Source organism: Halorussus salilacus, assembly GCF_024138125.1.
Taxonomy (GTDB): Archaea; Halobacteriota; Halobacteria; order Halobacteriales; family Haladaptataceae; genus Halorussus; species Halorussus salilacus.
Window position 1 is genome coordinate 1,169,069 of sequence record NZ_CP099993.1, and the last position, 110,256, is coordinate 1,279,324.

General features: G+C 68.2%; 111 protein-coding genes, 3 tRNA genes and 2 pseudogenes (2 of these 116 only partly in view). 48 read left to right on the plus strand and 68 right to left on the minus strand.

What is annotated here, in order from left to right; all coding sequences use genetic code 11:
- The 3 genes from NGM10_RS05985 to NGM10_RS05995 all read left to right on the plus strand — a co-directional run.
- Positions 1 to 191, plus strand: partial view of a hypothetical protein gene (locus NGM10_RS05985; protein ID WP_253482920.1) — the end only. Its footprint begins 1,072 nt before the window's first position; 191 of the gene's 1,263 nt are visible here — the last part of the coding sequence; the start codon falls outside the window, past its left edge; it ends in the stop codon at positions 189 to 191.
- Positions 192 to 287: 96 nt separating this feature from the next.
- Positions 288 to 2,969 (plus strand): DNA mismatch repair protein MutS, encoded by a 2,682-nt coding sequence (gene mutS / locus NGM10_RS05990; RefSeq protein ID WP_253482923.1) that lies wholly within the window; start codon positions 288 to 290, stop codon positions 2,967 to 2,969.
- Between the two features lie 47 nt (positions 2,970 to 3,016).
- The gene (locus NGM10_RS05995) at positions 3,017 to 4,594 is read left to right on the plus strand and encodes a hypothetical protein (protein ID WP_253482925.1); all 1,578 of its coding nucleotides are present in this window, start codon (positions 3,017 to 3,019) and stop codon (positions 4,592 to 4,594) included.
- Here the strand turns inward: NGM10_RS05995 and nucS are convergent.
- Positions 4,588 to 5,331, minus strand: a complete 744-nt coding sequence (gene nucS / locus NGM10_RS06000; RefSeq protein ID WP_253483774.1) for an endonuclease NucS — start codon at positions 5,329 to 5,331, stop codon at positions 4,588 to 4,590. The genes NGM10_RS05995 and nucS overlap by 7 nt on opposite strands.
- 151 nt (positions 5,332 to 5,482) lie before the next feature.
- Here nucS and NGM10_RS06005 point away from each other — a divergent pair, with 151 nt between their 5' ends.
- Positions 5,483 to 6,892 carry a PQQ-dependent sugar dehydrogenase gene (locus tag NGM10_RS06005; RefSeq protein WP_253482927.1) on the plus strand — a complete coding sequence of 470 codons (1,410 nt, stop codon included), beginning with the start codon at positions 5,483 to 5,485 and terminating at the stop codon, positions 6,890 to 6,892.
- A gap of 25 nt (positions 6,893 to 6,917) precedes the next feature.
- On the opposite strand, the gene NGM10_RS06010 is transcribed toward NGM10_RS06005, so the two are convergent.
- Positions 6,918 to 7,430, minus strand: a complete 513-nt coding sequence (locus NGM10_RS06010) for a DUF6735 family protein (RefSeq protein WP_253482929.1) — start codon at positions 7,428 to 7,430, stop codon at positions 6,918 to 6,920.
- 56 nt (positions 7,431 to 7,486) lie between these two features.
- A complete protein-coding gene (locus tag NGM10_RS06015) occupies positions 7,487 to 8,533 on the minus strand; it encodes a Gfo/Idh/MocA family protein (protein WP_253482930.1) in 1,047 nt (348 codons plus the stop codon).
- A 144-nt stretch (positions 8,534 to 8,677) separates the two neighbouring features.
- Between NGM10_RS06015 and NGM10_RS06020 the strand changes: the two genes are divergently transcribed.
- Both NGM10_RS06020 and NGM10_RS06025 read left to right on the plus strand, forming a co-directional pair.
- Positions 8,678 to 9,910, plus strand: a complete 1,233-nt coding sequence (locus NGM10_RS06020; protein ID WP_256504377.1) for an MFS transporter — start codon at positions 8,678 to 8,680, stop codon at positions 9,908 to 9,910.
- A gap of 66 nt (positions 9,911 to 9,976) precedes the next feature.
- Complete coding sequence (locus tag NGM10_RS06025) at positions 9,977 to 11,896, plus strand: hypothetical protein (protein WP_253482932.1); 1,920 nt, start codon at positions 9,977 to 9,979, stop codon at positions 11,894 to 11,896.
- Here NGM10_RS06025 and NGM10_RS06030 read toward each other — a convergent pair whose 3' ends face one another.
- Together NGM10_RS06030 and NGM10_RS06035 are read right to left on the minus strand one after the other, a co-directional pair.
- On the minus strand, positions 11,897 to 12,598 hold the full coding sequence (locus tag NGM10_RS06030; RefSeq protein ID WP_253482933.1) for an SDR family NAD(P)-dependent oxidoreductase: 702 nt from the start codon (positions 12,596 to 12,598) through the stop codon (positions 11,897 to 11,899).
- A gap of 171 nt (positions 12,599 to 12,769) precedes the next feature.
- Positions 12,770 to 13,180 (minus strand): winged helix-turn-helix transcriptional regulator, encoded by a 411-nt coding sequence (locus tag NGM10_RS06035; RefSeq protein ID WP_253482934.1) that lies wholly within the window; start codon positions 13,178 to 13,180, stop codon positions 12,770 to 12,772.
- Between the two features lie 162 nt (positions 13,181 to 13,342).
- Between NGM10_RS06035 and NGM10_RS06040 the strand changes: the two genes are divergently transcribed.
- Together NGM10_RS06040 and NGM10_RS06045 are read left to right on the plus strand one after the other, a co-directional pair.
- Positions 13,343 to 14,353, plus strand: a complete 1,011-nt coding sequence (locus NGM10_RS06040) for a calcium/sodium antiporter (protein ID WP_253482935.1) — start codon at positions 13,343 to 13,345, stop codon at positions 14,351 to 14,353.
- Between the two features lie 74 nt (positions 14,354 to 14,427).
- Entirely contained in the window at positions 14,428 to 15,447 is a 1,020-nt protein-coding gene (locus NGM10_RS06045; RefSeq protein ID WP_253482937.1) for an AIR synthase family protein, read from the plus strand.
- A 586-nt stretch (positions 15,448 to 16,033) separates the two neighbouring features.
- On the opposite strand, the gene NGM10_RS06050 is transcribed toward NGM10_RS06045, so the two are convergent.
- Positions 16,034 to 16,300: a thioredoxin family protein gene (locus tag NGM10_RS06050; RefSeq protein ID WP_253482940.1), complete on the minus strand. Its 267-nt coding sequence runs from the start codon at positions 16,298 to 16,300 to the stop codon at positions 16,034 to 16,036.
- A 164-nt stretch (positions 16,301 to 16,464) separates the two neighbouring features.
- Here NGM10_RS06050 and NGM10_RS06055 point away from each other — a divergent pair, with 164 nt between their 5' ends.
- The 5 genes from NGM10_RS06055 to hisE are packed head-to-tail and all read left to right on the plus strand — an operon-like array spanning position 16,465 to position 18,740.
- Positions 16,465 to 16,629, plus strand: a complete 165-nt coding sequence (locus NGM10_RS06055) for a preprotein translocase subunit Sec61beta (RefSeq protein WP_253482943.1) — start codon at positions 16,465 to 16,467, stop codon at positions 16,627 to 16,629.
- A gap of 55 nt (positions 16,630 to 16,684) precedes the next feature.
- Entirely contained in the window at positions 16,685 to 17,251 is a 567-nt protein-coding gene (locus tag NGM10_RS06060; RefSeq protein ID WP_253482945.1) for a hypothetical protein, read from the plus strand.
- A 59-nt stretch (positions 17,252 to 17,310) separates the two neighbouring features.
- Positions 17,311 to 17,949 carry a pyridoxal 5'-phosphate synthase glutaminase subunit PdxT gene (gene pdxT, locus NGM10_RS06065; RefSeq protein ID WP_253482948.1) on the plus strand — a complete coding sequence of 213 codons (639 nt, stop codon included), beginning with the start codon at positions 17,311 to 17,313 and terminating at the stop codon, positions 17,947 to 17,949.
- 36 nt (positions 17,950 to 17,985) lie between these two features.
- Complete coding sequence (locus tag NGM10_RS06070) at positions 17,986 to 18,438, plus strand: bifunctional nuclease family protein (RefSeq protein WP_253482951.1); 453 nt, start codon at positions 17,986 to 17,988, stop codon at positions 18,436 to 18,438.
- Complete coding sequence (gene hisE / locus NGM10_RS06075) at positions 18,435 to 18,740, plus strand: phosphoribosyl-ATP diphosphatase (protein WP_253482954.1); 306 nt, start codon at positions 18,435 to 18,437, stop codon at positions 18,738 to 18,740. The genes NGM10_RS06070 and hisE overlap by 4 nt, the downstream gene beginning before the upstream one ends.
- A gap of 39 nt (positions 18,741 to 18,779) precedes the next feature.
- Here hisE and NGM10_RS06080 read toward each other — a convergent pair whose 3' ends face one another.
- From NGM10_RS06080 to NGM10_RS06125, 10 genes are all read right to left on the minus strand, one after another.
- Positions 18,780 to 19,112: a hypothetical protein gene (locus NGM10_RS06080; protein WP_253482957.1), complete on the minus strand. Its 333-nt coding sequence runs from the start codon at positions 19,110 to 19,112 to the stop codon at positions 18,780 to 18,782.
- An 89-nt stretch (positions 19,113 to 19,201) separates the two neighbouring features.
- Positions 19,202 to 19,510, minus strand: coding sequence for an ASCH domain-containing protein (locus NGM10_RS06085; protein ID WP_253482960.1), 309 nt, complete (start codon positions 19,508 to 19,510; stop codon positions 19,202 to 19,204).
- Positions 19,511 to 19,557: 47 nt separating this feature from the next.
- Positions 19,558 to 20,685 (minus strand): M48 family metalloprotease, encoded by a 1,128-nt coding sequence (locus NGM10_RS06090; protein ID WP_253482963.1) that lies wholly within the window; start codon positions 20,683 to 20,685, stop codon positions 19,558 to 19,560.
- A gap of 36 nt (positions 20,686 to 20,721) precedes the next feature.
- A complete protein-coding gene (locus NGM10_RS06095; protein WP_253482965.1) occupies positions 20,722 to 21,087 on the minus strand; it encodes a DUF5518 domain-containing protein in 366 nt (121 codons plus the stop codon).
- Positions 21,088 to 21,128: 41 nt separating this feature from the next.
- Positions 21,129 to 21,797: an NADPH-dependent F420 reductase gene (gene npdG / locus NGM10_RS06100; RefSeq protein ID WP_253482967.1), complete on the minus strand. Its 669-nt coding sequence runs from the start codon at positions 21,795 to 21,797 to the stop codon at positions 21,129 to 21,131.
- Positions 21,798 to 21,833: 36 nt separating this feature from the next.
- A complete protein-coding gene (locus NGM10_RS06105) occupies positions 21,834 to 22,223 on the minus strand; it encodes a hypothetical protein (protein WP_253482969.1) in 390 nt (129 codons plus the stop codon).
- Between the two features lie 48 nt (positions 22,224 to 22,271).
- The gene (locus tag NGM10_RS06110) at positions 22,272 to 23,135 is read right to left on the minus strand and encodes a TIGR01548 family HAD-type hydrolase (protein WP_253482972.1); all 864 of its coding nucleotides are present in this window, start codon (positions 23,133 to 23,135) and stop codon (positions 22,272 to 22,274) included.
- A gap of 78 nt (positions 23,136 to 23,213) precedes the next feature.
- A complete protein-coding gene (locus tag NGM10_RS06115; RefSeq protein WP_253482974.1) occupies positions 23,214 to 24,002 on the minus strand; it encodes a formate/nitrite transporter family protein in 789 nt (262 codons plus the stop codon).
- A gap of 61 nt (positions 24,003 to 24,063) precedes the next feature.
- On the minus strand, positions 24,064 to 24,615 hold the full coding sequence (locus tag NGM10_RS06120; protein WP_253482976.1) for a zinc metalloprotease: 552 nt from the start codon (positions 24,613 to 24,615) through the stop codon (positions 24,064 to 24,066).
- Positions 24,616 to 24,681: 66 nt separating this feature from the next.
- A complete protein-coding gene (locus tag NGM10_RS06125; RefSeq protein WP_253482978.1) occupies positions 24,682 to 25,071 on the minus strand; it encodes a UPF0146 family protein in 390 nt (129 codons plus the stop codon).
- A 39-nt stretch (positions 25,072 to 25,110) separates the two neighbouring features.
- Between NGM10_RS06125 and NGM10_RS06130 the strand changes: the two genes are divergently transcribed.
- Positions 25,111 to 25,632, plus strand: coding sequence for an archaemetzincin family Zn-dependent metalloprotease (locus NGM10_RS06130; RefSeq protein WP_253482980.1), 522 nt, complete (start codon positions 25,111 to 25,113; stop codon positions 25,630 to 25,632).
- A 26-nt stretch (positions 25,633 to 25,658) separates the two neighbouring features.
- Here the strand turns inward: NGM10_RS06130 and NGM10_RS06135 are convergent, their stop codons facing one another.
- The 3 genes from NGM10_RS06135 to NGM10_RS06145 form a co-directional block, all read right to left on the minus strand.
- Positions 25,659 to 26,942: a hypothetical protein gene (locus NGM10_RS06135; RefSeq protein WP_253482983.1), complete on the minus strand. Its 1,284-nt coding sequence runs from the start codon at positions 26,940 to 26,942 to the stop codon at positions 25,659 to 25,661.
- A gap of 68 nt (positions 26,943 to 27,010) precedes the next feature.
- Positions 27,011 to 28,825, minus strand: a complete 1,815-nt coding sequence (locus tag NGM10_RS06140) for a ribosome biogenesis/translation initiation ATPase RLI (RefSeq protein WP_253482985.1) — start codon at positions 28,823 to 28,825, stop codon at positions 27,011 to 27,013.
- A 3-nt stretch (positions 28,826 to 28,828) separates the two neighbouring features.
- On the minus strand, positions 28,829 to 29,137 hold the full coding sequence (locus NGM10_RS06145) for an EMC6-like membrane protein (protein WP_253482988.1): 309 nt from the start codon (positions 29,135 to 29,137) through the stop codon (positions 28,829 to 28,831).
- 486 nt (positions 29,138 to 29,623) lie between these two features.
- Between NGM10_RS06145 and NGM10_RS06150 the strand changes: the two genes are divergently transcribed.
- Positions 29,624 to 29,905 (plus strand): helix-turn-helix transcriptional regulator, encoded by a 282-nt coding sequence (locus tag NGM10_RS06150; protein WP_253482991.1) that lies wholly within the window; start codon positions 29,624 to 29,626, stop codon positions 29,903 to 29,905.
- Between the two features lie 62 nt (positions 29,906 to 29,967).
- Here NGM10_RS06150 and NGM10_RS06155 read toward each other — a convergent pair whose 3' ends face one another.
- Entirely contained in the window at positions 29,968 to 30,435 is a 468-nt protein-coding gene (locus tag NGM10_RS06155) for a pyridoxamine 5'-phosphate oxidase family protein (protein WP_253482994.1), read from the minus strand.
- A 207-nt stretch (positions 30,436 to 30,642) separates the two neighbouring features.
- On the opposite strand from NGM10_RS06155, the gene NGM10_RS06160 reads away from it, so the two are divergent.
- Positions 30,643 to 30,945 carry a hypothetical protein gene (locus NGM10_RS06160; RefSeq protein WP_253482997.1) on the plus strand — a complete coding sequence of 101 codons (303 nt, stop codon included), beginning with the start codon at positions 30,643 to 30,645 and terminating at the stop codon, positions 30,943 to 30,945.
- Positions 30,946 to 31,440: a PIN domain-containing protein gene (locus NGM10_RS06165; protein ID WP_253482999.1), complete on the plus strand. Its 495-nt coding sequence runs from the start codon at positions 30,946 to 30,948 to the stop codon at positions 31,438 to 31,440.
- A gap of 3 nt (positions 31,441 to 31,443) precedes the next feature.
- Here NGM10_RS06165 and NGM10_RS06170 read toward each other — a convergent pair whose 3' ends face one another.
- On the minus strand, positions 31,444 to 33,345 hold the full coding sequence (locus tag NGM10_RS06170) for a PINc/VapC family ATPase (protein WP_253483001.1): 1,902 nt from the start codon (positions 33,343 to 33,345) through the stop codon (positions 31,444 to 31,446).
- Positions 33,346 to 33,549: 204 nt separating this feature from the next.
- Between NGM10_RS06170 and NGM10_RS06175 the strand changes: the two genes are divergently transcribed.
- The 11 genes from NGM10_RS06175 (at position 33,550) to NGM10_RS06225 (ending at position 44,649) form a co-directional block, all read left to right on the plus strand.
- Positions 33,550 to 34,128: a hypothetical protein gene (locus tag NGM10_RS06175; RefSeq protein WP_253483003.1), complete on the plus strand. Its 579-nt coding sequence runs from the start codon at positions 33,550 to 33,552 to the stop codon at positions 34,126 to 34,128.
- Positions 34,125 to 34,826, plus strand: coding sequence for a DUF2238 domain-containing protein (locus tag NGM10_RS06180; RefSeq protein WP_253483005.1), 702 nt, complete (start codon positions 34,125 to 34,127; stop codon positions 34,824 to 34,826). Before NGM10_RS06175 ends, NGM10_RS06180 begins: the two co-directional genes overlap by 4 nt.
- Positions 34,827 to 34,910: 84 nt before the next feature.
- Complete coding sequence (locus NGM10_RS06185) at positions 34,911 to 35,999, plus strand: M20 family metallopeptidase (RefSeq protein ID WP_253483006.1); 1,089 nt, start codon at positions 34,911 to 34,913, stop codon at positions 35,997 to 35,999.
- Between the two features lie 51 nt (positions 36,000 to 36,050).
- Positions 36,051 to 37,574, plus strand: coding sequence for a carboxypeptidase M32 (locus tag NGM10_RS06190; protein WP_253483008.1), 1,524 nt, complete (start codon positions 36,051 to 36,053; stop codon positions 37,572 to 37,574).
- 57 nt (positions 37,575 to 37,631) lie between these two features.
- The gene (locus tag NGM10_RS06195) at positions 37,632 to 38,936 is read left to right on the plus strand and encodes an outer membrane protein assembly factor BamB family protein (protein WP_253483010.1); all 1,305 of its coding nucleotides are present in this window, start codon (positions 37,632 to 37,634) and stop codon (positions 38,934 to 38,936) included.
- A 54-nt stretch (positions 38,937 to 38,990) separates the two neighbouring features.
- Positions 38,991 to 39,545: a hypothetical protein gene (locus NGM10_RS06200; RefSeq protein ID WP_253483012.1), complete on the plus strand. Its 555-nt coding sequence runs from the start codon at positions 38,991 to 38,993 to the stop codon at positions 39,543 to 39,545.
- A gap of 50 nt (positions 39,546 to 39,595) precedes the next feature.
- Complete coding sequence (locus tag NGM10_RS06205; RefSeq protein WP_253483014.1) at positions 39,596 to 41,077, plus strand: carboxypeptidase M32; 1,482 nt, start codon at positions 39,596 to 39,598, stop codon at positions 41,075 to 41,077.
- Positions 41,078 to 41,196: 119 nt separating this feature from the next.
- Positions 41,197 to 41,940: a YqjF family protein gene (locus NGM10_RS06210; RefSeq protein ID WP_253483017.1), complete on the plus strand. Its 744-nt coding sequence runs from the start codon at positions 41,197 to 41,199 to the stop codon at positions 41,938 to 41,940.
- 130 nt (positions 41,941 to 42,070) lie between these two features.
- Entirely contained in the window at positions 42,071 to 42,253 is a 183-nt protein-coding gene (locus tag NGM10_RS06215; protein WP_253483018.1) for an HVO_0416 family zinc finger protein, read from the plus strand.
- 270 nt (positions 42,254 to 42,523) lie between these two features.
- Positions 42,524 to 42,685: a DUF7563 family protein gene (locus tag NGM10_RS06220; protein WP_253483020.1), complete on the plus strand. Its 162-nt coding sequence runs from the start codon at positions 42,524 to 42,526 to the stop codon at positions 42,683 to 42,685.
- A gap of 119 nt (positions 42,686 to 42,804) precedes the next feature.
- Positions 42,805 to 44,649, plus strand: a complete 1,845-nt coding sequence (locus NGM10_RS06225; RefSeq protein ID WP_253483022.1) for a UvrD-helicase domain-containing protein — start codon at positions 42,805 to 42,807, stop codon at positions 44,647 to 44,649.
- Positions 44,650 to 44,908: 259 nt separating this feature from the next.
- On the opposite strand, the gene NGM10_RS06230 is transcribed toward NGM10_RS06225, so the two are convergent.
- Positions 44,909 to 45,154 (minus strand): DUF7533 family protein, encoded by a 246-nt coding sequence (locus tag NGM10_RS06230; protein ID WP_253483024.1) that lies wholly within the window; start codon positions 45,152 to 45,154, stop codon positions 44,909 to 44,911.
- Between the two features lie 190 nt (positions 45,155 to 45,344).
- Between NGM10_RS06230 and NGM10_RS06235 the strand changes: the two genes are divergently transcribed.
- Complete coding sequence (locus tag NGM10_RS06235; protein ID WP_253483026.1) at positions 45,345 to 45,947, plus strand: riboflavin synthase; 603 nt, start codon at positions 45,345 to 45,347, stop codon at positions 45,945 to 45,947.
- Positions 45,948 to 46,276: 329 nt separating this feature from the next.
- Here the strand turns inward: NGM10_RS06235 and NGM10_RS06240 are convergent.
- A pseudogene (locus NGM10_RS06240) lies at positions 46,277 to 47,278 on the minus strand (PrsW family intramembrane metalloprotease); the annotation flags it as partial.
- A 132-nt stretch (positions 47,279 to 47,410) separates the two neighbouring features.
- On the opposite strand from NGM10_RS06240, the gene NGM10_RS06245 reads away from it, so the two are divergent.
- Both NGM10_RS06245 and NGM10_RS18405 read left to right on the plus strand, forming a co-directional pair.
- Complete coding sequence (locus tag NGM10_RS06245; RefSeq protein WP_253483028.1) at positions 47,411 to 47,617, plus strand: hypothetical protein; 207 nt, start codon at positions 47,411 to 47,413, stop codon at positions 47,615 to 47,617.
- Positions 47,618 to 47,713: 96 nt separating this feature from the next.
- Positions 47,714 to 49,119, plus strand: a pseudogene (locus NGM10_RS18405) (ribonuclease FAU-1 family protein).
- A gap of 50 nt (positions 49,120 to 49,169) precedes the next feature.
- Here the strand turns inward: NGM10_RS18405 and NGM10_RS06255 are convergent.
- The 4 genes from NGM10_RS06255 to NGM10_RS06270 form a co-directional block, all read right to left on the minus strand.
- Entirely contained in the window at positions 49,170 to 49,532 is a 363-nt protein-coding gene (locus NGM10_RS06255) for a NifU family protein (RefSeq protein ID WP_253483030.1), read from the minus strand.
- A gap of 356 nt (positions 49,533 to 49,888) precedes the next feature.
- Entirely contained in the window at positions 49,889 to 51,376 is a 1,488-nt protein-coding gene (locus NGM10_RS06260; RefSeq protein WP_253483032.1) for a hypothetical protein, read from the minus strand.
- Between the two features lie 65 nt (positions 51,377 to 51,441).
- Complete coding sequence (locus NGM10_RS06265) at positions 51,442 to 52,416, minus strand: ROK family protein (protein ID WP_253483035.1); 975 nt, start codon at positions 52,414 to 52,416, stop codon at positions 51,442 to 51,444.
- Positions 52,417 to 52,640: 224 nt separating this feature from the next.
- Positions 52,641 to 53,090 carry a universal stress protein gene (locus tag NGM10_RS06270; protein WP_253483038.1) on the minus strand — a complete coding sequence of 150 codons (450 nt, stop codon included), beginning with the start codon at positions 53,088 to 53,090 and terminating at the stop codon, positions 52,641 to 52,643.
- Between the two features lie 121 nt (positions 53,091 to 53,211).
- Here NGM10_RS06270 and NGM10_RS06275 point away from each other — a divergent pair, with 121 nt between their 5' ends.
- Positions 53,212 to 53,952: an SDR family NAD(P)-dependent oxidoreductase gene (locus NGM10_RS06275; RefSeq protein WP_253483041.1), complete on the plus strand. Its 741-nt coding sequence runs from the start codon at positions 53,212 to 53,214 to the stop codon at positions 53,950 to 53,952.
- Positions 53,953 to 53,960: 8 nt separating this feature from the next.
- Here NGM10_RS06275 and NGM10_RS06280 read toward each other — a convergent pair whose 3' ends face one another.
- Entirely contained in the window at positions 53,961 to 54,413 is a 453-nt protein-coding gene (locus NGM10_RS06280; RefSeq protein WP_253483043.1) for a CBS domain-containing protein, read from the minus strand.
- 190 nt (positions 54,414 to 54,603) lie between these two features.
- Between NGM10_RS06280 and tnpA the strand changes: the two genes are divergently transcribed.
- The 3 genes from tnpA to NGM10_RS06295 all read left to right on the plus strand — a co-directional run bounded on the left by tnpA (position 54,604) and on the right by NGM10_RS06295 (position 56,629).
- Positions 54,604 to 54,993, plus strand: coding sequence for an IS200/IS605 family transposase (gene tnpA / locus NGM10_RS06285; protein WP_253483045.1), 390 nt, complete (start codon positions 54,604 to 54,606; stop codon positions 54,991 to 54,993).
- A 2-nt stretch (positions 54,994 to 54,995) separates the two neighbouring features.
- On the plus strand, positions 54,996 to 56,150 hold the full coding sequence (locus NGM10_RS06290) for an RNA-guided endonuclease InsQ/TnpB family protein (protein WP_253483047.1): 1,155 nt from the start codon (positions 54,996 to 54,998) through the stop codon (positions 56,148 to 56,150).
- A gap of 269 nt (positions 56,151 to 56,419) precedes the next feature.
- The gene (locus tag NGM10_RS06295; protein WP_253483049.1) at positions 56,420 to 56,629 is read left to right on the plus strand and encodes a KTSC domain-containing protein; all 210 of its coding nucleotides are present in this window, start codon (positions 56,420 to 56,422) and stop codon (positions 56,627 to 56,629) included.
- Positions 56,630 to 56,884: 255 nt separating this feature from the next.
- Here NGM10_RS06295 and NGM10_RS06300 read toward each other — a convergent pair whose 3' ends face one another.
- The 3 genes from NGM10_RS06300 to uvrA all read right to left on the minus strand — a co-directional run bounded on the left by NGM10_RS06300 (position 56,885) and on the right by uvrA (position 61,727).
- Positions 56,885 to 57,976, minus strand: a complete 1,092-nt coding sequence (locus tag NGM10_RS06300) for a geranylgeranyl reductase family protein (RefSeq protein ID WP_253483051.1) — start codon at positions 57,974 to 57,976, stop codon at positions 56,885 to 56,887.
- A 33-nt stretch (positions 57,977 to 58,009) separates the two neighbouring features.
- Entirely contained in the window at positions 58,010 to 58,564 is a 555-nt protein-coding gene (locus NGM10_RS06305) for a DUF7344 domain-containing protein (RefSeq protein ID WP_253483052.1), read from the minus strand.
- Positions 58,565 to 58,772: 208 nt separating this feature from the next.
- Positions 58,773 to 61,727 (minus strand): excinuclease ABC subunit UvrA, encoded by a 2,955-nt coding sequence (gene uvrA / locus NGM10_RS06310; RefSeq protein WP_253483053.1) that lies wholly within the window; start codon positions 61,725 to 61,727, stop codon positions 58,773 to 58,775.
- A gap of 144 nt (positions 61,728 to 61,871) precedes the next feature.
- On the opposite strand from uvrA, the gene NGM10_RS06315 reads away from it, so the two are divergent.
- Positions 61,872 to 62,870 carry an AI-2E family transporter gene (locus tag NGM10_RS06315; RefSeq protein ID WP_253483054.1) on the plus strand — a complete coding sequence of 333 codons (999 nt, stop codon included), beginning with the start codon at positions 61,872 to 61,874 and terminating at the stop codon, positions 62,868 to 62,870.
- A 15-nt stretch (positions 62,871 to 62,885) separates the two neighbouring features.
- Here NGM10_RS06315 and ygfZ read toward each other — a convergent pair whose 3' ends face one another.
- Both ygfZ and NGM10_RS06325 read right to left on the minus strand, forming a co-directional pair.
- On the minus strand, positions 62,886 to 64,013 hold the full coding sequence (ygfZ, locus tag NGM10_RS06320; RefSeq protein ID WP_253483057.1) for a CAF17-like 4Fe-4S cluster assembly/insertion protein YgfZ: 1,128 nt from the start codon (positions 64,011 to 64,013) through the stop codon (positions 62,886 to 62,888).
- Between the two features lie 652 nt (positions 64,014 to 64,665).
- Positions 64,666 to 64,965, minus strand: a complete 300-nt coding sequence (locus tag NGM10_RS06325) for a DUF6432 family protein (protein WP_253483060.1) — start codon at positions 64,963 to 64,965, stop codon at positions 64,666 to 64,668.
- A gap of 86 nt (positions 64,966 to 65,051) precedes the next feature.
- Here NGM10_RS06325 and NGM10_RS06330 point away from each other — a divergent pair, with 86 nt between their 5' ends.
- Positions 65,052 to 65,531: an RNA-binding protein gene (locus NGM10_RS06330; RefSeq protein WP_253483061.1), complete on the plus strand. Its 480-nt coding sequence runs from the start codon at positions 65,052 to 65,054 to the stop codon at positions 65,529 to 65,531.
- Between the two features lie 84 nt (positions 65,532 to 65,615).
- Here the strand turns inward: NGM10_RS06330 and NGM10_RS06335 are convergent, their stop codons facing one another.
- Positions 65,616 to 66,368, minus strand: coding sequence for a DUF1028 domain-containing protein (locus NGM10_RS06335; protein WP_438267165.1), 753 nt, complete (start codon positions 66,366 to 66,368; stop codon positions 65,616 to 65,618).
- Positions 66,369 to 66,471: 103 nt separating this feature from the next.
- On the minus strand, positions 66,472 to 67,932 hold the full coding sequence (locus NGM10_RS06340; protein WP_253483062.1) for a S8 family peptidase: 1,461 nt from the start codon (positions 67,930 to 67,932) through the stop codon (positions 66,472 to 66,474).
- A 144-nt stretch (positions 67,933 to 68,076) separates the two neighbouring features.
- Here NGM10_RS06340 and NGM10_RS06345 point away from each other — a divergent pair, with 144 nt between their 5' ends.
- Positions 68,077 to 68,427 carry a cell division protein SepF gene (locus NGM10_RS06345; RefSeq protein WP_253483063.1) on the plus strand — a complete coding sequence of 117 codons (351 nt, stop codon included), beginning with the start codon at positions 68,077 to 68,079 and terminating at the stop codon, positions 68,425 to 68,427.
- A 126-nt stretch (positions 68,428 to 68,553) separates the two neighbouring features.
- On the opposite strand, the gene NGM10_RS06350 is transcribed toward NGM10_RS06345, so the two are convergent.
- From NGM10_RS06350 to NGM10_RS06390, 9 genes are all read right to left on the minus strand, one after another.
- Positions 68,554 to 68,946 (minus strand): DUF5611 family protein, encoded by a 393-nt coding sequence (locus NGM10_RS06350; RefSeq protein ID WP_253483064.1) that lies wholly within the window; start codon positions 68,944 to 68,946, stop codon positions 68,554 to 68,556.
- Positions 68,947 to 69,033: 87 nt separating this feature from the next.
- Entirely contained in the window at positions 69,034 to 69,912 is an 879-nt protein-coding gene (locus tag NGM10_RS06355) for a DUF7093 family protein (protein ID WP_253483065.1), read from the minus strand.
- A 719-nt stretch (positions 69,913 to 70,631) separates the two neighbouring features.
- Positions 70,632 to 70,703: transfer RNA gene (locus tag NGM10_RS06360), tRNA-Ala, on the minus strand.
- Between the two features lie 40 nt (positions 70,704 to 70,743).
- On the minus strand, positions 70,744 to 71,355 hold the full coding sequence (locus NGM10_RS06365) for a rhomboid family intramembrane serine protease (RefSeq protein WP_253483066.1): 612 nt from the start codon (positions 71,353 to 71,355) through the stop codon (positions 70,744 to 70,746).
- A gap of 409 nt (positions 71,356 to 71,764) precedes the next feature.
- Positions 71,765 to 72,073 (minus strand): 30S ribosomal protein S10, encoded by a 309-nt coding sequence (gene rpsJ, locus NGM10_RS06370; protein ID WP_115794767.1) that lies wholly within the window; start codon positions 72,071 to 72,073, stop codon positions 71,765 to 71,767.
- A gap of 3 nt (positions 72,074 to 72,076) precedes the next feature.
- On the minus strand, positions 72,077 to 73,342 hold the full coding sequence (tuf, locus tag NGM10_RS06375; RefSeq protein ID WP_253483067.1) for a translation elongation factor EF-1 subunit alpha: 1,266 nt from the start codon (positions 73,340 to 73,342) through the stop codon (positions 72,077 to 72,079).
- Between the two features lie 174 nt (positions 73,343 to 73,516).
- Positions 73,517 to 74,461, minus strand: a complete 945-nt coding sequence (locus tag NGM10_RS06380) for a homoserine dehydrogenase (protein ID WP_253483068.1) — start codon at positions 74,459 to 74,461, stop codon at positions 73,517 to 73,519.
- Positions 74,458 to 75,000: an amino acid-binding protein gene (locus NGM10_RS06385; protein ID WP_253483070.1), complete on the minus strand. Its 543-nt coding sequence runs from the start codon at positions 74,998 to 75,000 to the stop codon at positions 74,458 to 74,460. Before NGM10_RS06385 ends, NGM10_RS06380 begins: the two co-directional genes overlap by 4 nt.
- 329 nt (positions 75,001 to 75,329) lie before the next feature.
- Positions 75,330 to 77,516 (minus strand): elongation factor EF-2, encoded by a 2,187-nt coding sequence (locus NGM10_RS06390; RefSeq protein WP_253483073.1) that lies wholly within the window; start codon positions 77,514 to 77,516, stop codon positions 75,330 to 75,332.
- A gap of 130 nt (positions 77,517 to 77,646) precedes the next feature.
- Between NGM10_RS06390 and NGM10_RS06395 the strand changes: the two genes are divergently transcribed.
- A complete protein-coding gene (locus tag NGM10_RS06395) occupies positions 77,647 to 78,420 on the plus strand; it encodes a DUF5781 family protein (protein WP_253483074.1) in 774 nt (257 codons plus the stop codon).
- Here NGM10_RS06395 and NGM10_RS06400 read toward each other — a convergent pair.
- From NGM10_RS06400 to NGM10_RS06410, 3 genes are all read right to left on the minus strand, one after another.
- Positions 78,417 to 79,220, minus strand: a complete 804-nt coding sequence (locus NGM10_RS06400) for a phosphatase PAP2 family protein (RefSeq protein WP_253483075.1) — start codon at positions 79,218 to 79,220, stop codon at positions 78,417 to 78,419. The two genes, NGM10_RS06395 and NGM10_RS06400, sit on opposite strands and share 4 nt — an antisense overlap.
- Before the next feature lie 6 nt (positions 79,221 to 79,226).
- Positions 79,227 to 81,023, minus strand: coding sequence for an ABC transporter substrate-binding protein (locus tag NGM10_RS06405; RefSeq protein ID WP_253483076.1), 1,797 nt, complete (start codon positions 81,021 to 81,023; stop codon positions 79,227 to 79,229).
- A gap of 102 nt (positions 81,024 to 81,125) precedes the next feature.
- Entirely contained in the window at positions 81,126 to 82,463 is a 1,338-nt protein-coding gene (locus tag NGM10_RS06410) for a PQQ-dependent sugar dehydrogenase (RefSeq protein ID WP_253483077.1), read from the minus strand.
- A 113-nt stretch (positions 82,464 to 82,576) separates the two neighbouring features.
- On the opposite strand from NGM10_RS06410, the gene NGM10_RS06415 reads away from it, so the two are divergent.
- Positions 82,577 to 82,903 carry a cupin domain-containing protein gene (locus NGM10_RS06415; protein ID WP_253483078.1) on the plus strand — a complete coding sequence of 109 codons (327 nt, stop codon included), beginning with the start codon at positions 82,577 to 82,579 and terminating at the stop codon, positions 82,901 to 82,903.
- 116 nt (positions 82,904 to 83,019) lie between these two features.
- On the opposite strand, the gene NGM10_RS06420 is transcribed toward NGM10_RS06415, so the two are convergent.
- The 8 genes from NGM10_RS06420 to NGM10_RS06455 form a co-directional block, all read right to left on the minus strand.
- Positions 83,020 to 83,637 (minus strand): 30S ribosomal protein S7, encoded by a 618-nt coding sequence (locus NGM10_RS06420; protein ID WP_253483079.1) that lies wholly within the window; start codon positions 83,635 to 83,637, stop codon positions 83,020 to 83,022.
- Positions 83,638 to 83,639: 2 nt separating this feature from the next.
- The gene (locus NGM10_RS06425) at positions 83,640 to 84,068 is read right to left on the minus strand and encodes a 30S ribosomal protein S12 (protein ID WP_253483081.1); all 429 of its coding nucleotides are present in this window, start codon (positions 84,066 to 84,068) and stop codon (positions 83,640 to 83,642) included.
- Positions 84,069 to 84,804: 736 nt separating this feature from the next.
- Entirely contained in the window at positions 84,805 to 85,254 is a 450-nt protein-coding gene (locus tag NGM10_RS06430; protein WP_253483084.1) for a NusA-like transcription termination signal-binding factor, read from the minus strand.
- Between the two features lie 2 nt (positions 85,255 to 85,256).
- Positions 85,257 to 86,450 (minus strand): DNA-directed RNA polymerase subunit A'', encoded by a 1,194-nt coding sequence (rpoA2, locus tag NGM10_RS06435; RefSeq protein ID WP_253483088.1) that lies wholly within the window; start codon positions 86,448 to 86,450, stop codon positions 85,257 to 85,259.
- A gap of 6 nt (positions 86,451 to 86,456) precedes the next feature.
- Complete coding sequence (locus NGM10_RS06440; RefSeq protein WP_253483091.1) at positions 86,457 to 89,390, minus strand: DNA-directed RNA polymerase subunit A'; 2,934 nt, start codon at positions 89,388 to 89,390, stop codon at positions 86,457 to 86,459.
- 1 nt (position 89,391) lies between these two features.
- Positions 89,392 to 91,218 carry a DNA-directed RNA polymerase subunit B gene (gene rpoB / locus NGM10_RS06445; protein WP_253483093.1) on the minus strand — a complete coding sequence of 609 codons (1,827 nt, stop codon included), beginning with the start codon at positions 91,216 to 91,218 and terminating at the stop codon, positions 89,392 to 89,394.
- 1 nt (position 91,219) lies between these two features.
- Positions 91,220 to 92,785 (minus strand): DNA-directed RNA polymerase subunit B'', encoded by a 1,566-nt coding sequence (locus NGM10_RS06450; protein WP_253483095.1) that lies wholly within the window; start codon positions 92,783 to 92,785, stop codon positions 91,220 to 91,222.
- The gene (locus NGM10_RS06455; RefSeq protein ID WP_253483097.1) at positions 92,785 to 93,012 is read right to left on the minus strand and encodes a DNA-directed RNA polymerase subunit H; all 228 of its coding nucleotides are present in this window, start codon (positions 93,010 to 93,012) and stop codon (positions 92,785 to 92,787) included. Before NGM10_RS06455 ends, NGM10_RS06450 begins: the two co-directional genes overlap by 1 nt.
- Positions 93,013 to 93,327: 315 nt before the next feature.
- Here NGM10_RS06455 and NGM10_RS06460 point away from each other — a divergent pair.
- From NGM10_RS06460 to NGM10_RS06480, 5 genes are all read left to right on the plus strand, one after another.
- A tRNA-Asp gene (locus NGM10_RS06460) sits at positions 93,328 to 93,400 on the plus strand.
- Positions 93,401 to 93,567: 167 nt separating this feature from the next.
- Complete coding sequence (locus NGM10_RS06465; RefSeq protein WP_253483099.1) at positions 93,568 to 93,996, plus strand: group I intron-associated PD-(D/E)XK endonuclease; 429 nt, start codon at positions 93,568 to 93,570, stop codon at positions 93,994 to 93,996.
- A 113-nt stretch (positions 93,997 to 94,109) separates the two neighbouring features.
- Positions 94,110 to 94,182 (plus strand) — tRNA-Asp (locus tag NGM10_RS06470).
- A 90-nt stretch (positions 94,183 to 94,272) separates the two neighbouring features.
- The gene (locus tag NGM10_RS06475; protein WP_253483101.1) at positions 94,273 to 94,794 is read left to right on the plus strand and encodes an HPP family protein; all 522 of its coding nucleotides are present in this window, start codon (positions 94,273 to 94,275) and stop codon (positions 94,792 to 94,794) included.
- 111 nt (positions 94,795 to 94,905) lie between these two features.
- Positions 94,906 to 95,118, plus strand: a complete 213-nt coding sequence (locus tag NGM10_RS06480) for a hypothetical protein (protein ID WP_253483103.1) — start codon at positions 94,906 to 94,908, stop codon at positions 95,116 to 95,118.
- Between the two features lie 21 nt (positions 95,119 to 95,139).
- Here NGM10_RS06480 and NGM10_RS06485 read toward each other — a convergent pair whose 3' ends face one another.
- The 3 genes from NGM10_RS06485 to NGM10_RS06495 form a co-directional block, all read right to left on the minus strand.
- Positions 95,140 to 95,487 carry a fluoride efflux transporter FluC gene (locus tag NGM10_RS06485; RefSeq protein WP_253483105.1) on the minus strand — a complete coding sequence of 116 codons (348 nt, stop codon included), beginning with the start codon at positions 95,485 to 95,487 and terminating at the stop codon, positions 95,140 to 95,142.
- The gene (locus tag NGM10_RS06490; RefSeq protein WP_253483107.1) at positions 95,484 to 95,891 is read right to left on the minus strand and encodes a fluoride efflux transporter FluC; all 408 of its coding nucleotides are present in this window, start codon (positions 95,889 to 95,891) and stop codon (positions 95,484 to 95,486) included. The genes NGM10_RS06485 and NGM10_RS06490 overlap by 4 nt, the downstream gene beginning before the upstream one ends.
- A gap of 85 nt (positions 95,892 to 95,976) precedes the next feature.
- Positions 95,977 to 97,014: an ATP-binding protein gene (locus tag NGM10_RS06495; RefSeq protein ID WP_253483109.1), complete on the minus strand. Its 1,038-nt coding sequence runs from the start codon at positions 97,012 to 97,014 to the stop codon at positions 95,977 to 95,979.
- Positions 97,015 to 97,090: 76 nt separating this feature from the next.
- Here NGM10_RS06495 and NGM10_RS06500 point away from each other — a divergent pair, with 76 nt between their 5' ends.
- Positions 97,091 to 97,567 carry an Ig-like domain-containing protein gene (locus tag NGM10_RS06500; protein WP_253483111.1) on the plus strand — a complete coding sequence of 159 codons (477 nt, stop codon included), beginning with the start codon at positions 97,091 to 97,093 and terminating at the stop codon, positions 97,565 to 97,567.
- Here NGM10_RS06500 and NGM10_RS06505 read toward each other — a convergent pair.
- The 6 genes from NGM10_RS06505 to NGM10_RS06530 form a co-directional block, all read right to left on the minus strand.
- A complete protein-coding gene (locus NGM10_RS06505; RefSeq protein WP_253483112.1) occupies positions 97,558 to 98,316 on the minus strand; it encodes a protein-L-isoaspartate O-methyltransferase family protein in 759 nt (252 codons plus the stop codon). The genes NGM10_RS06500 and NGM10_RS06505 overlap by 10 nt on opposite strands.
- 86 nt (positions 98,317 to 98,402) lie before the next feature.
- Positions 98,403 to 99,326 (minus strand): class I SAM-dependent methyltransferase, encoded by a 924-nt coding sequence (locus NGM10_RS06510; RefSeq protein WP_253483114.1) that lies wholly within the window; start codon positions 99,324 to 99,326, stop codon positions 98,403 to 98,405.
- A gap of 25 nt (positions 99,327 to 99,351) precedes the next feature.
- Entirely contained in the window at positions 99,352 to 99,999 is a 648-nt protein-coding gene (locus tag NGM10_RS06515) for a protein-L-isoaspartate(D-aspartate) O-methyltransferase (protein WP_253483115.1), read from the minus strand.
- A gap of 6 nt (positions 100,000 to 100,005) precedes the next feature.
- The gene (locus NGM10_RS06520; RefSeq protein ID WP_253483116.1) at positions 100,006 to 100,659 is read right to left on the minus strand and encodes an HVO_0476 family zinc finger protein; all 654 of its coding nucleotides are present in this window, start codon (positions 100,657 to 100,659) and stop codon (positions 100,006 to 100,008) included.
- A gap of 142 nt (positions 100,660 to 100,801) precedes the next feature.
- Positions 100,802 to 102,322, minus strand: coding sequence for an ArnT family glycosyltransferase (locus tag NGM10_RS06525; protein WP_253483117.1), 1,521 nt, complete (start codon positions 102,320 to 102,322; stop codon positions 100,802 to 100,804).
- Between the two features lie 48 nt (positions 102,323 to 102,370).
- Positions 102,371 to 103,792, minus strand: coding sequence for an arylsulfotransferase family protein (locus NGM10_RS06530; RefSeq protein ID WP_253483118.1), 1,422 nt, complete (start codon positions 103,790 to 103,792; stop codon positions 102,371 to 102,373).
- Positions 103,793 to 103,944: 152 nt separating this feature from the next.
- Here NGM10_RS06530 and NGM10_RS06535 point away from each other — a divergent pair, with 152 nt between their 5' ends.
- Together NGM10_RS06535 and NGM10_RS06540 are read left to right on the plus strand one after the other, a co-directional pair.
- Positions 103,945 to 104,460 carry a metal-dependent hydrolase gene (locus NGM10_RS06535; protein ID WP_253483119.1) on the plus strand — a complete coding sequence of 172 codons (516 nt, stop codon included), beginning with the start codon at positions 103,945 to 103,947 and terminating at the stop codon, positions 104,458 to 104,460.
- Positions 104,457 to 106,223, plus strand: coding sequence for an ABC transporter substrate-binding protein (locus NGM10_RS06540; protein ID WP_253483120.1), 1,767 nt, complete (start codon positions 104,457 to 104,459; stop codon positions 106,221 to 106,223). The genes NGM10_RS06535 and NGM10_RS06540 overlap by 4 nt, the downstream gene beginning before the upstream one ends.
- 95 nt (positions 106,224 to 106,318) lie before the next feature.
- Here NGM10_RS06540 and NGM10_RS06545 read toward each other — a convergent pair whose 3' ends face one another.
- From NGM10_RS06545 to NGM10_RS06560, 4 genes are all read right to left on the minus strand, one after another.
- Positions 106,319 to 106,681 (minus strand): CHY zinc finger protein, encoded by a 363-nt coding sequence (locus NGM10_RS06545; protein WP_253483121.1) that lies wholly within the window; start codon positions 106,679 to 106,681, stop codon positions 106,319 to 106,321.
- Between the two features lie 37 nt (positions 106,682 to 106,718).
- The gene (locus tag NGM10_RS06550; RefSeq protein WP_253483122.1) at positions 106,719 to 107,669 is read right to left on the minus strand and encodes an aminopeptidase; all 951 of its coding nucleotides are present in this window, start codon (positions 107,667 to 107,669) and stop codon (positions 106,719 to 106,721) included.
- 346 nt (positions 107,670 to 108,015) lie between these two features.
- A complete protein-coding gene (locus NGM10_RS06555) occupies positions 108,016 to 109,779 on the minus strand; it encodes a hydantoinase B/oxoprolinase family protein (RefSeq protein WP_256504378.1) in 1,764 nt (587 codons plus the stop codon).
- A protein-coding gene (locus tag NGM10_RS06560) for a hydantoinase/oxoprolinase family protein (protein ID WP_253483124.1) crosses the window boundary here: on the minus strand, positions 109,776 to 110,256 show its 3' portion. The gene runs 1,553 nt beyond the window's last position; only the last 481 of its 2,034 coding nucleotides appear in the window; its start codon lies off the right edge, out of view — the gene reads right to left on this strand; the stop codon is at positions 109,776 to 109,778. The genes NGM10_RS06555 and NGM10_RS06560 overlap by 4 nt, the downstream gene beginning before the upstream one ends.

Genomic DNA, 110,256 nt, shown 5'->3' on the forward strand with positions numbered 1-110,256 from the left:
ACTTCTCGGCGGTCGGGGTCGGCATCGTCCCCATCGACCTCGTGCTCCACCGGGTCGCGCTGTTGCTCTCGGTCGGCCTGATCGCCGCGGGGTCGGCCCGACGGCGGGCCGACCCCGACCTCGCGGTGGTCGGGGTCGGGACCGTCGGGTGGGTCGCCAGTCTCATCATGCCGCTGTTCGGGATGCTGTAAGCCGACCGAATTGGGGACGCGGGCGGCGCTCGCGCCGCCCGCGTCCCCGGTCGGAATCCAGAGGGTATAACCCCGAGCAGTGCCACGAATACGACCATGGACGGGGCGCTGGGGCCACCCGAGAAGATGGCCGAACGCGGCGACGACCTCACGCCGATGCTGAGCCAGTACTACGACCTCTGTGCGGAGTACGACGACTCGCTCGTGCTGTTCCAGGTCGGGGACTTCTACGAGACGTTCTGCGAGGCGGCCGAGATCACCGCCCGCCTGCTCGAAATCACCCGGACCCAGCGCGAGGACTCGACCGGCACCTACCCGATGGCTGGCATCCCCATCGACAACGCCGAGTCGTACATCGAGACCCTGCTCGACGCGGGCTACCGGGTCGCGGTCGCCGATCAGGTCCAGGACCCCGAGGAGGCCACCGGCGTGGTCGAGCGGGCGGTCACCCGAATCGTGACGCCGGGCACGCTGACCGAGGACGAACTGCTCGACACCGAGGACAACAACTTCGTGGCCTGCCTGACCGAGGACCCCGACCGCTACGGTCTCGCGCTGCTGGACGTCTCGACCGGCGACTTCTACGTCACCAGCGCCCGGCGCGAGTCGGCCATCGCCGACGAGGTGAGCCGGTTCGCGCCCGCCGAGGCCATCGTCGAACCCGGCACCGACGCCGACCCGTTCGACGCAGATTGCATGGTCTCGCCATACGACGCCGAGGCGTTCGACGCCGAGGCGGCCGCCGAGCGCGTCGAGGCCTACTTCGGGTCACCCGACACCCAGCTGGCCGAGGACGTGGAGACCCGGGCGTGCGGCGCGTTGCTGGCCTACGCCGAGTACACCCGGGGCGGAGAGGACGGCGGGAGCGCCGACGCCGCCGACCGCCTCGACTACCTCAACCACCTCACGCGCTACGAGCCCCGCGAGTACATGTTGCTCGACCGGGTCGCGCTCGGGAGTCTGGAGCTGTTCGAGCGCCGGACGGTCCACGGCGACGAGGACGTGACCCTGCTCGGGGTGCTCGACGAGACCTCCTGTGCGCTGGGGAGCCGGAAGCTCAAGGACTGGCTCCGGCGGCCCCTCCTCGAACCCGACCGCATCGAGTCGCGCCTCGACGCGGTCGAGGAGTGGACCCGCCGGGTGCAGGCCCGCGAGGCCGCCCGCGAGCAGTTGCGGGACGTGTACGACATCGAGCGGCTCATCGCCCGCATCTCGCGGGGGCGGGCCAACGCCCGGGACCTGCGGTCGCTGAAGGCCACCCTCGACGTGGTGCCCGAGCTGAAGGCCACGATGGACGGCTTCGAGTCCGAGCGACTGGTCGAGCTCCGCGAGGCCCTCGACGAACTCGCCGACGTTCGGGACCGCATCGACCGCGCCATCCGGGAGGACCCCGCCCGAGAGATAACCGAGGGCGACGTCATCAAGCCGAGCTACGACGACGAACTCGCCGAGCTCCGCGAGACCGAGCGCGAGGGCAAGGCGTGGATAGACGACCTCGAAGCGTCCGAGCGCGAGCGCACGGGCATCGACTCGCTCAAGGTCGGGCACAACTCGGTCCACGGTTACTACATCGAGGTCACCAACCCCAACCTCGACAGCGTGCCCGACGACTACAACCGCAGGCAGACGCTCAAGAACGCAGAGCGGTTCTACACCCCCGAACTCAAGGAGCGCGAGGACGAGATTCTCCGGGCGGAGAACCGGGCCGACGACCTCGAACACGAGCTGTTCCGGGAGGTCCGCCGGGAAGTCGCCGGGGAGTCCGAGCGCGTTCAGGCGGTCGCCGACGCGCTCGCGCAACTCGACGTGCTCGCGGCGCTCGCGGAGGTCGCAGCCACGCGCGACTACGCCCGCCCCGAAATCGTCGACGAGAGCGACGGGGACGGGTCCGGCCTCCGCATCGAGGGCGGCCGCCACCCGGTGGTCGAGCGCACCCAGCGGTCGTTCGTGCCCAACGACACCGACCTCGATTCGGAGCGACACTTCGCGGTCGTCACCGGCCCGAACATGTCGGGGAAATCGACGTACATGCGTCAGGTCGCGCTGATAACCGTGCTCGCCCAGACCGGGAGCTTCGTCCCGGCCGCAAGCGCCCGCATCGAGCCGGTCGACCGGATCTTCACCCGGGTGGGTGCGAGCGACGACATCGCGGGAGGGCGCTCGACGTTCATGGTCGAGATGACCGAGCTCGCCGCCATCCTGCAGAGCGCGACGGAGGACTCGCTGGTCCTGCTCGACGAGGTGGGCCGGGGCACCAGCACCACCGACGGCCTCGCAATCGCCCGCGCCGTGACCGAGTACGTCCACGACGAGGTCGGCGCGCTGACCCTGTTCGCGACTCACCACCACGAGCTCACCGAGACCGCCGACGACCTGCCGGGCGCGTTCAACCTCCACTTCGCGGCCGAGCGGACCGACGAGGAGGTCGTCTTCGACCACGAGGTCCGGGAGGGCGCGGCCACCGCCTCCTACGGCGTGCAGGTCGCCCGGGAGGCCGGGGTCCCCGACGCGGTGGTCGAGCGCTCGAAGGACCTGCTGGCCGACGCCGACGACGGGCCGGAGGAATCGGCGGCGTCTGGCCCGCCAGACGCCGCCGAGCGCGAATCGCTCCCCGAGCGCGGATCACCTCCCGAGCGCGAATCGCCCCCCGAGGTCGTCGCCGACGGCTCCGCCGTCGGCGGCGACCTCGCCACGCGTCTCCGGGAGGTCGACGTGGCGACGATGACGCCACTGGAGGCGATGAACGAACTGGCGGAGCTCAAGCGGGAAGTCGAGTAGGCCGCTTCTCGCCCAACTATAAATACCGGCGGTCGGAGGGTTCAGACGTGTCCCGCCGCCACTCTCCCACCGGCCTCACACTGGACAGTCCGCGGCTCCTCGCGAGCGCGACCGCGGTCGCGCTCGCGGAGGCGACGCTCCGACTTCTGCTCGGGTGGGCCGTCCATCCCCTCCTCGCGCTCGTCGTCCCGCCGGTCGTCGCGGTCGTCGGTCTCGGCGCGCTCGCGCCCGGCGTTCGCCGGGCGCTCGCCGAGGGTCCGCCCGTCGAGTGGAATCTCGCGAACGCGCGCGACCGCGCCGCCGCGCTCGCCGCCGCGGCGACGCTCGGCCACGCGGTCGCGGTCCTCGCCGGGACGGCCGCCTTCCTCCTGCTCGACACCCCGGTTCGCGCGGCGCTCTACTGGCTCGGTCACGGCGACGCGCTGGCGCTCCCGGTCCTCGTGGCGACGCCGCCGTGGGGCGTCGCCGTCGGGACGCTCCTCGCGTGGGCGGTCGTGGCACCCGCGGTCGTCCGGGTCGCCGAGGGCGATTCGGTCGGCGGGGGGTTCCTCGCGGCGCTCGCGGTCGTCGTCGAGAGGCCCCGCGAAGCGGCCGTCGGCGTCGGCTGGCACCTCGGCTACGCCGGACTGGTGAGCCTCGCAGTGCTCACGGGACTCGAATACGGCGCGGGGTCGGGGTCGGTGGTCGCGCTGGTCGGCGTGGCCGGGACGCTGACTCTCCTCGTCTCGCCGTTCGCGCTGGCCGTCCTCGCGGCGTTCCACGTCGGGCGCGTCGCCGACGCCGGGCCCGCGGGCGCTCCCCGGGCCGGGGAGCGCCCGCGGCGGTCGGTCCCAGTCGCCCGCGTCACGCTGGCCGTCCTCCTGCTCACCGGCCTCGTCGGGGTCGCTGGCGCGGTCCGGGTCGCCGAGTTCAGGCCGACCGACGCCTCGCCCGACCCCCTCCCCGAGGACCCCGACGCGATGTACGCGACCGCGTTCGAGAACGCCGAGCGGGCCGACCACCGCTACCGGGTCGCGGTGGCGCGCGAGGAGGGCGAGCCGTTCGTCGTCGAACACCGCATCGACCGCGACGCCCGCCGATACCGCCAGATTCCGTCGGGGGTCGCGTCCGGTCCCTCGGTGTACGCCGGGTCCGGAACCGGGTCGCCGCCGCTGCGGTCGGGGACCCTCGACCTCGCGCTCGGCGAGCGCGAGGTCGGCGACCGGACCGTCCGGGCCGCGCCCGACTACCTCCGGTGGGCCGACCGCTACTCGTGGGACGACCCGAGCGGGCTGACGCCGCCCGCGCCCGGCGTCGAGGGCTGGGAGGTCGTCGACCGCGACGGCGACCGAATCGTCCTCGAACTCGCCGACCCGGCGGCGGTGGTCGTCGCGTTGCAGGGCCGCGAGGCCGACGCCGTGACGAAGGTGGACGCCTCTCGAATCCGCGCCACCGTCGACGCCGACCGCGGAACCCTCTCGGCGGTCGAGACCCGGCTGAACGCCACGGTCGAGACGGGCGGCGAGCAACGGCGCTACGACGGCCGCACGACTCACGAGTTCGAGGTCGGCGTGAACGTCGAGCGCCCCGGCGAACTCGGGTCACCGGGCCTCGGCGAGTGGCTCTGGCGGCTGTTCGTCTACTGACCGGGCGGCCCGAGCGAGACGAACTCCAGTCCCTTCTCGGCCAGCAGGCTCCGGGCGCGCTCGGTGACCGAGGGCGCGACCAGCATCCCGCGGACCTCGGCGTCGGCGTGGAGCTCCCGGTCGAGCGCCTCGACGTACCGCGAGAGCTGTCCGACCGCGTCGGGACCGACCCGCCTGCGCTTGAGTTCCACGACCACCGTCGCGCCCGTCCGGTCGGTGCCGTAGATGTCGACCGCCCCGGCGGGCGTCTCGCGCTCGGTCGCCAGCGGTCGAAAGCCCTCCTCGACGAGGTCCGGGTCGTCGAGGATGCGCTGGCGGAGGTCCTCCTCGGTCCCGGTGAGCGAGCGGTCCCGGCGGTCGGTCACGTCGAAGGTCGCGACCTGCCGGACCGCCTCGAACGCCACGACCAGTTCCTCGTCGGGCGATTCGCGGTGGCTCCGGACGCGGAACCGGCCGTCGGACACGTCGGTCTCGTGGGTGCAACCCGGCGGTTGCCAGTTGACGGGCTTTTGCCCTTCGTCGGTGTGGACCAGCACGGTCCCGTCGGGCTTGAGCACGACGAGTCGGTCGCCGGGGCCGAGATGGCTCGCGGCCCGACCCTCGTAGTCGACCGTGCACCGCCCGAAGACGGTGACCATCTCCGCGCGGTCGACCGCGGTCGCGACCCGGTCGCGGGCCCGCTCGGGCGTCGGGTCCGAGAGCGCGCTGGCGTCGGCGGCGTCGCCTGAAGTCGTCACTGCGACGGGGTAGGTGGTCGAGCTACTAAAGCCACACTCCGTCGCGGCGGCGCTCGCGCCGCCGCGACGGTCGGAGCGATTCGACCCGACTCGACCCGACCCGCCCCGCCCCGACCGGACGTATTTCCGTCTCGACGCCGTGAGGGTCGCCATGGCACCGACCTCCACCCGGCGGCGCTTGCTCGAAGCCGCGCTCGCCGGAGCGACGGCCGCGCTCGCCGGTTGCGCCGCGGAGGACCCGCTCGCCGACGACGCGCAGTCGACCGAGACGACCGCGTCGCCGGAGACCGAGACGACGGAAGCGGCGGAGACCACCGAGGCGGGAGACGACATCCCGGAGTCGGTCGGTATCGAGACGCTGGCGACCGGCTTGGAGGCTCCGACCGACGTCGCGTTCGCGCCCGAGGCCGACCGGCGGTACGTCGCCGACCAGCCCGGCCGAATCCTCGTCCACGAGTCCGACGGCCTCCGTGACGACCCGTTCCTGGACCTGCGCGACGCTGTCGAGACCGCCTACGAGGCCGGAGTGCTGGGCGTCGAACTCCACCCGGAGTTCGCCGAGAACCGCCGGGCGTTCGTCCGGTACAGCGCCCCGCGGCGGGACGGGACGCCCGACGACTACAGCCACACGTTCGTGCTCGCGGAGTTCGAGGCGACCGACGACGGCCGACGCGCCGACCCCGACTCCGAGCGGACGATTCTGGAGATTCCCGAACCCCAGTCGAACCACAACTCCGGCGACATCGCCTTCGGCCCGGACGGCTACCTCTACGTCGGCGTCGGCGACGGCGGCGGGAGTGGCGACCAGGGGACTGGACACGTCGAGGACTGGTACGACGCCGTCGCGGGCGGCAACGGTCAGGACGTGACCGAGAACCTGCTCGGGAGCGTCCTCCGCATCGACGTGGACGGCGAACCTGCCGACAGCGAGACCGACGACAGCGAGACCGACGACGAAGAAGACGAGCGAGCGTACGCCGTCCCCGACGACAACCCACTGGTCGGCGAGGAGGGCCTCGGCGAGCACTACGCGTGGGGGTTCCGGAACCCGTGGGGGATGTCGTTCGACGGGGAACGTCTTCTGGTCGCCGACGTGGGCCAGAGCAGTTACGAGGAGGTGAACGTGGTCGAGAAGGGCGGCAACTACGGGTGGAACGTCAGGGAGGCCACCCACTGCTTCGAGGCCGACGACTGTCCCGACGAGACGCCCGACTCGGTCAGGGGCGGCGAGCCCCTGCGCGACCCCGTCGTCGAGTACCCCCACTCGGGCGACGGGGTCAGCGGCGACTCGGTCATCGGCGGGTACGTCTACCGGGGTTCTGCGCTCCCGGACCTCGACGGGGCGTACGTCTTCGCCGACCTGTCGGCAGACGGCAGGCTGTTCGTCGCGACGCCGACCGACGAGGGCCAGTGGCCGATACGCGTCGTCGAGGTGGCGGGCGACGACGCCGGAAAGCTCGGGCGGGTCTTCTCGTTCGGGAGCGACGGCGACGGGGAGGTGTACGTGCTGGGGTCGGGCGAGGACGGCGGCGGAGTCCACCGTCTCGTTCCGGCGGAGTGATGGGGTCGCGGGGTTCGAAATTCGGTCACTCGGGCCGAATCACCTCCCGGTCCTCGGCCCACGACTCGACCCGACTCGCGAGATAATCCAGTGCCTCCTCGCGGGTCAGGTCGCCGCGGTCGACCGCGTCGCCGACCGCGGCCTTCGTCGCCCGGAACCACCCCCGGAAGTAGTCGTCGCCCTCGGCGGGTCGGGCCTCGACCAGCGCGCCGTGACCGACGGTCTCGCTCCGGTCGATTCGGTCGCTGTCGGTTTCGAGGCCGAACCAGCAGACGTGGAACGGCGCGGTCTCGTAGTCCGGACCCACCCGGAAGAACGCCTCGTGGGCGAGGAAGTCGAGGGACTCGGCGACCGCGGTTTCCAGTTCGAGGCCGGTCGCGACCGGGTCGGGGTCGACGGCGAACCCGGTCCCGGACGCGAACGGCGTCTCCGCGGAGACGTGGCGAGCGAGCGCGAAGTCGGCCCCGCCCCAGTGCGAGCGGTGGAGGTCGTAGGTCGAGCCCTCGCGGCTGTACGCGAGGAGTGCGCGGTGTCCCATCCGGGCAGAGGTGGTCCCGTCCTCGGATAAAAAGGTGCGGGTGGCGAGTGAGGACCTCAGTGGTTCGCAGTCGGGGTCCGGCACTCGACCGGGACGGACTCGCCGGACTCACGGGCCTCGGAGATCGCCGCGCGAACGCGCGTGAGTCGGCGGGCGAACGAGTAGTCAGTGAGACGGGAGTCGTCGCCGCGGACCGCGGCGGCAAATGCTTCGAGTTTCTCGCGAGTCATCGCCTCGAAGTCGGTCCCCTCGCGGAAGTGCGAGACCTCGGTTCCCTCGGGCTGGGTGACGCGAACAACGTCACAGTCAGCCGACGAAGCAGGGGCGCTCCGGTACGTGAGACGGCCGTCGGTCCCCCAGACGGTCAGCGTCTCGTCTGCGTCGAACGCGGTGCTCTCGCCGCAGAGCGTGACGGTCGCGGGAACGGTCCGGCCGTCGATTCGGAGCGCCGCGGAGACAGCGGTGTTGACGTCGACGTCGAACGAGTCGCTACCGACTGCCGCGACCGATTCGACGCGCGCGCCGGTCGCCCAGAGGAGGGCTTCCAGCAGGTGCGAACCCATGTCGTACAAGTAGCCCTTGTCGCCGGTGACAGACGGGTCCATCCGCCACTGGCTCTCGTTGATATCGACCCATTCGAGACCGATGCGACAGGATATCGTGGAGACACCGCCGATCTCGCCGTCGTCGAGCGCGTCCTTGATCGCCCGGTACGCCGGATTGAACCGGCGGTGATAGCCGACCCGGACCTCGACGCTCGCCGCGCGGGCCGCGTTCTCTATCTCTATCGCATGCTCGGGGTCCACAACCATCGGTTTCTCGACTAGAACGCTGGTCCCGTGGTCGATAGCCGCCATCACCTGCTCGTAGTGGAACGGGTGGGGCGTGGCGACGATGACCGCGTCCGGGACGGCCGCTCGGCAGACGCGTTCACAGGTCCCGTAGGTCTCGACGCCGTACTCGTCGCCGAACGCCTCGCGAGCGTCAGGGTCGGTGTCCGCGCCAGCGAGTAGCGTCACGCCGTCCATCGCGTTGTACTGTTCGGCTATCCGTTTTCCCATCCAGCCGAGGCCGACGATGGCGACTTCGGTATCGATGCCCATATTCTACAACTAATTTAATATCGTATATATTTTTATTTAATATGCTATTTATTTTTATTATCCTAATTAATTCTACGCCCCGCATCTCGCCGAGTCATGTCTCGAATACGCAATATTGAAACGAATACCAGTTCACTTTTCAACATGAGTGGTATTTGGGGGAACCGCCGGTTTACGACGATGTTCTCGGCGCGTGTGGTGACGAACGTCGGTGATAGCCTCTATCTCGCCGCAACGCTCTGGTCGGTTCACGATCTTAGTGGCTCTCCGTTCTATACTGGAATCGGCGGGTTCCTGCTCTACTCGCCCGAAGTGTTCCAGTTCCTCACTGGACCGCTGGTCGACAGGTGGGACCTCCGATGGACGCTCACGGGCACGCAACTCGTGCAGGCGATAGCGGTCCTCACCATCCCACTCGCCGCGTGGACGAACTCGCTCGACATATTCGTTGTCCTAACCGTCATCCCGACGCTGGCGCTTATCGACCAGTTCGTCTATCCAGCCCAGAGCGCCGCGCTCCCCCGAATCGTCACCGAGGAGAATCTGGTGCAGGCAAACTCGCTGTTCTCGCTCGCGTACAAGCGCGTGGACCTCGTGTTCAAAGCGGTCGGTGGCGTCCTCATCGCGATGTTCGGCGCGGTGACCCTGTACGTCTTCGACGCCGTGACGTTCCTGCTGGCGGCCGTGCTCTTCGGAAGCGTCGCGATTCCGTCCGGCGGTCCCGACTCCGACCGGTCGGAAGACCGACTGAGCGAGTACCTCGACGACCTTCGTTCGGGAGTCGGCTACGTCCGGCGAACCGTTCTGACCAACATCATCGTGGGTGCCGCGGTCGCGAACTTCGTGGTCGGCGGGACGATGGCAGTACTCCCGGGATTGGCAGACCTGTGGGGCGGCCCGCAGATGTACGGTCTCCTGGTGTCGGCGCTCGCGGCGGGGACCCTGCTCGGGGCGCTCGGTGCCTCGTTCCTCCACGAGGTGCGACTCGGCTACGCGCTGAGCGTCTGCTTCGCCATCGCGGCTGTCGCGTTCTTCGCCGCGATGCGGGTCCCCCGCCCGTTCGCGTCAGTCGGCCTCTTCGGACTAGCTTGGATTCCGGTCGGGGCGTACAACGTGCTGATGCAGACACTGCGTCAGACCGCGGTTCCCGACGATCTCCTCGGCCGCGTCACGGCAGTGTCAACGAGTGCGTCGGCGGTCGCGGCACCGGTCGGGTCGTTCGTCGCGGGGAGCGCCGCGAGCGTCGTGGGTCTCGAAACCGCGCTGACCGTCGGCAGTCTCGGCTTCGCTGGGGTCGCGGTACTGTTCTCGGTCCGGCGGCGACTCCGGGTGCTCCCACCCATCGGTGACGTGAGCACCGCCGACATCAAGCACTGACCGCCCCGCTGAAGTTCATTTATTTCGAATAATAATATTGTTATAGTATTGGGGTTCATCCCCGTTATGGTCGTCATCTCTCCGGAAAGTGACCCGTATCGCCCGCTAGCCGAAGCCATCGCGGACGACCGTTCGGCGGAACTCGTCTCGACCGTGGAAGACGCCGCCGACGGCCCTGCGCTGTACGTCTGCCACCCCGCTTCGCTGACGCCGTCGGCCGCGCTCGCCCTACAACGGCGACTGCTGGAGGACGGTCCGCGGGGCGGCGCGTTCGGTATCGTGACCGGCCGGACGGAGAACGACGCCCGACGGCTGTACGAGCGCAAACCGCCGAACGACGAGCGCCACTGCATCCTCCTCCGAAAGGAAGACCGCGATATCCGCTCGCCCGACGAGGAAACGGTCGTCTTCGGGCGTAACGACGCGACTGTCGGCGAGATGGAGTCGCTCGACGAGGGGGGTCTGGCGTCGCTCTCGACCATGACCGACGGCCGCTCGATACACACGTTCCTCTCGGACGGGTACCTCTGTGGCTACCCAACGGTCAGCGACTACGAGTTCGAGGAACCCACGCCGCGGTGCGTCGAGGACGGCGAGCGGAACTGCCCCCTCGACGGCGACCTGCTCCCCGCCGACCGGTTTGGCCCGTCACATGTGTTCCTCAACTCCTGTGCCTCCACGATTCCCGACACGGGCACGTACGGCCTCCCGGTTCACGTCGGGATGGGTCTGCTGACCAACGCAGTCTCGCTCATTGGCGGCTACCGGGCGATGGAGGGGCTTCCAGAGGAGACCGCGTTCCATTACGCCCTCCTGCGGGCGGGATACACCGCCGCAGAGCGGTGTTACCTCCTCAACCGGAACTCCCACGAACTCGACCTCGAAGCCTACCCCTACGTCTGCTACGGGCGGCCGGACCGGGCGGTCGGCCGACCCGCCGACCAGTCCTCCGAGGTCGAGTTGACTCGAACCGACGGCGAGTTGCGAATCGAGGCGACCGACGTGTCCGCCCACGTCGTCGAGGTCGAGGTCCCAAACGAGCGACTCCCCGACCGGACCCCGGTGCTGGTCGAGAACCGGAACGACAACCACAGCGACTGGCCACTCTACTACGCCGCGCTCCCGGGTGAGGACGTGACCCGAGTGTTCCTCTACTCGTGGGGGCGAATCGAGGCCGACCGGCTCGTCGCCGCGGTCGGCACAGGGTCGCTCGACCGGCGGCTCGGCGTCGTCCGTCGCTCGCTGTCGAACCTCCGGGGGGTCGAGGCGCTGGGTCTCACCGACCGGAAGATGAACGGACAGCTGACGAACCTCCGGAACCAGGTTCACGGCCTCGCGTCGGAGTACGACCGGCGTCGCTATCGGATGAACGCCCATCGCGCGCTCGCCGACCGGATGGAGACCGTCGAGAACGGATTGACGAACGTCCGCGACCGACTCCTCTCCGTGCTGGACGGCCGCGGACCGGGATTCCTCTCGGACGAGTACGGCGACCGCGTGCTACAGCGTTCGACCTCGGTCGCCGACGAGGAGTGTTACCACTGTGGGCGGCCGGTGTTCGTCAAGGAAGTCCGAGACCCCCAGCGGACCACCCGGCGGGAAATCGGTCTCTGTCCGCGGTGTATCAACGTCTTCGACGCGCCGAGTGTCGAGGGCGGCGCGGCGTACCCCCGTATCTACGGTGACCTGCTGTTCGAGGGGGATTCGCGCCGGACCGTCGAAATCGAGTTCACGAATCCGGAGCCGTCGCAGATGCGCGCGACCGTCCACCCGTGGCTCTGGGCCAACCAAGACGACGTGCGCGGAAGCCCGGTGTTCGATCCCGAGACAACGACGGTCGAGTTAGCGCCGGGCGAGACGGAGACGGTAGCGTTCGAGGTCGACGTTGGGTCGGTTCCCCAAGACGCCTACACGCTCTACGCGTACGTCCTCGGAAACATGGATGTCTATCTCTCGATGCGGCGGTTGCTCGTGACCGAGGACTGACTACCACTCGATGGGTTCCTTATCGCGCCAGAACTGCCCGCTCGGAGCGTCCGGTCGGAAGCGGGCCAGCCAGACCGGCGTTTCGATGCCCTCCTCGACGGTTCGGGGCGCGTCGTTCCCGCCCATGTCGGTCCGCACCCATCCGGGGTCGGCGACGTTCGCTATCAGTCCCTCGTCGCCGTATTCGCCGTCGAGATAGGCGGTAAAGCCGTTCAGCGCGGTCTTGGATACGCGGTAGGCGGGCGAACCGCCCCGCTCCATCTCATCGCTGAACTTCCCCATCACGCTCGACATGCCGACGACGCGAGCGCCCTCACGTTCGAGCAGGAGCGGGAGCGCGCACCTCGTGACGTGCATCGGGCCACGGAGGTTCGTCGTCAGCGCCCGATTTACTCCGTCAGGATTGGCCTCGTGAAGCGCTTCATCCGGGCCGCCGATGGCGGCATTGTTGATGAGAACGTCGAGATGGCCGTGTTCGTCCCGAATGCGAGCCATCGCGGCCTCGATGTCCTCGTCGTCGGTCACGTCCAACTGAAGTGGACGACAGTCGTCCGACGTTACGTCGTCGGGACGGCGCGCACCCGCGTACACGGTTGCGCCGAGGTCGGCCAAGCGTTCGGCGATGTGCCTGCCCATGCCCCTGTTCGCCCCGGTCACGAGCGCTACCTGCCCGTCGAGAGAATCGTACGTCTCGATACCCATATCGGCCCGTGGTTTTCAATCTTAATATTAATATCTATATTTGCCGGAACAGACAGAGTTCACGGGAACACGTTCCGTGTTTAAACCCATGAAAGCCGACCGAGGGGACAGGTATGAGAGTGTGTAACAGTATTAATATCTTCCCGAGCGGCCGGTCGGCCACCAACAGCGCTACGAGACGCCGCCGTCGGCGTCCTCGGCGGCGGCGAGGTGTCGCTCGCCCCACGCGGCCATGCTCTCGATGACCGGGCGGAGCGACGCGCCGCGGTCGGTCAGCGAGTACTCGACCCGCACGGGCTTTTCGTTCACTATCTCGCGGTTCACCAGCGCCTTCTCGCCGAGGTCTTCGAGGCTGTCCGAGAGCACCTTGCTGGAGATGCCGTCGACGTCGTGCTTGAGTTCGTTGAACCCCATCGGCCCGCCGTCGAGCAGGCGGTGGATGACCACCGGGTGCCACTTCTTGCCGAGGATGGTCGCGGTCGCGGTGACCGCACACCACTCCTCGCCCGCGCACCACACCGCCAGCGGTTCGTCGGCGTCCGGGTCGTCGCCAGCGTCGGAGTCGCGGTCGGCGTCGCTCATGTCGGGAGCCACGCGGGCGCGGTCCAAATAGTTACCTCCTCGTATCGACTTACCTTCGGTAATCCCGTTCGGCGACTCGCGACTCGCACATCCCACCCGGGTTCGCTCGTTCCCCTCCGACACCCCACATCCCTTTCCGCGCGTCGGACGTATCCCACACCGATGCTCGGTGTCTTGGTCGATCTGGCGGTGATCGCGGGGAGCGTCCTCGCGCTCTGGTACGGCGCGACGGCGTTCGTGGAGGCGGCCTCGCTGGTCGCGCGCCGGGTCGGACTCTCCGAACTCGTCGTGGGCCTGACCGTGGTGGCGGTCGGCACCTCGACGCCCGAACTCCTCGTGACCCTCGACGCCGCGGTGGTCGGCCGGACCGGCGTGGCGGTCGGCAACGTCGTCGGGTCGAACGTGTTCAACCTCGGTCTGCTGGTGGGTGCGGTCGCGGTGTTCGCGCCCGTGCCGACCGGCCGGACGCTGGTGTATCAGGACGGGGTCGCGGTCGTCGCCGCGACCCTGCTCACGACCGCGCTGGTCGCCGACGGGACCCTCTCGCGGGTCGAAGGCGTCGGCCTGCTCGTCGTCTACGCGACCTACGTCCTCGTGCTGATTCGGCGGGGGAGCGGTTCCGAGGCCGCGCTCTCGGCCGACGGGTCGGCCGAGAGCGCCGCGTCCGGCGGGACGACCGTCTCGACCGGCGAGTCGGCCGACTCGCCGGTCGAGACGGTCGCGGAGGCGGTCTCTCCCCGACACCTCCTCCGGGGCGTCGTCGGGTTCGGCCTGCTGGTTGGCGGGGCCCACCTGCTCGTGGAGTCGTCGGCCGACCTCGCGCGACTCGTGGGCGTCTCCGAGTGGGCCATCGGGGCGACCGTGGTGGCGGTCGGCACCTCGACGCCCGAACTCGCGACATCGATGGCGGCCTCGGCGAGCGGTCGCCACGAGGTCTCGATAGGCAACCTCGTCGGGAGCAACGTCTTCAATCTGCTCGGGGCACTCGGCGCGACCGCCGCGATTCGGCCCGTTCAGGTGACCGGCGACGCGTGGACCGGGCTACTGTGGCTCTGCGCGCAGATGGCGGTCGTCGTTGTGCTGTTCCGGACGGGCTGGCGACTCTCGCGGGCGGAGGGCGCGCTCCTCGCCGCCGGAACGCTGGCGTGGTGGGCCGCGAGCGTCGCCGGGTGAGGCGGGTCGCCCGCCGTAGCGTCGGTCAGGCGCGAACCACCACGGATTTGGCGACTCCGGCGCAATTGCCGTCGATGACCGACCTCGGCAAGGTGGACGGGGCGTTCTTCGACGAGTACATCTACCCGAACCTCGGGGCCGACCGCGCCGACGTGAGCCTCGGCCCGCGACACGGCGTCGACTTCGGCGTCGTGGACGTGGGCGGGCGCGCGGTCGTGCTGGCGAGCGACCCGCTCTCGCTGACGCCCGCGCTCGGGTTCGAGCGGGCGGCGTGGTTCGCGGTCCACGTCGCGCTCGCCGATGCCGCGGTGTCCGGTATCCCGCCGACCCACCTCGCGGTCACCTTCACCCTCCCGCCGGAGATGACCGACGACCAGTTCCGCACCGTCTGGGAGACGTTCGACCGCGAGGCCCGCGAGTTGGGGGTGAGCATCGTGACCGGCCACACCGCCCGCTACGGCGGGTGTTCGTACCCGTGGGTCGGCGGCGCGACCGCGCTGGCGGTGGGCGACCACGACGACCTCGTGCGCCCCGACGGCGCGACCTCGGGCGACCGCCTGCTCGTGACGAAGGGGCCAGGTATCGAGGTCGCTGGCTTCCTCGTGACGCTGTTCGAGGACGCGGTCGACCTCCCCGAATCGACGATTCGGGACGCCACGGAGCGGTTCTGGGACATGAGCCCGGTCCGCGACGCCCTGACCGCCGCGGCGGCCGGACCGGTCACCGCGATGCACGACGTGACCGAGGGCGGTCTGCGGGGCGCGCTGGTCGAGTTCGCCGCAGCCGGTGGGGTGCGCCTCGACGTGGACTCCGCGGAAGTGCCCCTCCTCCCGGGCGTCCGGGAGGCCTGCGAGTTCTTCGATATCGACCCGTGGGACGCCACCAGCGAGGGGACCCTGCTGATTTCGGTCGAGTCGTCGGGCGTCGAGGCGGTGCTGTCGGCGCTGGACGCCGAGGGGATTCCGGCGGCCGAAATCGGCGAGGTCCGGGAGGGGTCGGGCGCGTTCGTGGACGGCGAGCGCGTCGAACCGCCCGAGGCCGACCCCTCGTGGGCGGTCTTCGAGGAGTACGCCGAGCGGGTCGGCTTGGAGTGAGTCGAAACCCCCCCCCCCCGACGTGTTGGGTCCACGATTCGAACGTATCCGACAGCGAGACGCTAGCTACTCCCGGTACATAGAGGACCGCGACCGCACAGCACGGCATAGCACAGCACAGCACCGCAACCGCGCCCCCGTTCCTCCCCGCCGCGCGCTCGCCGAGGGCGAGCGCCCGGCGCGTCCCGTGGTTGGGACAGTCTCCGAAGCGCCGGACCGACTGGCCCCCGACACGCCCGACTCGTCCGGGCCTCCGCGGTCGGGACGCACTCGCGGGCCTCCGTCGGAGGCCCGCGAGCGGGGAGGTCCGGGGACCCCTCGGCGGTCTGCTTAGTAGCGCGAAGCAGATCTCGGAAGTCGCAGCCCGCGTAGCAGCGCGAGCAGGAACGTCTTCCGGCGGATGAAGGGCGAGGGAGGAGAGCGACCGAAGGGAGTGAGCGCCGACCGAGGGCTTCTCTCTTCTAGGTAACGGCAGTAGCTAGCTTCACGCCGGGAAAGTTCGGTCTCGATACGAAAGTGACACCGACGAATAGCGAATCTGTCGAAAAAATCTCGACACGAAACCGGGCGATTCCGACTTACGTTCTCACGCGCCCGCTTTTTCGAGCGCGGATTCGAGCTCCTCGCGCTGGGTGACGCCGACGAACCGCTCGACGATGCCGTCGTCGTTCTCGACCACGATGGTCGGAATCGACCGGACCTGATACTCGTTGGCCACGTCCTGATGCTCGTCGACGTCGATCTTCTCGAACTCGACCTCGTCCCAGTCGGCCTCCATCTCTTCGAGGATGGGGTCCTGAGTCTTGCACGGGCCACACCAGTCGGCGTAGAAGTCCTTCAGCGTGACAGTCATTGGTGGTCTGGGCGAGTGTACCTGCGCCGCGCGCATAAGGGTTTCCCACCGCCGCGTGCTTGCCGCAATCGGAGCGCGCCCGACCCCAGCGCCGGGACCGAAACGCGCCGGAGGACCCGGGGCGCTCCGAAAGGTTTAGGCGGCGGGAAACCGGACCATCGCACATGAGCAGTGGCCAGAACTCCGGCGGGCTGATGTCCAGCGCCGGACTCGTCCGGTACTTCGACGCCGAGGATCGCAACGCCATCACCATCGACCCCAAGACCGTCGTGGCCTTCGGCGTCCTCTTCGGCGTCTTCGTCAAGCTCCTCAACGTCCTCGCGCTGTAGGCGTCCCGGGGCGTCCGGCCGACAGGGATAACCGGGTCGCGGTCGGCGTCCCTCCATGCGACTCTCTCCGTTCAGTTCCCGCGAGACCGATTCCGCGAGCGGCGCGACCGACAAATCCGACGCGACCGGCGCGACGGCCGAACGGGGGGCGAAGCGCCGACCGGTCGTCGAGGGCCTGAAGGGCGGTCTCGTCGCCACGCTCGTGATGACCAGCTACCGGCTCCCGATAGCCCGCTCGCTGCCGCCGACCGCGGAGTTCTGGTCGAGGTACGTCGCCGGGGGCGACCCCGCCGACCACCCGGTGACCGCCCTCGCCCTCCACCTACTCTACGGCACCGTCGGCGGCGGGGTCTTCGGCGCGCTCGGGTCCTCGTCGGCGCGTCGGGCCAGTCGGCCCGACGCGCCGACCAGCGGGCAGAGGACCGCCCGGAGCGAACTGGTCGGCCTGCTCGAAGGCGTCGGCTACGCGCTCGCGCTCTCTGCGTTCGGCGAGCGCGTCGTGCTCGGCCGGGTCCTCGGCATGGACCTCGACCGCGACGAGTCGCTGGTCTTCCACGTCGGCCACCTCGTCTACGGGCTGACCCTCGGGACGTGGGTCGGGTCCCGGACCGGCGCGAAGTAGGGCGCGAGCCGAATCGACGAGACGGACCCTTTTTGCGCCCCGACTCCCTACCCGCGCCCATGACTCTCAGAGCGGGCGTCGTCGCGGTACAGGGCGACGTGAGCGAGCACGCCGACGCCGTCAGGCGCGCGGGCGCGGCCCACGGCCGGGAGGTCGAGGTCGCGGAAATCCGGACCGCGGGGACCGTGCCCGACTGCGACCTCCTGTTGCTCCCGGGCGGCGAATCGACCGCCATCTCGCGGCTCCTCCGGTCGGAGGGCATCGACGAGGAGATACGCGCCCACGCCGCGGCGGGCAAGCCCGTGCTGGCGACCTGCGCGGGCCTCATCGTCTCTGCGACCGACGCGGGCGACGACCGGGTCGACGAGCTGGGCATCGCCGACGTGACGGTCGAACGTAACGCGTTCGGCCGCCAGAAGGACAGCTTCGAGGCCCCCCTCGACGTGGCCGGGCTCGACGACCCCTTCCCCGCGGTGTTCATCCGCGCGCCCCTCATCGAGTCGGTCGGCGAGGGCGTCGAGGTGCTGGCCGAGTGGGACGGCCGCCCGGTCGCGGTCCGGGACGGGCCAGTCGTCGCCACCTCGTTCCACCCCGAACTCACCGACGACTCGCGGTTGCACGGCTTCCTGTTCGAGGCCGTCGAGGAGTCGGGGACCGCGGGGGAGGCGGGAGCCGACGATTCCGCCTCGGACCAGTAGGGCAGACTTTTCTTTCTGGCACCCGTCCGTGCCGACATGAACGCCGACATCGACGCGGTGCGAGTCGCCATGACCGAGGAGGGCCCGGTCCCGGTGGTCGTGCTCGCGCCCGACGACGCCGACGACGTTCTCCCCATCTTCATCGGCTTCGAGGAGGCGGTCAGCATCGCTCGCGGCATGGAGGCCGAGGACATCGGCAGACCGATGACCCACGACCTCCTGCTCGACGTGGTCGAGGAACTGGGCGGCCGGGTCACCAGCGTGGAGGTCACGTCGCTGGAGGGGGGCACCTACATCGCCGACCTCCACGTCGACACCCCGCGGGGCCAGACGGTGATCGACGCCCGCCCGAGCGACTCGCTGGCGCTCGCGGCCCGGACCAACGCCCCCATCGAGGTCGGCGAGACCGTCTTCGAGTCCGGACGACGCGACCGCGAGGAGTTCGACGAGCTACAGGACATCACCGAGGTCGCGGAGCTGGGAGCATGAGCGAGGAAGTCGAATCCACCGACGCCGTCCTCGACGAACTGTTCGCGGTCGTCGAGGACCGCAAGGAGACCCTGCCTGAGGACTCGTACACCGCGTCGCTGTTCGACCACGAGAAGGGCGAGAACGCGGTCCTCGAAAAGCTGGGCGAGGAGACCACGGAGCTGATTCTGGCGGCGAAAGACGACGACCCCGAGGAGATGGCCCACGAGAGCGCCGACATCGTCTACCACCTGCTGGTCCTGCTGTCGATGAAGGGGATGGACCTCGGAGACCTGCGCTCGGAGCTTCGAGAACGGCGGTAGCGACGGTCTGCGACGTGCTGTTCGTTCTCGGAGTTACGGCTACTCGGAAGCGATTCGCGGTCTCCCCCTCGACCAGAACCGCGAGAGCCGCGTGAGGACGGCGGCGGCGACGAGCGACTGAACGAACACGAACCCGGCGAGGATGACCCAAAAGCCCGCGCCGGTCCGAATCAGAAACTCGTTGTAGAGGAACGTGTCCACGAGCAACGTCGCGATAACGGCCGGTGTGGCGACCAAAAGCGCCGCTCGCGGGACGACGCCCCACTCCGCCAGCGCGAGTATCACACCGGTCACCGCGAATATCGAGAGCGTCAACCGTCCCAACGAAAACTTCGGGAGTCCGTTCGCGGAGAGGACGGTCGAAGGCGTCACGGTCGGGATTTGATGTCGGTCGATAAAAGTGTTTCCGCGCTCGGGACGAATTCGCGCGGTCGGCTCCGACGCGTCCGAGACCACCCCGGCTACGCCACCTTCTCGAACCGGTGCAGAACCACGTCGCTGTCGTCGTCCCACTCGAAGTTCTCGTGGGCCCGGTCCAACACCTCGCGGTACTGTTCCAAGTCGGCCATCCCCTCGGCCTGTGCGTCCTCGTCGGTCAGGTCGCCGAGTGTGCGCTCGCGGACTTCGACCACCTCGAACGTCTCGTCCTCGACCTCGAAGCGGTCGCCCTCGTCGGCGTACTGGTCGCCGCGGTGTATCTGGGTCACGTCGCCCGCGACCGCGCCCTCTCGCATTCGACCGTTCGGGAGCAGGGTTTCTGCGTCTGCCATGGGCTGAAATTGGGCCGCCATCGGCAAAACCGTTGGGCTTCCGGGCGCTATCGCGTTTCCGCGTCCATCTCCCGCAGACGCTCGATTCGCTCGCCGGTCGGCGGGTGGGTCGGGAAGTCGGTCGCGGCGTTGGCCTCCTCGAAGGCGTCGGCGACCGTGTCGGTCGCGGCCTCGTCGAGTTTCTCGAAGGCGTTCTTCTCGCCCCCGTTGACCGCGAAGCCGGTGTACGCCGAGGGGTCGAACTCGTCGTCCTCGGCCTCCGGGACCGGAACGACGTAGAACGCCGACTGGACCCGGTCGCGGGCCCGGAGGTCGGTCTCGGGGTGTCGGTGTGCCTCGCGGTCGAGTTCGGCGAGCGCCGACGCGAGCGCGGCGGGCGAGCCGGTGATGGCGACCGCGCCGCGGTCGGCCGCGTGTTCGCGGTACTGCGAGAGCAGTCGGGTGAGTCCCCGGCCGACCGACCAGAAGACCCACGCGACCGGCCGGACGGCGACCGTGAAGAACAGCCACGGGAAGAAGGTGACCGGGTTGCCGTGGGCGAGACCACCGTCGTCCCGGGGGTTGCCGTACCGGTCGGTCTCGACCTCGTCGATTGAACGCGGGCTGAACCACCCGAGCAACCACTCGCCGATCAGCTCGACCAGCGACGCCGCGGTCATCACGCTCGCGTCGCGGTTCTTGACGTGGGCGAGTTCGTGGGCCAGCACCGCGTCGACCTGTTCCTCCGAGAGCGCATCGAGCAGGCCCGAGGAGACGACCACGGTCGCGTTGCCGGGCAGGACGCCGGTGGTGTACGCCTTCGGCACGTCGGTCTCGGCGACCGCGAGCTTCGGCGCGGGAACGTCGGCGGTGTGGGCGAGGCGAGCGAGGCGCTTGCGGAGGTCGCGGGGGGCGTCGTCGGCCGACCGAATTGCGGCGTCCTCGCCGGTGAGCTTCTCGCTGAGGACGACCTCGGAGACGACCGCGGCCGCGAACAGCGCCGCGAGCAGGACGCCGCCGAGTCGGTCCCCGACGACGACCCGGTCGCCCTCCCCGAGTAGCACGGTCAGGAACACCGAGAGCGCGTCGGTCAGCACCCAGTGGAGCGCGAGCGCGAACGCCCCGAGCAGGCCGACCAGCAGGACCAGCACCGCACCCATCCGAGCGCGTAACTCCCAGTCGGTCTCCCACTCCATCGCCGCGAAGTCGTAACTCGCCCGATATAAATTCCCCTACTCGTTTGCGATCCACCCGCCGACCGCCCCGGCGAGCGCGCTTTCGAGGCCCATCGCGAGCGCGAGCACCGCGCCGACGAGGAAGACGCTCCCGCCGAGCAGGGGACCGAGCGGCCCGAGGCCGACCGTGCCGAGCGCGCCGACCGCGAGACCGAACACCACCGCGAGGACGATTCCGCCGAGCGCCCCGGCGAGCAAGCCGTGCCACGCGCCCCGGCCGAACCCGCCGCCAGCGAGGTAGCCCGCGACGAACCCGCCGAGCAGGCCCGCGGTGAGCTGGCCGAGACCGGGCAGGACGACGCCGATAGCGCCCACGAGCAGTTCGACGACGAAGCCGACTCCGACCGCGTACCAGTTGGTCATGTGACGCGTTTGTAGGCGTCGAACGCTGATAAGGCTGGTTCCTACTCGAACTTCACGCCTACGTCGTGCATCCCGTCGTTCTCCATCGCGATGTTGATGAGCAGGGGCGTCAGACTCTCGACCTCGGCGGCGTTGGCCGCCCCGCCCGCGGGGAGCGCCCGAAGGCCCTCGATTCCCTCGGCGAGCCGGACCGCGATGTCGACCGCGTCCCCGTCGTCGCCGACCACGAGGGTGTCGAGGTCGAGGTCGACCGAGAGGTTCGCGAGCCGGTCGGCCGAGAGGTTGTGGAAGGCCCCGACCACGGGAACGCCCTCCGGCGCGACGTCGGCGACCAGCTCGGTGACGCTCCCGGTCTGCGGGGGCCTGTAGTGGAACCCCTCCTCGTCGCGCTCCATCCCGACCGCCGGGGAGATCAGCACGTCGGCGTCCTCGATGCGGTCGGCGACGGCCTCGACGGTGTCCCGGACGTGGTAGGCCGGGACCGCCAGCACGACCACGTCGGCGCGGTCGGCCGCCATCTCGTTTCCGAACCCCTTGACCGTCCGCTCGACGCCGACGCTGTCGAGTTCGGTCTCGTACTCCTCGGCCTTCCCGCGGGCCTTCTCGGGGTCGCGCGAGCCGACGAGGAGCTCGTGGTCGGTGTCGCGCCCCCACCGGAGCGCGAGCGCCTGTCCGATGTCGCCGGTGCCGCCCAGAATCGCGATTCGCATGTCACGACGTTCGGGGCGGAGGCGGATTAAACGTTCTCACTCCGACAGCGCGACGCGGAACCGGTCGTAGCCCGCAGTGGCCGCCCGGCGGGAGACCGACAGTGCGACCACCACCGCGCCCGCTCGCGCCAGCAGGACGACGGTGCCCCCGGAGGCGACCGCGAACTCGACCGCGAGAAAGCCGACGTACGAGACCGCGAACAGCGCGAGGAAGAACGTGGTGAGTCGGCCAGCGTCCGCGGCTGGGAAGTCGCCGAGTTGCCTGCCCACGAACCAGTGGGCGACCGGGAGGCCGACCGCCAGCGACCCGACGGCGTAGGGGCCTACGCCGTCGGGTCGGGGCGAGACGAGCGCGCCGAGCAGGACCGCGAGGAAGCCGCCGACGGAAAGCGTCCACGCGCCCCGTTCGATTGCGAGCCAGTTCACGCCGGATTCACCGTCACGTCCCGGCGTACCGACGCCCGAAACGTAAAGCTACTCCAACAGGTCCGGGAGGTCGTTGACCGACGCGATCACGGCGTCGGCACCCGCCGCCTCGTACTTCCGGCGTCCCTCCTCGCCCGTGAGACCGCCGGTCAGCACGCCGACGCCGAAGTACTCGCGGTCGGGGTCGGCCTCCGCGGCGTTGCGCGCGGTCTTCACGTCGTCCAAGGTGTCGCCGACGAAGACGACCGACTCGGCGTCGAACCGCTCGGCGAGCGTCACGAGCGCGCGGGGGTGGGGCTTGCCCTCCTCCCAGTCGTCCATCGTGAACCGGCGGTCGTCGGGCACGTCGAGGCCCGCGCGGCGCTGGGCGATGTCGGCCTCGTCGGCGGGTCTGCCCGTCACGATACCGAGGGGGCGGTCGGCGAGCGCGTCGACGGTCGCCGACTCGAGGATGACCGGCTCGTCGCGGATGAACCCCGGCGCGTCGATGTCGGCGGGTTCGCCTTCGAGGTCGGCGTAGAGGTCGGCCCCGAGGTAGAGCTGCTGGAAGACCTCGCGGAGTCGATTGGGGTTCCACTCCGCCCGCACGCGCTCGCGGGCCGCGCCCGCGAGCGCGTCGTCGACGACCGCCTCGGCCGCGTCGAGACCGCCGCCCGACTCGGCGATTCGGTCGGTGAACTCCGTCAGGTCGAGGTCACTCCCCTCCCGGCGCGAGAGGACGAACAGCGCCGCGGCGTAGGTGAGTTCCCAGTCGTTGTTGAACCCGCCCGCGTCCTTGAACCGCTGGATGTCGGCCTTCTCGATGGTGTCTCCGTGGACGCGCGCTACGGACTCCACGATGGCCCGCCGGTAGGAGTCGGCCACGTCCACGACCACGCCGTCGATGTCCAGCACGACCGCGTCTGCGTGCATGCGAGGGGGTAGTCAGCGGGAATTGAAGGGTCTTGCGACGCGGGCGAGGCGACCGCGCGGGCGGTTCGGTCCGGCGGTTCACCCGCCGTCCTCGCGCGCTCCCCTGACCTGCGCGACGTGGCTGAGCGTGACCAGTCCGAGTCCCCCGACGAGGTTCCCGGCCGTGACGACGGCGGTCGTCACGGCCAGCGCGCCGAGGCTCACGTCCGCCCCGAGGAACGCGCCGAAGAGGACGTGGAGAATCGTGACGACGACGTGGTCGAAGGGACCGAGCGTCAGCAGGACCCCGACGATGTACGCGACGGTGATACGACTCCCCACGCTATCGACCGCGAGCAGGAGGAACGACAGCAGGGAGACGAGCGCGCCCCCGGTGATGGCCTTCACGAACTCGGCCGCGGCCGTCCGGGCGACGATCTCCTCGGCGGTCCGAGCCAGTACGTGGGGCGCTCCCGTCGGGAGCGCGCCCTCGACCGACAGAACGGCCACGAGGAGGCCGCCGCCGAGGAGATTGAGCGCGAAGGTCACGGTCCACAGCCGGACCAGCGGACCGACCAGCCACGAGTCGTCGGCCGCGACCGCCGTCGCGACCGGGTCGAAGAAGTTCTCGTTGAACAGTTCGGCGCGCCCCACGACGAGGAACACGAGGCCGGGACCGAACGCGAGCGCTCCCGCGACCGTGGCGACCTCGCCGAACCGGGGTTCGACCGCGGCCTCGACGATGCCGAGCGCCACGACGCCGAAGACGACGGTGAACCCCGCGATGAAGCTGGTCGAGACGAGTTCGAGCAACGACTGGTCGAGGCGGCGCTCGCCCTCCTCGACCGCCCGGTCGAATATCTCGGCGGGGTCGGGCGCGACCGACACGCCTCGGCTATCGGGAGAGTCGGTCAAAAGCGTCGTGGCGGTCTCACGGCGAGAGAATCGGTCAGTGGAGCATCCCGACCGAGAGCAGGGCGACCAGCAACAGGCCGAGCGCGTATATCGCGTCGAGCCAGAAAATGCTCAGGAGATTCGCGAGGTAGATGACCAACACGGCGGGAAGCGCGAGGAGGACGACCGGATGTTCGCGCCACTCCGACTTCGTCCGCGCCCAGATGTTCTTGGCGTCGCCGGTGCTCGGAAACGCGTGCATGGCGACGCTGGCACCCAGCCAGAGCAGGGCGTATCCGGCGATTCCGAACCGGTCGACGTGGAATCCGCTTGCGTCGGGCTTGCCCCACAGCAACGCCAGCACGCCGAACAGCGCGAGCGCAATGAGCGTGTTCACCAGGAACGGCGCGACGCTGACCGCGAACGCGTCCCGGTACCGGTCGGGCTCCTCGTGGAGGACGTATCCGGCCGGATTACCGAGTCGAAAGTAGCAGACCTCGGCCACCGGAACGTCGTACCTGGCGCAGAGTCGCTCGTGCGCGAACTCGTGGACAACGACACCGGGGAACGTCACGAGGCTTATCAGGAACCCGGGGATGATGAGCATGCCCCGAACACCAGACGGAAAGATAATCAATCTGACTTCTGTTATCGGCCGTGATAACGCGAAGTCCTACTCCCGCGCGACGAACAGCGTCTCGCCCGGCAGGGTCTCGCGTTCGACCGGAATCGCTGGCCCGTCGCCCCCGAGGGTCGTGAACAGCAACGCGGCGTCGGCCCGGCGCGCGGCCTCGCGCGCCGGGCCGTGGAGTTCGGGTGGGAGGTTCAGCGCGTAGATCGCGTCGGCGTCCCGGTAGACCGCGGGGTCGGGGTCCCAGAGGTCGTCCTCGACGAACCTCACGCCCGCGGGCACCTCGCGGACGTGCACGTCGGTCGCGGTCACGGTCTTCCCGGCGTCGGCGAGCGCCGCCGCCACGTCGGTCCGGCGGCCGATTCCGACCTCGACGAGCGTCTCGAACCCCGAGAGGCGGTCGGCGAGGGCGTCGCGGGTGCGCGGGTCCACGGCGGGAAGTTTATGGGCCGCTCCCGCATAGTGTTTGGCATGCTCGTTGACGTCGTCCCCGTGGGGGACGTTTCCGCGCAGGTCAAGCGACAGGCCTCGGTCGCCCTCCGTTCGGTCTACGACTGCGACGTGACGATTCACGACTCCCAGTCGGTCCCGTCGGGGGCCCACGACGAGAAGCGCGACCAGTACCGCGCCGAGGAGTTCATCGAACTCGCGGGCCGGGTGGGGTCGGGCGAGAAGAACATCGCCATCACGCCCGAGGACCTGTTCTACCGGCGGCGCAACTACGTCTTCGGTCTGGCCTACCTCGACGGCAAGGGCAGCGTCATCTCGACCTACCGGCTCCAGACCTCCAGCGACGGCGGCTTCTCGAACCGGAGCGCGAGCGAGATATTCTCCGACCGGGTCCGCAAGGAGGTCGTCCACGAGATCGGCCACACCATGGGACTGGAGCACTGCGACAACAAGCGATGCGTCATGAACTTCTCGCCGACCGTCCGCGAGGTCGACGTGAAGGAGGAGAACCTCTGCGGGTCGTGTCAGCGCACGGTCCTGTAGCCCGCCCGGGCCTTCCCGCGTCGGTCCTACTCGCGCCGCGACCGTAGTCCCTCTATCGCCGCGCCGACCAGCGACAGCGCCGCGACCGCCAGCGGAGCGACCTGCCCACCCCAGCCGGGCGGGACGGCGTACCGCGCCATCGCGGTCGCGTAGTCGAGGTCCTCGCGGATGACCGACGCGTCGGCGGTCGAATCCGCGAGTCCGGCCTCGTCGGCGGTCGGGCGGTCGGCGCTGCCCTCGCCCGGGAGCCGGTCGGCCTCGTATGGCAGACCGCCGGTCTCGACGGCCCAGACGACCTCTCCCTCGGGGTTCACCTCCATCACGCGGCCGTTGTACGAGTCCGTAATCAGGGTGTCGCCGTCGGGGAGGCGGTCGGCGTCGCGGGGCCACTGGAGGCGACCCGACCCGCCGAACTCCCAGACCACCTCGCGGTCGGCGTCGAGTTCGACCACGCGGTCGCGCTCGCTGTCGGCGACCAGCAGGTGGTCGTCGGCCAGCCTGTCGGGGTTGTGTTGCTCGTGGAGGACCTCGCCCCGCTCGTGGAAGTCGTCCGGGCCGACGACCGGACGGACCCGGATGGGCCCCGACTCCTCGTCCATCCGGAGTTCGACAACGGTGTCGAAGTTCCGGAGGCTGACCTGGAAGACGCCGGGACCGAGTCGGTCCACGTCGTTGAGGTGGGTCCAGTCGCCCTCCGGCCCCATCCCCTCGGGCCTCTCGTAGTCGTCGGTCGCGTTCCACTGCCAGACCACCTCCTTCTCGCGATTGACCGCGAACACCCGGTCGTTGCCCATGTCGGCCAGCACCCAGCGGTCCTCGCTCCCGACTACGTAGTGGTCGGCGTCGTGGAGCTCGTGTTCGTGGAGCTTCGCGTCGTACCACGCGTACTCCCACACGAGTTCGTCGCTCGACTGCTCGACGATTCGGAGACTGTTGCGGACGCAGTTCTCGAAGCCGTCGTCGCGGTAGCGCGGGGGACACTCCTCGTCGGGGACCTCGGTGGCGGTCGAGAGCTGGACGCGGTCGGGACCCAATCGCTCGACGTCGAACACGTCGTCGGGCTCGTCGTACTCCCAGACGACCTCGCCGTCGGGCGATATCTCTATCGCACGCCCCTCGTCGTGGTACCCCTGCAGACCGACGAGCGTATTGTTCTCGGGGCGCTCGTCGTCTTCGGTCACCCGCGGGCCGTCGGGGGCCGAGAGCGCGCCGACGGTCGCCGCGAGGAGACAGACCGCCGCGAGGGCGACCAGCAGTTTGGCCCGGCGCTCGTGGCCGGTGGCGAACCCCTCCAGAACGCGACGTATCACTTCCGGAGGTACGGCGGCTCGGGGGAAAACGATTCGGGGGAGAGGAACTCGGGGCGAACCGACGCCGGTCAGGGCGCGTAGTAGTACTCGCCCTGCTTTTTCTGCTCGCGGTCGAGCTGGCTCCCGGGCTTGTTGATGCGGGGTCGCCCGACGTTCTCGTCGCGCCGGAAGGTGATGTCGAGGTTCGACAGGAAGTCGTTCATCCCCTCGCGCATCCCCTTGGGCTTGCTCGCGCGGCCCTGCACCGCGGGTTCGCCGTCGAACACCATCAGCCGGTCGGCCAACAGGTCGATCATGTAGATGTCGTGGTCGATGACCAGCACGGTGGCGTCCTGCTGTTCGGCGAACCGCCGGATGGCGCGGGTCGCGCGCACCCGCTGTTCGACGTCGAGGTAGGCGCTGGGCTCGTCGAGCAGGTAGAGGTCGGCCGACTTCGAGAGGCAGGCCGCGATGGCGACCCGCTGGCGCTCGCCGCCCGAGAGGTCGGTGAGGTCCTGCTCCATGATGCGCTCCAGTTGGAGCGGCTGGGCGATCTCGGTGTTCCAGTACGACGAGCCGACCTTGTCCGTAATCGAGCGCATGAAGACGTCGACCCGCATCGGCTGGTCGATTTCGATGTACTGGGGCTTGTACGCGATGTCGAGCCGGAAGTCGAGTTCGCCCTCGTCGGGGTCGAGGCGCCCCGCCAGCAGTTTGGCGAAGGTGGACTTCCCGATGCCGTTCGGGCCGACCACGCCCAGCACCTCGTTCTCGCGAATCGTGCCGCCCTCCACGTCGAGGCCGAACTCGCCCTCGCCGTAGGACTTCGAGAGGTCGGGGTACTCGACCAGCGTGTCGGCGCGGGTGACCTGCCGGGGGGCGTGCTCCTCGAACTCGATTGCCTCCGGCCGGATGCGCATGTTCTCGTTGTCGAGATAGCCCTTGAGGTACTCGTTGATGCCGTTCCGGACGGATTTCGGGTCGGTGATGACGCCGTACGCGCCGGGCTCACCGTACGCGACGTGGAGGTTGTCGGCCACGAGGTCGAGGATGGCGAGGTCGTGCTCGACGACCAGCATCGACTTGCCCTGTTCCTCGGCCATCTCTTGGACCAGGCGCGCGGCCGCCACGCGCTGGCTGATGTCGAGGTACGGCGTTATCTCGTCGACGAAGTAGAAGTCGGCGTCCCGAGCGAGACACGCTACGAGCGCCACGCGCTGGAGTTCGCCGCCCGAGAGGCTGTCGATGTCCTGGTCCATGACGTGCTCGATTTCGAGGCGCGAGAGCAGGTCGTCGAGCACGCCGCGCTCGTCGGTGTTCTCCAGCAACTGAGCGGTCGGTCCGTCGAAGCGGTCGGGAATCTTGTCGACGTACTGAGGCTTTCGCGAGACGCTCACGTCGCCGTCCTTGACCGCGTGCAGGTAGTCCTGTAGCTCCGTGCCGCGATAGGCGTCGAGCACCGCCTCCCAGCCCGGCGGCTCGGCGTGGTCGCCGAGGTTGGGGGCGAGTTCGCCCGCCAGAATCTTGACGGCCGTGGTCTTCCCGATACCGTTCGGCCCGAGGATGCCGGTGACCTGCCCCTCAAGCGGGACCGGCAGGCCGTACAGCGAGAAGGCGTTCTCGCCGTAGCGGTGGACCGGTTCGTCCTGCAGTTCCTGGGGGAGGTTGATAATCTCGATGGCGTCGAAGGGGCACTTCTCGACGCAGATGCCGCAGGTCTCGCCCAGACAGATCTCCTCGCTGATGTGTATCTGGTCGGGTTGGCCCTCCTCGGTGTCCTCGCCCCGGAGCGTGATGCACTCCTTGCCCGTCCGGTTCGGTGGGCAGTAGTTCTTGCACTCGTAGCTACAGCGGTCGGGCTGACACCGCTCTAGGTCCACGACCGCGATGCTGTCGTCGGCCATGGTTCAGAAGGTGACGCCGTTGGTCAGCAGGATGGTCCACGTCACGAACCAGAGCGAGAAGGTCATGAACAGCACGTAGAGGTGGTCCTTGGTCGAGAAGTCCTCCACGTCGATGCCCAGCACTCGGAGGAGCGGCAACTGGGCGAAGACGGCCCCGCCCACGATAGCCAGCGCGAGGGTGTCGGTCGCCGCGGTCCCGAGGACCGCGGCCGACACCAGCGCGGCAGCGACGCCCGCCAGCGTGCTGACGGCCGTCACCGTCACGCCCCGCATGTGCGAGGCCCGCCGTTCGGAAGCCTGTTCGGTAGCCATACGAGTGCATCAGGGACCCGCGTTGAAAAACCCAACCTTTCGCGACCACCTTTTACTGCACTCAGGGATTGGCGAGCAGGTGGCTCGCCAATCCCTTCGCTGGTAAAATCTGGACCAAAAACCTGCGTCACCTCCTCGGCCGCGAGAGAGGCGGCTTCGCCGCCTCTCTGCGGCCTCGAAGGTTCCTTGGTCCGCTCCTCGCTTCGTCTGCGTGAGCGGAGCGAACGCAGGCTCGGAGGACGTAGTCTTCCGGTGCTCGTCGCGGCGGATTGCGGCGTGCGCCGGAGGAAGGCGTAGCTGGGCGAAATCGCCGGAGGAAGGCGTAGACGGGCGAAACCGGTGGAGAAGGATTGCCGGGCGAAATCGGGGTGAATGGCCGTCCTGCAACCGAACGCCAGCGAGTCGGTCGCGAGTCGAGTCAACCGCCTTACCCGTGCCAGTCATTCTCAATACTTTTATGGCAGTAGCGTGTTTCGAAACGTAACGATGGTATCTGAGTCCGAGCGAGAGGACATCGACGACCTACCGCCGAGCGCGAAGCTGGTTTTCAAGGTGCTCGAATACAAGGGTGCGCTCACCCAGAAGCAGATCGTCGAGGAGTCGATGCTCTCGGCCCGAACGGTCCGATACGCTCTCGAACGACTGGAGGAACTGGGAGTCGTGGAGGAGGACGTGTACTTCGCCGACGCGCGACAGAACCTCTACGAGATAGACGTGTGCAGCGAGGCGAACGCGGAGGCCGCCGACGCCCAGAAGTCGGCGCAGTAGGTTCCGACCGGGCGAGTCCGGGGGATTCGGCGCGCGCTCCCCGCCTCCCGGGCGGGCGCGGGTCAGTCGGTGAGCGTCCCGACCGCGGACGACCGTCCGGTCAGTTCCTCGGCTTCGAGCGCGTACAGCGACAGGTGGGTGGGGGCCTGCCCGTCCGACCAGGGAGCGAGGGGGAACCACGCGTTGTCTCCGATGACCGCGAGCGCCTCGGTGATTCCGTCGTCCGTGAGGACTTCGAGGGGGCCGCGCACCATCACGCTGGTCCACTCGGGCGGCCGGACCTCCGGCACGACGAGCGTCGCGGTCGTGGTCGCGTCGAGATACGGCAGTTTCTCGCACCCCTCGTCGGTCTGTAGCTGGAAGTAGAACGTCGAATCGCCGTCGTAGCCGAACGAGACCGGAATCGAGTACGCGACGGAATCCCGCGCCATCGTCAGACATCCCCATCCCTGCCCACGGAGGAATGCGTTCACCTCGTCGGCGTCCATCTCGATGTCGGGCGTCTCGGCGTCGAGTGGGTCGGCGAACATGTCTCTACCGAGTCGGTTTCTCCCGGAGGCACATTTAACGGGCAGGCGATTCCGACGGGGTGAGAACGGCGTCGAGCGGCCGTGAAAACCGCCGTTTCGGAGTTCTACGCCCGAACGACCGTGATGGGTCGCTCGGTGTCGCGTGCGCTGACCCCTCGCAGAGCGACCACCTGAAACGTTATGGTCGCAGGCTCACAACGTACACACATGAGCACCGACAAGAAGCGGGTCCAGTTCCGGGCACCGGCACGACTCATCGAGCGTACCGACTCGCTCGCGGCCGTTTTCGGGTCCGACCGAACCGACATCCTCATCCACGCGCTCCGGGAGTACCTCCGTGACGCCGCACACGACGACGAAATCAAGCAGGAGATCGCGGGGGCGTACTACGACGACGAGATCAGCTTCGAGCAACTGAAATCGCTCGTCGGCAAGGAGGAAGCCGCGAACTTCCGCGTCCTGAAACGACAACTCGACGAGGACCTCACCGACGAGCTAGCGGAGTTGTAGATGACGGTCGTCGCAGACACCTCCGCGCTGGTCAGTCTCGGATGTGGAACCGAAGCGTCGCCCGTCGAACTCCTGACCGACGAGTACAGCGTCGTCGTCCCCGAGACGGTCGTCGTGGAGCTCGAAGAGGTGGCCGCGTACGACGACGAACAGGCGCGTGCGGCCCGACGCGTCTTGGACGCGACAGACGGGCTCACGGTCGAGAACGTCTCGCTCGACGCCGACTTCCCGCTCGACGATGGCGAAAACGCCGCGGTCGCGCTCGCGAACGAGCGCGACGCGTCGATGTTACTCTGTGACGAGTTCAACAAGATCGGACTCGTCCACGCGTCGCTCGACGACGTGACGCTCGTCACCACCCCGAAGTTCCTCCTCGTCCTCGAATCGAAGGGGCGACTCTCCCCATCGGAGGTCGAGACCGCGCTCGACCGAATCGGTGAGATTCGAAGCTGGAGCGGGAACAGCTACGTCGAGCGCGTCCGGAATCGGCTCTGAGTGCTACGCCCGGACGACCGTGATGGGTCGCTCCATGTCTATCGCGCGCTCCAGTTCCTCGGCGATGGCGCTCCCGCGCGAGACCTGGATGTCCCCGCCCCGACCCACCGTGGCGGTGAAGAGGTACTCACCGCTGGCCTGCACCTCGACCGTCTCGCCCGCGTGGCCCTCGGTCGGGACGACGATGTGCCGGGAGGTGATTTCGGGCGTCACGACCTCCCCCGCGGTCGCGCCGCCGTTCGCGCTCGCGCCGCTCGCGCCGCTCTGGGACGCCGACTGGGGCTTCTCGTCGTGGGTGCGAACGTCGATGTCGATGCCGAGGCGGTTCTCGATGTCCTCGATGCGGCCGCCGCCCTTCCCGATGACGTAGGAGATGTCGTCGTCGGTGACGTAGACGGTCGCGCGGTTCTGGCCCTGCACGTCCACGTCCACGCGGCCGCGGGCGACCGACTGGATTTCGCGCTCTATCTCCTGGCGCGCGAGCTTCGAGACGCCGCTCTCCTCGCGTTCGCCCTCGTTCAGGGGGACCGTGACGACCTGTCGGTTGAAGGTGTAAATCTCGTACTCGGGGCGTCCGGTCTCGAAGTCCGAGATGACGATGACGGGGCGAGCGAGGTCCTCTTCCATCAGGCCCTCGGGCACCTTGACCTGCGTCGAGACGTCGTAGACGGTGTCGACCTGTCCGGCCTCGATGTAGACCACGGTGTCGACGACCTGCGGAATCATGCCGAGTTCGACCCGGCCGACGAGGCGCTGGAGCGCGTCGATGGCGCGGGTCGCGTGGACCACGCCGACCATCCCGACGCCCGCCAGCCGCATGTCGGCGAACACCTCGAAGTCGTCGGTCTTGCGGACCTCGTCGTAGATGGTGTAGTCGGGCCGGACCATCAGCAGGGAGTCGGCGGTCTTGGCCATCTCCCCGCCGAGTTCGGTGTACTGAGTGATGTCGGGGCCGACCTGCAGGTCGCGGGGCTTCTCCATCGTCTTGACCGCGAAGCCGTGGTCGGAGAGGAACTCCCCGACCGCTTGGGCGAAGGTGGACTTGCCCGCCCCGGGCGCGCCCGAGACGAGCACGCCGCGCTGGTGGTCGAGCAGGCGCTCTTTGAGTTCGGCGGCGAACTCGTAGTCCTCGATGTCGGTCTTGACGATGGGCCGGACCGCGGTTATCTCCCACGCGTCCGAGAACGGCGGTTCGGAGATGGCGATGCGGTAGTCGCGGAACTGGACGATGGTCATCCCGCGCTCGTCCAGCTCGATGAACCCCTCGTGGCTCTGCTTTGCGCTCTCGATTATCTCGCTGGCGTACTCCTTGACGGTCTCCTCGTCGAGGACCGTCTCGCCGATCTTCCGGTACTCCATCTCGCCCACGTCGCCCTTCTTCGCCATGGGCTCGACGCCGACCTTGAGGTGGACGCTCATCGTGGTCTCGTCGAAGTAGTCCTCGACCGAGAGCCGACCCACCTCGCGGGTCTTCGGGGCGATGTACTCCACGTCGAGGCCCTTCGCCTGGGCGACCTCGCTCTGGACGCTGTCGCTGGTGACGAAGGTGGCGTCGTGTTCGGCGGCCAGCTCGCGGATGAGCGCGTCGATCTCGCCCTCGGTGGCGCGTCCGGCCTCCTCGGCGTCGGGGCGCTCGCCCACGTACTTCAGCTCTATCTTCCCCTCGTCGGCGAGGTCGGCGAGTCGCTGGAGCTCTTCGAGGCCGTCCCACCCGCTGTCCTGCCCGCGGTTGGCTTGGGCTTCGAGTTCGGCCACGGCGGCCTCGGGGATGAGTACCGTCGCGTCGGCGAACTCGCCGTCGACGGTTTCACCGTCCTCGCGTTGCTTCTCCGAAGCAACGCCGCCCGCGACCCGCTCGGAGATACGACCGTCGATGACGACGCTCGTGTCCGGTAGCACCTTCATGGTGAGTCGTAGGTTCGGAGCGTTGATAAGGATGTTCAACCGGGAGGGTGCGGCAGACCGACCGAGAGGGTACGGCAGACCGACCAAGAGGGTACGGCAGACCGACCAAGAGGGTACGGCAGGCCGAGACGGGAGCGGGCGGCGCGCGTCGCGACGCGCGCCGCCCGCCTCGTCGCTTACGTACGAGGAGGTCGAACGGTGGGTATGGGAATCCGAGCCTCGATGCTCTCGGACGGCCGGGAGAACGCGGCGGTGGGATGGGTGCTGCTCGGCGTGCTGGCGCTCGCCGCGGTCGGGAGCCTGCTCGACGCCGACCCCCTCTGGGCGGGGTTCGCGCTCGCGGCGGGCGCGCTGGCCGCGCTCCCCGCCGCGTTCGCACGCGACCCCGAGGTGATGGTGCCGTGGGAGGTGGTGGCGCTGGCGGTCCTGCCGGTGGCGCTCCGAGCGGTCGCTGGCGGGCGGGTCGTCCAAGTCGCGACCTACCTCGCGGTGGCGGCGCTCGCGCTACTCGTGGCGGTCGAGCTCGACGCGTTCACGTCGGTCGAGATGAGCGCGGGGTTCGCGGTGGGGTTCGTGGTCGTGACCACGATGGCGACCGCGGGGACGTGGGCGGTGGTGCAGTTCGCGGCCGACCGGCTCCTCGGGACCGCGTTCCTCACCACGCCCGACGCGCTGATGTGGGACCTCGTGTTCGCGTCGCTGACGGGCGTCCTCGCCGGGGGGCTCTTCGAGGCGTACTTCCACGGAGAACCGTTCCGGATTCGGCGGGGTGAGCGGCTGTGAGCCTCGCAGAGACCCTCGGACTCGACGACCGCCGCCAGAAGCGGGTCGTCGGCGTTCTACAGGTCGTGCTGGCGGGCATCACCCTCTACGGCGTCTATCGCGTCAACGTGGGGCTGGCAATCAACGCCGCCATCCCGCTGGGGGTCACCTTCCTTCCGGCGTACCTCGAACGGGACACCCGCATCTCGATGGACCCCGGGCTGGTGCTGTGGATGACCGCGGCGGTGTTCCTCCACGCGGTCGGCGCGCTGGGCGTCTACCAGTGGATGGGGTGGTACGACCAGGTGGCCCACGCGCTGTCGGCGTCGGTGGTCGCTGGCGTCGGCTACGCGACGGTCCGTGCGTTCGACCGCCACTCCGAGGCGGTGTCGTTTCCCTCGGAGTTCGTCTTCGCGTTCCTGTTCGTGTTCGTGATGGCGTTCGGCGTCCTCTGGGAGATAATGGAGTTCGCCACGGGGCTGGCGTCGCAGGTCGTGGGCGGCGAGGCGGTGCTGGCCCAGTACGGGATAGACGACATAATCTACGACCTCGCGTTCAATCAGGTCGGCGCGCTCGTGGTGGCGGTGTGGGGCCACGCCCACCTCTCGGGCGTGAGCCGCGACCTCTCGCGGGAGATGGACGACTCGGGGAAGACCGACGATTCCGGGGAGGCAGACGACTCCGAACAGGCCCGCGACACCCGAGATACCGAGGAGTGACTCGACGGACGACGCCGACGGGTCGCTCCGACCCGGCCTGCCCCATCCGTCGATTTCAAGCCGTTCGGCGTCCACCCTCGGACCATGACCGAGGTCGCCGACCTGACCCGAGAACTGGTCGCCATCCCGAGCCACGACGACGAGACGAAAGCGGGCGATTTCGTCGAGGAGTGGCTCCGCGCCGAGACCGACGCCGACGTGACCCGCGACGAGACGGGGAACGTGGTCGCTCGGAAGGGGCCGAGCGCGAGCGACGGTCCGTCGCTCGCGCTCGTGGGCCACCACGACGTGGTTCCGCCCGCGGATTCGCAGGTGACCGACGACGGAGCATACGTCGTCGAGGAGCGCGGCGGTCGCCTCTACGGCCGAGGGACCGCCGACATGAAGGGCGCGGTGGCGGCCGCGATGCTCGCCTTCAGAGACGCGAATCCCGCTGGCGAACTCGTCTTCGCGAGCTTCGTCGGCGAGGAGACCGGCGGCGAGGGCGCTCGCGCCGCAATCGACGACGGCTTCGCGCCCGACTGCGCCATCGTCGCCGAGGGCTCGACCAACTACTCGACGGAGGGCGTCACCGACGTGGTGGTCGCCCACAAGGGTCGGCGGGCGAGCACGGTCACCGCCCGCGGGTCGGCCGCCCACGCCAGCGAACCCGAGGCTGGCGTCAACGCGGTCTACCGGGCCTGCGACGCGGTCGACGTGATTCGGAATCTGGAGTTCCCCGTAGCCGAGGTGTTCGGCGAGCGACTCCGGGGCAGCGTCGCGGTCACCGGCATCGACGGCGGGAGCGCGTGGAACGTCGTCCCCGAAGACTGCGAGGTCGTCGTGGACGAGCGGACCGTCCCCGGCGAGCGCGCCGACCTGAAGCGCGTCGAGGACATCGAGGGCGTCGAGTGGACCGTCGGGCAGGACCTGCCGCCGATGGAGTGCGACGACGAGGCGTTCGCCGAGGCGGTGCTGGCCGCCGCGCGCGAGGCCCAGTCCGGGGCCCCCGAACTCGTCACCAAGCCCCACGCGACCGACGCGGGGTGGCTGGCCCAAGCCGGGACCTCGTGCGTGGTCTGCGGCGCGTCCGAACCCGGCGAGGCCCACACCGAGGACGAGAGCGTGAGCGTCGAGGTGCTGGAGCGGTGTTACGACATCTACCGGGGTGCCGCCGAGCGGGTCGGCCGATAGTCCGTCCCGAAATCCGCGCTTTGATATTCGGTGACACCTAACTCCGTCGCGATGGCAAGCGAAGCCGCCGCCGAGACCTCCGAGACCTACTCGGAGTTCATCGACACGGTAGAGCGACTGACGAACGTTCAGCAGGCCGCGAACGTACTCGGGTGGGACCAGGAAGTAATGATGCCCGAGGGCGGCACGCCCGCCCGGTCGAAGCAACGCTCGGCGCTCTCGACGCTGAGCCACGAACTGCTCACGTCCGAGAAGATGGCCGAGATGCTCGACGAACTCGAAGCCGAGGACCTCGACGACGAGCAGGCGGCGGTGGTTCGGGAGGTCCGGCGCGAGCACGACCGCGCTGTCCGGGTCCCCCAGGACCTCGTCGAGGAGATATCGCAGGTCTCCTCGGAGGCGTTGCCGGTCTGGAAGGAGGCCCGCGAGGAGGACGACTTCGAGACGTTCGCGCCGACGCTCGAAAAGCTGGTCGAGCTCAAGCGCGAGTACGCAGAGCACATCGACCCCGACCGGGACCCCTACGAGGTGCTGTTCGAGGAGTACGAACCCTACCTCGGAGTCGAGACGGCCGAGCGGGTGCTCGCGCGCCTGCGCGACGAACTCGTCCCGCTGGTCGAGGCGATTCGGGAGTCCGAGGCCGACCTCGCCACCGACACGTTCGCCGGGGAGTTCGATATCGACACTCAGGAGGAACTGACCCGCGACGTGCTCGACACGCTGGGCTACGACTGGGACCACGGCCGCCTCGACACCGCGCCCCACCCGTTCTCGACGGGCAACCAGTTCGACGCACGGGTCACCACGCGGTTCAGCCCCGACGAGCCGCTGGGCGCGCTGATGGCGACCGTCCACGAGTTCGGCCACGCGACCTACACCCTCGGCCTGCCCCGCGAGCACTACGGCACGCCGCTCGGGGAGTCGCGGGACATGACGGTCCACGAGTCCCAGTCGCGGCTCTGGGAGAACCACGTCGGGCGCTCGGAGGCGTTCTGGGAGCGGTTCCTGCCGAAAGTGAAAGAGCGGTTCCCGCAGGTCTCGGACGCCTCCGTCGCCGACGCCTACGAGGCCGCAAACGAGGTCTACGAGGACAACCTCATCCGCGTCGAGGCCGACGAACTCACCTACCACATGCACATCGTGGTCCGGTTCGAGATCGAGCGCGACCTCGTCCGGGGCGACATCGAGGTCGAGGACGTGCCCGAGCGCTGGAACGACAAGTACGAGGAGTACCTCGGCGTCCGGCCCGACTCGAACGCCGAGGGGTGTCTCCAGGACATCCACTGGAGCCACGGCGACTTCGGCTACTTCCCGACCTACTCGCTCGGGAGCGTGCTCGCGGCCCAGCTCTACGACAGCGTCGAGGACGACATCGAGGACGTAGACGAGAAGATTCGCGAAGGCGACTTCGAACCCCTCCACGACTGGCTGACCGAGAACGTCCACCGCCACGGGAGCCGGTACACCACCGACGAACTGATTCGGCAGGCCACCGGCGAGGACTACACCGCCGACTACTTCCTCGACTACGTGAAGTCGAAGTACGGCGACCTGTACGAACTCGACGAGTACTGAACCGACCTCCATTTTATCGGCGGTTTTACAATTCGTGGTCTCGTAGACCGCGATAACGTGCCCTCCAGTCGCGTCAGCACGCGCCGCGAACTGCTCCGAGTCGCAGGAGCGACGCTCTCGGTCTCGCTGGCGGGATGCGTCGGCGGCGACCTCGATTTGCTCGAAACCGACGGCGACCTCTCGTGTTCCGACACTGACCGGCCGTTTCCGGACGACTGGCCACTGATCGGCTACGACAGGCGGAACACGAGTGCGAATCCGAACGCGACCGGGCCCAGAGAAGGGGTCGAGGTCCGGTGGACCGACGGTGGCCCCCGGGGTTTCCGGGGCGCACCCATCCTCGCGGGCGAGGCCGTCTACGTCCAGAAGTCCCCGACCCACCTCACCGCGTTCGAACGCGACGACGGGACCGAGCGCTGGTCGATTCGGCTCGGTACGACCGACGACTCGACGCAGACCACCACCCACTCCGGTTCTCACCAGACGCCAGCCGTCGTCGGTGACACCGTCTACGTCGGCGGCGGCAACGCCGAGGTCGAGAAGGACGGCCCGGAACTGGATCGACTCGCCGACCACTTCGGGCTGTACGCCGTGGACCGCCACACCGGCGACGTTCGGTGGACGATACGGCCCGACGACTTCGTCGACACGCCGCCGGTCGTCGTCGGTGACCTCGTCCTGTTCGTCACGCGGGTCGGTACGGTGTACGCGGTCGATACGATGGAGGAGTCCGTCGCGTGGACGCTCTCCGTCGGAACGCGGGACGCACCGTTACCGCCCCTCGCAGTAGACGGATGCCGACTCTATCTCGGCACGGTCGGAGACGGCCTCTACGCTATCGACGTGGAGCGCGGAGAACTGAGTTGGGACCTATCGGAACTCGCGTCGCGGGCGGCCCCGGCGGTCGCTGACGGAATCGTCTACGTCGGCGGCGCGGACGGCGTCCTCTACGCAGTGAACGCCGAATCGGAGTCCGTCGAGTGGAAGCGCGACCTCGGACGCGCCATCTCGATGGCTTCGCCCGCAATCGCGTCCGGAACCGTGTTCGTCGGGACCGCAGACGGCGACCCCGGCGAGGAACGCACCCGAGTACGCGCGCTCGACGCCGAGACCGGCGACGAGCGCTGGACCGCCGAGACCGAGGAGTACGTCAAGTCTTCGCCCGCGGTCGCCGACGGCGTCGTCTACGTCGCGGCGCGGGAGCGAATCTTCGGATTCGACGCCGAGACCGGCGACGAACTGTGGACCCACGAGGTACACGGCGGCGTCTCCGCACCGCTCTCGGTCGCCGACGGGACCGTCTACGCGGCGACGACCCACGGGCAGTTGTACGCGCTCGCCGAGCCGAGTGAATACAACTGATATGTACGAGGGAAAGAACTATACGTTGGTTGTCGCATGTTACCACAGAGTCGAATGGTATCCCGCCCCGTCGATTCCGATCTGGAAGTGAACGGCCGGACGGTCTGTCAGGCCGTCGACGGCCTGACAGACCGTCCGGCCGACGCGGAAGCGCGGGGCCGAGCGATTTTGGCCGAGAACGGTATCGAGAGTCCCCCGTCCGAGAAGTGGTACGCGCTCGCGGACTTCCTGGCGGCGCTCGACGACATCGGGTCGGCGCTCGGCGAGGAGACGGTGACCCGCCTCGGGGCGAAGGTCCCGGAGGGCGTCGACTGGCCGTCGGAGGTCGAGTCGGCGACCGACGGGTTCGAGACGGTCGACGATGCGTACCACCTCAACCACCGCGGGGGCGACATCGGCCACTACGAGTTCGCCGAGGTGGGCGAGCGCGAGCGGCGAGTCACCTGCGCGAACCCCTACCCGTGCGCGTTCGACAGGGGGATAATCGAGGGCACGCTCCGGGCGTTCGGCGAGGAGTTCAACTACACGCCGATGGTGTTCATCCACGAGACGAGCGAGCGGTGTCGGGACGAGGGCGGCGAGCAGTGCACGTATCGCGTGACGTGGTGAGCGTTCGCCGCGACCCCGACGTTGATAAGTCGGGGCTCCGACCGGAGGGTATGGCAGACGCCTACGACGACCTCCTCGAACGCTACGAACGGATCTCGCACCTCCGGGACGGCCGGGGCGTCCTCTACTGGGACCAGCAGGTCACGATGCCCGAGGGCGGCACGCCCGCCCGTTCTCGCCAGCTCTCGGCGCTCTCGGGGCTGACCCACGAGAAGCTGACCGACGACGGACTGGGCGACCTGCTCGACGCGGCCGAGCGCGAGGACCTCGACCCCGAGCAGGCCGCAGTCGTCCGCGAGGTCCGGCGCGAACACGAGCGCGCCGGAGAGGTCCCCCAAAACCTCGTGGAGGAGTTGACCCGGCTCCAGTCGGAGGCCCAGGACGACTGGCGGGAGGCCAAGGCGAACGACGACTTCGGGGCGTTCGCGCCGACGCTCGACGAACTGGTCGACCTCCGGACCGAGCGCGCCGAGCACATCGACCCCGGCCGGGACCCCTACGAGGTGATGTTCGAGGACGGCGAGCCGCACCTCGGACTGGAGACGGTCGAGCGCGTCTTCGAGGAACTCAAGGCCGGACTCGTCCCGCTCGTCGAGGAGATACGCGCGAGCGACCCCGTCCCGAACGTCTTCGATGGGAGCTTCGACGAGGGGACCCAGCGCGACCTCTCGGAGGACGCGCTCGACCTGCTGGGGTACGACTGGGACCGGGGCCGACTCGACACCTCCGCCCACCCGTTCACCTCCGGAAACCAGTTCGACGCCAGGGTCACCACGCGGTTCCACGAGGACGACCCCATCGACGCGCTGACCGCGACCGTCCACGAGTTCGGCCACGCGACCTACGCGCTCGGGCTCCAGCGAGACGCCTACGGCTCGCCGCTGGGGCGGGCGCGCTCGCACGGCGTCCACGAGTCCCAGTCGCGGTTCTGGGAGAACCACGTCGGCCGGACGAGGGAGTTCTGGGAGCTGTTCTTGCCCACATTCAAAGAACACTTCCCGCAGGTCGAGGGCGTGACTCCCGAGGAGGCCTACCGGGCGGCAAACCGGGTGACAGCGGACAACTGCATCCGGGTCGAGGCCGACGAACTCACCTACCACATGCACATCATCCTCCGGTCGGAGGTCGAGAAGGCATTCGTCTCTGGCGACCTCGACGTGGCCGAAATCCCGCATCTGTGGAACGACAAGATGGAGGAGTACCTCGGGGTCCGACCCGACTCGGACGCCGAGGGCTGTCTCCAAGACATCCACTGGACCGGCGGGTTCGCGCGGTTCCAGAACTACACGGTCGGGAGCGTGCTGGCCGCCCAGCTGTGGGCGACCATCGAGGACGAACTCGACGACCCGCGCGGGCTGATTCTGGCGGGCGAGTTCGAGCCCATCCACGACTGGCTGACCGAGAACGTCCACCGCCACGGCCAGCGGTACACCACCGACGAGCTGATTCGGCGGGCCACCGGCGAGGACCTGACCGCCGACTACTTCCTCGACTACGCCGAGGAGAAGTTCGGCGAGATATACGGGCTGTAGTCGGCGACCGACCGCGAACGCGGCGACTGCGGTGGGCGGTGGGCTCGGACGCGCGACGACTCCGGGCCCCAACGACTTTCCACCCGCGGGTCGCGGATGGGGAGAACGGCCCGGTTCCGATGTCCCTCCCGCTCCACATGGGGTGGCGACACGCGCTGTTCGCCAACTGGTCGGTGGACCCGAGCGTCCTCGCCCCGCACGTTCCCGATTCGGTGTCGCTCGACACGTACGACGGCCGGGCGTGGCTGACGGTGCTCCCGTTCACGAACGTCGACGTGCGCCCGCCGTGGCTCCCCGAGGGCGTCGGGATTCGCCTCCCGGAGGTGAACCTCCGGACCTACGTCGCCCGCGAGGGCGAACCCGGCGTCTACTTCTTCAACCTCGACGCCGACGGCGTGCTGTCGGTCCTCGGGGCGCGAGCCACCCACTTCCTGCCGTACTTCCACGCGCGGATACGCCACCGGGTCGCCGACGACGGCCGAGTTCGGTTCGAGAGCGCGCGCCGCCACCCCGGCGCGCGCCCGGCGCGGTTCGTCGCCACCTACCGGCCCGACGGCGAGCGGTTCCGGTCGGAACCCGGGTCGCTGGCGGAGTTCCTGACCGAGCGCCACCGCTACTACGCCGAGTCGCCCAGCGGGCGACTCCGGTACGCCGACGTGCGCCACGAGCGGTGGGCGCTGTACCCCGCGACGGTGGACATCGAGGAGAACACGGTGTTCCGGGCGAACGCGTTCGAGACGCCCGCGACAGACCCGGTGTGCTACTACAGTCCGGGCGTGGACGTGCTCGCGTCGGCGAATCGCGAGTGGGCCGGACCGACCGGCGACCTCGCGGAGTTGGTCGCGCCGATACGCGAGTCCTAACGCAGAGATACGGTCTCCCTACTCTGAGTGACAGGTCGGGCCACACGAGAAATAGGGCGTTGGAACATCTCGGTAGAGTGGTTGTTACACCAACACCATTATAAGGGTGGTGTGCATTACCATAGCACGTATGGCGACCGCACCGACCGGCGACGACGACGCCCTTTTCGACGAATTCCTGTCCGAGCGTGGCCACGAAACCGAGGACGTCGGCTGGCAGGAGGACTACAACAAACTCCAGTGTCCGGAGTGCGGCGGGCTCCACGATACCTCCGCGAGCGAGTGTTCGGTCTGCGGGTGGCACCCGCGATAGGCCGACGGTAGCGACGAGCGGCGGACGGTAGCGACGGGAAGCGACTACCTGCGGCGCGTTTTTCCGAGTCGTTGCGGTAGCGAGCGCCGCGTATTCGTGTCCGTACCGTTACTTACTCTCGACGAGTCGGTGGACGTTGTGTGTAACGTTTCGGTCAGTAAGACACCAAAATGTCCGACTGTGAGCCCGTTATATCGGTATTCTGGCAGGGAAATCCGAGTCCGTGTCGATAGAAATATATTGTAAGATTTCCGTACCCTCACAGGAGAGATGCCAGAGTGTCAGAACTGCGGGGCCTTCGTGACCGACGCGTACGCGCGGGTGTTCACCCCGCGAGGCGTCGAGAATCCGCGAGTCTGCCCCGAATGCGAGGACAAGATTCGAGACGGAAGCGAAGTACGCGAAGCGCGCTCGCCGCGCAACACCTCCTGAGTCGACTCGCGAGGCGTCTTCCTCCCGGGATACCGGTCGACCAGCCGCGCGTCCGTCGATTCCGGCGTCCGACGCGATTCACGTCCATTTATGAGTGCGGGGGACATGTGATTGGTGTAATGAGCCAAGACACGGACGAACGAGTGACCCGCCTCTTCGGTGGTCCCGGCAGCGGGAAGACCACCGAACTCCTCGACCGTGTCGAGGAACTCCTCGACACGGAGGGCGTGGGCGTCAACGACATCTTGCTCGTCTCGTACACCCGAGCGGCCGCCAACGAGGTTCGCGAGCGACTCGCCGAGCGGCGCGACCTCAACCCCCGGTCGCTCCAGGGGACCGTCTGCACGATGCACGCGAAGGCCTACGACCTGCTCGACCTCTCGCGAAACGACGTGGTCGGCGAGTCCGACAAGAAGGAGTTCTGCGAGGACTTCGGCATCGAGTTCGAGGACGAGTACAGCGGCGCTGGCCGCCGGACCGCGCGCTCGACCACGCTGGGCAACAAGATAATCGCGACCAGCCAGTGGCTCCAGCGCACCAGCAGGGACGTTGCAGACTGGTACGACGTTCCCTTCCAGTGGAACGACGAGGAGGTCCGCCTGCCGCCGGACATCGACCCCAACGCCCAGGAGGGCAACAAGTACACCCCGACGTGGCCCAGCGACGACGACCGCCTCGACGTGCCCGAGGCCATCCGCGGGTGGCGCACGTACAAGGGCGAGAACGACCTCGTCGGCTTCGCCGACATGCTCGAACGGGTGAAACAGCGCTCGCTGCTCCCGAACGTCGACTACCTCGTCATCGACGAGTTCCAGGACATCACCAGCCTCCAGTACGACGTCTACGAGGAGTGGAAGCCCCACATGGAGAAGGTCCTCATCGCGGGCGACGACGACCAGGTCGTCTACGCGTGGCAGGGCGCAGACCCCAAGCTCCTGCTCGACGAGGGCGGCGACGACGTCATCCTCGACACCTCCCACCGGCTGCCCTCCGAGATTCTGGAGGTCGTCCAGCACGAGGTCCGGCACATCGACGAGCGCCAGGAGAAGAACCTCTCGCCGCGCAAGCAGGGCGGGACGGTCGAACAGATAGACAGTCCCTCGATGCTCGACCTCGTCCGGAACGTCCGGTACACCGTCGAGGAACACGACGGCACCCTGATGTTGCTGTTCCGGGCGCGCTACCAGATGTTCCGGTTCATCGACGAGTTCATCGACGAGGGCATCCCGTTCCGGTGTCTGACCGACCAGCGGATGTGGACCGACCGACTCACCCAGTACGTCCGGGCGGTCGAGCAGATCGACGCCGACGAACCCATCACCGGTCTGCAGGCCCGGCGGCTCGCCGACATGCTCCAGGACTCGGCGTTCGGCACGAACGAGCGCGACGAACTGTTCGACGCCATCGACGAGCGTAAGGAGGAAGCCGACACCGACGACCTCGCCGAGATCGAGGTCGAGCCCGACTTCGTGACCGACTTCGCGCCGTTCATGCCCGGTCCGGCCGCGGCGGCCGACATGGTCCGGAAGGTCACCAGCTTCCAGAAGAACTCGATGAAGGCGTACTTCGCGGGCGACTACGACGGGATGGCCGAGGACCGCGTCCGGATCGGTACCATCCACTCCGCGAAGGGTCGAGAGGCAGACCACGTCTTCGTCGCCACCGACCTGACCGAGAAGGTGGTCGAGCAGATGGCCGCCACCGTCGACGAGGCCGACGTGCCCGACGACGTCGAGGAGTTCACCTCCAAGACCGACCCCGTGCCCTGTCTGACCGACAACGAGCGGCGGGTGTTCTACGTCGGAATGTCTCGCGCGCGCGAGCGACTCGTCCTGATGGAGAAGCTCGTGGGCGGCGCGCCCACCCTCCCCATCGACGTGTTGCTGTACAACGAGCGCAACGAGAAGAGCGTCGAGGACGTGCTGGACGGTGCGGTCGAGACCCCCGCGCCCCAATCGGACTGAGAACCGAGCGCGACATTCTGCGGTTCTTCGGCGACTTCGTCAGGATACCGTTTCGGAGACCGACCGAACAACGGGACGCGCCGCGAGCGCGCCTGCGGTGCTGGCGCGCTCGCACGCGGGGAGGCACGGGGCGCGGTCGCGGTGCCGTCGCGGTGCCGTCGCGGTGCTGTGCGGTCCCACAGATACCGGGAGTAGCTAGCCGCACCGCAGAAACCGCCGAGTTCGAGCGAAGAAAACGAAGAACCGAATCGTCGGTCGGTCACTCCTCGTCGTCGGGCGTCTTCGCGACCTTGCCGAGCGCCTTCTGGGCGAACGACCCCGGCACGTCGGTCGGCCTCGTGAGGTACTCCTGAACCACGACCATCAGGACCGCGACCCCGACGAACGCCGCGCCGACGAGGGTCTCGCCCGCGAGCAGTTTCTCCGCGCCGAGCAGGCCCACCGGCAGCGCGAACACGAGGGTGGCCGCCAACTGGAGCGTGTCGATGATGCCCGAGTTACCCATCACCACGTCGTTTCGTCCGGGGCGATATAAACCCGGCGCGCGCGATCCCGCGTGGGCGACCCCGCGGCGCGGGGTCGCCCACGCCGGGCCCCGCGCGTCGACGCTCGTGAGCACGCGCGTTCGACCCGAGTCCGGAGCGTCCGACCCGAGTCCGGAATCCTTTTCACCCGACCAGACCCACAGAACTGATATGTTTACCGGAATCGTTGAGGAAGCGGGCGAGGTGCGCGAGGTGACCGAGACCGACGACGGTCGCCGTCTCCGCATCTCGGGCGAGGAGGTGACCGCCGACCTCGACCGCGGCCAGAGCGTCAGCGTGAGCGGCGTCTGCCTGACGGTCGAGGACCACGAACCCGGGTGGTTCGAGGTCTTTCTGGCGAGCGAGACGGTCGAGAAGACCTACCTCGGCGAGGTCGGGGTCGGCGACCCGGTCAACCTCGAACGCGCGATGGCGGCCGACGGCCGGTTCGACGGCCACGTCGTGCAGGGTCACGTCGATGCGACCGCGGAGGTCGCCGACGTGCGGCAGGTCGGTGAAGACTGGGAGTACGCGTTCACCGTCCCCGAGGGGTACGGCAGGTACGTCGTGGACAAGGGGTCGGTCACGATAGACGGCATCAGCCTCACCGTGGCCGACCGCCGCGAGGACGCCATCACGGTCGCCATCATCCCCGAGACCCGGCGGGTGACAAACCTCTCGGAGAAGGAGCCGGGCGACCCCGTCCACCTCGAAGTCGACGTGATCGCCAAGTACGCAGAGCGCCTGCTCGACGGCGCGGGATTCGAGGCGTAGAGTCGACCGAGACGGAGGCGACGCCGCTCGCGGCGTCGCCTCCGTCACTTCGAGTCGGCGTCGTCCGGTTCGGATTCGCCCGGGTCGGGTTCGCCCGGCCCGGATTCGCCCGGTTCGAGTTCGCTCGGGACGGATTCACTCGGGGCGGATTCGCCCGGGTCGGGTTCGCCCGGGTCGGATTCGCCCGGGTCGGGTTCGCCCGGCCCGGATTCGCCCGGTTCGAGTTCGCTCGGGACGGATTCACTCGGGGCGGATTCGCCCGGGTCGCGCGCGACGGAGTCGCGTTCGGGAGCGTCGAGGTCGGCGTGGCGCTCGCTCGCCTCGCGCCCGTCCGGGTCGTCGCCCGCGCCGTCGAAGGTGACGCTCCGGCCCATGTCGGTCTGCCGGTAGGCGTTCCGGTAGCGGGCGATCTTCCGGTAGAGGATGTAGCCGAAGACGCCGTCGTACACCACGACGAAGCCGATGAAGGCGAGGCCGGGCGAGACCGCGACATCGAGGAATTCGAGGGCGTCGGTCAGGTAGGTGACCGACGTGTTGTAGGTCGCGTGGATGAACGACGCGATGAGCAGGCCCTTGACCACGATGGGTCCGGCGTCCTCCTCGTTGAACTTCGCGAGGCCGAGGTAGTAGCCCGCGAACGCCGAGTAGATGACGTGGCCCGGCCCCGCCAGCAGGCGGACCGCCGCGACCTCGCCAGCGCTGGCGATGGCCTGCGTGCCGAGGTCTGCGACGCCGTCGATGCCGCGGGTGATGTAGATGGCGTTCTCGATGGTGGCGAAGCCCAGCCCCGCCATCGCGCCGTACACCGCGCCGTCGATGACCGCGTCGAAGCGGTCGTCCCGGAAGGCGTAGAGCCGAATCGCGAGCCACTTCACCGTCTCCTCGACCGGGCCGACCACGAGGTAGAAGAAAAGCGCCATCCCGACGACCGGGACGAGCGTCACCGCACCCGCGAGCGTGTTGAGGACGGCCGCGAACCCGGCGAACAGGACCCCCAGCATGAAGGTCCCGACGAGCAGGCTGAGCGGTTCGGAGGTCGTCACGTCGGCGTACCAGATGTAGGCCGCGAGCGCGAACGCCGGGACGACCGACAGCACGACGAAGGCCCCGATGACCGGGTTCTGGACCGCCGCGAGGCCGCTGAGGTAGAACTGGGCGGCGAGGATGGCGAGCGCGAGGACGACGACGATGGCCCGGGCCGACGCGGTCACGCCGCGGTAGACGCCAGCGGAGAGCCCGTCGAGCCACGTCCGGTTCTCCCACGTCGCCACGTCGTAGAGGTCCGCCGAATCGGTCGCGCCCTCCTCGACCGGGTCTCGTTGCGTTCCCATCGGCGGCGGCTACGCGTTCCAGTGACAACTATCTGGTCCCAGACCCCCTATGATACCTTAATCGTGATTAAATACCATTAACACTCGTAGGGGTGGGTTTATCAACCAGAATCGGACACCACTCGGTCAAGGATGACGTACCGAAGCCAGAGCCGCGGATTCATGTACACCGCCCCGCCCGGTCCCGACGGCGAGGACGAGAACCGACCGACACCGACCGAGGAGGCCGACGACGAGCAAGCGGCCGCCGCCGAACCCGCGCCCGACCTCGAACCGATGGGCAAGACCGACGCCAACTGGACCGGAAACGTCTCGACCGACGCCCCGGCCGACGACTGAGGGCCGTCGCCCGACGCCAGCGTTTCGGCGACCGCCGTCGCTCGTTCTCTGCGCCGAACCGCCAAACCGATAACCGCGCCCGCCCAGCCTTCTCGCATGAGCAGGGTCCGCATCAGGGGAATCTACGCGACCGCGCTGACCGAGCGCCTCCGCGGGGAGTTCGAGGTCGTGCAGGCCTCCCCGCCCATCCGGCGGCGCTTCGACGCCGAGTTCCCGCCCGAGGAGTACGACGCCACCGTCGAGACGACCGACGACCGGCAGGGCGTGGCACTCAGCGGCGACCCCGAAACCGTCGAGCGCGTCGGCGACGCGCTCGACGGTGGCCTCGACGCCTTCCGGTGGTCGGACCCGGCCCCGCGGGGCGCGGTCTTCGACGGCGAGGTCGTCGAGACGCTTGGCGGGGGCGCGGTCGTGGACCTCGGCGACCGCGAGGGCTACCTCCCCTACGGGACGGTCGACCGGCGCGTTCACGAGGGCGATTCGGTCCGCGTGCAGGTCCACGACCCCGCGGCCCCGTGGGCCGACCACCGGCCCGGACTCGGGACGGCGTTGAAGGCGTTCGGGGGCGTCGCGACCCTCTCGACCGACATCGACCGCGTCGTCGCCCGAGGCGACGACGCGACCCGGACCGAACTCGCCCGGACGACCGAGATGCTCCCGACCGAGGTGCCCGACGAGTGGGGCGTCGGCTGGGAGTACGCCGCCGCCGACGCCAGCCTCGACGCGATGGACGACGCGCTGGCGCGGAGCGCCGAGCGCGCCGAGGAGATGGACGCCGCGCTCGCGGACGCTCCGGACCCCGGCGAGGAGGCCCCGAAGCGCCTCGTCGCGCCCGAGGCCACCGAGTGGGTGTGGTTCGGCCGCGAGTCCAGATTCGACCTCGATGCCGACCGCCGCGCGGTCGCGACCACGATGCCCGGCCACCACCGGGTGAAGGCCGCCCACGAGGCCGCGAGTTCGGCGGTCGACTTCGTGGAGGACCTCTGCGACCTCGACGGGGGGTTCCCCGCGGGCGCGGCCCTCCGACAGTTCGGCCCCGAGGAGGGCGACCGCGTGGCGATTCGCCACGGCAAGCCCGACGGCCGGTGCTTCTCGCTCGGGCGCGGCGAGGTCACCGAGTGTCTCCCCGAGGAGGGGAAGGTCACGGTCCGCCGGGAACTCTCGGGCGGCGGCCTCTACGACGCGCTGGAGGTCCCCCGCGAGTCAGGCGACGTGGCCGTCACGAAGTTCCGCGAGGGCAGGTGGTGGTACCCCACCGCCTACCGGAGCGCCGAGGGCGAGACCAAGGGGACCTACGTGAACGTCTGTACCCCGTGGAGCTGTTTCCGGATTCGGCGCGGTACGTCGACCTCCACGTCGACGTGGTGAAGTTCCCGGACGGCGAGGTCCGGCGGGTCGACGACGACGAACTGGACGAGTCGGTGGCGGCGGGGGAGGTGTCCGAGGAACTGGCCGAGAAGGCACGGAGCGTGGCGGGGAGTGTGGAGAAGGCGCTCAAGTAGTTCGAGCGAGCGAAGGAGCGAAGCGACTGAGCGAGCCAGTAAACGGTGGTTCAGATGAAGTCGCTGTCGGGCGACCCCTCGCCGCGACCCCCGCGGCCGCCCTCGTTGCGGTCGATGCCCATCACGCTCTCGGGCTGGTCGACGTCCCAGTCGCCGGTGCCGTCGTCTGCGACCCGGACGGTCACGTCATCGACCTCCTCGAAGTCCTTGGCGAGGTCGAGCTTGATGTTCTGGGCGGTCCGGGGGCTGATGGCGCATCCCGAGCACGCGCCGCCCAGTTCGACGACGACCTCGCCGGTCTCGGGGTCGGCCTTCTGGACCGCACTCTCGCCCCCGTGCATGCTGATGATGGGCATCTGGCCGGTGAGCCACCGCTCGACCCGGGCCTGAAGCGAGTCGTCGTCGTCGGTCATGGGTAGGGGTAGGGGTCGGAGGGGTGGTAGGGCTTTGGGTTTGTTTCGGGTCGGGGGCCGGGATTCGCGTTTCAGAGGCGGTAGTCGCGGAATCGGCTTGGAAGAATTCGGCTGTTGTTTCAGCTCATCAGGGTCCGGGGAGGGCGACTCAGAAAGCCCCCGGCCGGTCGCGGTCGCTCAGCGACATATCCGCGCCTCACCGCACAGCACGACACGGCGCGGATAGGGGTCGCTGAGGCGACTACATAAACGCGACCGGCCGGGCCCTTTCGGTCCGGCCAACAGCAACCGCAGGCCACGAACCTCCCCAACCGACTGCGGTCCTCAGTCAGTCGCTCTCTTCGGTCGCTCTTTCCTTACCCTCGGTATTTCCGCCACGCGGTCGCGCCGAGGAGCGCCGCGACCGCCGCCGGAACGCCGAACCCGGGCGCGCCGCCCGACGAGCCCTCGTCGGTCGCGGTCCCCTCGTCGAGGGCGGCCTCCTCGGTCGTCGTGGTGGTCGCGGCGGTCGTCTCGGTCCCCGCGGCGGTCGTTTCGGTCTCGGTCCCGTTCCCCGCATCACTCGTCAGCGACGGCGGGTCCTTCTGGGGCTCGCCGTGGACCTCGTTATCGAAGGTGTAGAGCGCGCCGTCGATTCCCTCCAGTCGCCCCGTGCTGCTGGCGACGAAGAAGCGGTCGGTCGCGAGCTTCGCGGTCCAGAAGGCGGCCTCGTCGGGCATGCGCCACCAGATGAGCTCCTCGGGGTTCGCGGGGTCGGAGATGTCGTGGACCTTCACCCCGCCCTGATACCACGAGGAGAACAGCCGGTCGCCGACGATGTCGAAGTTGTGCGAGGTGGTCCACGTTCCGCCCTGCGTGGTGTCCGGCGACGGCGGCGGGTCGATTGTCGAGAGCCGCTCGGGGGCTTGCGCGTCCGAGACGTCCCAGAGTTCGATGCCCCCGGGACCGCCCTCGATGTCGTCGCCCTCCCCGACCGCCCACGACTCCTTGTTGATTCCGAGCAGGCCCCCGTCCTCGCTGGGCATGGAGTAGTGGTCGTTGCCCGGCGGCTTGATGACGTGTTCGCGCGCGTCCTCTTCGGAGATGTCGGCGAGTTCCTCGCGGGGGCGACCGCCGACCTGCGCGACGGACTCGGGGGCCGCGGGGTCGCTCACGTCGAGTATCCACGTCCCGGCGTCCCACTGGGCGAGGTAGGCCCGGTCGTCGCCGACCCACACGTCGTGGACCTGACGCAACGACGGAGGGACCTCCGCCCACGCCTCGTCGTGGTCGAGCGGCGACCATCGGCCGAGTTCGGTCGGGTCGTCGTCGCTCACGTCGACCGTCACGACGGGGTTGTCCTCGCTGTCGTTGCCGGTCAGGTAGGCCACCCCGTCACGGAGGAAGCAGTTGTGGATGGGGTAGTCGGTCTCGAAGAAGGCGACCTGCTCGGGCCCCGTCGGGTCGCTCACGTCGTAGACCACCAGCCCCTGCAACACGTCGCCGATGATGGGGTCTGCGGGTCCGGCGACCACGAGCCGGTCGCCCTCGACCTTCAGGTCCTGAATCCCGCGGAGCGGGCCGTTCTCGCGGTCGTCGAGCAGGTCCCGGCGCTCCGCGACGATCTGGGGGTCCCTCGGAATCGCCACGTCGACCACGACGAAGCCGTCCATCGCGGCGACGTAGGCGAACTCGCCGTCGGGTCCGGGGACCGCCTCCGCCGCCTTCTCTATCGGAATCCTGCCGAGCGGCCGGTACGGGCCGGGGTGGGCGCTCGCGGTCTCGACCGACGAGAGACCCGCGGCTCCGGCCGACGAGAGGCCGACGATTCCGGCGAGTCCCCCGAGAAGTTCGCGCCGTCGCATGGACAGGAGAACGGACTACGGGAAGATAAAAGCGCGGGAACGACCCGTGCGGGCCGGTGAGCGACTCAGGCCACCCGCGTCGAGTCGCCGGTCCCGCCGGTCAGGGCGCTCGCGATTGCGCCCTTCAGCACCACGTCGTCGCCGAGCGTGGTCAACTGCACGTCGGGGACGTTGTTGAACACCAGGTCGTCGAGGCGGTCGCGAATCGGGTCCACGACGAGTGCCTCGTTGTTCAGCGCGACCGCACCGCCGACGTAGACGACCAGCGGGGCGTACGCCTGCACGACGTTGGTCACGCCGAGCGCGTTCCAGTGGGCGACCTGATCGACGACGTGGGCGGCGAACTCGTCGTCGCCCGCGCGGTCGAACACGTCGACCGCGGAGAAGTCGGGGTCATCCAGGGGGAGCGCGGTGTCGAGGCCGGGGTCGTCCTCGGCGAGGAGTTTCGCGTACTCGGGGATGTTGTTGCCCGAGCAGTACGCCTCCCAGTGGCCCTCGTGGCCGCACCCGCACGTCCGTCTGCCCTGCGGGTCGACCACCATGTGGCCGACCTCGCCCGCGTTGCCGTCCCACCCCGCGAGCACCTCGCCGTCGACGCACACCCCCGCGCCGATGCCCGACGAGATGGTGAGATACACCATGTCGTCGGGGTTTCGGTCGCTGTGGAAGCGCTCGCCGATGACGCCCGCGACGGTGTCGTTGTGGAGGTACACCCGGTCGGAGCCGACGAGTTCGCCGACGGGACCCGTCAGCGGGATGCGCTCGACGGTGTCCGGGAGGTTCGCCGGGTTGTCGACGGTCCCCTCCGCGAGGTCGAGCGGCCCGATGCTACCGATACCGACGGCGCGGACCTCGGTGGGGTCGATTCCCGCCGCGGCGGCGGCCTCGCGGAGGCACGTCAGCACCGCCTCGGTCACGGCGATGCCGGTCGGCCCGCGCGGCGTGTCGGCGCGGTGGACGCTCACGACCTGCCCCTCCTCGTCGGCGACCGCGGCTCTGACGTTCGTCGCACCGAGGTCAACGCCCGCGTAGTACGCCATTCACGCCGGGACAGACGTGACGGCCGCACTTAACTACAAGCATTTACTCGCCGACGAGTATGGTAGAACGTGGCAATCGACTGCCCGCCCGCCGCCGTGCCCGCCGCGCTCGCGGCGGGCACGGCGGCGGGCGGGCGTTCGGAGACCTCGGCGGGTGGGCGTTCGGAGACCTCGGCGGGCGGGCGTTCGGAGGCCCCGGCGGGCGCGTGCCCGCGGTCGCCGACTCAGTCCGACCGGACGAACGTGACAGGGCAGGGGGCCGACAGCATCACTTCCTGGGCGGTCGAGCCGAACACCGCCTTGCCGGTGGGCGAGCGCTTTCGCCCGCCGACGAACACCTGATCGGCCTGGACCTCGCGCGCGAGTCCCACGATGCTCTCGCCGTGCGGCCCGACCGTACCGCGCACCCGATAGGTGACTCCCGCGTCGGTGAGGTAGTCGGTGAGTTCGCGGACGGTGGCGTGGCGTGCGGCCACCTCGTCGGCGCTGATCTCGCCCGCCGGGTCGTAGTCGAGGCTGGCGACCACGTCGTCGAACTCCTCGTCGGTGAACACATGTGCGAGTACCACCGTCGCGTCGGTCGGTTTGGCCACGTCGACGACGGCCTGAGCGAGGTTCTCGGTGCGGTCGGCGTCGCCCGGCCCGACCGCGAGCAGGATGGTGTCGATAGCCATACCCGAACGTCCACGCCCGCGATAATTAATGGTGTGGGAGGTGGTAAGCCTTCGAGCGCGAGTCGGGCCCCGGCCGAGCGCGACCTCAACGCACATGTGGGCGGCGCGCGAACCGTCGGTCATGATACGACCCGACCTCGACGAACGGACCGCTCTGGTGACCGGTAGCGCGACGGGCGTCGGCCGAGAGCTACTGTTCGCGCTGGCCGAGCGGGGCGCGTCGGTCGCGGTCCACTACCGGACCAGCCGCGAGGCCGCCGAGGAGGTCGCCGAGGCGGCCCGCGACCGCGGCGCGCCCGAGGCGACCGCGGTGCAGGGCGACGTCGCCGACCCCGACGACGTGGACGCGATGTTCGACGCGGTCGAACGGGAACTGGGCGGCGTGGACGTGCTGGTCAACAACGTCGGCCCCTTCGCGCCCAGCCACTGGGAGGACATCTCCTTCGAGCAGTGGAACACCGTCCTGCAGGCGAACGTCAACGGCACCTACCTCTGCTGCAAGCGCGCGCTCCCCGGAATGCGCGACCGCGAGTGGGGCCGCATCGTGAACGTCGGCTACGCGAGCGCCGAGAAGGGACTGGTGAGCCCCAAGAACGCCCCCTACTTCATCGCCAAGCAGGGCGTGCTGATGTTCACCCGGATGCTCGCCAACGACACCCAGCACGACGGCATCACGGTCAACGCGGTCTCGCCCTACGTGGTCGAGAACTCCGACGAATTTCCCGACGACCTCCCGCGCGGGCGGCCCGCCGGGTTCGACGACGTGGCGCAGGCAGTCCTGTTCTTCCTCGACGAGTCCAGCGGCTACATCAGCGGCGAGAACGTCGAGGTCGACGGCGGGTGGCTCCCCGAAAAGGTGTGACGGAGGGTTCAGTATTCGTCCAGATTCCACCGCTCCTGTTCGGGCGACCAGCCCTGCCGACCCTGCTCCAGTCGGTGGGCCTCCTCGATGAGTGCCTCCTGTTCGTGCACCACGTCGGTCATCGTCAGCATCCCGACGATCTCCATCGACTCCACGACTGGGAGTTTCTTCACGTCCTTCTCGTGCATCGTCTGGACCGCCTTGCGTATCGTCGCGTCAGGTGTAGTGGTCACGAGCGAGTCGCTTGCCGCCTTCGAGGCCGGAACCTCGGTGAACGGTCGCTCGGATAGGTAGCCCGCCTTCAGCGCGTCGGTCTCGGTCACTATTCCGACGGGGGTCCCGTCTCGCTTGAGGACGACACTCCCGACGCGCTCGCGGAGCATCCGGCCGACCGCCTGCTGGAGCGGGGCGTCGGCCTCGACGGTCACCACGTCGGCCGTCATCGCGTCTCGAACGAGCATGGTCGAGACGTGGTGCGAAGGGTACGTCTTTGTTTGGGTGCGCTCGCGGTTACAGCGGTAGCGAGGCGAAAGCCCACCCCTTCAGGGGTGGGATGAAGCCGACAACTGGGAACCAATCCATGTTCATAGCCACGGTTGGGGTTGGATGTTTACGTAACATCTTTAGGTGAATGACTTCTATATACCGACGATGCCCCGTGGGTTCGACAGGGAACGTACCAATGTCCACAAACTCCAGTACCACTTCATCTGGTGTCCGAAGTACCGCAAATCGGTGCTTGAGGGCGAGGTACGTGACCGTCTCAAAGAACTCATCGAGGACAAAGCCGACGAACTCGGGTTAGAGATACTGGAGTTGGCGATTCGTCCCGACCACGTTCACTTGTTCATCACGGGCGACCCGACACTCGCCCCGAACAAGATAATGCAACAGGTCAAGGGCTACTCCTCGCGCCACCTCCGCGACGAGTTCGACTTCGGCTTGCCGTCGCTGTGGACGCGCTCGTACTTTGTCTCAAGTGCGGGCGACGTATCCAGCGAAGTCATCGAGGAGTACATCGACGCCCAAGCAGGTGAGTAGTCATGCAACGGAACGTCTCAACCACGGTGCGGGTCAAACTCCACTCGCTGACCAACAGGAAAGCCGATCTGCTCGCCCGTGAGTACGAGGCGTTTCAGACCGAGGTACACGGCGGAGACGCCAACCTCTACTCCGCAACCGACCAGCAGGCGTCGAAAGTCCAACGACAGAAAGACCCGAACCCAAACACCGAACAACCCGTCGTCCTCCGCAACGACGTGTTCGACGTGGCTCACGACGAGGGCACCGTCCTTTCGTCGTGGTGGGTGAAAGTCCCCGTCTACGACTCCGAACAGGGGCGGGGCAACTCCATCTGGTGTCCCGCTCACGTCCCGCACAAGGACGAACAACTCGTCCGTGAGGGCGACGTTCGGGACAGCGAACTGGTGCGCCGTGACGGTGACTGGTACGTCCATCTCGTCGTAAAGCGGTCTGTGACCGTTCAAGACGAGTATGACGACGTGCTGGCTATCGACATGGGTGCACGGTGGGTCGCTACTTGCGCGTTCCTCTCTGACCGCAAGACCACCTTCTACGGCGAGGAAGTGCGTCGTATCCGCGAACACTACAAGCAGTTGCGAAAGTCCATCGGGAAAGCGAAACCCCGACAGGGACAGCAGGTGGTAGAGCGTATCGGTGACGCGGAAGCGCGGAAGGTGGACGACCGCCTCCACAAGATTGCACGCCAAATCGTGGAGGACGCCGAAGAACGGAACGCGGTCATCGTCGTGGGCGACCTCGGCGGGATTCGCAAGGACAACGACAAAGGGCGGTACGTCAACGACAAGACCCACAAGATGCCGTTCGCCCGCCTGCTCAACTACATTGAGTACAAGGCCCACGACGCAGGCATCGACGTACAGTTGGTCGAAGAATACGACACATCGAAGACCTGCAATCGGTGTGCCTGCGAGGGCGTGCGTGAAACGCAGGGCCGTTTTGAGTGTCCTGAGTGTGGGCTGGACGATAATGCGGACAAGAATGGTGCGCTGAATATCGGCAAACGAGCCTTGGGCAAGTTCTCGAAACCGCTGTCCGAGGCGGGGGCTGTACTGGCACAGCCCGAAACGCAGGTCATCGTCCAACGTGACGACGAACCTGCGAACCTCTCCGTATTCGTGGGTTCAACCCCCAGTGGGGGAACCCCACGGCTTTAGCCGTGGGAGGATGTCAGTGGCTTCCGAACGTCGCCTCACCTGCGTCGCGGAACGCTTCCTCTCCCCATCGCTCGTCTCGGGTCAACGTTTCGAGGTCGATTCGTGTGCGTTCTGAGTCGTCATCGGTGTTCATGGTTCGGCCAATTAGGGTACAGTAAAGCCAGATATTTGAGTGTTCTTCGAGAGACCAGTATCTCTTAGAGACCGTTACTCTCAATTCACACCTTGCATTTTTAACTATTGGGTTCGAAATCCGAAATCGTCGCCACATGAATCGGACACCAGTTGTTTCAAGCAATCTCGAAAGTGTCGGCTATGACGCGGACAGCCAAGTCTTGGAGATCGAGTTCGGTAACGGTGTGTACCAGTATTTTGGCGTTCCAGAGAGCGTATATCGGGGGCTAATGAATGCCGCGTCTCATGGAAAATACCACCATCGGAATATAAGAGACGTGTATCCGTACGAACGAATTCGGTAACTACTCCTCGGAGTCCGGTTCGATTCTAATCAAGCGCTCGTAAGGAACGTAGCCGACAACATCTCGGTCCTGTTTCAATATTACTCCTCGTTGTGATTCCGTAAAGGACCCGCATTCAACGTATCCGACACGATCCGAGCTTTCGTAGTATGCGCGCATTGGTCGTACTGTCAGACCAACGAGTTGAAAAACTACTGGTGTTCGGGAACGACGTCCAGAGGCAGAGAACTTCGTGCGTCTATCACTGGCGTTTCGTTACGACCGCGACAGCAACTTCGCCAGATGCTCCTTCGAGAAGAACGAGGTCGGCTTGTCCATGTGGACCCCGATTTCGCCCGAGAACGCAGACAGCCCCGCGTGCTGGACGCGCTCGGGGAGCGAGTAGCACTTCCGAATCCAGTGGCCCAGCCGAATCTCGGTGCTCAGGTCGTCGCGCCACGCCGCCTCGTAGTCGGCGAGCGTCCCGGGGTCCTCGGGGTCGATCTCGCGGGCCGCGTGGTCGGCCGCGGTCATGCCGTAGAGGATTCCCCCGCCCGTGAACGGCTTGGTCTGGGCGGCGGCGTCGCCGACGAGGAACCCCCGCCGACTCGTCACCGAGTCGGCGGGGCCGACCGGAATCATGCCCGCGCAGAACTCCCCGGTGTCGACGTCGTAGTCGGCGGTGAACTCCTCGAACAGGGCGTTCGCTCCGGGGTCCGACCCCGGCGGGGCCGCGAGGCCGTACTCGACCCCCGAATCGCCCCGCGGGATGCGCCACGCGAAAAATCGGGGCGCGGTGAGGTGAACGTCGACGTAGTCGCCGGGGTCGTCCTCGTCGCTGAACCCCAGCACGCCCTGTAGCTTCTCGCCGGGTTCGGGCAGGCCGAGTTCGCGACGGACCCGCGAGACGGGTCCGTCGCATCCGGCGACCATCTTCGCCTCGAACGTCTCGGTGCCGTCGGGTCCGGTCGCGGTCACCGCGACCCGGTCGGGACGCTCCTCGACGGTCGAGACGCTGTGGCCCTCCCGGAGGTCGACGCCCGCCTCGCGGGCCGCCTCGGCGAGGTGGCGGTCGAGTCCCACGCGGTCGATGACGTTCGAGACGACCTCGCGCTTGTAGAAGGGGTAGTCGTCGCTCCCGGGGCCACCGACGTGGAAGCGCGCGCCGAACACCTCGTTCTGGAGGAGGTCCTCTCGCGCGCCCTCGCGGGTGAACTCCCAGACGTCGGTGCTGACGTGGCCCGAGCACGCGAGGGGCTCGCCGACCGACCCGCGTTCGAGCGCCAGTACGTCGTATCCGCGTTCGGCCGCGCGCCGCGAGAACCGCGACCCGGCGGGGCCTGCCCCGACGACGACGAAGTCGTACATCGGCCCGAGGTACGGGCCTGCCGACCAAGTATCCTACCCTTCGATGTTCGGCGGGCGCTCCTGTCGAGCGAGCTGTCGCCGCCGCATGTAGTGGGCCATCGCCGAGAGCACGAACGCCGCGACGATGAGGACGCCCCAGATCTGGTCGGGTATCGCGGCGAACGGCGGGATTCCGAGGAGGTCGCCGATGACCAGAATCGCGCTCACGACCGCGAGCCCGAGGTAGTATCGAATCCACGGGAGGTCGTCCTGCGGTCTGAGGTACCCCTCCAGTTGGGCGGCGTTGTCCGACAGTTCGACCACGCCCCGGTTCTGGTTGTACTCGACGATGCCCGCGTCGGCGAGTTTCGGAAGATGGGTCTGGTACAGCGAGGTGTAGACCGACTTTCGCTCGTTGGCCGACAGCCCCTCTACCGTCGTGTCGTTCTCCCACGCCGCGACCTGCTCGGCGAGCTCGCTCAGCTCGACCGGCCGCTCCTGTTGCTTGAGATAGTGCAACGTGTACCGGCGACGCCGGTTCTTGAGAACGTCGAAGATGAGATCTTCGGACAGTGTTTCTCGTTCAGGTGAATTATCAGCCGAGCTCATGCTACCGAAGCCGCTCAATCGCTTGTTGCCCCGATGCCGCTGCCACCCATCGTAACACGGTACGCGAGTTTCACCCGGGCCACACTTTGTTATCCAGTACTTAGCCCGCCGTAAATATCAAGTAAGTTTTAATTCTGAGAGGTAATCGAGTGATTCCCGGAATTAATGCGACAATACGAAACTCATTCCGGAATTTCACCGACTATCTCTAGTCGTCGGTCGCCGGGGCAACCGTCCGGTCGGCCCGCGGGCCGTCGAGGTCCACGTCGGGGAGCAGGTCCCGGAGGTACCGTCCCGTGTGCGAGTCCTCGGTGCGAGCGACCTCCTCGGGCGTCCCCTCGGCGACGACCTCGCCGCCGTGCTCGCCGCCCTCGGGACCGAGGTCGATGACGTGGTCTGCGTTCTTCACGAGGTCGAGTTCGTGTTCGATGACGACCACGGTGTTGCCCTTGTCGGTGAGCCGCTGGAGCACCTCGATGAGCTTTCGCTCGTCGGCGCTGTGGAGCCCGGTGGTCGGCTCGTCGAGCAGGTAGAGGGTGTCGCCGGTGTCCTTCTTGCCGAGCTCCTCGGCGAGCTTGACGCGCTGGGCCTCCCCGCCCGAGAGCGTCGTGGAGGGCTGGCCGAGCTTCATGTAATCGAGGCCCACGTCCTTCAGCAGGCCGAGCCTGCGCGCGATGCGCTGGTCGTGCTCGAAGAAGTCGTAGGCCTCCTCGACCGACATGTCGAGCACGTCGGCGATGGTCGCGCCCTTGTAGGTCACGTCGAGGGTCTCGTCGTTGTAGCGCGCGCCGTCGCACTCCTCGCAGGGGACGTACACGTCCGAGAGGAAGTTCATCTCGATCTTGACGGTTCCCTGCCCGCCACACTCCTCGCAGCGGCCGCCCTTCACGTTGAACGAGAACCGGCCCTTCTCGTAGCCGCGCTGTCTGGCGAGCTTGGTCTCGGCGAACAGCTCGCGGATGTAGTCGAAGACGCCGGTGTAGGTCGCGGGGTTCGACCGCGGGGTCCGGCCGATGGGCGACTGGTCGATGAGCCGCACCTTCTCGACCAGTCCGGTGCCCTCGATGGCGTCGTGGTCGCCGGGGTCGACGCTGGTGTTGTCGTTCATCTCGCGGGCCAGCCCCTTGTACAGTATCTCGTGCATTAGGGTCGACTTACCCGACCCCGAGACGCCGGTAATCGCGGTGAACTGGCTCACGGGGATGTCGACGTCCACGTCCTCGAGGTTGTGCTGGCGCGCGCCCACGACGGTCAGGGCGTCGTCGCTGTCCCGGCGCTCGTCGGGCACGGGAATCTCCTCGCGCCCGGCGAGGTAGTCGCCCGTGATGGACTCCTCACACCGCGTTATCTCCTCGGTCGTGCCCTGGATGACCACCTCACCGCCGCGCTTGCCCGGACCGGGACCCATGTCGATGACGTTGTCGGCCCGGCGCATCGTCTCCTCGTCGTGTTCGACCACGAGGAGGGTGTTCCCGAGGTCCCGAAGCTCTTCGAGGGTGTTCAGCAGGCGGTCGTTGTCGCGCTGGTGGAGCCCGATGGACGGTTCGTCGAGGACGTAGAGAACGCCAACGAGGCCCGACCCGATCTGGGTCGCGAGTCGGATGCGCTGGCTCTCGCCGCCCGAGAGGGTCGAGGCCTCCCGGTCCAGCGTGAGGTACTCCAGTCCGACCTCCTCCATGAAGCCCAGCCGCGCGCGTATCTCCTTGAGTATCTCCTCGGCGATCTTGGTCTCGCGCTCGTCGAGGGTCGCTTCCAGCCCCTCGAAGTGCTGCAGGGCGTCGCCGATGGACATCTCGTTGACCTCGGCGATGGAGGTACCGTCCACCAGCACCGACCGGCTCTGGTCGTTGAGCCGGGTGCCCTCACAGACCGGGCACTCGGTGACCGCCATGTAGTCCTCGATGTGGTCGCGGGTGCTGTCCGAGTCGGTCTCGACGTACCGGCGTTCGAGGTTGGGGATGACGCCCTCGAATCGCTCGTCCTTCTCGCGGACGCCGTTCCGGGTCCGCCACTCGAAGTGGACCACGCCGTCGGTCCCCCAGACGAACGCTTCCTGCACGTCCTCGGGGAGGTCCTCGAAGGGGGTCTCGACGCTCACGCCGAAGTGGTCGGCGACGTTGTCGAGCTGTCGGCGGTAGTAGGTCCGGTTGTAGCTCCACGGCTCGAAGACGTTCTTGAGCTTCTTCGAGGGGTCCTGGACCACGAGGTCCTCGTCGACCTCCTTGGTCTCGCCGATGCCCTCACACTCGGGACACGCGCCGTGCGGGCTGTTGAACGAGAAGCTCCGGGTCTCTATCTCCCGGAAGTCGATGCCACACTGGGTGCACGCGAGGTCCTCGGAGAACTCCACGACGAGGCGGTCGTCCTCGCCGTCGTCCGCTAAATCGCCGGTCGACCGGGCCGCGGCCCCGCCGATGGCGTCGGCGGCCTCGGCGGGCGGGTCCGGCAGGACGACCTTCAGCACGCCGTCGGCTTCGTCGAGGGCGGTCTCGACGCTGTCGGTAATCCTGCTCCGGGCCTCCTCGCTGACCTTCACGCGGTCGACGATAACGTCGACGTCGTGGTCGTAGTTTTTGTCGAGGTCCGGCCGATTCGTCGTGAGGTCGAACTCCTCGCCGTCGACCTCGACGCGAGCGTACCCCTCCGAAACGAGGTCGTCGAACAGGTCCTCGAACGCCCCCTTCTGGTCGCGGACCACGGGCGCGGCGATCTTCGCCCTCGTCCCCTCGGGGAGGTCGAGCACGCGCCGGACCATGTTCTGGGCGCTCTGCTCGCCGACCTCCTGACCGCACTCGGGACAGTGGGGCGTCCCGATGCGGGCGTACAGCAGGCGAAAGTAGTCGTGGAGTTCGGTGACGGTCCCCACGGTAGAGCGCGGGTTGTTGGCCGCGTTCTTCTGGTCGATGGAGATGGCGGGCGACAGCCCCTCGACGTTCTCGACCTGCGGCTTGTCCATCTGCCCGAGGAAGTTGCGGGCGTACGCCGACAGGCTCTCGATGTACCGGCGCTGGCCCTCGGCGTACACCGTCTCGAAGGCGAGCGAGGACTTCCCCGACCCCGACAGTCCCGTCACCACGTTGAACTTCTCGCGCGGAATGGAGACGTCGAGGTCCTTGAGGTTGTGCTCCTCGGCCCCCCGGACGTCGATGTAGTCCTTGCTCATTCGGGTGCGCGTAGGGACTTGGGGTGTGAAACGCTGTCGGTTCGGACCGATACCGGCGTGAAAGTGGTCGCGTGACGGGGCGCTCGCGGTCGGAAGACCGCGAGCGCCCCGTCGCTTTTCCCCACAGTCGACGTACACGTCGCCATGGACTCCGAGCGGGCGTTCGTGGCCGCACTGGTGGGACTCGCGCTCGCCGTCTCCGCGCTCGTCGTGCGACCGTTCTTCACCTTCGTCGCGCTCGCGGCGTTCCTGGCGTACGCCCTGTTCCCGCTCCAGCGGTGGCTCGCCCCGCGCCTCGAATCCCGGCTCGGACCGCGACTGGGTCGGCGGGTCTCGGCGCTGGTCCTGATGGTCGTCGCCGCGGTCCTGTTCGTGCTCCCGTTCGTCCTGCTGGTCCAGGTGGTCGTCAGGCAGGCGCTCGCGGTGGCCGAGGCCGTCCAGTCGGGCGCGGTGGACCTCGGCGTCCTCCGGGACCTCGTCGGGCCGGGCGTCGAGCGGACCCTCGCGGAGTTCGCACGCGCCGCTGCGGGTCGGATCGCCGAGGAGACGCCCGGGCTGCTCGGCGGCGCGTCGAACGTCGCGGTCGGGGTCACGGTGTTCGGCTTCGCGCTCTACTCACTGCTGGTCGGGGGCGAATCGGTCGTGGCGTGGCTCCGCGAGGTGACGCCGCTTCCCCGGCGCGTCGAGGACGAACTCCTCGCCGAACTCGACCGGCTCACCTACGCGGTACTGGTCACGCAGGGGCTCATCGCGGTCGTGCAGGCCGTCCTGACCGGGGCGGCGCTGCTCGTCCTGGGGTTCTCGAACGTCCTGTTCTGGACGGTCCTCGCGGTGGTGTTCGGGCTCCTGCCGTTCGTCGGGTCGATGTTCATCTGGCTCCCGGCGGCGGTCTTCCTGCTCGCCACCGGCGACCTCCTCGGAGGCGCGGCCCTGCTCGTCTACGGCTTCGGTCTCGTCAACCTCACGGATAACTACCTCCGGCCGGTCGTCGGCGGCCGGAGCGCGAACCTCGACCCCACCGTCCTCGTGGTCGGCATCTTCGGCGGTCTCGCGGCCTTCGGCTTCGCGGGCATCTTCGTCGGTCCCATCGTCCTCGGGTTCACCAGGTCGCTGGTCGACGTGGCGGCCCGCGAGTACGCGTGAGGGTCCCCGGCGGAACTAGTAGGTCGGAATCCGGGCCGACCGGTCGCTACCCTCGACGAACGGGAGGTCGACCAGCGAGGCGAGGGTCTCCTCGCCGTCGACTCGGACCGTCATCACCGGCGCGTCGTCGGCGGTCCCCACCGACGAGTCGAGCAACGCGAACGCGACGGGTTCGCCCCGGGAGGGGCTCTCGACCGCGCGGGTCACCTCGCCGACCGACTCGTCGCCCACGAAGACGGCCGCGCCCGAGTCCGGACGCTCGTTGGTCCGAAGCCCCGCGAGACGCTGGCTGGGCTGGCCGCGGTTCTCCACGCGCGAGACGACCTCCTGACCCACGAAACACCCCTTCTCGAAGTCGACCGCGTTCCGGAGGCCAAGGACGTTCGGGATGCGGCCCGCCAACTCGGTCTCGAACAGGGGCGTCCCGGCTTCGAGGGTGAGCGACTCCCACGTCCGGCGGCCGAACGGCGCGGCGTTCAGCCCGCGGTTCAGCAGGGTGTCGTAGACGAGTTCGGCGTTCGGGAACTCCTCGCCGGTCTCGTTGACCGTCGTCCCGGTGGTACAGACCACCTCGTAGCCCTCCTCGCCGGTCGGCGCGTCGGTCCGGATCACGGTGACCCCGACCTCGGCGATGCGCCCCCGGACGAACGAGAGGCGGTCCTCGGGAGTGCCCGCGCCGTTGAGGACGCTGGCCAGCTTCTCGGTCGCCTTCGGGCCGTGGACGCCGAACACCGCGAAGTCGTCGCTCGCGACCGATATCTCCACGTCCTGAATGAACACCTTCTCGCGCCACTCCTCGGCCAGCGGTCCGGCCTCGCCCGGCGGGACGAACAGCAACAGGCGGTCGCCCGCGTCGTAGACGTACATGTCCAGCTCGACGCCGCCCTGCGGGTCGAGCAGGAGGGCGTAGACCCCCTCGCCGTCCTCGCTCGGGACGCGGTTCGACACGACGTTGTCGACGTACTCGACGCGGTCCTCCCCCTCGACGACGACCACGCCGTAGGGCATCTCGGTGACGCCGACCACGTTCCGGACCGCGCGGTGGGCCCGGTCGGGGCGGCCGTAGTGGGCCGGGACTCGGCGACCCCCGACCTCGACGAACTCCGCGCCGAGGTCCGTCTGGTGGTCCTCGATGACTGTCATACCGTGGGATTGGGGCGCGAGCGGGATTAAAGGGACGGAATCGGGTGGCTGGTGGACGAGGTGAAGTGTTTCATCGGGGGTTTCGATGATGGATTGACCACTCGGCGCGTGCTGGCGCGGTCGGCGGGAGCGAAGCGACCGACTGCTCGGCGGACGCGGTTTGTCCGCCGGTGCCCGGCGGTGTTGGGCCGCGCCGACACGCGCGAGGGACGAGCATCGCAGGCCGAAGGCCGAGAAGCGCAGGAGGCTGGGGAGGTTCGAGGCCCGCGGTTGCGGTGGGGTCGGGCGGGACTGAAAGGGGCCGCCCGCTCGCGTTTATGTAGTCGCCTCAGCGACCCCTATCGCGGGCCGGGCTGTGCGGAGAGGCCCGCGATATGTCGCTGAGCGACCGCGAGCGGGCGGGGGCTTTCTGGCGGTTCGTCGCCATGTCTTCTGGGAGGGTGCGTAGCGAGCGGGCGGGGGCTTTCTGGCTGTTCGTCGTTCCGTGTGCTCCAACGGTTCGTAGCGAGCGACCGGTGGCTTTCCGGGACGACACCACTCAGAGTTCTCCGACTCGTCGCGAGCGGGCGGGGGCTTTCCGGAATTTCTCCGTCTCTCTCGTCACGAAACCGAGTAGCTCGCCGAAGACAGCAACCACGACCGAGTTCTCGTTTCAAAGCGGGAGTCGTTCGATGATGCGGTCGACGAGCGACGGCTCGTCGCCCGCCTCCTCGTCGGGGTCCGGAATCACGCGCTCGTCGGGCGTGATGAGCGTGCGCTGGTCGCCGGTGTTGGCGTCGATGAGACCGTCCTCCTTGAGGTTGGCGAGCGCGGTTTCGAGTTCGTCGATGTCGACATCGACGTGCGACCGGAGTTCGAACACCGTCATCCCCTCCTCGTTCCGGTCGACGAGGGCGTCCAGAACCGCAACCTCGACCGACTCGCGGTTCCGGTACTCCCGCTTTGCCTTCATGGGTGGACGTATGACCGGTGGGTTCTTACACTTATCCCCGTCTCGAAGGCGGGGGTATTAAGCCGCGAAGCGACGGAGGGTCGGGTATGAAGGTCAAGTCCCGCCACCACCTCAGGAGCGACGAGGTGAGCGACGTCGAGGACCGACTGGCCGAGAGCCTCGGCGTCGACCTCGACGCCGACACCTACGAACTCGTGGAGTTGGAGGACTCGGCGTTCGACCTCGTGCTGGTCGACGGCGAGCCAGCCGTCCTCTACTACGACGACGAACCCTTCCTGACCGTCCGCGGCGCGAACGAGTACCCGCCCGAGACGCACGTCGTCACCGTCGACGCGGGCGCGGTGTCGTTCGTCAGCGACGGCGCAGACGTGATGCGGCCCGGCATCGTCGAGGCCGACGACGACATCGAGTCGGGCGACCTCGTCGCCATCGCCGAGGAGTCCCACGGCAAGGTGCTCGCGGTGGGGCGCGCGAAGACCGGCGGCGACGACATGGTTGGCGACTCGGGGAAGGTCGTCGAGTCGGTCCACTACGTCGGCGACGAACTCTACGAGTTCGACGTCTGAGTCTCCGTTTTCGTCCCGCCACAGCACCGCCCTAGCACAGCATTGCCCCAGCACAGCATCGCCCCGCCACAGCACCGTCGCGCCCTACTCCGCGTCCATCTCGTCGTCCCCGTCGGTCTCCTCGTAGCGCTCGACCGCCATCTCGAACCCCTCCTTCGCGAGTTCGTAGGTCTCCCGGAGGTCGGCGATGGGCGTCTCGGTGGCGTCGACCCGGAGGTCGTCGTAGTACGGTTCCATCTCGCGGTGCTCGGTGGTCTCGACGAGCAGCGCCGCGCTCTGGACGTGGAGGTCCTCGCGCTTGTCGCCGCCCTCGGCGTGGCCCGCTTCGAGCGCGTCGACGAGTCGCTCGGCGAGCGGGGCGTCCGAATCGCGCGAGTCCCGGTAGGCCTCGGCGGTCGCCTCGATCACGGACTCGCCGGTCAGTAGGTTCCCCGCGACGGTGAAGCCCTCGCCCTCAACGTGCCCGTACCAGTCCTTGCACTCCTCGCCCGAGAACGCGAAGGTGCCCTCGGCGTCGACGCCGTGGAGCTGGCGCTGGGGCGCACCGTCGTCGGCGTTGAGCAGGGACTGGAGGGCGTCCTCGACCGCGAGGCCGTCGTCGAGGTACGCGACGCCCTTCCGGCCGAGTTCGACGTTGACCAGACTCTGGGTTGCGACCGCGCCGGAGTCGCTGGCGAACGGACAGAGCGTCCCGACCGCCGGGAGTCGGGTCGTCACCGCGACGCCGAACCGCAGGTGGTCGTCGCCCTCGTCGTCTCGCGGCGTCGCCGCTCGACCGTCCGAGGCGGTCGCCTCGCGCGCTTCGTACTCCTCGCGAACGCAGATGCTGAAGGTCACGCTCGAATCGAAGACGCGCCGCGCCAAAAAAGTCAGTCTGGCGGCGATTCGGTCGGTCCCGGCGAGTCGGAGTCCGGGAGCGACGCGCGGGTCGACCCCGCGTTCAGGCCGAGACGGTCTCGGTCTGCGTGGCCGTGTTGCCGTTCGAGTCCGTGACGGTGAGGGTCACGTCGTACGAGCCGCTACCCTTCTTGTCTTCGAGCTGGTCGGTACCGGACGCGCTGGTCCCGCTCACCGAGGTGGTCGCCGAGTCGACGGACGAGCCGTTCTGGGAGAGCGCGACCTCGACCGACGAGAGTTCGGTGTCGTCCGAGACGGCCCAGCTCGCGTCGAATCGCGCCCAGCCGCCGTTGCTGTCGCTCGTGACGTCGAGTGAGTCGACAGTCGGTGCAGTGTCGTCGCCGCCGTCGTCACCGTCGTCGCCGTCGTCGCCGTCGCTGTCGAGCGCGGCGGCCACGTCGAGCAGGCCGTTGCCCTGCTCGTTGTCGCCGAGACCGATGTCCTCGGCGGCCGAGTTGAGCTGGTCGCGCGCCTCGGTGTTCGACGAGCCGTTGGCCATGAGCTGGCCCGCGGCACCGGCGACGTGCGGGCACGCCATCGAGGTGCCCGAGAACGTGTCGTAGCCGCCGGGAATCGTCGAGTAGACGTCGCTTCCGGGCGCGGCGATCTCGACTTCCGACCCGGTCGAGGAGAAACTCGAGAGCTCGTCGCTGTCGTTGGTCGAGCTGACCGCCACGACCTCGTCGTAGACGGCGGGGTAGCCGACGCACTCGTTGCACGGACCGTCGTTTCCGGCCGCGGCGACGAGGAACACGCCCTCGCTGGCGGCGTACTCGACCGCGTCCTTGAGCGCCGACGAGCCGGAGCTCGCGCCCAGGCTCAGCGAGCCGACGTCCCAGCCCTGATCGCCGACGTACTCGATGCCCGCCGCGATGTCCGAGAACGACCCGGAGCCTTCGCTGTCGAGCACCTTGACGGCGTGGAGGGTCGCCTCGGTCGAGACGCCCACGACGCCCTCGGAGTTGTCGACCGCGTCGGCGGTACCCGCACAGTGAGTACCGTGGTCGTTGTCGTCGTCCCACGACTCGTCGCACGACCCGCCGGAGCAGGTGGCGAACGCCTCGCCGGACCCGAGGTTGGCTTCGAGGTCGGGGTGGTCGCTGTCGATGCCGGTGTCGAGGATGGCGATGTCTGCGCCGCTCCCCGTCTCGCCCTCGTCGTGGGCCACGTCGGCGTCGACTCGGTCGATGCCCCACGGGAGGTCCTGGGCGAGCGCGTGCATCTGACCGTTCTCCTCGACGTAGCGGATGTTGGGGTTGCTCTCCAGCTTCGTCGCTGCCTGCTCGGGTAGGCGGAGCGTGAGCGCGTCGATGGAGTTGAACTCCCTGACCGTCTCGTCGGCCTTCTCGAGCGCGGCCTTGCGCCCGCGCTCGGACTTGAACCCGACGTTGACCTCGACGGTCGCGTTCGCACTGCCGAGTCCGGTCGCACCGACCGCCGCGATGGACCCGCCAGCGACCTTGAGTACGTTACGTCTCGAAACACTGCTTGTATTATCTGCCATCCAGAGTAAACATACAGTAGCGGTATTTAACTATTTTTGTGAATATAATAATGTTTATAGTATAAACTGTTCGGTAGAATACCCGGCAGGGCGGCCCCCTCGTCTGACGTAAGAACTATACCGCTCCGCTCGGCCCTTATCCCTATGGGCTTCATGACCAAGATCCTCGGCGACCGGGACGCACACACCGCCGAGGACTACGTCGAACTCAACCTCGACGACTTCGAGACGGCCGGGAGCGAGGCCGCGATGCAGGTCCACATCGCGGAGGTACAGGGCCAGCAGGACGTCATCGCGATCAAGGACGCCGTCTACGACGGCGACCTCGTCATCGCCGACATCACCCGCCTGCGGACCGAGGACACGACCGTCGAGCGCATCACCAACGAACTCCAGCAGGTCGCCCGCGAGGTCGACGGCGACATCGTCCAGAAGGGCGACGACCAGATACTCCTCACCCCCACCGGCGTCGACATCAGTCGCGAGAAGCTGTAACCGGCCTCGTCCCCCGATTCGTTTCGGTCGCCGACTCGCGCCACTCGCTCGTCATGCCGCGCTCGCCGAGTCGCGTCGAGTCACGTCACCCACCGCTGGGTAGCGATGCGAGAAAGAAGACCGATTTCAGACGTTGTCGGGCGCGTCGGCGTCGTCCTCGACCGCGCGCTTCATCGACTCGCGGCGGGACTTGGCGTCCCGACCGGTGGCTTCGAGCAGGAAGTCGTTCTTGAGGCTGACCGCCTCCTCCGCGGCGTCGAAGTGGCCCGCTTCGATGACCTCCTCGGCGGGGCGCTCCTCGAAGTGGACCGCGAGCTTGTCCTTCTTGCCGCTGTACTCGGCCGTGCCAGCGACGATGCGGTCGAAGACGGGGTTGTCGGGCTCTTCGACCACGTAGAGTTCGTGGCCGTCGTACTCCTCGGTCCCGGCGACCTCGCCGAAGTACTCCTCGATCTTCGCCTTCATGTCGGGGATGCGGTCCTCCAGATGCTCGCCGCGTCGCATCTTGTACTCCTTCATGCTGTCCCCCTTTTGGATTGGGGGGTGTAAACCCTTTTCGCGTCGATTTCCCTCTTGAATCACCCGGTTTCGCTCGCGCGAGCAGCGCTACTCCTGTGCGAGGTAGCCCCTGCGACACTCCGGACAGATGTCGCCAGCGCGCAACGACGACCCCGCGACCCCCTCGCGGTGGCCGCACTCGGGACAGACGAACTCCGCGTCGACGTCGTGGTCGTCGGCGGGACCGTCGGGGGCCGGGACGCTCCCGCTAGAGGTGAACCCCGCCGAGAGGTCGGCCCCGCCCGCGCTCGCGCCGCCCTCGCTGGCCCGCAGGGTGTCGCCATCGGCGTTGACGAACTCCACCTCGTCGTCCTCCTCGTCGACCTCGGGTGCCGACTCGGGGGTGAGACCCCCGCCGAACTCCACGTCGGCGTCGCCGCCGGACCCCGGCCGGGCGTCGAACCCCTCGTCCTCAGTGCCCACGTCGGGCCACTCGCTGGGGGCGCTCTCGCCCTCGACCTCGGCGGGGTGGGTCGAGTCGGCGTCGGGCCACTCGCCGGGCTCGCGCCCCGGGTCGTCGGACGCGTCATCGCCATCGTCGTCCAAAATCACGCCGTCGTCCTCCTCGGCCGACCGAGGTTGCTCGAAGTCGTTCTCCATCCCGGGAGAGGCGGCGCGGGCGGAGCCGCGGTCGTCGGCTCCGGCCGACCCGACGGTCGCGCCAGCGCCACCCGCGGTTGCCCCGCCCGCCTCCGCGCTCGCGCCGCCCGCTCCGGCGTCCTCGCCAGCTGACTCGCCGCGTTCGCGGCCGGGCGTCTCGATGGCGGTGACCTCCTTGTTCTCGGAGACCACGTTGCGGTTGCCACACCGCGCACACTCCTCGAACTCCCGGACGGTGACCACGACTTCGCTTCCCTGCTCCTCGCGCTCTCGCTCGATCTCGGCCTCCCCGTAGGTGTGACCGAGCAGCGAACACCTCAGACTCATTGTGCTGTTCCTTACGTTCATGCGTGGTAAACCCTGTGTTTCGGCGTGTGACGCGCGTCAGACGGTGGACGGGATGGTGCCGGTGAAACGACGGGGGTCGTTGATTGAATAGAGAAATCGAGCTAGATAGCCGCCGAGCGAGTTTCGGTGCGGGTTACGAACGAATCCCCCGGTCCGGTGTGTGCGTTCAAAAGTGAAACCGAGGGACGGTATCGCAAGAAGGGAGTACGGACGAGCGACGGAAATCGAATGAAGGCGACAAAGCGCAGGCAGAGGAATCGCCCTCCGACAAAGACGAAGGGTTCAGAGAGTCACCGAGTTCGATTCGGAAAGCAGTACGGGAGAGCCGAAAATCAGTGGGGCACGCGACCCGAGGAACGCAGAACTGGGTACAAGGCCAGCCACTCTCGGTTAGAAGTGTATTTACACTTGCGGGTGCGTGGGTCGTCAACGACCTCGTGACACGGACGGCCGGTCAGCAGTAAGCTACCGAAGTCCCAGTAACTGAGGGGAGAATCGGCGCGTTCGAACGGGAAGATTCGCGGCGCTCGCGGAGTTGCTCGCGGCGCAAAACAGTGGACCCGCTGGGATTTGAACCCGAAGCCAGACGGTCCGGGCGTGCGGCGCGAGCGCCGTTCCGGGCGTGCGACTGGCAGGGGTTCAAATCCGCTCGTCGTACGATTCGCGCCGCTCGCGGATTTGCTCGCGGCGCAAAACAGTGGACTCGCTGGGATTTGAACCCAGGGCCTCTTCCTTGCGAAGGAAGCGATCTACCGCTGATCTACGAGCCCGCGAACGCAATAGGGCGTAGCGCGCCCACTTATTAGAACCTTATGTTTCGACCCCGGTACGCAACAGGTGGGCACGCCCCGCGAGCCCACCCAGCACGAAGCCGGTGAAGTGGGCGACCAGCGCGACGCCCGGCCGGGCCGTGAGCAGGGTGACCCCGAGCGCGAACGCGACCAGCAGCGCGAGGCGGCCGCGCTCGCCCAGCGGGAGCCGCCGCAGGACCGCGCCGGTGACCGCGTTGCCCGCCAGCAGATATCCGAGCAGGCCGAACACCGCGCCGCTGGCCCCGAGGACCGCGTTCGCCGGGCCGACGACCCCGGAAACGACGACCTGCGCGAGGCCCGCGGCCATCCCGACCGTCGCGAAGAAGGCGTGGAATCGCCACCGGGTCGTCACGCGCTCGACGGCGAACCCGACCAGCACCAGCACGGCGGCGTTCGAGACGAGGTGGCCGACGCTCGCGTGGGCGTACACGCTCACGAGCAGGGTCCACGGGCGGGCCTCGACGGGCGGGGCGAGGACGAACAGCCCGGTCGCGAGCGACTGGGAGACCAGTCCCACGAGCGACTGGGCACCGAACACGGCGACGAAGACGACCAGCGTCTCCAGCGTCGGACTGCGGGCCGACTCGGAACGGCGGGGTGGCCCTTGCACGCACACTCGTAGGAGCGGAGACGACAAAAAGACCGGGGAGCGTGCGCGCATGCGCGCGGCTGTCAGATGATGAAAGAGAGAATCGCCCGCCAGTCGAACGGCGGGAGCGAGCCGAGAGGTGACGCCTCTCAGCTCACGTCAGTTCCGGAAGACAAACCGCATCTTCCGACCTTCGGCTCGCTCGCGCTCGCCTCAGTTCCGGAAGACAAACCGCATCTTCCGACCTTCGGCTCGCTCGCGCTCGCCTCAGTTCCGGAAGACAAACCGCATCTTCCGACCTTCGGCTCGCTCGCGCTCGCCTCAGTTCCGAAAGACAAACCGCGTCTTCCGACCTTCGGCTCGCTCGCGCTCGCCTCAGTTCCGAAAGACAAACCGCGTCTTTCGGCCCTCGCGGAATCTTCGATTCCGCTCAGTCCTCGAGGACGATCTCGATGGAGACGTCGTTCGGGACCTGAATCCGCATGAGCTGTCGGAGCGCGCGTTCGTCGGCGTCGATGTCGATGAGGCGCTTGTGGACGCGCATCTCCCAGTGCTCCCACGTCGCGGTCCCCTCGCCGTCGGGGGACTTTCGGGTGGGGATCTCCAGCGTCTTGGTCGGGAGCGGGATGGGACCCGAGAGCGAGACGCCGGTTTTGTTGGCGATCTCGCGGACGTCGTCGCAGATGTCGTCGAGGTCCTCGGGGCTGGTGCCCGCCAGACGGACGCGTGCTTGCTGCATGCGTTATCGCTCGTTGACGCTGAGGACCTTGCCAGCCGCGATGGTCTGACCCATGTCGCGGACCGCGAAGCTACCGAGTTCCGGAATCTCGCTGGACGGCTCGATGGACAGGGGCTTCTGGGGTCGGACGGTGACGACCGCGGCGTCGCCCGACTGGATGAAGTCGGGGTTCTCCTCGGCGACCTCGCCCGACGAGGGGTCCATCTTCTTGTCGATGGATTCGATGGTGCAGGCGACCTGCGCGGTGTGGGCGTGGAAGACCGGCGTGTAGCCGTCGGTGATGACCGACGGGTGCTGCATCACGACGATCTGGGCCTGGAACGTCTCGGCGACGCTCGGCGGGTCGTCGGCGGGGCCACAGACGTCACCGCGGCGGATGTCGTCCTTGCCGACGCCGCGGACGTTGGTACCGACGTTGTCGCCGGGTTCGGCCTGCGGAATCTCCTCGTGGTGCATCTCGATGGACTTGACCTCACCGCTCACGTCGCTGGGCTGGAACGAGACGTTCTCGCCGGTGTTGAGGATGCCCGTCTCGACGCGACCGACGGCGACGGTCCCGATACCCGAAATCGTGTACACGTCCTGAATGGGCATCCGGAGGTCGGCGTCCGTCGGCGGCTCCGGCGGTTCGAGGTCGTTGAGAGCCTCGAGGAGAATCTCGCCGTCGTACCAGTCGGTGTTCTCGGACTCCTCGGCGATGTTGTCGCCCTCGAAGGCCGAGATCGGGATGAAGCTGGCGTCCTCGGTGTTGAACTGGACCTGCTTGAGGAGCTGCTTGACCTCTTCGACGACCTCGTTGTAGGTGGACTCCTTGTAGTCGACGACGTCCATCTTGTTGACGCCGACGATGAGTTCGTCGATACCGAGGGTGCGGGCCAGGAAGACGTGCTCCTGGGTCTGGGGCGCGACGCCGTCGTCGGCCGCGACCACGAGGACCGCGTTGTCGGCCTGCGAGGCACCCGTGATCATGTTCTTCACGAAGTCGCGGTGGCCGGGACAGTCCACGATGGTGAAGTCGTAGGCGTCGGTGCTGAACTCTTGGTGGGCGATGTCGATGGTGACACCGCGCTCGCGCTCTTCGGCGAGGTTGTCCATGACGTAGGCGAACTCGAAGCCGCCCTTGCCCTTCTCCTCGGCCTCTTCCTTGTGCTGTTCGATGACGTGCTCGGGTACGCTCCCCGTCTCGTAGAGGAGTCGGCCCACGAGCGTACTCTTACCGTGGTCGACGTGGCCGATGATGGCCAGGTTCTGGTGTTGTTCGTCGCTCATTTGTATCTCACGCGCAGACGCGCTCTGTCGGTATCTTTTGGCAGAAGCAGTTAAAACCATTTCGATACGCTATGCTGGCCACCCCGACGCAGTCAGGCGGTTATTGGTAGACCGTCGCACGATTCTCGTCTCGCGCCGACGGATTAGCCCGGGGCCTGTCGGAAATGTTGACGCTCACTCGCCGAGTCGGTTCACGTCGGCCAGCACCGCCGTCGCGGTCTCGGGGCCGCCCGCGCCCCGACCGCTGAGGTTGAGGCGGCCCGCGTGTTCGGTCTCCAGTTGGACGATGTTGCGCGTACCCGACACCGCCAGCGTGCCGTTCTCGGGGACGAGTCGCGGGCCGACCCGGACGCCCCGGGGCGTCGCCTCGCCGATGAGTCGGACGGTCCGACCGTCCTCGGCCGCGAGTTCGAGCGCTTCGCCCGGCAGGTCCTCGATGCCCTCGACGTCGGCGTCTTCGAGCGAGTACTCCCCCTCACCCAGCACGTTCGCTAAGATGACGCACTTGAGCCCGGCGTCGGTGCCGTTCACGTCGAACGAGGGGTCGGCCTCCGCGACGCCGAGGTCCTGGGCCTCCGCGAGGACGTGTTCGTAGCCGAGTCCCTCGGCGGCCATCCGCGAGAGGACGAAGTTCGCCGTCCCGTTGAGGACGCCCCGCGCGGCGGTGATGGCGTCGGGACCGTAGTCGTCGATGGTCGACAGCACCGGAATCGCGCCCCCGACCGTGGCCTCGAACCGGACCCGGCCCGCGCTCTCGCGTTCGAGCGCGCGCAGGTCGGCGTACCGCTCGGCGACCGGCCCCTTGTTCGCCAGCACGACGTGGCGGTCGCGTTCGAGCGCGGCCCGGACGTGACCGAATCCCGGCTGGGCGTCGCCGAGCGTGGTCGGGGTCGCCTCGACCAGCGCGTCGTACTCGGCGTCGAGGGCGTCGGCGGGGTCGGCAGACCCCACGCGGCCCTCGGCGTCCTTCGATTCGAGCGCCGCGGTCAGGTCGATTCCGTCGGAATCGACCGCGGCGCTCGTCGAGTCGGCCAGCGCGGTGACCTCGTGGCCGTACTTGCCCGCCAGTTCGGCGACCGACCGGCCGACCGCGCCCGCGCCGAGGATGGCGATCCTCATGCTGACCCCTCCAGTTCCGCCAGCGGTTCGACCACGCGGAGGTCCTTGCGGTCGGCCACATCGCGGATCGCTGTCAGCGCCTCGCCGGTCGCGCCGGTCTCGGCCGCCAGCCGGAGGCGCGCGCTCGACTCGTCGGCGGTGCCGCCCGGTGCCGACAGCGACACGTCCACGACCGAGGCGTCGGCGCTCGACTCGATGGACGACAGCGTCTCCGAGAGGTCGGTCTCGACGACGTGACCGACCAGCAGGACCGTCACCTCCTCGCTGTAGCGCTCGGCACCGGCCTGCATCACGTTGACGCCCGCCTCGCGCAGGCCCGAGACGATGGCGTCGAACCGGTCGGGCGGACATTCGAGGTCCACCTCGACCGGAATCCGTCCCCGGGGTGTGAGCGACCCGCGCTCGTGGAAGACCGACAGGAGGTTGCCGCCGTTGTCGGCGATGGGTTCGAGCGCCCGGAGGAGTTCGCCCGGTTCGTCCACCAGTTCGAGTCGGACCGTGTGCGCTCTGGGTTCGCCAGCGCTCGCGTCGTCGCTCATCGTTGTGAGTTCTCACGCGCGGGCGGGCTTAAGGCTTCAGGCGACCCCAAATTTGGCCGCCCGTTCGCGGTCGGCCCGCACGACCGCCCAGACGCCAGCGGTGACGCCGACCAACAGGAACGAGACGAGGGCGGTTTAGAGGAACGAGACGAGGGGGTTCCATGGGGCCGTCTCGACGTATGCGAACGAGTCGCTTCAGTATACGCCACCTACGCGAGCCACAGGTCCGACCTGAACGAGAACGGGGAGGTGAGCGGTCGGCCGCGACGCCACTCGCTCTGCATCACATCGAAATGGAAACGTGAGAACCGACCGCGAGCGCGCGTCGACTAGAAGTAGTCGATGGCCTCGGGCAGTTCGGTCTTCATGCCCTTGCGCTCGCGGATTTCGATGATGGTCTCGCGCTGGAGGTTGTCGGCCATGACCTCGAACCCGGCGTTCTCGGTGTTCCACGACGCGCGACCCTCGGTCGCGCTACGGATGTCGCTGGAGAAGCCGATCATCTCGTCGACCGGCGCGATGCCCTCGACGACCATGAGGTCGCCCTCCTGGTACATGTCGTCGACGCGGCCACGGCGGCCCTGAATCTCGCCGGACGCCGCGCCCATGTGGTCGTTGGGCACGTCGATGCGCACGTCCTGCATCGGTTCGAGCAGGCGAACTTCACCCTGCACGAGCGCGTTGTGGACCGCGTTGCGGACCGCGGGGATGACCTGCGCGGGACCGCGGTGGATGGTGTCCTCGTGGAGCTTGGCGTCCTCCAGTCGGAGGAGCGTCCCCTGAACGGGCTCGCCAGCCAGCGGGCCGTCGTCGAGCGCCTCTTCGAGGCCCTCGATGACGAGCTCCATCGTCTCGTTGAGGTGCTGGATACCCTTCGTGTCGTCGATGAGGATGTTGGTCCCGTGGATGTGCTCGACGTTCTGGGACATGTCCTTCTCCATGCCCGCCTCCTGGAGCGCCTCGCGGCGCTCCTGCTCGGGCATGTCCATCGAGATGTCGCCCATCTTGATCTTCTCGATGATCTCCTCGGTCAGGGGCTGGGCCTGGATGTAGAACCGGTTGTGGCGGTTCGGCGAGATGCCCTCGATGACCTCGGTCATCTCCTGGATGGCCTCGCGGAACACCACGATGGGTTCACCGGTGTTGACCGGGATGCCCTGATTGCGCTCGATGCGCTGGGTGATGACTTCGAGGTGGAGCTCGCCCTGCCCGGAGATGAGGTGCTCGCCGGTGTCCTCGTTGATGGTGACCTGAATCGTGGGGTCCTCCTTCGAGACCTGCCGGAGCGTCTCGATGAGCTTCGGGAGGTCGTCCATGTTCTTGGCCTCGACCGACTTCGTGATGACCGGCTCGGAGATGTGCTCGATGGACTCGAACGGCGTCATCTCGACGCTGGACACCGTCGACCCCGCGATGGCGTCCTTCAGACCAGTGACGGCGGCGATGTTCCCGGCGGGGACGCGCTCGACTTCCTCGCGCTCGCCGCCCATGTAGATGCCGACGCTCTGGACGCGGTTCTTGCCCGCGGTCCCGGAGACGTACAGCTCTTGGCCCTTCTCCAGCGTGCCCGAGAAGACGCGACCCGCGGCGATCTCCCCGGCGTGGGGGTCGATGCCGATGTCGGTCACCATCAGGACGACCTCGCCGTCCTCGTCGACCAGACGCATCTGCTCGGCGAGCTCGGACTCGTCGTCGCCGCGCCAGATGCGCGGGATACGACGGGGCTGGGCCTCGATGGGGTCGGGGAAGTGCTCACAGACCATGTCGAGGACGACGTCCGACAGGGGCGTGCGCTCGTGGAGCTCCTGGCGCTTGTCGGCGCGTTCGAGCTCCATGATGTCGCCGAAGTCCATCCCGGTGCGCTGCATCGACGGCATCGAGACGCCCCACTTGTAGAGGGCCGACCCGAACCCGACCGTCCCGTCCTCGACGGAGACGGTCCAGTCGTCGATGTCGTCCATCTCCTCGGTCATGCCGCGGATCAGCTCGTTCACGTCGTCGATGACGTTGAGCAGACGCCGCTGCATCTCCTCGGGGCCCTCCTGCAGTTCGGAGATGAGGCGGTCGACCTTGTTGATGAACAGGGTGGGCTTGACGCCCTCACGGAGCGCCTGTCGGAGGACGGTCTCGGTCTGGGGCATCGCGCCCTCGACCGCGTCCACCACCACGAGCGCGCCGTCGACGGCGCGCATCGCGCGGGTCACGTCACCGCCGAAGTCGACGTGGCCCGGGGTGTCGATGAGGTTGATGAGGTGGTCGGTGTCCTCGTACTCGTGGGTCATCGAGACGTTCGCGGCGTCGATGGTGATGCCGCGCTCCTGCTCGTCCTCCTCGGTGTCCATCATCAACTGCGTCGCTTCGCCCTGGTCGGCGATCATGCCAGCACCGGCCAGGAGGTTGTCCGTCAGGGTCGTCTTGCCGTGGTCGACGTGTGCGGCGATTGCGATGTTCCGGATGTGCTCCGGCTCGTCCATCAATCGCTCGCACTGTTCGACGATCTTCTTTCGTCTACCCATTATGGATGTTCTACCCGTAGGAAGTTGAAAAGCGTAGTGTTTCGAATCCGGCCAAACCGGCCGCAAGCCCTGTGAAACACTCACAACCAACGCAAGAGTCTTGTCCGACGAAGCCTTGCTAATCGTACGCATGGATGTTCACGTCCACGAGCCCGGTCCGTCAGCGCCGTTTCTCCGCGCCCGCGACCTCTTCGAGACCGGCTACGACCTCGACCGGCCGGTCCACGTCCACGTCCGCGACAGCCCCGACGAGCGGACGTGGACCGCCCATCCCGAGGGCAGGCACGTCCTGAACATCTCCCGGCAGGCCGCCACCAGCGCGATGGCGCGCGAACTCGCCCTCCACGAGTACGCCCACATGGCGCGCCACGAGCAGGCCCATCCCTCCCACACCCAATCGACCGAGGAGGTCCTGTTCCTCGCGCTCTCGGGCACGTCGGTCGAGCGCAGGCGGGTGACCCACTGCTACCAGATCGCCAACCACATGAAGGACATCTACGCAGACGACATCACCCTCCGGGTCGGCCCGACCGACAAACTGGTGTCGTTCCTCGAATCCGAACTCGCGGCCGCGGTCGCCGACCGGCCCACGCCGAGACGCCACGGCCCGGCGGGCGACCGGGACGGTCTCCGCATCACCAGCACCGCCGACCCCGAGATGACCGCGGTCAACGCCGCGTTCGCGCTGGCGCTGGTCGAGCGCCACGGACTCGTCGACGGGGACCACCGCCTCTACGACCTCGCGCACGCGGCGGCCGACGACGCGACCGACGTGGACCTGTGGGGGTTCAAGCGCCGGTTCGAGTCGCTGGGACCCGACCCCGACGAGAGCGAATACCGCCGCAACCTCGTGGACGCGGCCCGCGAGTACGCGGTTGGCGACCCCGGGCGGGCGGCCGATTAGAAGCGGTCGAACTCGAATCGCGGCGACTCGGCGTACCGGACGCTACCGACCGCGACGAGGATGCCCGCGATCACGTCGGTCCCCCAGTGGATGCCCAGATACATCGTCGAGAACGTGATGCTGGCCGCCAACAGCGTCGCGACGTAGAACCACCCGCGATAGACCTCCCGGGTCCGGGCCGCGAGCAACGCGACCGTGACCGACAGCGAGGTGTGTAGCGACGGGAAGACGTTGGTGTTGCTGTTGACCTCCGCCGTCAGCAGCTTGTACTCGGGGTAGGTCGTGAACAGCAGGCCCTCGACCATCTCGGGCATGAGGTTCCGCGGCCCGTACGCGATGAACGCCAGATAGCAGAGGACGCCGATTCCGTAGTTGAGCGAGTAGGCGACGATGGTCTGGCGCAGTGGCTCGGTGTCCTCCAGCGCGAAGTACGCCACCACCGGGAAGATGAGCAGGAAGGCGTAGCCGTAGACGTACACGTACGAGAAGTACGCCGTGAGCATCGGCGACGCCAGCGTCGACTGGAGGTGGGCGACGAACTGCCCCTCGATGGCGTGAATGATGCCGGTGACGTTGTAGCCGACGATCCACGAGAACTCGGGACCCAAGTCCCGGACCACGCTGTTGACGGCGAGGAGGGCGACCAGCACCGCGACGTACGGCCCGACGGCTCGCAACCGTTGTCGGGCCGTCGCCGGAATCCGGGACAGGCGCGCCAGACCGACGAACACCGGGCTGGCGACCGCGATCAGGGCGAAGACGACGAACAGGACCTGTGCGATGATGCGAACGGGAAGCATTCGAGGTCACCGGTTCACGAGCGTGTTGCCGTCGTATCGGTATCCCGCCTGACGGAACGCCTCGCGGGCCGCCTCGACGTCGAGTTCGCCGTCGGAGCCAAAGAATGGTAGCACGGGGTCCTCGCCATCCCACGAGAGGTCGGACGCCTCCCAGTCGGTGACTGCGAGCGGGCTCGCGGCGGGTATGGCGTAGCCGTCGAACACCTCCGAGGCGACGTGCTCCTTGTCGAGCAGTCGGGCGACGTTTCGACGGAACCGCGGGTTCCCCAGCGGTGGCCGCTGGACGTTGAACCCGAGGTGGTAGAACGACCGCGAGGTCTCGACGACCAGATTGATGTCGGAGCTTCTGGCGAGTCTGGGGACGATACTCGGTGAGACGGGCGACGCCATCGCGTCGGCCTCCTCGGTTTCGAGGAGTTCGACGGCCGACGGTTCGGAGGGAGCGACCTGCAACACGAGTTCCTCGAAGCCGACCTCGAACCGCGGGCGTTCGTCGTCCGAGTCGTCGTGGAGGAAGTGGTCGTCGAATCGCGAGAACACCACCTGCTCGGCCGCGTCCTTCTCCTCGAACTGCAACGGACCGCTTCCCACCGGTTCCGGGTTGTCCCAGACGACCGCCTCGGTCGTCCGGTCGCCGAGGTCGATGCCCGCGACGTCGGCGTCGCTCGACTTCGACTCCCAGATGCGCTCGGGGAGTATCGGCACGGTGAACGCGCGTTCGGCGACCGAGGGGTCGCTGGGGACGAACGCTATCTCGACCGTCCGAGAGTCGACCTGCTCGATGTTGTCGACCAGCGACACCCGAGACCGGAACATGGGTGCCGGAACCGGGCCGTCGTCGCTACCGAGCGAGGTGTCGGCGAGGAATCGGTAGGTGAACACCACGTCCGAGGCGGTGAGCGACTCGCCGTCGTGCCACGTCACGTCCTCGCGGAGGGTGACGCTGGCGACTGGTCGGTCGTCGCTCGCGTCGTGGGTCCACTCCCAGTCCTCTGCGAGCCACGGTCGCAGGCTCTCGTCGTAGCGCCGGGCGAGCGGGTCGTACAGCAGTCCCGTGAACGTTCCCCGGTTCCGGAACTCGGTCGCCAGCGGATTGAGGTTCTTGGTCAGCCTGTCGTCGGTCACCAGCAAGTCCACCCGTTCTGCGTCGTCGCTCACTGGGTCGAGCGCGAGGTAGCCGAGCGGTCGACCGAGTCCGTACTGGTTCCAGCCCTCGAACCGGTCGGTCCGAGCGCCCCACACGTCGTCCGGGAACGCGACGACGGTGAACGGTTGCTGTTGGGCGACGGTCTCCTGGAGTTCCGCCAGCGTCTCGTGGCGTTCGGAGCCGTGTCTTCGGCGCTGAACGTCGAGGAGTTCGTCTACGTCGAGGTCGGAGTACCCGAAGGGGTTCTGCCACCCCGGTTCCTCGATGTACTTGGAGTGGAGCAGAGAGCGCAGAAAGTCCGGGTCGTCGTATCCGGGGTGCTGGGCCACGTAGATGTCGAACTCCTTGTTGATGAGCACGTCGCGGAGGAGTTCCTGTTCGTCCATCGGCGTCACGCTCGCGTCGATGCCGACCTCGGTCAGGCGCTCGGTCACGATTCTAGCGATGTGGGCCGCCTGCGAGTCGATGTCGGCGGGGACCGTCTTCACTTCGAGCGACACCTGTCGGGAGGGGTCGCGATTGGCGATGCTTCGGACGCGTCGGACACACCCCGCGGTACTCGCGGTCGCGACGCCCGCAACACCCGCGAGTAGCGCGCGCCTGCGACCGTCGAGTCGGCTTCCGTCGTCGTCGAGCATCGTATCTTCTTGCCCCATCCAGCTACGGTCAGGCCCATTACAAGTGCTCGGGTATAGACCTGACGGTATTTCCCGAATCGGGGCAGGAAACCGCCACGTTCGGATTCGCGGCGAACGGAATCACTCCGCGGGACCGAGTCGGACGAGCACGTCGTCGCGCTCGCGTGGGAACGTGTCGCCGCGCGGGCGACCGTCGCGGTTCGACGTGATGGCGTAGAGGTGACCGTCGGGTCCCTGCTCGACGTGGCGGACCCTGCCGAGCACGTCCTCGAAGGTTCGGTGGGAGGTGGCCGCGAGCGCGTCGTCGTACCACGAGTCGTCGTACGCCTCGGCGTCGCCGTCGCGGGGCGGCCCCTCGCCTTCGCGGTTGAGCGTCACGACGTTGACGTGCTGGCCGATGAGCGTTCCGACGACCAGCCGGTTCGTCCACTCGGGGACCGTCTCGCCGGTGTAGAAGACGCAACCGCAGATGCCCCACGACTCCTCGGCGGTGTTGACCAGCGGGTGGGCGTAGGCGTCGTCCTCGGAGTACTCCTCGCGCGTGCGAACCTCGGGCCAGCCGTAGTTCTCGCCCGCCCGGAGGAGGTTCACCTCGTCGCGGCCGTCCGGGCCGTGTTCGGTGACGAGGGGCCGAGCGTCCGGGAGCCACGCGATGCCCTGCGGGTTCCGGTGGCCGTAGGTGAACACCCGGGGGTCGCCCGCGTCGGGGTTGTCCGGATGTGGCTCGCCGTCGGGCGTGAGTCGGAGGACGCTCCCCGGGAGCGCGTCGGGGTCCTGCGCGAGGTCGGGGTCCCCCGCGTCGCCGACCGTGACCCAGAGGTAGTTCGCCGGGCCGAACGCGATTCGCCCGCCGTTATGAACGGTGTCGGCCGGGATGTCGTCGACGAGGACCTCCGCGGTGTCTGCCGGGTCGTCGGCGTCGATGTCGTATCGGACGACCCGATTCACCGTGCCGTCGTCGGTCTCCGCGGTGAAGTAGACGTAGACGAACGGGGCGTCCGGGTACTCGGGGTGGACCGCGACCCCGAGCATGCCGCCTTCGCCGCCCTCGACGAACCACGTCTCCCAGTGGGGCTCGTCGTCGGGTCCGGGCGAGAGCGCCTCGGCGTCGATGACCGAGTCGGGTGCCGCGATCCGCTGGAGGTCGCCGCCGTCGAACTCGTGGACCCGGCCGGTCCGCTCGGTCACGAACAGTTCGCCGGTGGGCGCGAACGAGAGGTCCCACGGGATTTCGAGGTTCTCGACCAGCACCTCGACCTCGACGTCGGCCGGGAGCGGCGGGTCGGTCGGCCCCTCCCAGTCGGGGTCGTAGCGCTCCCACTCGGTCTCGTCGTGGGTCACCTCGTAGTCGTACTCGGGGGTCGGCTCGCCGACTTCGACCTTCCCACAGCCAGCGAGCGCGGTAGCGCCCGCGGCCGCGAGGAAGTGCCGTCTGGAGGTCGTCGGAACTCCGTCCATACCCACCGGTGATTTAGGCACACCTAAAAGATATCCATTCGGCTCGGCCGTGGGAACGACCGACGGGGTGGGTCGGGACCAGCTATTAGCCCCTCCGTGCCGTCCGCTCGCACATGTCGTACACCAAGGTGGATTCGCGCGACGTGGACCCCATCGCCGACGGACTGCGCTTCCTCCGCGACCCGCTCGACTGCGAGAAACTCGGCGTGACCGTCCTCGACGCCGACCCCGGTTGGACCGGCAAGGAACACGACCACGCCGACGACGGCCAAGAGGAGGTGTACGTCCTGCTGGAGGGGTCGGCGACGGTCTCGGTCGAGGGCGAGGACGTGGAACTGGAGTCCGGCGAGGCGCTCCGGATTCCGGCCGACGCGACCCGGCAAATTCGGAACGGCGACACCGAGAGCCAGTTCGTGCTGGTCGGGGCGTCCGGGGAGTGACTCGCCGACGACTCGCCGACCGATAGCGTCCCCGACGACTCACCGACCGATAGCGGCGGCGCTCCGCCGAGCGCCGCCGCTATCGGAACGTGGAGAACGAAAGCAGAGAAATCCGCTTAGCGGGCCGCGGCCGCGACGCGCTCTTTCTCTTCTTTCTGGTTGATGGCGTAGGTCTGGACGTCGTAGTTGGCCGCGCCGACGAGCTGGTCGGCGAGCGCGTCGGCGGCGTCGGTCGAGGTCTTGAACGACGCGCTGTGGACGCCCTCGGCGATGAACTTCAGCGACTGGTCGACACGGCGCTGGGGCGCGACGTCGACGGCCTTCGGCACCGAGATGCCGCCGTACTTCAGGCGGACGGTCTCCTCGCGCGGGGCGGCGTTCTCGACCGCCTCGACGAGCACCTGCACCGGGTTCTCGTCGGTGCGCTCGTGGATGGTCTCGAACGCGTCGCGGACGATCTTGAGCGTCTGCTGTTTCTTGCCGGTGTTCTCCTCGGTCTGCATCAGGCGGTTGGTGAGCCGCTCGACGACCGAGACCTCGCTCTTCTTGAACTGCTTGCCAGCGTGGCGGCCCATCGTGTGGGCGACCGGCGTGACGTTGATGTAGCGCTCGGTCGAGGGGTCGCTGTACTCGACGTTCGTGACGTCCCACTCGCCGAACAGCTTCGCATCGCCTACGGTCTCCTCGTCGGTCGCGACGGGCGCGTCGGGGTCGGGTTGGTCTTCTGCCGCCATGGTTATCGCACCGGCTTTTCGGCGTTTCCGCGGACCAGTTCTTCGAGGCTCACGCCGTTGACCTTCTCGACCTTGTAGTTGACGCCACCGAGGTCGCCCATCGCGCGGCCCTTCGCGCCGCCGATGCCCGCGATGGTGACCTCGTCGTGCTCGTCGATGAACGAAATCGCGCCGTCGCCGGGGCAGAACGCGGTGACCTGCTTGCCGTTCTTGATGAGCTGGACCCGGACGCACTTCCGGATGGCGGAGTTGGGCTGTTTGGCCTCGACGCCCACCTTCTCCAGAACGATACCTCGGCCCTGCGGCGCGCCTTCGAGGGGGTCGGACTTCACGTTGAGGCCGCGCTCGCGTCGGGCGTAATCGGAGTCGGACCACCGGTGATTCTGGCGGTCCTTCTTGAGTTTTCGCGCTGCGTACTTGCCGTTCGCCATATGGCGTGGACTATCCGACGGAGCTACTTAAGCCTCCCTCTTTCGAGACGGAGTTACGGCCGCAGGTCGCCCGAGAGGGGTCGATTACGGAATCTGAGCCCGTTTCAGCGAATGGTTCTGCTCGTCGCTTAGGGCCGATTCGCCGCCGAGAGCTAGTGGTTCGGGGTTCGGGGGAAAACTGCGGGTTCTGGATTTCTATTTTCGGAAGCGGGGGTCACATTCGAATCGACGCCAACTACGAAACTACTCAGTCCTCGAAAGCCCCCGCCCGCTCGCGTGACCGCGAGCGGGCGGCCCCTTTCAGTCCCACCTCGTGGATTGTTCCACCGGTCGTCGCTCCGTGGACTGGTCCACCCGGCGCGCGCTGGTGCGGCCCCGGCGGTCTGGGGCCGCACCAAGGCGTGCGAGGGATGACTGAGCGAGCGACCGAAGGGAGCGAGCGAGGGAGTCGGTTGGGGAGGGTCGTGGCCTGCGGTCGCGGTGCGGTCCTCATAGGTGCCGGGAGTCGCTAGCTTCTCCGGCGCAGTCGTCGCGTCGAGTGGAACCGAGTCGAGTCGAGTTCCTATCGCGTCGAGTCGAGTTCCTATCGCGTCGAGTCGAACGGGGCTAGCGACTCCCGGTATCTAGAGAACCCACTCGCTCACTTCCATCGCTCGCCCGCCGTGGAACGCGAGAATTCACGAACCCTGCCTCAACGGAAGGCCGCAAAGAGAAGCCGAGAAACGGAGAATCCAACCTACGTCAGCTGTATGTCGTCGATGTCGTAGTGTCGCTTTGCCAACTTCTCGGCGGCGAGGATGTTCCGGCCGCCCTCGCCGATGGCGACGCCGGTGTCCTCGGTGTCCACCTCGGCGTAGGCCACCGTCTCGTCGCCCTCGCTGACGGTGACGTTGTGCACCGCCGCCGGGGCCAGCGCGTTGGCGACGAAGTCCTCGGGCGTGTCGGCGTCCTCGACGAGGGTCACGTCCCTGCCGAGCTGGCCCTCGACCTTCCGGACGTTCTCGCCGCCCGACCCGATGGCTCGGCCCATGTCGCCCGGCTTGACGAGGAAGACGACGCGCTCGTCGGGCGCGTCGTCGCCGTCCCTCTCGTCCTCGAAGACGACGCAGTCGCGGGCGGTCGCGCCCGTCTCGTCCTCGAAGAGGGCGATGTACTGGCGGGCCGTGTCCGAGAGCGTGACGACCATCCTCAGTCGGAGGCCTCGGGTTCGGCGTCGCCCGACAGCGACCCCATCCGGAGGTCCACGTCGCCCGTCCCGAGCTTGATTGGCTTGCCCACGATGACGTTCTCGGTCACGCCGTTGAGGTCGTCGACCTCACCGTGGATGGCGGCGTCGAGCAGGTGGTTGACCGTGACCTCGAACGCCGCGCGCGCCAGCACCGAGTCCTTGCTACCGGAGATGCCGTGGCGGCCGATGGACTCGATGGTGCCCTGATTGGTCATGATGTCGGCGACCAGCATGAGGTGGCGGACGTTCACGTCGTCGAGGCCCTGCTCTTCGAGGGTGTCCATCGTCTCGTTGATGATGGCCTCGCGGGCGGCCTCGATGCCGAGATTCTTGTGGATCTCGTGGATGTTGTTCGAGGTGGTCCGGCTGGCGTCGACCCCCTCGATGTCGATGACGTCGCCGAACGACGACCCCTCGGTGTAGAGGACGAACTCCTCGCGTTCGTCGAGCTGCTCCTTGCGGATGACGACCCGCGAGATGTCCTCAATGCCCTTGAACACGATGTCCCGTAGCTGTTCGACCAACTGGAGCAGGTCCCGGTAGCTGGGTTCCTGCGGGCCGAACTCGATGACCGTCCCCTGCTGGGTGGTCTGGACGCCCAGCGAGTCCTCGATTATCTCGGCGATCTCGTCGGGCGCGATCATCCGCTCTTCGAGGGTGTCCTCGTTGAGGTCGATGGAGACGATCATGTCGGCGACGTTGGTCGAGATGTCACCGAGCGCGAGTATCTTGGTCGCCTCGATCTGCCAGACGACCTCGTGGGCCTTCTCGCGGTCGGTGGCGTACTCGTCCTCCAGATGGACCGTCATCATCGGCGTGTCGGGGGTCTTGCGGGCGTCCACGAGCTCGATGAGTCGCGGCAGGCCCTGGGTCACGTCGATTTCCGCGACCCCCGCGTAGTGGAACGTGTTCATCGTCATCTGGGTTCCGGGCTCCCCGATTGACTGCGCGGAGACGGTCCCCACCGGGTCGAGCGGGTCCACGCGGGTGTCGAGGTACTGGCCCTCGACCGCCCGCGCGAGGTCGTCGGCCTGTTCGACGGTGACCCCGTCGCGTGCTTCGATGGTGCTGTACACCTCCTCTTTCAGCCGTCGCGGGAGGTCGGTGTCCTCGACGACGGCCTCGATGTCTTCGGATACGTCGTATTCGGTCATGGGTTATCAGTCGTCTCCCTCGACCTGTCGGGCGTCCGCATGCTCCGAGAGGTTGGTCGGCGGGCGCTTCTCGCCGAGGAACTCCTTCTTGCGCGCCTCGTCGTCGAACTCCTCGTCGAGGACGCGGTCTGCGATTCGGTCGACGTCGATGTCGTGGTCCTCCTTCGAGGAGACCTGCACCGGGCTGGTGCCGTCCTCGCCGAACTCGAACTGGACGATGGTGTCGGAGGTGTCCCGAACCGTGCCGTCGTACTGGGTTTCGAGCTCGGAGAGCGCGTTGATGAGACGGCGCTGGAGGTAGCCGGACTTGGAGGTCCGGACCGCGGTGTCGACCAGCCCCTCGCGGCCGCCCATCGCGTGGAAGAAGAACTCACGGGGGTTGAGCCCGCCCGTGTAGGAGTGTTCCACGAAGCCGTGGGCCTCCGCCGAGAGGTCGTCGGGCTTGTAGTGGCTCAGCGTGCGGTCCTCGTACCCCCGGTTGATGCGCTCGCCCCGAACCGCCTGCTGGCCGACACAGCCAGCCATCTGGGTGAGGTTGAGCATCGACCCACGCGCGCCGGACTCGGCCATCACGACCGCGGGGTTGTCGTCGGCGAAGTGGTCCTCGGCGATGTCGCCCGCGGAGTCCCGGGCCTTGCCGAGCGTCTGCATGATCTTCATCTCCAGAGTCTCGTCGACCGTCCGGCCGGGCAGGGATTCGAGGTCGCCGTTCTGGTAGGTCTCGATGAGTTCCTCGACGCGGTCGTAGGCGTTGTCGATGGCCTCGTCGATGCGGTTCTGGGCCTCCGCCGGGATGGACTCGTCGTCGATGCCGATGGAGAACCCGAAGTGCATGATCGAGCGCATCGCCAGCGCCGCGACCTCGTTGATGAAGATGCGGGCGCGGGTGTTACCGTACACCTTGCAGATGGTGTCGACGATGTCGCCGCCGAACTCCCCGACCTCGTCCTCGGCGATGGTGCCCTCGACGAGCTGGCCGTCCTCGATGATGACGTCGTCGCCGACGGTGCCCGTGAATTCGAGGTTCATGTTCTCCGGGAGCAGTTCCGAGAAGATGTCTCGGCCGGTCCAGTAGGGCTCGCTGTCGTCGTCGTCGTGGCCCGACGGTTCCGGAAGCTCGTCGATGCGGGTCGCTCGCAGGAGGTCGAGCGCCTGCGTCTCGTTGAAGTGGGGGTTCTCGTTGGTGAGCAGGTAGGTGCCCGAGATGTGGTCCTGAATCGCGCCGATGATGTTCTCGCCGAAGCGCGGGCTCAGGATTTGTTCCTGCACGCGCATGAGCACGCGCGCCTCTGCGCGGGCCTCCTCGTTCTGGAGGGCGTGCATGTTCATCTCGTCGCCGTCGAAGTCGGCGTTGTACGGCGGGCAGACCACGGTGTTCAGCCGGAAGGTCTTGTACGGCATCACCACGACCTCGTGGGCCATGATGGACATCCGGTGCAGCGACGGCTGGCGGTTGAAGATGACGATGTCGCCGTCGACCATGTGGCGGTTGACCTCCCACCCGGCCTCGACCTTGGTCGCGAGTTCCTCGCAGTTCTTCTCGGTCACCTTGAGGCGACGACCGTCGGGACGCTTGACGTAGTTCGCGCCCGGATGGCCCTCGGGGCCGTTGGCGACGTACCGGCGGGCGTCCTCGACGTTGCGCTCGGTGACGTTCATCGTCTGGGTCATCTCCCGGGCGACGCGCTCGGGGACCCCGACCTCGTTGAGCGAGAGAGTCGGGTCGGGCGAGATGACCGTCCGGGCCGAGAAGTTCACGCGCTTGCCAGACAGGCTCCCGCGGAACCGGCCCTCCTTGCCCTTCAGGCGCTGGCTGAGGGTCTTGAGGGGCCGACCGGAGCGGTGGCGGGCGGGCGGCGTGCCCGATATCTCGTTGTCCATGAACGTGGTGACGTGGTACTGGAGGAGTTCCCAGAGGTCCTCGATGATGAGCTGGGGCGCTCCGGCCTCGCGATTCTCCATGAACCGCTGATTGATGCGGATGATGTCGACCAGCTTGTGAGTGAGGTCGTCCTCCGAGCGCTGGCCGTTGTCGAGCGTGATGGAGGGTCGGGCCGTGACCGGCGGCACCGGCAGGACCGTCAGGATCATCCACTCGGGCCGGGAGCGCTCGGAGTTGATGCCCAGCGTCTCGATGTCCTCGTCCGGGATGTCCTCGAACCAGTCCCGGATGTCGCTTGGCATCAGCTTGTTCATGTCCTCCTCGGTGAGGTCGATGTCGAGCGCCTTTTCGAGGGCCTTCCGGTCGGACTCGCGGGGCCGGAACTCGCCCGACATGATCTCGTTGATTCGCGAGAGGTCGATGCCGGTCTGGTCGGCGAGCTCCTGGGGCGCGATGGGTTCGCGCTCCTCGTCGTCCTCGTCGTCGCCGGACCTGCCCTGCATCGCGGCCGCGATCTGCTCGGAGTACTCGCTGGTGAGGACCTGCTGGACCTCGTAGTAGGTGGTGGGCTTCTCGTGGTTGATGTCGTACTGGACCTCGCCGCAGTAGGGACACCGGTCCTTCTTGCGGGCCTCCCGGATGGCGGCCTTGGTCACGTCGGTGAGGTCGTTACCGAGCTCGCGGGTCCGGTCGAGCTTGGACTCGTACTTCTCCTGCTCGTCCTCGGTGAGCAGGAGCCGCGAGCAGTTCCGGCAGGTCCCGCGCAGGAGCCGCCGGATGAGCTTCGTGAACCCGACGTGGATGACGGGCGCGGCGAGCTCGATGTGGCCGAAGTGGCCGTTGCACGACCCGGAGTGCTTGCCGCAGGTCTTGCACTCCAGCCCGGGGTCGATGACGCCGAGCCGCGGGTCCATCAGCCCCATGTCGATGGGGAACCCGTCGTCGTCGTAGGTGTCGGCCGTGATTATCTTCGTCGCCGACATCTCGCGGTACTCCTCGGGGTCCATCAGCCCGAAGCTGAGCTTCCCGATCTCCTTGGGTGTTTGTCCTGTTGACATGTTAGACTGCGTCCTCCAGTTCGAGTCGCGGAGCGATACCGAGCGCCTTCATCTCGTCGAGCAGGAGCTTGAACGCGTAGGACATCTCTATCTCGTGGATGTCGGTCTCTTCGTCGCAGTTGGGACAGTAGACGCGGTTCTGCTCGACGTTCTCGACCGCGCTCATCCCGCAGTTCGCACAGACGTAGATCCACTCGCGGTCCGACTCGTCGAGGAGTCGCTCCTTGAGGGTGAGCGCCGCGCCGTGCCCGATGAGCACGTCGCGCTCCATCTCGCCCACGCGGAGGCCACCTTCGCGGGCGCGCCCCTCGGTGGGCTGGCGGGTCAGCACCTGCACCGGCCCGCGAGAACGGGCGTGCAGTTTGTTCGACACCATGTGGTAGAGCTTCTGGTAGAAGATGGTGCCGATGAATATCTCGGCCTCGATCTTCTCGCCGGTGACCCCCGAGTACATGATCTCCTTGCCCGAGGACTTGAAGCCCTTCTCTTCGAGCGACGACCGGAGCTCCTCTTCGTCCTCGCCGGTGAACGGCGTGCCGTCGACGCGCCGACCTTCGAGGGCTCCGACCTTGCCGCCGATCATCTCCAGTACGTGACCGACCGTCATCCGGGACGGCAGGGCGTGGGGGTTGATGATGAGGTCGGGCACGACGCCCTCCTCGGTGAACGGCATGTCCTCCTGCGGGGCGATGTGGCCCACGACGCCCTTCTGGCCGTGGCGGCTGGCGAACTTGTCGCCGAGTTCGGGGATGCGCTCGTCGCGCACCGACACCTTCGAGAGCTTCGAACCGTCCTCGCCCTCCATCAGGGTGACCGTGTCGACGACGCCCGACTCGCCCGACCGCATCGTGACCGAGGTCTCTCGCCGCTTCTGCGGCGAGAGACCGCCCATGTCGTCGGGCTCTTCGAGGAACCGGGGCGGGCTCGTCTTGCCGAGCAGGACCGAGTTCTCGTCGACCCGCGTCTCGGGGTTGACGAGGCCGTCCTCGTCGAGGTGGGTGTACGCGTCTTCACCGCGCGCGCCGCGCACGTCGTCGCTCGGAATCTCGAAGCGGTCCTCCTGACCGCCGGGATATCGGCGTTCCTCGCCCTCGTAAGTCCGGAAGAAGTGCGACCGGGCGAGCGCACGGTCGACCGACCCCTTGTTCATCACGAGCGCGTCCTCGATGTTGAACCCCTCGTAGCTCATCACGGCGACCGTGAAGTTCTGCGCGGCGGGGCGGTCGTCGTAGCCGATCTGCTCGGTGGTCTGGGTCTTGACCATCGAGAGCTGGGGGTAATGCAGGAGGTGCTGGCGGGTGTCCGGGCGGATGCGGTAGTTCGCCGCCGGGAGCCCCAGCGACTGCTTGATCATCCCCGACCCCATCGTAATCCGGGGAGAGGCATTGTGCTCGGGGTACGGAATCATCCCCGCGCCGATGCCGAAGATGAGCTGCGGGTCGACTTCGAGGTGGGTGTGGTCCTCGGTGAGGTCGTCCTCGTCGACCGCGACGTAGATGTCCTCTTCCTCCTCGGCGTCGATGAACTCGACCTTGCCGCGCTCGACGAGGTCCTCGAAGTCGAGGTCGCCGTTCTCGACCGCGCGAATCTCCTCCTCGGTGATGAGCGCCTCGCCGTCCTCGACGACGAGCAGGGGTCGGCGCGCCCGACCCGCGTCGGCGTTGATGATGACCTCGCGGGTCCGCTCCTTGACCGAGACGTTGACCATCTCGGGCACGTCGCCGCGTCTGCGGGCGTGTCGGACCTGTTCTGCGAGCTGTTCGGGGTCGGGGTGAGTCCCGACCAGACTACCGTTCACGTAAACCTTGGCTTCTCGTCCCTGACTCATGTTAGTCGTCTGCGGATGCAGTGGAATCGACGCCCTCGATGCCGGGGATGCCCTCGACACCCATCGACGCCAGTTCTCGTTTCAGGCCCTGTTCGTCCTCGACGTTCTGGGACAGCTCCATCGCCTGCGCGAAGTTCTTCACCAGCCCACAGTTGGGCCCCTCCGGCGTCTCGGAGGGACAGATGCGACCCCACTGGGTCGCGTGGAGGTCCCGCGCCTCGAAGTGGGGCTGGGACCGCGAGAGCGGCGAGCGCAGGCGGCGGAGGTGCGAGAGCACGCCCATGAAGTCGGTGCGGTCGACGAGCTGTGAGACCCCCGACCGGCCGCCGACCCAGTTGCCCGTCGCGATGGGGTGTTCGAGCCGTTCGGTCAGCACGTCCGACCGGACCACGGTGTTGACCGACAGCTGACGGTTGCGCATGTTGGCGCGTTCGAGCTGGTACTTCACGTCCCGGGCCAGCTTGTTGAGCGCGGTCCGGAACAGGTCCTTCATCAGGTCGCCGCTGACCTTCAGGCGCTTGTTGGCGTAGTGGTCCTTGTCGTCGGGCTCGCGGCGTTCGAGCGCGAGCTCGAAGCACGCCTCGGCCATCCGACAGAGGTAGTACGCCTTGTTGATGCGGACGTCCTCCTCCTCGACGCCCTCCTCGTGGAGATGGGGCAGGAGGTAGCGGTCGATGACGTAGTTGGCGCGCTTGAGCTGGTAGTTCTTGCCCTGCCCGGAGGCGACGCGCTTGCCGAGGGTCTCGATGGCCTCCTCCTCGGTCTGGACGTCGGCGGCCTCCAGATTTTCGAGCATGAACTTCACGATTTCGGGGTCGTCCGACACCCGGTGGACGATCTCCTCGTCGGACTCCAGCCCGAGCGCCCGGACCAGCGTCACGAAATTGACGCTCCCCGAGACCGAGGGGAACGACACTTCGAGCAGGCCGTCGCGGGTGCGCTCCACGAGGACGAGGGCGCGGTAGCCCCGGCGCTGAGAGAAGGTCTTGGCGACCTGAATCTCGTCGCCGTACTTGGTGTCGTACTCCGCGAGGATTTTGTTCGGCGCGAGGTCCTCGCTCGTCATCAGCACCCGCTCGGAGCCGTTGACGATGAAGTAGCCGCCGGGGTCGGCGGGGTCCTCGCCGATGTCGACGAGTTCCTCGTCGGAGAACCCGGCGATGTTGCACTTCTCGGAGCCGACCATGATGGGCATCCGGCCCACCTTGGTCTCGGTGGCGTCGACCACGCGCTCGTCTTCGCCCTCGCCCTTCACGATGGACATCTCCATGAACACGGGCGCGGAGTAGGTGATGTTACGGAGGCGGGCCTCCTGAGGGTAGAGGAGCTCCTCGCTCCCGTCGGCCTCCCGCACGCGCGGGGTCACGACTCGTACGTCGCCTAACTCGACGTGGACCGGCTCCTCGTCCTCCTTGTCGCCGATGTCGGTGTCGATGGTCCCCTTCTCGTCGACCACCTGTTGCATCCCTCGACCGAGGAACGCGTTGAACGAGCGGTAGTGGTGTTCTGCGAGCCGTTCCTTCGAGAAGTACTCCTTCGATATCGCGCGTCTGTCTTGCCTGTTCATTATTCTACCACGAGTCGGTACACGGTCGCGGTGTCTGTCGTTCGGGAGTCGCGCACGATCTTGATCACGTCGCCGACCTCGGCGTCGTCGGGCAACGCCGGGTCGGTCCGTTTGATCTTCGGCAGGTCGGTTGGTTTGATGTCGTACTCCTCCATCACGCCGTCTAACTCCTCGTCGTCGACGACGCTGTGGTCCGGCACCAGTTTGTGTTGGCTTACGTCTACCATGTGTGGCGGTGGATTCTCTGCGCAGAGGGAGAAATTGCTATCACGAGATACTACAGGGCATTACTCGCCCGATTCATTTAACACTTGCTAAGTAGGGCGCGCACCACGAGCTATCCGACCCCGCCCCCGTCGGCGGGTTCCGACGACGCCGGAGTGCCTAGTGGTGACAAGGACTGTACCGAAGTATAAATCGTTTGGGGCGGTGACGCGCCCGGGAGGCTCGAACCGGGGGTCGCCATCGGGACTCACCGACACGCCGACCTCGTTTGAGAAGCCTTAAGTCCAACCGGGGACAACCGGAGAATGCGTTCGAAAGCCCGGGTGGTGTAGTGGCCCATCATACAACCCTGTCACGGTTGTGACGCGGGTTCAAATCCCGCCTCGGGCGCTTTCTCTCGACGTTCGTTCAACAGAGGTCCGTCTCTGCGACGGTCGGTGTTCCGCAATCTGATTCCCGGATTCGTCTCCCATTACGACCGGACCACACGCATCGACTACAATCCAAAAATAGTCGATATAGGATAACTATATAAAGGGTAGCGAGTGAGAGAAAGTATGGGAGGAACCGCGTCGTTCAATTCGAAGGACAAGGGTGATGAAACGGAAGCGACAGTCATTCAGAGGCTGATATCGAACGGCTATAGCGTCTCGATTCCGTTCGGAGATAACGACAAATACGACCTAATCGTGGACGACGGAAACCGACTCTATCGCGTTCAGTGCAAGACAGCGTGGGCCAACAAGGAAGAAACGATGCGGTTCAATACTCACTCCCAGACGACCAAAGACGGGGAGTATCACGAGAAGACGTATCACGGCGAGATAGACGCCTTCCTCGTACGCTACCCCGAAGACGGAACTATCTACTGGGTCGATGTAGAAGACGCCACCGAGCAGAAGATGGAGCTTCGATTCGATGCCGAGATAGCGCATCCGTCTATCAATTGGGCCGAGGAGTACAAGTTCGACGGGACGATTCCGTAAGAGACGGACGAGTTCTACGGCACCTACCGTGGCCATAGATAACATGGGACGGTGTCGGCCGAAATCGGCATACCTTAATACGGCCCGCCGAAATGAACGAGTGCACTCGGAAAGCCCGGGTGGTGTAGTGGCCCATCATACAACCCTGTCACGGTTGTGACGCGGGTTCAAATCCCGCCTCGGGCGCTTTCCTGCTGACACCGAACTCCGAGACCCTTCTCACGCCCCGAGACGCGATTGGACACGGTTTTGTGTTGCCGCCGCCGACCCGTGGACATGGTCAGACGGCGGCTCGGGACGAGCCTCTACGCGAGCGTCCTGTTCACGGTGCTCGGCCTGGTCGCGTGGCTCACCGGCCAGCCGTTCATCTTCCCGAGTCTCGGTCCCTCGGCGTTCATCCTCGCGTTCGACCGGCGCGGCGAGCGGATCACGACCTACCGGATCGTCGGCAGTCACTTCATCGGGGCGGTGGCCGGACTGCTCGCGTACGCGCTCGTCGCCGACGGCGTCTCGCTCACCAGCACGCCCGCCGGGCTGTCGCCCGACGGGCTTCGGCTCGCCGCGAGCGGCGTCGTCTCCATCGCGGTCACCAGTTGGGGGATGATCGCGACCGACACGAACCACGCTCCGGCCTGCGCGACCACGCTCATCGTCTCGCTCGGACTGCTCTCGACCCCGCGACAGGCCGCGACCATCGTGGTGAGCGTCGTGATTCTGGTCGAGGCCCACTGGGCATTCCTGTTCGCCTTCGAGCGACTGAAGTCCCGGTTGGAGACCGAGCCGGGGACCGCGGCGTAGGCCGGGAGGTCGGTCCGACCCCCGAGTCGCGCGTTCGACGCGAGGCCTGCCCGAGGCGGGAAGCTCGAAGTCTGCCCGAAGGGGTAACTGGGTGGCCGACGTGGCTCGCGTATGACCGCGAGTAAGGCGGGGCTCGAAACCGACGCGACCGAGAACGATTCGTTCCCGAGACAAGAGCTGATTTCGGCGTTGATGGTGGTGGGGTTCGTCCTGCTGTTTTTCCCCGAACCCGTGACCTCCGTGCTGGGGGTCGTCCTCGTCACCCTCGGCGGCGGGCTGTGGGTCCGCGACCTCCTTCGGCAGCCCGGACAGTCCATTCAGTAGGCGGGACCGCCGCCGGTCGCCTCACGCGAGCGCGGTCGCCAGCCACCCGCCGACGCCGACCGCGGCCAGCGCCCCGACCAGATTCGCGGCCGCGTTCCGGACCGCGGCCCGGCGCTCGCCGTCGTCGTAGAGCGTCACGGTCTCGACCGCGAAGCTCGAAAACGTCGTGAACGCGCCGCAGAATCCGATTCCGAAGACGGTCGAGAGGGCCGCACCCTCGGCCGCGACCGCGGTCAGCGCGCCGAGCGCGAAGCTCCCGAGGACGTTCACCGCGAGCGTGTCCCGCGTCCGGCCGGGAAGCCACGCTCCGACCGCGTACCGGGCGAGCGCGCCGAGGACGCCCCCCGCGCCGACCAGCAGGAGGTTCATCCGGCCACCTCCTCGCTCGCGGTCCGGACGACGGCCCTACCGGCCAGTACCGCCGCGAACCCGAGCGCGTAGTTCGCGCCGACGTTCGCCACCGCCAGTCCGGGCGACAGCGCGGCGGTCTCGACCGCGAAGGCGCTGTAGGTCGTGAACGACGAGAGGAAGCCCGTCCCGAGCAACAGGCGCATCCGGGGGCCGAGCCGCCCGACCAGTCGGGCCTCGTAGAACAGGACGCCGAGCGCGAAGCTCCCGGCGACGTTGACCGCCAGCGTCCCCCACGGGAAGCCGCCGGGGAGCGCGACCGAGACGGCGTACCGGAGGGCGGCCCCGGCGAAGCCGCCGACCGCGACCAGCGCCAGCGGTCGGAGTCGCTCGGCGAGCGATTCGGTGGCGTCCGACCCGGACATTCGGTTCTCGGGCGTGAGGAACCGCGGGCGGGAGATACCGCTTTCGAAGTGGCCGCGCGAGCCTCGTTCGAGGCTCGCGCGGCCATCAGCCGATCTCGGACGCGCGCGAGCTCCCGCCGCCGTGGGGCGTCTCGCGCTCGCGAATCCGGACCGCGTGAACGCTCTCGGTCGCGTCGTCGACCAGCAGTACCTCGCCGGGCGCGTCGGGCAGGCGCTCGTCGAGCGACGACGCGACGTAGGTGGGTCGCGCGTCGGCGAGCGCGCCGAGGTCGGCGCGGGAGGTCAGTCGGTGGGCCAGCAGGAGGTCGGCCTGCGAGACGGCCACGCCGGGGAGCGCGCTCGGACGCTGGGTCGCGCCGACGAAACTCACGCCGGGCTGGCGGCCGCGAGTCAACGCGGTCCGGAGCGCCGGGGCCGCGACTCCGTCGAAGAAGGCGTGGACCTCGTCGACCAGCAACCACGGGAGGCGGTCGGGAGACCCACGGACACACCGGTCGTACAAACCGCCAGCCAGCCCGCGCAGGACCGCGTTCGCGGGCGCGGCGTCGAGTCCCGAGAGGTCCACCACGACCGCCGACTCCCCGAGGAGGTCGTCGGCTGTCAGGCCGTCGGGCTCGAATCCGCCCCACGAGTCGGCGAGCGCGAGGTGGTTCTCGGCCGCCCGGCGGGTCGCGCGCTCGGCCCTGGTGTCGGCGGCCGCGACGAACTCCCGCATGGCGGCCAGCGAATCGCGGGCGTCGGCGGCCTGCCAGACCAGCGCGCCGACCGGTGACTCGGGCGCGAGACCGAGCAGGTCGCACCACGCCCGCGGGCCGAGCGCGGCGGCCGACACCCGCGGGCGCGAGACCACCGTCGCGCCCACCTCGGCGAGCGATTCGAAGACCCCCATCGGGTCGGCGACGACCGGGACGGCCCCCTCGACTCGGGCGAGCTCCTCGGCGAGGACGCCGAGGGTGTAGGACTTGCCGTAACCGCGCTTGCCGACGACGAGTCCGGCGTGCGGCCGGTCGAGGTCGATTCGGACCCGCGCCCCGGGACTGCCGTCCCGGGCGCGGTAGGCTCCGAGGTGGCCGGTCGGGGCGTCCGGGTCGTCTGCGGCGCGGCGGCCGAGGATTCGGGTCACGGGCGGATTTGGTCCCGGCTTCGGACATAAGGGTTCGCACGAGGGTTTAAATCCGAAGCCGGGTCCAATCCGGGCCATGACGTGCCTGCTCGGTTACTACGGCTACTTCGACGATTTTCGAAAAGACGACCGCGCCATCGAGGGCCTGCCCGTTCGGCTCGTCATCGCGCTCGTGGTCGGGGTCGCCAGCCTCGGCGTGATGATGAACATGCTGTCGGGACTCAGCGGGCTCACCGTCACGGAACTCGACGCCAGACCCTCCCCGGACGTGGTCGGCACCGACGCCGGGACCGTCGACGTTACGGTCGTGGACCCCGACGGAAATCCGGTCTCGGACGCCACGGTCGTGGTCAAGAGCGCGACGGCGACCATCGACGGGGTCGCGACCGGCGAGACCGGCGACGACGGGACGGCCGAGCTCGCGCTCGACCCGGAACTCGGGCCGAATCAGGAGGAGGGAACTCTGGAGGTGAGCATCAAACCCCCCGCCGGAAGCGAGTACGCCGACGACCGGGAGAACACCGCGATACTGGTGCTGGAGGACTACGAGTAACTGTCCCAGTCGATCCATTCGTGTTCCCAGCCGGTCCGGCGCTCGCGAGCGCGCTCGGCGCGCTCGCGGTCCTCGCGGACCGTGCGGTTGCGCTCGATGGACCCGGACTGCTCGCCCTCCACGAGCAGCGGCGCGAACGCGACGGTCCCGAGGGGCTGTGCGTGGGTGTCGGCGTCACCGTCCCCGCTCCCCTCGATTACCGTCAGCGACTGGTCGCCCGCCCCGAGCGGGATGACCATCCGGCCGTCGGCCGCGAGCTGGTCGACGAGCGCGCGCGGCGGCTCGACCGCCGCGGCCTCCACGAGGATGCGGTCGAAGGGCGCGTACTCGGGCAGGCCCTCCGCGCCGTTCCGGCAGTCGACGAACACGCCGTCGTAGCCCGCCGACGCGAGGTTGGCCCGCGCGTCGAGCACGAGGGGCCGGGTGATGTCGACCGCGTGGACGTTCCGGTCGCCCGCGATCTCCGCGAGGACGGCCGCGGTGTAGCCCACGCCCGCGCCGACCACGAGGACCGAGTCGCCCGGTTCGGGGTCGAGGGCTTCGAGCAGTCGGGCGGCGGTGCTGGGCGCGAGGACCCGGGTGCCCTCGTGTTCGAACGACCGGTCAGCGTAGGCGAGCCGGTCGTCCTCGACGAACTCGTGGCGGGGGACCGCCCGCATCGCGGCGCTCACGCTGTCGCTGGAGACAACCCCCTTCGAGGGGTGTTCGAGGCTGTCGACCATGTCGTCGCGCAGCACCGCGAGTTCCATATCGGGAGCGTGGGTCCGGAGGTTCTTGAATTGCCCGGCCGCAGTCGGGCGGTTATGTCGGTCGCGCGACCGTCCCGGCCAGCAGGTCATCGCCGACCGGCGATGACCTGCTGGTCGATGCCCGGAACGTCTCGGACCTCGACTCCCTCGAAGCCCGCCTCGCGGAGCCACTCGGTGAACTGGGCCTCGGTGTAGGTGTCGCCGTTCTCGGTCTGAGCGAGCATGTGCGCGCCGAACAGGGCGGCGCCGTCGGCCCGGCCCCGGACCCTGTCGAGGAGGACGACCGCCCCGCCGGGGTCGAGGGCGTCGTAGGCGTTCGCGAGGAGTCGGCGGTTCTCGTCGGGGCCGAGTCCGTGGGCGACCCGCGAGCAGAACACGAGGTCGAACCCCTCCGGGAGGTCGTCGGTCGCGTCGCCCGCGACCAGCTCGATGGGCTCGTGTTCGAGGAACCGCCGGTCGATGTCGACGACCTCGGGGCGGTCGAGCAGCGTCACGTCGAACCCCCGGCGGGCGAACTCCTTGGCGAACCGCCCGGGACCGCCCCCGACGTCGAGGACCCGCTCGGCGTCGGGGGTGCGGTGGACCGCGGCGGTGACGCCCGCCCGGACCGCGGCGTCGTCGACGCTCGCCATCGCGCCCGCGAAGTTGGTCGTCCAGTCGTCGAGCGGGAGGTCGGCGAGGTCGCCCGATTCCATCGTCTCCGGGAGGCGAATCCAGCGCTCGACGCAGTCGAGAGTGTGGGGGACGGGACCGATAGAGCGGACGTCCCGCTTGGCGACGAACCCGAGCGCGCGGTTCGTGATCTCGTACCGAGGTTCGGCGTCCTCGTCGCCGCCGAGGACTTCCAGATACCCCAGCTCGACCATCGCGTCGAGCGCGATGCGCGCTGACCGCTCGGTCACGCCCGCCGACTCGGCGACTGCAGGGGCTGTCTCGGCCTCTGTCGTGACGGCGTCGAGGACGCCCGTCTCGCGGGCGGCCCGGAGGAGCAGTGCTTCGCGGTAGTCCATGCCCCAGTGAAGGGGCGACCCGGGCTTAATCCTCCTGCATCGGGACGAACCGGACCCGCCCGCGCTCCTCGCGGTCGACCGACCCGGTGGCGCGCTTGCGGGCGAACACCAGCCGCTGGACCGAGGTGCCGAGGGGCGCGAGGATGCGCCCCTCGGGTCGGACCTGCTCGACCACCTTCGGCGGGAAGTCGCTCGCGGCGCACGTCAGGTAGGCGGCGTCGTAGGGCGCGCGCTCGGGCCAGCCCTCGTGGCCGTCGCCCACTCGAATCGAGACGCCGCCGTAGCCGAGGTCGGCGAGTCGCTCGCGGGCTGACTCGGCGAGCGACTCGTGGTACTCGACGCTGGCGACGTTCTCCGGGCCGACGACCTCGGCGGTGACCGCGGCGTGGTAGCCGCATCCGGTGCCGATTTCGAGGACGCGCTCGCCCGGGTCGAGGTTCAGCTGGTCGACCATCACCGCGACCATGTGGGGCGCGCTGATGGTCTGGTCGCTCCCGATGGGGAGCGGTCGGTCCTCGTAGGCGCGCTCGCGGCGGCCGGGCGGTACGAACTCGTGGCGCGCCACCGCGCGCATCGCGTCGAGGGTCGAGTCGTCGAGGTCGTCGAGGCGCGCGAGGCGCTCGACGAGCGCCTCGCGCGCCTCCTCGAAGTTCGGGCCCCCTCCCCCACGCATCTCAGGTCACCACGCCGACCACGCCGACGAGGTCTCGTCGTCGGCGTAGAGTCGCTTCACGTCCTTCGCGACCGCGCGGTCGCCCTTCTCGCCGAGGGGGTTGAAGTCGTAGCCCGCGGCGTCGTCTCGGAGCGCGATGGACTTGACTCGGAACTTCTCGTCGCCGAACTCCTCGGACTCGCCGACCACGAACTCGTGGTCGCCGGGCACGTCCATCTTGACGCTCTTCGAGTCGTCGTGGCTCCCGTCGTCGGGGTTGATGGTGACGTTGACCCGGACGTTGTCGACCGCGCGGGTCCAGAACGTCTCGACGTCCTCGACCTCGGCCTCCTCGGTTCGCTTCTCGTCGCCGAGTTGGAGGTCGGTGATCCGGACGACCATGATGGCCTCGGGGGTGTCGAGGACGAACTCCTCGCCGACCGCGACCGTCTCCTCGGGCGGGGCCTCCACGGTGGCGGTGAACGACTCGCCCTCCTGGGAGACCACCACGTCACGTTCGACTTCCTCCTCTCGCTCGATTTTGGTCTTGTGGACGTGACTGCACTCGGTACAGCGCACGGTGGCGTGACCGCTCCCCTCCTTCAGCACCTCGTGGACCGTCTCGGCGTCGGGCGAGCAGGACGGACAGGTCACCGCGACGCGTTCGGCTGTTTCGCTCATGACCCGTTCTAAACTGGCAGGACATAAAAACCCAGTCTCACGACGCCCGCATTCCCCACGCTCGTTTCCCGACGCCCGCTTTCCGTCGTCTCGGTCGCTCGCGGCGCGAGCGACCGAGACGACCGATGTGACGGACGGCCGGTCAGTTCGACTCCGTGCGCACCCGGAACACCTCGACGCCCTCGTTGCGGTAGACGCGCTCGTAGCGGTCGGACTCGCGCAGGTCCCGGACCAGCGCGTCGTTGACGGCGGGTTCGCCCCGGATGGTGAACGGCCCGCGGGGGGCGTAGAGGTAGTCGGGTTCGGCGTCCACGTCGTCGAGCCACCCCTCGACGCACTCGGCGGTCGGACACGCCGAGGCGTTCTCGTAGCCGTAGAGGTGGGCCTGAAACGCCGCCGACCCCCGCCACTCGACGCCCCACGGCCCGAGGAGCATGGTTCGGTCGGTCATCGACGGGAACCACTCGGCGGCGTCGCCGAGAACGACGAACGTCGCGTCGGCGTCGGTCTCGGTCTCGACCCACGCCATCGCCTCCACGTCGTGGTCGTCGATGAACTCGGGGGTCGTCTCGTCGGGGCCGACGAGGCCGGTCATCTCCGCGCCGAGACCGCCGTAGCCGAGGACCGCCCCCGACACGAGCAGGACGGCGACCGGCACGCCCGCGAGCCGACTCGCTCGGAGGCCCTCGCCCCGGAGTCGCCCCGTCTCCCGGAGGTAGGGCGCGAGCAACTCGGTCGCGGCGAGGACGAGGACGAACGACCCCACGAAGTAGGAGAACCGCGACTGCTCTATCGCGAACTCGACCGCCAGCAACCACACCGGAAGCAGTCGGTGGCCCTTCGCGAACGCGACGACCGCCACCACGACGATGGCGAACGCCCACACCGACAGCCCCTCCAGGATTCCCGGGAAGATGCCGCCGTGGGTGCCCGCCGCGCCGGTGAACACGTCGAGACCGTGGACCGAGACGACCTGCGTCCACCACGGGGCGGCGACCGCGGTCCCGCCGAGACCGACCGCGAGTCCCCACAGGAGTCCCCGGGGCGTCCGGTCGAGCACCGCCCACGCCACCACGTAGCTCAGGACGACGAACAGGGTGTAGGTCGGGTGAGTGAGAACGGTCAGCCCGAACAGCGCGACCGCCGGGGGGAGCCACCGCCGGTCGCCGTCGCGGAAGAGCCGGAAGCCCGCGTACAGACACGAGGTCGCGAGCAGGAACGCGGTCGCGCGAACGATGCCGCCGGACGAGACGTGCCATTCGAGTATCTGGGGGTTGAGCGCGACCAGAACCGCGGCCGCGGCCCCGCGCCGCGGCCCACCGAGCAGGTCCCGGCCGATGAAGTAGGTCGGGACGAGGTACGCGACCGTGAGGACCGGCGGGAGCAGGCGTGCCACGGTCACCGGGTCGACGCCCGCGTCCAACAGCAGCGCGAACACGTAGAACGCCAGCGGCGGGTAGGAGAACGGGATTCCCTCCGCGGTGTAGTGGGGAATGGTCTCGGGGAGGGCGTAGCCGTGGCTCGATATCTCGGCGGCGGTGTGAGCGTAGAGTCCGGCACCGTGAGCGGGATAGCGGTTCGTCGCCAGGTAGAGGGCGGCGACGAGCAGACCGACGCCGAGCGCGAGCGCGAGGGGCCGCCGGTCGGATTCTCTGGGGAGCACGGTGGATAGTAGCGAGAACGGTGATTAATGTGTCCCGGTTCGTCGCCGTTACCGACGGAATCGGACCGGCCAGCGGAACTCGACCGACCGGCCGCTCCAGCGCCACTCGGCGACCCCCAGTCCGAGCAGCGCCGGGACGCCCGCGAGCAGCGCGAGCAGTTCGAGCGTCCCGACCCACGACGGCAGGACGTACGCCACCGCGTTGACGACCTTCGGGGGGAGGAGTCCGACCACCGCGGCGGTCACGCGCCCGACCGGTCCCGCGTCCTCGCCGACCTCGTCTGCGGTCCGGGAGGGGATGTCGGCCTCGCTCGCGGCGGGGCCGCCCGCGCTCTCGTCGCCGGTGCCGAGCCGTTCGGCTTCGTAGGGGAATCCGACGTCTGCGCTCCAGACGACCTCCCCCTCGTCGTCGATCTCGAAGACCCGGTCGCCGTTCGAGTCGGTGATGAGGGTGTGGCCGTTCGGGAGGCGGTCGGCGTCCCGGGGCCACTGCATCCGGGCGTCCGACCACCGCCACGTCCGCTCCCACTCGACGTCTTCTTCTCCCGTTCGGAAGGCCTCGGGGTCCTCTGGTTCGTACTCGACCACGCGGCCGTTCTCGGAGTCGGCGACGAGGACGGCGGGACCGCCCTCCGATTCGGGGACGAAGTCGGGGTTGTGCTGTTCGTAGATGACCTCGTAGTCGTCCTCCTCGCCGAGGGTCCGGTTCTCCTGCAGGCCGGTCTCGGGGTCGAGGAAGACGACCTGGTCCTGATTGCGGAGGCTCGCCATGATAGTGCCGTCGTCGAGGACCTCGACGTCGTTGACGTGGGTCCAGTCGTCGGGGAACGGCCCGCCGCCCGACAGCGGGAAGTCCTCTTGGGCCTGCCACTCCCACTCGGTGAGGCCCGTCGTGACGTTGGCGACGTACACCCGGTCGCGGTAGATGTCGGCGACGACGAACCGGTCGTCGTCGATGCGGTCGGCGTCGTGCCACCGGGTCGAGTGCTTGCCCGGCGTGACCCGCGAGTAGAGGCGCTCGGTCTCGCCGGTCGAGAGGTTCACGCGCTCGATTCCGTTGCGGGTGCAGACGGTCTCGGCGCTACACTCCGACTCGTCGAGGTGGTGAGCGAACACGTACGTCACCGTGTGGGTGGTGTTGGGTTCCGGGTCCACGTCCCAGTAGCGGGTGTGGGTGTCGTTGTGGTAGAGGACGCTCCCGTCGGTGTCGAACGCGACGAGTTCGGCCTGCGCCCGGGGACCCGACCCGTCGTCGGAGACGACCGCGTTCGAGTCGGTCGCGACCACCGTGACGTTCTCGCGGGGCTCGACGACCGGCTCGTCCGCACCGCTCCGGAACGCCTGTTCGACCGACTGGTCGCCCTGACGGAGCCCGTCGCCGGGCGAACCGAGGTAGCCCGCGACGAGCACGAGCGCCGACAGGACGACGACAGCGACGAGTGCGATTCGAATCGTTCGGCGTGACGCCATTCTCAGAGCCTAGACAGACGAAGTACAAAGGCGTCTCGGTCGAGACCACCGGCAGTACTTTAACGGGTCTTTCCTATCTTCAGAGATATGCTGGCACGCAACCGAGCCGACCGAACGCGACGAGCACCGAGAATCGAGGGCGAGTGACGCGGATGGTCGCAGACGGCATCCACATCCTGCTCGGCGTCGCGATGGTGATGGTCCTGCTCCGGACCGACCGGGTCGAGCCGTACCTCGTCGCGATGCTGTGCGGGGCGCTCCCGGACCTCGACCGGTACGTCTTCGTCCCGTTCGTCTATCGGGGGTACCTGTCCGGGACGATGTGGACCCATCGGGGCATCACCCACTCGCTGGTCGCGCTTGGCGTGGTCGTCGTCCTCGCGGCGAGCATCGGCCAGTGGCGCGCGGCCGCCATCGCGTACGGTTCGCATCTGCTCGCCGACATCGTGACCGGGTCGGTTCGGCTGTTCGCGCCGTTCGACCTCACGCCGTACGGCCTCCACTACGACTGGATGACCGGGACCCTCGTCGCGGGGGTAGTCTCGTCGCTGGTCGTCGGGGTCGGGCTGGTCTCGATGGTCTCCGACGAGTATCCGCGGACGCCGGTGGAGGTGCGACGCCGCGTCCTCGCGCTCCGACGCCGATTCCTGCGGAGGGAACAACCGTGACCGCGGAGGTCCGGCTCGGCCGCCGAGCGCTACTCGCGGGGGCCGCGACGGCAAGCACCGCGGGATGTCTCGACCGGGTGGAGCGTGCCTTCGACCCCGAGGACCCCGAGCAGGTCTCGCTCCGGATAGCCTCGGCGTCGCGCGACGCCGACGAGTACGGGATGCAGATCGCGCGCCACCTCGCCGAACGCTGTCGGGAGGCGGGCATCACGACGAGCGTCCACCCCGTCGAGCGCGAGGAACTCGAACGTCGGGTCCTGCTCAACCACGAGTACGACGTGTACGTCGCCCAGTTCCCGAAGACCGGGAGCGTCGACCCCGACGACCTGTATCCGATTCTTCACTCGGCGTTCGAGCCGGGACTGGGGTGGCAGAACCCGTTTGGATACGTCGACGACGACGTGGACGACCGACTCGCAACACAGCGGCGTACCGAGGGGTCGAATCGCCGCGAGGCCGTCGTCGACCTCCAGCAGACTCTCGCGCGGACCCAGCCGTTCGTGCCGGTCGCCTTCCCGGACGTGATTCGGGCGCTCCGGCCCGGCCGCTTCGAGGAGTGGTCGACCGACGGTCTCGACTCGGCGCTCGCGTACCTCTCGCTCTCGCCCGCGGAGGGCGACGAGCCCCACGAGGAGTTCCGGGGCGTGTTGACCGACGGGCGCGCGACCGAGAACCTCAATCCGCTCTCGGTCGAGTTCCGCCGCCACGGTGCGGTCATCGACCTGCTGTACGGCTCGCTCGCGCGCCGAATCGACGGCGAGGTCCGGCCGTGGCTCGCCGAGGAGTGGTCGTTCGACGGCGGCGACGAGCCGACCGCGACGGTCGCGCTCCGGGCCGACCTCGCGTGGCACGACGGCGAGGACCTCACCGCCGAGGACGTCGCGTTCACCTACCGGTTCCTCGCCGACACCTCGCTGGGCGACGCCGACGACCCCGTTCCGTCCGGCCGGTATCGGGGGCGGTCGTCGCTGGTCGCCGACATCGAGGCCGCAGACGAGCGCACGGTCCGCATCGAGTTCGAGGAGTCCAGCGAGACGGTCGCCAGACGCGCGTTCACCGTGCCGGTCCTCCCGGAACACGTCTGGGCCGACCGCTCGGACCGCACCTCCATCGAGGGCATGGACGTGGAGGGTGAGGTGACCGAGGCGCTGGTCTGGACCAACCCCGACCCGGTCGGGAGCGGCCCGTTCGAGTTCGTGCGGTCGACCCCCCGGGAGATGCTCCTGCTCGAACGCCACCCCGACCACTTCCTCTGGGAGGCCGAGGAGGGGGTCGCCGAGCGGTTCGGCGACCCCGCGTTCGACCGGCTCTCGCTGCGGGTCGCCTCCTCGGACGTGACCGCCATCGAGCGCGTCGCGGCCGGACAGGCCGACGCGACCGTGACGGGCGTCGGCACCGAGACGGTGTCCCGAATCGAGGACGCCGACGGCCTCGAACTCGCGGTCGACCGGAGCCGGGCGTTCTACCACGTCGGATTCAACTGCCGCCGCGAGCCGATGGTCGACGCCGACTTCCGGCGCGCGCTCGCTGGACTCCTCGATAAGGCGTTCGTCGCCGACGACCTGCTGGACGGCTACGCGACCCCCATCGCCTCCCCGCTGGCCGGGACCGAGTGGCTACCCGAAGGACTCGAATTCGACGGACGCGACCCCACGGTGCCGTTCTACGGGACCGACGGCGAACTCGACGCCGAGCGCGCGCGCGAGGCGTTCCGCGACGCCGGGTTCGAGTACACCGACGACGGCCGACTCGTCAGGGAGTGAGGTCGCCGACTCGGGAGGGTTCTCCGACTCCGGTGGGCTCGCCGACTCGGGAGGGTTCGCCGACTCCGGTGGGCTCGCCCACCGGAGTCGGCTCGTCACTCCTCGCCGAACGCGAAGTACAGGTCGTAGTGGTCGGCGCATCCGGGGTTGAAGGTCGCACCGCAGTCGGGGCACTCGTGGTCTCCCTCGACGAACTCGCGTGGCGGTAGCTCGGCCCCGCAGACCCCGCAGAGGACCGCGGGCTCCTCGCTGTCGACCGACAGGCGCTCGGCCTCGTGGTCGGTGGCGGCCTCGTGACACCGGAAGCAGGGGTAGTAGGCGTCACAGCAGGCGAACCGGAGCGCGACCACGTCTCGGTCGGTGTCGTAGTGGGCGCAACGCGTCTCGGGGCCGACCTCGACGCCGCGTACGGGGTGGCCGTAAACGTCGCGCTCGGTCGTCGCGTCGTCGCTCCTCACGGTTCCGGCAGTTCGATTTCCGCGCCGTCTCGCGACTTCATCGCTCGACCACCGGGAGGTCTACGACCTCCCCGTCTGCGTACACCGTCGGCTCCCGGAGGATGCCGTCGAAGTGGATGGGCGCGTCGGTGTCGCCGCCGATGCCCGCGTCGTCGCCGATGGCGACGTGGACCGTCCCGCCCGCCTTCTCGTCGAGCAGGACCGACCCGACGAGTTCGGTGACCGCGACGTTGGTGCCGATGCCGAGTTCCGCGAGGTTGTACGCGGCGTCGCCTACGTCCTCGGCGGCGTCCTCGACCAGTCCCCGAATCTCGTCGTCGGAGATGCGCGTGACCTGCCCGCCCTCCACGTCGAATTCGAGGGTCTGGCCCTCCTCCAGCAGGCCGTGGGGCATCATGGTCCCGTCCACGACGTAGGTGCCGTTGGCGTCGACGGGACTGACGAACACCTCGCCAGCCGGGAGGTTCGAGAACTCCCCGGGTTCGTGGACGATACCGGTGTCGTCGTGCCACTCGCGGTCGCCGGGTTCGAAGGTGATGTCGGTCCCCTGCGGGGAGGTCACGCGTATCTCGTCGGCTCCCTCGACCTGCGCGAGCACGTCCTCGCAGTGGCGGGCGATGGCGTCGTAGTCGGCCTGCAGGCCGGTGGTGAACACCTCCTCGGTGATGCCCGGGAGGGTCGCGCCCCGCGCCCCGGCGTCGTTGGCCTTGCCGCGGGCGCGGGTGTGGCTCAGGCTCTTGGTCGTCGGCGCGAGGAACACGTCGGCTCCCGCCATCGCGGCCGCGACGGGCTCGGGCGGTTCCGCGCCGTGGGACTCTCCCGGCGGGTAGCGCGCGATGGTGGCGTCCCGGGATATCTGGCTCGCGACCTCGTAGAGCGCCTCGCCGATGGGCTGGCGCTTGTCGTCGGTCACGATGCAACACGACTCGGTCTCATCGAGGTCGAGACACTGGGTGAGTGCGGTCTCGGCCGCGTCTCGGAGGCTCATGTTCGGGGTGTCGAGTGGACGGGGGTTAGGTCTTGTCTTCCCGGAACGGAGACGGGGAGTAGTCAGAGGGATCGAAATCGAGGCTACTGCAACCTCTAAAGGCCGTTCGTCACGGGCCGGAGAGTTCGGAACCGTGAACAGCCAGAAAGCCCTCGGGCGCTCGCGGTCGCTCTGCGGGATATTCTCGCGCTCTCCGCACCGCCCGCGCGAGAATAGTTGCCCGCAGAGCCGACCACGGGCCTTCGGCCCGCGAGCGCCCGACCCCTTTCAGTCCCACCCGAAGAAGGTGTCACCGGGCGGTTCTCGGTGGACTGCGTCACCGAGCTATGCGGTTCCGAACCCGCCCCTACTCCTCGGAATTCGATTCCTCTTCCTCGACTTCGACGCCGTACTCCGCTCGCGCCGACTCGGGGGACACCTTCCCGAGTTCCACGTCCCGGGCGACAGCCTCCGGGTCGCGGTCCTCGGGGTCGCCGTAGCCCCCAGCGCCCGGGGTCCGGACGCTCACCGCGTCGCCGGGGTCGAGGTCCCGAACCGTCTTGGCGTCGATGGGAACCGCCTCGCCCTCGCGCAGGAGGTAGTCGTCGCCGGGTTCGCCGTCCTCGCCGCCAGCGATGCCGTAGGGTGCGTGGGCCCGGCGGTCGGCGAGCAGGCTGAAGCTGGCGCGGTGGCCCCGGACCTCGATGTCGCGCCGGAGGCCGAGCCCGCCCCGGAACTCGCCCGCGCCGCCCGAGTCGGGGCGGTACTCGTACCGGAGGACTCGGAGCGGGTAGGCGGTTTCGAGGACCTCGGCGGGCGTGTTGAGCGTGTTGGACATGTGGACGTGGACGCCGTCCATGCCGTCCTTGCCAGCGCGGCCGCCGAAGCCCCCGCCCTGGGTCTCGTAGAAGGCGTATGGTGTCGGCTCGTCGCCCCGGGGGTCGGTCCCGCCGAGGGTCACGTTGTTCATCGTGCCCTGCCCGGCCGCGACCGACCGCTCGGGGGCGCGCTCGCCGAACGCGCCGAGAATCACGTCCGTGGTGCGCTGGGACGTTTCGAGGTTCCCGCCGACCACCGCGGCCGGGGGTCGGGCGTTGACGACGGTCCCCTCGGGTGCCTCGATGTCGATGGGGCGGTAACAGCCGGAATTGGGCGGGATGTCGGGGTCGGTGACGCATCGGAGCGCGTAGTAGGTCGCCGACGCCGTGACCGCGAAGGGGGCGTTGACGGGGCCCTCGACCTGCTCGGCCGTCCCCGAGAAGTCGACCTCGACCTCGTCGCCCTCGACCGTAATCGTGACCGCGATGGGGATGTCCCGGTTGCCCCGGCCGTCGTCGTCCAGCGCGTCCTCGAAGGCGTACTCGCCGTCGGGCAGGTCCCGAATCTCGGCGCGCATCCGGCGCTCGGAGTAGTCCTGTATCGCGTCGGTCGCGGCCCGGAGGTCGGCGAGGCCGTGGGTCTCCGCGAGGTCGGCGAACCGCTCCTGTGCGGTGCGGTTGGCGGCCCGCTGGGCGCGGAGGTCCCCGCGGCGCTCGTCGGGCGTCCGGACGTTCGAGAGCAGGATGTTCATCGCGTCCTCGTCGGCCTCCCCGCCCCGATACAGCTTGACGGGCGGAATCCGAAGTCCCTCCTGGTAGATGTCGGTGCTGTCGGCCGCGACGCTCCCGGCCTGCGCGCCGCCGATGTCGGCGTGGTGGGCGCGGTTGGCCGCGAAGGCCGCGAGTTCGCCCTCCACGAAGATGGGCGAGACGAGCGTGAGGTCCGGGAGGTGGGCCCCGCCGTGGAACGGGTCGTTGAGCAGGACGGCATCGCCGGGGTCGAGCGTCTCGGGCGGGAACGCCTCCACGGCGGCCGCCACCGAGAACGGCATCGCGCCCAGGTGGACCGGCTGGTTCTCGGCCTGACTCAGCAGGTCGGCGTCGGCGTCGAACAGCGCGCACGAGCAGTCCTGTCGGTCCTTGATGTTGGGCGAGTAGCTCGTCCGGATCAGCGTCGCGTTCATCTCCTCGGCCACCGCGACGCAGGCGTTGCGAACCACTTCGAGCGTGACCGGGTCGACGCCGGTCGCGCCGGTGTTCTCGTCGGTCGCGCCGGTGTTCTCGTCGGTCGCGCCGGTGTTCTCGTCGGTCATGTTTCCACCAGAACGTTGCCGTACTCGTCCACCCGGCCGCGCTGGCCCGGATGGACGACGATGGTGCTCTCCTCGCCCTCCACTATCGCGGGACCGTCGAACTCGGCCTCCGCGGGAAGCAGGCTCCGGTCGTACACCCGGGTCTCGCGGGGGTCGCCGTCGTAGACCACGGTCCGCTCGTCGGCGAGGGCGTCGTCGACCGACGACGCCCGAGCAGAGGGTTCGAGGGTCGGCGGTTCGACGGGTCCCCGGGCGCGGAGCCGAATCGTCACGAGCTCCAGCGGTTCGTCGGGCGAGGCGTGGCCGTACCGCCGTTCGTGGGCCTCGTGGAACCGGGCCGCCACGTCGTCCATCGCGTCGGCGTCGAGGCGCTCGGTCTCGACCGGCACCGTGAGTTCGAACGACTGGCCGCGGTACCGGAGGTCGACCGCGCGCTCGAAGACGGCGGCCTCCGCGAACCCCTCGTCGGCGAGGCGC

Coding starts and splice junctions, on each gene's coding strand:
- tuf (WP_253483067.1), bottom strand. CDS start 73,342: ATGAGCGACGAACAACACCAGAACCTGGCCATCATCGGCCACGTCGAC.
- NGM10_RS06230 (WP_253483024.1), bottom strand. CDS start 45,154: ATGGGTAACTCGGGCATCATCGACACGCTCCAGTTGGCGGCCACCCTC.
- NGM10_RS06405 (WP_253483076.1), bottom strand. CDS start 81,023: ATGGGGCAAGAAGATACGATGCTCGACGACGACGGAAGCCGACTCGAC.
- NGM10_RS06295 (WP_253483049.1), top strand. CDS start 56,420: ATGAATCGGACACCAGTTGTTTCAAGCAATCTCGAAAGTGTCGGCTAT.
- NGM10_RS06480 (WP_253483103.1), top strand. CDS start 94,906: ATGACCGCGAGTAAGGCGGGGCTCGAAACCGACGCGACCGAGAACGAT.
- NGM10_RS06245 (WP_253483028.1), top strand. CDS start 47,411: ATGACGTACCGAAGCCAGAGCCGCGGATTCATGTACACCGCCCCGCCC.
- NGM10_RS06190 (WP_253483008.1), top strand. CDS start 36,051: ATGGCAAGCGAAGCCGCCGCCGAGACCTCCGAGACCTACTCGGAGTTC.
- NGM10_RS06145 (WP_253482988.1), bottom strand. CDS start 29,137: ATGGCTACCGAACAGGCTTCCGAACGGCGGGCCTCGCACATGCGGGGC.
- NGM10_RS06265 (WP_253483035.1), bottom strand. CDS start 52,416: ATGGCGTACTACGCGGGCGTTGACCTCGGTGCGACGAACGTCAGAGCC.
- NGM10_RS06465 (WP_253483099.1), top strand. CDS start 93,568: ATGGGAGGAACCGCGTCGTTCAATTCGAAGGACAAGGGTGATGAAACG.
- NGM10_RS06355 (WP_253483065.1), bottom strand. CDS start 69,912: ATGAGTCTGAGGTGTTCGCTGCTCGGTCACACCTACGGGGAGGCCGAG.
- NGM10_RS06290 (WP_253483047.1), top strand. CDS start 54,996: ATGCAACGGAACGTCTCAACCACGGTGCGGGTCAAACTCCACTCGCTG.
- NGM10_RS06380 (WP_253483068.1), bottom strand. CDS start 74,461: ATGAGGATCGCCATCCTCGGCGCGGGCGCGGTCGGCCGGTCGGTCGCC.
- NGM10_RS06420 (WP_253483079.1), bottom strand. CDS start 83,637: ATGGCGGCAGAAGACCAACCCGACCCCGACGCGCCCGTCGCGACCGAC.
- NGM10_RS06305 (WP_253483052.1), bottom strand. CDS start 58,564: ATGAGCTCGGCTGATAATTCACCTGAACGAGAAACACTGTCCGAAGAT.
- NGM10_RS06345 (WP_253483063.1), top strand. CDS start 68,077: ATGGGCTTCATGACCAAGATCCTCGGCGACCGGGACGCACACACCGCC.
- mutS (WP_253482923.1), top strand. CDS start 288: ATGGACGGGGCGCTGGGGCCACCCGAGAAGATGGCCGAACGCGGCGAC.
- NGM10_RS06315 (WP_253483054.1), top strand. CDS start 61,872: ATGGACTCCGAGCGGGCGTTCGTGGCCGCACTGGTGGGACTCGCGCTC.
- NGM10_RS06055 (WP_253482943.1), top strand. CDS start 16,465: ATGAGCAGTGGCCAGAACTCCGGCGGGCTGATGTCCAGCGCCGGACTC.
- NGM10_RS06205 (WP_253483014.1), top strand. CDS start 39,596: ATGGCAGACGCCTACGACGACCTCCTCGAACGCTACGAACGGATCTCG.
- NGM10_RS06030 (WP_253482933.1), bottom strand. CDS start 12,598: ATGGGTATCGAGACGTACGATTCTCTCGACGGGCAGGTAGCGCTCGTG.
- NGM10_RS06050 (WP_253482940.1), bottom strand. CDS start 16,300: ATGACTGTCACGCTGAAGGACTTCTACGCCGACTGGTGTGGCCCGTGC.
- NGM10_RS06475 (WP_253483101.1), top strand. CDS start 94,273: ATGGTCAGACGGCGGCTCGGGACGAGCCTCTACGCGAGCGTCCTGTTC.
- NGM10_RS06325 (WP_253483060.1), bottom strand. CDS start 64,965: ATGAAGGCAAAGCGGGAGTACCGGAACCGCGAGTCGGTCGAGGTTGCG.
- NGM10_RS06060 (WP_253482945.1), top strand. CDS start 16,685: ATGCGACTCTCTCCGTTCAGTTCCCGCGAGACCGATTCCGCGAGCGGC.
- NGM10_RS06040 (WP_253482935.1), top strand. CDS start 13,343: ATGCTCGGTGTCTTGGTCGATCTGGCGGTGATCGCGGGGAGCGTCCTC.
- hisE (WP_253482954.1), top strand. CDS start 18,435: ATGAGCGAGGAAGTCGAATCCACCGACGCCGTCCTCGACGAACTGTTC.
- NGM10_RS06010 (WP_253482929.1), bottom strand. CDS start 7,430: ATGGGACACCGCGCACTCCTCGCGTACAGCCGCGAGGGCTCGACCTAC.
- NGM10_RS06500 (WP_253483111.1), top strand. CDS start 97,091: ATGACGTGCCTGCTCGGTTACTACGGCTACTTCGACGATTTTCGAAAA.
- NGM10_RS06485 (WP_253483105.1), bottom strand. CDS start 95,487: ATGAACCTCCTGCTGGTCGGCGCGGGGGGCGTCCTCGGCGCGCTCGCC.
- NGM10_RS06085 (WP_253482960.1), bottom strand. CDS start 19,510: ATGGCAGACGCAGAAACCCTGCTCCCGAACGGTCGAATGCGAGAGGGC.
- NGM10_RS06110 (WP_253482972.1), bottom strand. CDS start 23,135: ATGCACGCAGACGCGGTCGTGCTGGACATCGACGGCGTGGTCGTGGAC.
- tnpA (WP_253483045.1), top strand. CDS start 54,604: ATGCCCCGTGGGTTCGACAGGGAACGTACCAATGTCCACAAACTCCAG.
- NGM10_RS06440 (WP_253483091.1), bottom strand. CDS start 89,390: ATGTCAACAGGACAAACACCCAAGGAGATCGGGAAGCTCAGCTTCGGG.
- NGM10_RS06385 (WP_253483070.1), bottom strand. CDS start 75,000: ATGAGCGACGACGCGAGCGCTGGCGAACCCAGAGCGCACACGGTCCGA.
- rpsJ (WP_115794767.1), bottom strand. CDS start 72,073: ATGCAGCAAGCACGCGTCCGTCTGGCGGGCACCAGCCCCGAGGACCTC.
- NGM10_RS06120 (WP_253482976.1), bottom strand. CDS start 24,615: ATGCTCATCATCCCCGGGTTCCTGATAAGCCTCGTGACGTTCCCCGGT.
- uvrA (WP_253483053.1), bottom strand. CDS start 61,727: ATGAGCAAGGACTACATCGACGTCCGGGGGGCCGAGGAGCACAACCTC.
- NGM10_RS06410 (WP_253483077.1), bottom strand. CDS start 82,463: ATGGACGGAGTTCCGACGACCTCCAGACGGCACTTCCTCGCGGCCGCG.
- NGM10_RS06400 (WP_253483075.1), bottom strand. CDS start 79,220: ATGCTTCCCGTTCGCATCATCGCACAGGTCCTGTTCGTCGTCTTCGCC.
- NGM10_RS06090 (WP_253482963.1), bottom strand. CDS start 20,685: ATGGAGTGGGAGACCGACTGGGAGTTACGCGCTCGGATGGGTGCGGTG.
- rpoA2 (WP_253483088.1), bottom strand. CDS start 86,450: ATGACCGAATACGACGTATCCGAAGACATCGAGGCCGTCGTCGAGGAC.
- NGM10_RS06430 (WP_253483084.1), bottom strand. CDS start 85,254: ATGGTCGTCACGCTCTCGGACACGGCCCGCCAGTACATCGCCCTCTTC.
- NGM10_RS06165 (WP_253482999.1), top strand. CDS start 30,946: ATGACGGTCGTCGCAGACACCTCCGCGCTGGTCAGTCTCGGATGTGGA.
- NGM10_RS06175 (WP_253483003.1), top strand. CDS start 33,550: ATGGGAATCCGAGCCTCGATGCTCTCGGACGGCCGGGAGAACGCGGCG.
- NGM10_RS06535 (WP_253483119.1), top strand. CDS start 103,945: ATGGTCGCAGACGGCATCCACATCCTGCTCGGCGTCGCGATGGTGATG.
- NGM10_RS06515 (WP_253483115.1), bottom strand. CDS start 99,999: ATGCGTGGGGGAGGGGGCCCGAACTTCGAGGAGGCGCGCGAGGCGCTC.
- NGM10_RS06350 (WP_253483064.1), bottom strand. CDS start 68,946: ATGAAGGAGTACAAGATGCGACGCGGCGAGCATCTGGAGGACCGCATC.
- NGM10_RS06130 (WP_253482980.1), top strand. CDS start 25,111: ATGCTCGTTGACGTCGTCCCCGTGGGGGACGTTTCCGCGCAGGTCAAG.
- NGM10_RS06530 (WP_253483118.1), bottom strand. CDS start 103,792: ATGGCGTCACGCCGAACGATTCGAATCGCACTCGTCGCTGTCGTCGTC.
- NGM10_RS06005 (WP_253482927.1), top strand. CDS start 5,483: ATGGCACCGACCTCCACCCGGCGGCGCTTGCTCGAAGCCGCGCTCGCC.
- NGM10_RS06520 (WP_253483116.1), bottom strand. CDS start 100,659: ATGAGCGAAACAGCCGAACGCGTCGCGGTGACCTGTCCGTCCTGCTCG.
- rpoB (WP_253483093.1), bottom strand. CDS start 91,218: ATGAGTCAGGGACGAGAAGCCAAGGTTTACGTGAACGGTAGTCTGGTC.
- NGM10_RS06280 (WP_253483043.1), bottom strand. CDS start 54,413: ATGCTCGTTCGAGACGCGATGACGGCCGACGTGGTGACCGTCGAGGCC.
- NGM10_RS06150 (WP_253482991.1), top strand. CDS start 29,624: ATGGTATCTGAGTCCGAGCGAGAGGACATCGACGACCTACCGCCGAGC.
- NGM10_RS06235 (WP_253483026.1), top strand. CDS start 45,345: ATGTTTACCGGAATCGTTGAGGAAGCGGGCGAGGTGCGCGAGGTGACC.
- NGM10_RS06490 (WP_253483107.1), bottom strand. CDS start 95,891: ATGTCCGGGTCGGACGCCACCGAATCGCTCGCCGAGCGACTCCGACCG.
- NGM10_RS06045 (WP_253482937.1), top strand. CDS start 14,428: ATGACCGACCTCGGCAAGGTGGACGGGGCGTTCTTCGACGAGTACATC.
- NGM10_RS06450 (WP_253483095.1), bottom strand. CDS start 92,785: ATGAACAGGCAAGACAGACGCGCGATATCGAAGGAGTACTTCTCGAAG.
- NGM10_RS06220 (WP_253483020.1), top strand. CDS start 42,524: ATGCCAGAGTGTCAGAACTGCGGGGCCTTCGTGACCGACGCGTACGCG.
- NGM10_RS06210 (WP_253483017.1), top strand. CDS start 41,197: ATGTCCCTCCCGCTCCACATGGGGTGGCGACACGCGCTGTTCGCCAAC.
- NGM10_RS06095 (WP_253482965.1), bottom strand. CDS start 21,087: ATGACCAACTGGTACGCGGTCGGAGTCGGCTTCGTCGTCGAACTGCTC.
- pdxT (WP_253482948.1), top strand. CDS start 17,311: ATGACTCTCAGAGCGGGCGTCGTCGCGGTACAGGGCGACGTGAGCGAG.
- NGM10_RS06035 (WP_253482934.1), bottom strand. CDS start 13,180: ATGAGCGACGCCGACCGCGACTCCGACGCTGGCGACGACCCGGACGCC.
- npdG (WP_253482967.1), bottom strand. CDS start 21,797: ATGCGAATCGCGATTCTGGGCGGCACCGGCGACATCGGACAGGCGCTC.
- NGM10_RS06510 (WP_253483114.1), bottom strand. CDS start 99,326: ATGGACTACCGCGAAGCACTGCTCCTCCGGGCCGCCCGCGAGACGGGC.
- NGM10_RS06415 (WP_253483078.1), top strand. CDS start 82,577: ATGTCGTACACCAAGGTGGATTCGCGCGACGTGGACCCCATCGCCGAC.
- NGM10_RS06025 (WP_253482932.1), top strand. CDS start 9,977: ATGGTCGTCATCTCTCCGGAAAGTGACCCGTATCGCCCGCTAGCCGAA.
- NGM10_RS06550 (WP_253483122.1), bottom strand. CDS start 107,669: ATGAGCCTCCGAGACGCGGCCGAGACCGCACTCACCCAGTGTCTCGAC.
- NGM10_RS06275 (WP_253483041.1), top strand. CDS start 53,212: ATGATACGACCCGACCTCGACGAACGGACCGCTCTGGTGACCGGTAGC.
- NGM10_RS06185 (WP_253483006.1), top strand. CDS start 34,911: ATGACCGAGGTCGCCGACCTGACCCGAGAACTGGTCGCCATCCCGAGC.
- NGM10_RS06020 (WP_256504377.1), top strand. CDS start 8,678: ATGAGTGGTATTTGGGGGAACCGCCGGTTTACGACGATGTTCTCGGCG.
- NGM10_RS06070 (WP_253482951.1), top strand. CDS start 17,986: ATGAACGCCGACATCGACGCGGTGCGAGTCGCCATGACCGAGGAGGGC.
- ygfZ (WP_253483057.1), bottom strand. CDS start 64,013: ATGACAGTCATCGAGGACCACCAGACGGACCTCGGCGCGGAGTTCGTC.
- NGM10_RS06170 (WP_253483001.1), bottom strand. CDS start 33,345: ATGAAGGTGCTACCGGACACGAGCGTCGTCATCGACGGTCGTATCTCC.
- NGM10_RS06215 (WP_253483018.1), top strand. CDS start 42,071: ATGGCGACCGCACCGACCGGCGACGACGACGCCCTTTTCGACGAATTC.
- NGM10_RS06255 (WP_253483030.1), bottom strand. CDS start 49,532: ATGACCGACGACGACGACTCGCTTCAGGCCCGGGTCGAGCGGTGGCTC.
- NGM10_RS06555 (WP_256504378.1), bottom strand. CDS start 109,779: ATGACCGACGAGAACACCGGCGCGACCGACGAGAACACCGGCGCGACC.
- NGM10_RS06425 (WP_253483081.1), bottom strand. CDS start 84,068: ATGGCGAACGGCAAGTACGCAGCGCGAAAACTCAAGAAGGACCGCCAG.
- NGM10_RS06330 (WP_253483061.1), top strand. CDS start 65,052: ATGAAGGTCAAGTCCCGCCACCACCTCAGGAGCGACGAGGTGAGCGAC.
- NGM10_RS06300 (WP_253483051.1), bottom strand. CDS start 57,976: ATGTACGACTTCGTCGTCGTCGGGGCAGGCCCCGCCGGGTCGCGGTTC.
- NGM10_RS06160 (WP_253482997.1), top strand. CDS start 30,643: ATGAGCACCGACAAGAAGCGGGTCCAGTTCCGGGCACCGGCACGACTC.
- NGM10_RS06155 (WP_253482994.1), bottom strand. CDS start 30,435: ATGTTCGCCGACCCACTCGACGCCGAGACGCCCGACATCGAGATGGAC.
- NGM10_RS06390 (WP_253483073.1), bottom strand. CDS start 77,516: ATGGGTAGACGAAAGAAGATCGTCGAACAGTGCGAGCGATTGATGGAC.
- NGM10_RS06200 (WP_253483012.1), top strand. CDS start 38,991: ATGGTATCCCGCCCCGTCGATTCCGATCTGGAAGTGAACGGCCGGACG.
- NGM10_RS06225 (WP_253483022.1), top strand. CDS start 42,805: ATGAGCCAAGACACGGACGAACGAGTGACCCGCCTCTTCGGTGGTCCC.
- NGM10_RS06340 (WP_253483062.1), bottom strand. CDS start 67,932: ATGGCAGATAATACAAGCAGTGTTTCGAGACGTAACGTACTCAAGGTC.
- NGM10_RS06270 (WP_253483038.1), bottom strand. CDS start 53,090: ATGGCTATCGACACCATCCTGCTCGCGGTCGGGCCGGGCGACGCCGAC.
- NGM10_RS06015 (WP_253482930.1), bottom strand. CDS start 8,533: ATGGGCATCGATACCGAAGTCGCCATCGTCGGCCTCGGCTGGATGGGA.
- NGM10_RS06505 (WP_253483112.1), bottom strand. CDS start 98,316: ATGGAACTCGCGGTGCTGCGCGACGACATGGTCGACAGCCTCGAACAC.
- NGM10_RS06395 (WP_253483074.1), top strand. CDS start 77,647: ATGGATGTTCACGTCCACGAGCCCGGTCCGTCAGCGCCGTTTCTCCGC.
- NGM10_RS06140 (WP_253482985.1), bottom strand. CDS start 28,825: ATGGCCGACGACAGCATCGCGGTCGTGGACCTAGAGCGGTGTCAGCCC.
- NGM10_RS06260 (WP_253483032.1), bottom strand. CDS start 51,376: ATGCGACGGCGCGAACTTCTCGGGGGACTCGCCGGAATCGTCGGCCTC.
- NGM10_RS06455 (WP_253483097.1), bottom strand. CDS start 93,012: ATGGTAGACGTAAGCCAACACAAACTGGTGCCGGACCACAGCGTCGTC.